This is a genomic window from Methyloceanibacter stevinii (genome assembly GCF_001723355.1).
Taxonomy (GTDB): domain Bacteria; phylum Pseudomonadota; class Alphaproteobacteria; order Rhizobiales; family Methyloligellaceae; genus Methyloceanibacter; species Methyloceanibacter stevinii.
In genome coordinates, this window is sequence record NZ_LPWE01000002.1 from 57,672 (window position 1) to 167,008 (window position 109,337).

The 109,337-nt window shown below is 62.4% G+C and carries 122 protein-coding genes, 2 tRNA genes, 3 pseudogenes and 2 riboswitches (2 of these 129 cut by a window edge); of the genes and pseudogenes, 61 read left to right on the forward strand and 66 right to left on the reverse strand.

Annotated elements, in window-relative coordinates:
• The 4 genes from AUC70_RS00880 to AUC70_RS00895 form a co-directional block, all read right to left on the reverse strand.
• On the reverse strand, window positions 1–473 hold the 5' portion of the coding sequence (locus AUC70_RS00880) for a vWA domain-containing protein (RefSeq protein WP_083241122.1). Its footprint begins 217 nt before the window's first position; the window shows 473 of its 690 coding nt (coding positions 1–473); it begins with the start codon at window positions 471–473; its stop codon lies off the left edge, out of view.
• Window positions 474–547: 74 nt separating this feature from the next.
• On the reverse strand, window positions 548–1,294 hold the full coding sequence (locus AUC70_RS00885; protein ID WP_083241123.1) for a vWA domain-containing protein: 747 nt from the start codon (window positions 1,292–1,294) through the stop codon (window positions 548–550).
• Between the two features lie 39 nt (window positions 1,295–1,333).
• Window positions 1,334–2,101, reverse strand: coding sequence for a vWA domain-containing protein (locus AUC70_RS00890; protein ID WP_158007315.1), 768 nt, complete (start codon window positions 2,099–2,101; stop codon window positions 1,334–1,336).
• Between the two features lie 86 nt (window positions 2,102–2,187).
• Window positions 2,188–2,721, reverse strand: coding sequence for an HdeD family acid-resistance protein (locus AUC70_RS00895; protein WP_206599284.1), 534 nt, complete (start codon window positions 2,719–2,721; stop codon window positions 2,188–2,190).
• Between the two features lie 292 nt (window positions 2,722–3,013).
• Between AUC70_RS00895 and fdhD the strand changes: the two genes are divergently transcribed.
• Window positions 3,014–3,781 (forward strand): formate dehydrogenase accessory sulfurtransferase FdhD, encoded by a 768-nt coding sequence (gene fdhD / locus AUC70_RS00900; RefSeq protein WP_069443166.1) that lies wholly within the window; start codon window positions 3,014–3,016, stop codon window positions 3,779–3,781.
• Window positions 3,782–3,801: 20 nt separating this feature from the next.
• Here fdhD and mobA read toward each other — a convergent pair.
• Window positions 3,802–4,420: pseudogene (gene mobA / locus AUC70_RS00905) on the reverse strand (molybdenum cofactor guanylyltransferase MobA).
• Between the two features lie 166 nt (window positions 4,421–4,586).
• On the opposite strand from mobA, the gene AUC70_RS00910 reads away from it, so the two are divergent.
• Both AUC70_RS00910 and AUC70_RS00915 read left to right on the forward strand, forming a co-directional pair.
• Window positions 4,587–5,141: a BPSL1445 family SYLF domain-containing lipoprotein gene (locus tag AUC70_RS00910; RefSeq protein ID WP_069443168.1), complete on the forward strand. Its 555-nt coding sequence runs from the start codon at window positions 4,587–4,589 to the stop codon at window positions 5,139–5,141.
• A gap of 124 nt (window positions 5,142–5,265) precedes the next feature.
• On the forward strand, window positions 5,266–5,589 hold the full coding sequence (locus AUC70_RS00915; protein ID WP_069443169.1) for a DUF2853 family protein: 324 nt from the start codon (window positions 5,266–5,268) through the stop codon (window positions 5,587–5,589).
• A 438-nt stretch (window positions 5,590–6,027) separates the two neighbouring features.
• On the opposite strand, the gene aroQ is transcribed toward AUC70_RS00915, so the two are convergent.
• Window positions 6,028–6,594 carry a gamma subclass chorismate mutase AroQ gene (gene aroQ / locus AUC70_RS00925; protein WP_069443171.1) on the reverse strand — a complete coding sequence of 189 codons (567 nt, stop codon included), beginning with the start codon at window positions 6,592–6,594 and terminating at the stop codon, window positions 6,028–6,030.
• 97 nt (window positions 6,595–6,691) lie between these two features.
• Between aroQ and AUC70_RS17670 the strand changes: the two genes are divergently transcribed.
• The 4 genes from AUC70_RS17670 (at window position 6,692) to AUC70_RS00935 (ending at window position 9,260) form a co-directional block, all read left to right on the forward strand.
• Window positions 6,692–7,036 (forward strand): hypothetical protein, encoded by a 345-nt coding sequence (locus AUC70_RS17670; protein WP_244505438.1) that lies wholly within the window; start codon window positions 6,692–6,694, stop codon window positions 7,034–7,036.
• Window positions 7,027–7,860: a serine hydrolase gene (locus tag AUC70_RS00930; RefSeq protein WP_244505439.1), complete on the forward strand. Its 834-nt coding sequence runs from the start codon at window positions 7,027–7,029 to the stop codon at window positions 7,858–7,860. The genes AUC70_RS17670 and AUC70_RS00930 overlap by 10 nt, the downstream gene beginning before the upstream one ends.
• A 104-nt stretch (window positions 7,861–7,964) precedes the next feature.
• Complete coding sequence (locus tag AUC70_RS15915) at window positions 7,965–8,135, forward strand: Flp family type IVb pilin (protein ID WP_083241125.1); 171 nt, start codon at window positions 7,965–7,967, stop codon at window positions 8,133–8,135.
• A 138-nt stretch (window positions 8,136–8,273) separates the two neighbouring features.
• Window positions 8,274–9,260 carry a glutathione S-transferase family protein gene (locus AUC70_RS00935; protein WP_069443172.1) on the forward strand — a complete coding sequence of 329 codons (987 nt, stop codon included), beginning with the start codon at window positions 8,274–8,276 and terminating at the stop codon, window positions 9,258–9,260.
• A 34-nt stretch (window positions 9,261–9,294) separates the two neighbouring features.
• On the opposite strand, the gene AUC70_RS00940 is transcribed toward AUC70_RS00935, so the two are convergent.
• Together AUC70_RS00940 and AUC70_RS00945 are read right to left on the reverse strand one after the other, a co-directional pair.
• Window positions 9,295–10,047 carry a DUF1826 domain-containing protein gene (locus tag AUC70_RS00940; RefSeq protein WP_206599285.1) on the reverse strand — a complete coding sequence of 251 codons (753 nt, stop codon included), beginning with the start codon at window positions 10,045–10,047 and terminating at the stop codon, window positions 9,295–9,297.
• A 299-nt stretch (window positions 10,048–10,346) separates the two neighbouring features.
• Entirely contained in the window at window positions 10,347–10,613 is a 267-nt protein-coding gene (locus tag AUC70_RS00945) for a GlsB/YeaQ/YmgE family stress response membrane protein (protein ID WP_045368290.1), read from the reverse strand.
• 504 nt (window positions 10,614–11,117) lie between these two features.
• On the opposite strand from AUC70_RS00945, the gene AUC70_RS16950 reads away from it, so the two are divergent.
• The 4 genes from AUC70_RS16950 (at window position 11,118) to cobF (ending at window position 14,005) form a co-directional block, all read left to right on the forward strand.
• Window positions 11,118–11,264, forward strand: a complete 147-nt coding sequence (locus tag AUC70_RS16950) for a hypothetical protein (protein ID WP_158007317.1) — start codon at window positions 11,118–11,120, stop codon at window positions 11,262–11,264.
• Between the two features lie 219 nt (window positions 11,265–11,483).
• Window positions 11,484–12,380 carry a radical SAM protein gene (locus AUC70_RS00950; RefSeq protein ID WP_069443173.1) on the forward strand — a complete coding sequence of 299 codons (897 nt, stop codon included), beginning with the start codon at window positions 11,484–11,486 and terminating at the stop codon, window positions 12,378–12,380.
• Between the two features lie 41 nt (window positions 12,381–12,421).
• The gene (locus tag AUC70_RS00955) at window positions 12,422–13,240 is read left to right on the forward strand and encodes a cobalamin-binding protein (protein WP_069443174.1); all 819 of its coding nucleotides are present in this window, start codon (window positions 12,422–12,424) and stop codon (window positions 13,238–13,240) included.
• Complete coding sequence (cobF, locus tag AUC70_RS00960; protein ID WP_069443175.1) at window positions 13,241–14,005, forward strand: precorrin-6A synthase (deacetylating); 765 nt, start codon at window positions 13,241–13,243, stop codon at window positions 14,003–14,005.
• A 40-nt stretch (window positions 14,006–14,045) separates the two neighbouring features.
• Window positions 14,046–14,170, reverse strand: a riboswitch (cobalamin riboswitch).
• A 420-nt stretch (window positions 14,171–14,590) separates the two neighbouring features.
• Here the strand turns inward: cobF and AUC70_RS18245 are convergent.
• The 3 genes from AUC70_RS18245 to AUC70_RS00970 form a co-directional block, all read right to left on the reverse strand.
• On the reverse strand, window positions 14,591–14,713 hold the full coding sequence (locus AUC70_RS18245; RefSeq protein ID WP_280138188.1) for a hypothetical protein: 123 nt from the start codon (window positions 14,711–14,713) through the stop codon (window positions 14,591–14,593).
• Between the two features lie 99 nt (window positions 14,714–14,812).
• Window positions 14,813–15,109, reverse strand: coding sequence for a hypothetical protein (locus AUC70_RS00965; RefSeq protein ID WP_141701876.1), 297 nt, complete (start codon window positions 15,107–15,109; stop codon window positions 14,813–14,815).
• Window positions 15,110–15,161: 52 nt separating this feature from the next.
• Complete coding sequence (locus AUC70_RS00970) at window positions 15,162–15,818, reverse strand: hypothetical protein (protein WP_244505440.1); 657 nt, start codon at window positions 15,816–15,818, stop codon at window positions 15,162–15,164.
• A gap of 124 nt (window positions 15,819–15,942) precedes the next feature.
• On the opposite strand from AUC70_RS00970, the gene AUC70_RS00975 reads away from it, so the two are divergent.
• Complete coding sequence (locus AUC70_RS00975; protein WP_141701877.1) at window positions 15,943–16,314, forward strand: hypothetical protein; 372 nt, start codon at window positions 15,943–15,945, stop codon at window positions 16,312–16,314.
• 527 nt (window positions 16,315–16,841) lie between these two features.
• Here the strand turns inward: AUC70_RS00975 and AUC70_RS00980 are convergent.
• Entirely contained in the window at window positions 16,842–17,243 is a 402-nt protein-coding gene (locus AUC70_RS00980; protein ID WP_158007318.1) for a transposase, read from the reverse strand.
• 571 nt (window positions 17,244–17,814) lie between these two features.
• Here AUC70_RS00980 and AUC70_RS00985 point away from each other — a divergent pair.
• The 6 genes from AUC70_RS00985 to AUC70_RS01010 all read left to right on the forward strand — a co-directional run bounded on the left by AUC70_RS00985 (window position 17,815) and on the right by AUC70_RS01010 (window position 24,225).
• Window positions 17,815–18,684 carry a hypothetical protein gene (locus tag AUC70_RS00985; RefSeq protein WP_244505441.1) on the forward strand — a complete coding sequence of 290 codons (870 nt, stop codon included), beginning with the start codon at window positions 17,815–17,817 and terminating at the stop codon, window positions 18,682–18,684.
• A 123-nt stretch (window positions 18,685–18,807) separates the two neighbouring features.
• Window positions 18,808–19,029: a hypothetical protein gene (locus AUC70_RS00990; RefSeq protein ID WP_069443179.1), complete on the forward strand. Its 222-nt coding sequence runs from the start codon at window positions 18,808–18,810 to the stop codon at window positions 19,027–19,029.
• Window positions 19,030–19,058: 29 nt separating this feature from the next.
• Window positions 19,059–19,508 carry a hypothetical protein gene (locus tag AUC70_RS16570; protein WP_141701878.1) on the forward strand — a complete coding sequence of 150 codons (450 nt, stop codon included), beginning with the start codon at window positions 19,059–19,061 and terminating at the stop codon, window positions 19,506–19,508.
• Complete coding sequence (locus tag AUC70_RS01000; protein ID WP_069443181.1) at window positions 19,463–20,800, forward strand: hypothetical protein; 1,338 nt, start codon at window positions 19,463–19,465, stop codon at window positions 20,798–20,800. The genes AUC70_RS16570 and AUC70_RS01000 overlap by 46 nt, the downstream gene beginning before the upstream one ends.
• Window positions 20,801–20,825: 25 nt before the next feature.
• Window positions 20,826–22,874, forward strand: coding sequence for a type I secretion system permease/ATPase (locus tag AUC70_RS01005; RefSeq protein ID WP_083241126.1), 2,049 nt, complete (start codon window positions 20,826–20,828; stop codon window positions 22,872–22,874).
• Between the two features lie 10 nt (window positions 22,875–22,884).
• Window positions 22,885–24,225 (forward strand): HlyD family type I secretion periplasmic adaptor subunit, encoded by a 1,341-nt coding sequence (locus tag AUC70_RS01010; protein ID WP_083241127.1) that lies wholly within the window; start codon window positions 22,885–22,887, stop codon window positions 24,223–24,225.
• A 31-nt stretch (window positions 24,226–24,256) separates the two neighbouring features.
• Here AUC70_RS01010 and AUC70_RS01015 read toward each other — a convergent pair whose 3' ends face one another.
• A complete protein-coding gene (locus AUC70_RS01015) occupies window positions 24,257–25,348 on the reverse strand; it encodes a GNAT family N-acetyltransferase (protein ID WP_069443182.1) in 1,092 nt (363 codons plus the stop codon).
• A 213-nt stretch (window positions 25,349–25,561) separates the two neighbouring features.
• Window positions 25,562–25,765, reverse strand: coding sequence for a hypothetical protein (locus tag AUC70_RS17440; protein ID WP_069443183.1), 204 nt, complete (start codon window positions 25,763–25,765; stop codon window positions 25,562–25,564).
• Window positions 25,766–26,152: 387 nt separating this feature from the next.
• Between AUC70_RS17440 and AUC70_RS01025 the strand changes: the two genes are divergently transcribed.
• Together AUC70_RS01025 and AUC70_RS01030 are read left to right on the forward strand one after the other, a co-directional pair.
• Window positions 26,153–26,848 (forward strand): hypothetical protein, encoded by a 696-nt coding sequence (locus AUC70_RS01025; protein ID WP_141701879.1) that lies wholly within the window; start codon window positions 26,153–26,155, stop codon window positions 26,846–26,848.
• Window positions 26,845–27,129: a hypothetical protein gene (locus tag AUC70_RS01030; protein ID WP_069443185.1), complete on the forward strand. Its 285-nt coding sequence runs from the start codon at window positions 26,845–26,847 to the stop codon at window positions 27,127–27,129. The genes AUC70_RS01025 and AUC70_RS01030 overlap by 4 nt, the downstream gene beginning before the upstream one ends.
• A 509-nt stretch (window positions 27,130–27,638) precedes the next feature.
• On the opposite strand, the gene AUC70_RS01035 is transcribed toward AUC70_RS01030, so the two are convergent.
• The 3 genes from AUC70_RS01035 to mnmA form a co-directional block, all read right to left on the reverse strand.
• Window positions 27,639–27,715, reverse strand: a tRNA-Met gene (locus AUC70_RS01035).
• A gap of 201 nt (window positions 27,716–27,916) precedes the next feature.
• Window positions 27,917–28,666: a class I SAM-dependent methyltransferase gene (locus AUC70_RS01040; RefSeq protein WP_244505443.1), complete on the reverse strand. Its 750-nt coding sequence runs from the start codon at window positions 28,664–28,666 to the stop codon at window positions 27,917–27,919.
• A gap of 44 nt (window positions 28,667–28,710) precedes the next feature.
• Window positions 28,711–29,916 (reverse strand): tRNA 2-thiouridine(34) synthase MnmA, encoded by a 1,206-nt coding sequence (gene mnmA, locus AUC70_RS01045; RefSeq protein WP_069443279.1) that lies wholly within the window; start codon window positions 29,914–29,916, stop codon window positions 28,711–28,713.
• Window positions 29,917–30,325: 409 nt separating this feature from the next.
• Here mnmA and sciP point away from each other — a divergent pair, with 409 nt between their 5' ends.
• Entirely contained in the window at window positions 30,326–30,604 is a 279-nt protein-coding gene (sciP, locus tag AUC70_RS01050; RefSeq protein ID WP_069443187.1) for a CtrA inhibitor SciP, read from the forward strand.
• Between the two features lie 87 nt (window positions 30,605–30,691).
• Here the strand turns inward: sciP and AUC70_RS01055 are convergent, their stop codons facing one another.
• From AUC70_RS01055 to AUC70_RS18485, 3 genes are all read right to left on the reverse strand, one after another.
• A complete protein-coding gene (locus AUC70_RS01055) occupies window positions 30,692–31,813 on the reverse strand; it encodes a hypothetical protein (protein ID WP_069443188.1) in 1,122 nt (373 codons plus the stop codon).
• 125 nt (window positions 31,814–31,938) lie between these two features.
• Window positions 31,939–32,262, reverse strand: a complete 324-nt coding sequence (locus AUC70_RS01060) for a HigA family addiction module antitoxin (RefSeq protein ID WP_069443189.1) — start codon at window positions 32,260–32,262, stop codon at window positions 31,939–31,941.
• Window positions 32,262–32,756: a type II toxin-antitoxin system RelE/ParE family toxin gene (locus AUC70_RS18485; protein WP_342021940.1), complete on the reverse strand. Its 495-nt coding sequence runs from the start codon at window positions 32,754–32,756 to the stop codon at window positions 32,262–32,264. Before AUC70_RS18485 ends, AUC70_RS01060 begins: the two co-directional genes overlap by 1 nt.
• A gap of 54 nt (window positions 32,757–32,810) precedes the next feature.
• Between AUC70_RS18485 and AUC70_RS01070 the strand changes: the two genes are divergently transcribed.
• Window positions 32,811–33,596, forward strand: a complete 786-nt coding sequence (locus tag AUC70_RS01070) for a hypothetical protein (RefSeq protein ID WP_069443190.1) — start codon at window positions 32,811–32,813, stop codon at window positions 33,594–33,596.
• A gap of 34 nt (window positions 33,597–33,630) precedes the next feature.
• Here AUC70_RS01070 and AUC70_RS01075 read toward each other — a convergent pair whose 3' ends face one another.
• Both AUC70_RS01075 and AUC70_RS01080 read right to left on the reverse strand, forming a co-directional pair.
• The gene (locus tag AUC70_RS01075) at window positions 33,631–34,116 is read right to left on the reverse strand and encodes a YajQ family cyclic di-GMP-binding protein (RefSeq protein WP_069443191.1); all 486 of its coding nucleotides are present in this window, start codon (window positions 34,114–34,116) and stop codon (window positions 33,631–33,633) included.
• 119 nt (window positions 34,117–34,235) lie between these two features.
• Window positions 34,236–34,634 carry a flagellar export protein FliJ gene (locus tag AUC70_RS01080; RefSeq protein WP_069443192.1) on the reverse strand — a complete coding sequence of 133 codons (399 nt, stop codon included), beginning with the start codon at window positions 34,632–34,634 and terminating at the stop codon, window positions 34,236–34,238.
• Between the two features lie 395 nt (window positions 34,635–35,029).
• Here AUC70_RS01080 and ctrA point away from each other — a divergent pair, with 395 nt between their 5' ends.
• The gene (ctrA, locus tag AUC70_RS01085; RefSeq protein WP_045368334.1) at window positions 35,030–35,737 is read left to right on the forward strand and encodes a response regulator transcription factor CtrA; all 708 of its coding nucleotides are present in this window, start codon (window positions 35,030–35,032) and stop codon (window positions 35,735–35,737) included.
• Window positions 35,738–35,828: 91 nt separating this feature from the next.
• Here ctrA and AUC70_RS01090 read toward each other — a convergent pair whose 3' ends face one another.
• The 6 genes from AUC70_RS01090 to chpT all read right to left on the reverse strand — a co-directional run bounded on the left by AUC70_RS01090 (window position 35,829) and on the right by chpT (window position 42,305).
• Window positions 35,829–36,764, reverse strand: coding sequence for a CheR family methyltransferase (locus AUC70_RS01090; protein ID WP_069443193.1), 936 nt, complete (start codon window positions 36,762–36,764; stop codon window positions 35,829–35,831).
• A 117-nt stretch (window positions 36,765–36,881) separates the two neighbouring features.
• Entirely contained in the window at window positions 36,882–37,925 is a 1,044-nt protein-coding gene (locus AUC70_RS01095; RefSeq protein WP_244505445.1) for a protein-glutamate methylesterase/protein-glutamine glutaminase, read from the reverse strand.
• Between the two features lie 88 nt (window positions 37,926–38,013).
• Entirely contained in the window at window positions 38,014–38,379 is a 366-nt protein-coding gene (locus AUC70_RS01100) for a response regulator (RefSeq protein WP_069443194.1), read from the reverse strand.
• 37 nt (window positions 38,380–38,416) lie between these two features.
• The gene (locus AUC70_RS01105) at window positions 38,417–38,890 is read right to left on the reverse strand and encodes a chemotaxis protein CheW (RefSeq protein WP_069443195.1); all 474 of its coding nucleotides are present in this window, start codon (window positions 38,888–38,890) and stop codon (window positions 38,417–38,419) included.
• Complete coding sequence (locus AUC70_RS01110) at window positions 38,887–41,508, reverse strand: hybrid sensor histidine kinase/response regulator (protein ID WP_069443196.1); 2,622 nt, start codon at window positions 41,506–41,508, stop codon at window positions 38,887–38,889. The genes AUC70_RS01105 and AUC70_RS01110 overlap by 4 nt, the downstream gene beginning before the upstream one ends.
• 158 nt (window positions 41,509–41,666) lie before the next feature.
• Window positions 41,667–42,305, reverse strand: a complete 639-nt coding sequence (gene chpT, locus AUC70_RS01115) for a histidine phosphotransferase ChpT (protein WP_069443280.1) — start codon at window positions 42,303–42,305, stop codon at window positions 41,667–41,669.
• Between the two features lie 134 nt (window positions 42,306–42,439).
• Here chpT and cysQ point away from each other — a divergent pair, with 134 nt between their 5' ends.
• From cysQ to AUC70_RS01130, 4 genes are all read left to right on the forward strand, one after another.
• Window positions 42,440–43,300, forward strand: coding sequence for a 3'(2'),5'-bisphosphate nucleotidase CysQ (gene cysQ / locus AUC70_RS01120; RefSeq protein ID WP_158007319.1), 861 nt, complete (start codon window positions 42,440–42,442; stop codon window positions 43,298–43,300).
• A gap of 103 nt (window positions 43,301–43,403) precedes the next feature.
• Window positions 43,404–44,162 carry an EipA family protein gene (locus AUC70_RS18705; RefSeq protein WP_425283572.1) on the forward strand — a complete coding sequence of 253 codons (759 nt, stop codon included), beginning with the start codon at window positions 43,404–43,406 and terminating at the stop codon, window positions 44,160–44,162.
• A complete protein-coding gene (locus AUC70_RS18710; RefSeq protein ID WP_425283574.1) occupies window positions 44,140–44,223 on the forward strand; it encodes an EipA family protein in 84 nt (27 codons plus the stop codon). Before AUC70_RS18705 ends, AUC70_RS18710 begins: the two co-directional genes overlap by 23 nt.
• A 208-nt stretch (window positions 44,224–44,431) precedes the next feature.
• A complete protein-coding gene (locus tag AUC70_RS01130) occupies window positions 44,432–45,826 on the forward strand; it encodes a coiled-coil domain-containing protein (protein ID WP_069443197.1) in 1,395 nt (464 codons plus the stop codon).
• A 21-nt stretch (window positions 45,827–45,847) separates the two neighbouring features.
• Here the strand turns inward: AUC70_RS01130 and AUC70_RS01135 are convergent, their stop codons facing one another.
• The 4 genes from AUC70_RS01135 to AUC70_RS01150 all read right to left on the reverse strand — a co-directional run bounded on the left by AUC70_RS01135 (window position 45,848) and on the right by AUC70_RS01150 (window position 47,883).
• Window positions 45,848–46,570, reverse strand: coding sequence for a metallophosphoesterase family protein (locus AUC70_RS01135; RefSeq protein WP_069443198.1), 723 nt, complete (start codon window positions 46,568–46,570; stop codon window positions 45,848–45,850).
• A gap of 4 nt (window positions 46,571–46,574) precedes the next feature.
• Window positions 46,575–47,018: a hypothetical protein gene (locus tag AUC70_RS01140; protein WP_141701880.1), complete on the reverse strand. Its 444-nt coding sequence runs from the start codon at window positions 47,016–47,018 to the stop codon at window positions 46,575–46,577.
• Window positions 47,019–47,097: 79 nt separating this feature from the next.
• Window positions 47,098–47,502 carry a hypothetical protein gene (locus AUC70_RS01145; RefSeq protein WP_069443200.1) on the reverse strand — a complete coding sequence of 135 codons (405 nt, stop codon included), beginning with the start codon at window positions 47,500–47,502 and terminating at the stop codon, window positions 47,098–47,100.
• A 3-nt stretch (window positions 47,503–47,505) separates the two neighbouring features.
• Window positions 47,506–47,883, reverse strand: a complete 378-nt coding sequence (locus tag AUC70_RS01150) for a hypothetical protein (protein WP_141701881.1) — start codon at window positions 47,881–47,883, stop codon at window positions 47,506–47,508.
• A 559-nt stretch (window positions 47,884–48,442) separates the two neighbouring features.
• Here AUC70_RS01150 and AUC70_RS01155 point away from each other — a divergent pair.
• A complete protein-coding gene (locus AUC70_RS01155) occupies window positions 48,443–49,309 on the forward strand; it encodes a DUF4396 domain-containing protein (protein WP_069443202.1) in 867 nt (288 codons plus the stop codon).
• A gap of 102 nt (window positions 49,310–49,411) precedes the next feature.
• Complete coding sequence (locus AUC70_RS17675; RefSeq protein ID WP_244505446.1) at window positions 49,412–49,807, forward strand: DUF6477 family protein; 396 nt, start codon at window positions 49,412–49,414, stop codon at window positions 49,805–49,807.
• 12 nt (window positions 49,808–49,819) lie between these two features.
• On the opposite strand, the gene AUC70_RS01165 is transcribed toward AUC70_RS17675, so the two are convergent.
• Entirely contained in the window at window positions 49,820–50,215 is a 396-nt protein-coding gene (locus tag AUC70_RS01165; RefSeq protein ID WP_069443203.1) for a hypothetical protein, read from the reverse strand.
• A 35-nt stretch (window positions 50,216–50,250) separates the two neighbouring features.
• Entirely contained in the window at window positions 50,251–51,117 is an 867-nt protein-coding gene (locus AUC70_RS01170; protein ID WP_069443204.1) for a phosphatase PAP2 family protein, read from the reverse strand.
• A 737-nt stretch (window positions 51,118–51,854) separates the two neighbouring features.
• On the opposite strand from AUC70_RS01170, the gene AUC70_RS18250 reads away from it, so the two are divergent.
• Both AUC70_RS18250 and AUC70_RS01175 read left to right on the forward strand, forming a co-directional pair.
• The gene (locus AUC70_RS18250; protein ID WP_280138190.1) at window positions 51,855–51,989 is read left to right on the forward strand and encodes a hypothetical protein; all 135 of its coding nucleotides are present in this window, start codon (window positions 51,855–51,857) and stop codon (window positions 51,987–51,989) included.
• A gap of 226 nt (window positions 51,990–52,215) precedes the next feature.
• The gene (locus AUC70_RS01175) at window positions 52,216–53,766 is read left to right on the forward strand and encodes a bifunctional aminoglycoside phosphotransferase/ATP-binding protein (RefSeq protein ID WP_069443205.1); all 1,551 of its coding nucleotides are present in this window, start codon (window positions 52,216–52,218) and stop codon (window positions 53,764–53,766) included.
• Between the two features lie 102 nt (window positions 53,767–53,868).
• On the opposite strand, the gene AUC70_RS01180 is transcribed toward AUC70_RS01175, so the two are convergent.
• The 3 genes from AUC70_RS01180 to AUC70_RS01190 all read right to left on the reverse strand — a co-directional run bounded on the left by AUC70_RS01180 (window position 53,869) and on the right by AUC70_RS01190 (window position 55,418).
• The gene (locus tag AUC70_RS01180; protein WP_069443206.1) at window positions 53,869–54,699 is read right to left on the reverse strand and encodes a hypothetical protein; all 831 of its coding nucleotides are present in this window, start codon (window positions 54,697–54,699) and stop codon (window positions 53,869–53,871) included.
• Window positions 54,700–54,843: 144 nt separating this feature from the next.
• Window positions 54,844–54,919: transfer RNA gene (locus AUC70_RS01185), tRNA-Glu, on the reverse strand.
• A gap of 49 nt (window positions 54,920–54,968) precedes the next feature.
• Window positions 54,969–55,418 carry a hypothetical protein gene (locus tag AUC70_RS01190; protein ID WP_069443207.1) on the reverse strand — a complete coding sequence of 150 codons (450 nt, stop codon included), beginning with the start codon at window positions 55,416–55,418 and terminating at the stop codon, window positions 54,969–54,971.
• A 35-nt stretch (window positions 55,419–55,453) separates the two neighbouring features.
• Here AUC70_RS01190 and AUC70_RS01195 point away from each other — a divergent pair, with 35 nt between their 5' ends.
• The 3 genes from AUC70_RS01195 to AUC70_RS01205 all read left to right on the forward strand — a co-directional run bounded on the left by AUC70_RS01195 (window position 55,454) and on the right by AUC70_RS01205 (window position 58,453).
• On the forward strand, window positions 55,454–56,536 hold the full coding sequence (locus tag AUC70_RS01195) for an RluA family pseudouridine synthase (RefSeq protein WP_244505447.1): 1,083 nt from the start codon (window positions 55,454–55,456) through the stop codon (window positions 56,534–56,536).
• Window positions 56,537–56,618: 82 nt separating this feature from the next.
• Window positions 56,619–57,548, forward strand: a complete 930-nt coding sequence (gene rpoH, locus AUC70_RS01200) for an RNA polymerase sigma factor RpoH (RefSeq protein WP_069443208.1) — start codon at window positions 56,619–56,621, stop codon at window positions 57,546–57,548.
• Window positions 57,549–57,643: 95 nt separating this feature from the next.
• A complete protein-coding gene (locus AUC70_RS01205) occupies window positions 57,644–58,453 on the forward strand; it encodes an alpha/beta fold hydrolase (protein WP_158007320.1) in 810 nt (269 codons plus the stop codon).
• On the opposite strand, the gene AUC70_RS01210 is transcribed toward AUC70_RS01205, so the two are convergent.
• Window positions 58,413–60,242, reverse strand: coding sequence for a monovalent cation:proton antiporter-2 (CPA2) family protein (locus tag AUC70_RS01210; RefSeq protein ID WP_069443210.1), 1,830 nt, complete (start codon window positions 60,240–60,242; stop codon window positions 58,413–58,415). The genes AUC70_RS01205 and AUC70_RS01210 overlap by 41 nt on opposite strands.
• Window positions 60,243–60,360: 118 nt before the next feature.
• On the opposite strand from AUC70_RS01210, the gene chrA reads away from it, so the two are divergent.
• Window positions 60,361–61,695: a chromate efflux transporter gene (chrA, locus tag AUC70_RS01215; RefSeq protein WP_244505448.1), complete on the forward strand. Its 1,335-nt coding sequence runs from the start codon at window positions 60,361–60,363 to the stop codon at window positions 61,693–61,695.
• 138 nt (window positions 61,696–61,833) lie between these two features.
• Here the strand turns inward: chrA and AUC70_RS01220 are convergent, their stop codons facing one another.
• Window positions 61,834–62,130 carry a hypothetical protein gene (locus tag AUC70_RS01220; RefSeq protein ID WP_069443212.1) on the reverse strand — a complete coding sequence of 99 codons (297 nt, stop codon included), beginning with the start codon at window positions 62,128–62,130 and terminating at the stop codon, window positions 61,834–61,836.
• A gap of 138 nt (window positions 62,131–62,268) precedes the next feature.
• A complete protein-coding gene (locus AUC70_RS01225; protein WP_069443213.1) occupies window positions 62,269–63,240 on the reverse strand; it encodes a magnesium transporter CorA family protein in 972 nt (323 codons plus the stop codon).
• 155 nt (window positions 63,241–63,395) lie between these two features.
• Here AUC70_RS01225 and AUC70_RS16575 point away from each other — a divergent pair, with 155 nt between their 5' ends.
• Window positions 63,396–63,809 carry a hypothetical protein gene (locus tag AUC70_RS16575; RefSeq protein ID WP_141701882.1) on the forward strand — a complete coding sequence of 138 codons (414 nt, stop codon included), beginning with the start codon at window positions 63,396–63,398 and terminating at the stop codon, window positions 63,807–63,809.
• 142 nt (window positions 63,810–63,951) lie between these two features.
• Complete coding sequence (locus AUC70_RS01235) at window positions 63,952–65,106, forward strand: transporter (RefSeq protein ID WP_069443215.1); 1,155 nt, start codon at window positions 63,952–63,954, stop codon at window positions 65,104–65,106.
• Between the two features lie 6 nt (window positions 65,107–65,112).
• Here AUC70_RS01235 and AUC70_RS01240 read toward each other — a convergent pair whose 3' ends face one another.
• Complete coding sequence (locus tag AUC70_RS01240; RefSeq protein ID WP_069443216.1) at window positions 65,113–66,027, reverse strand: lytic transglycosylase domain-containing protein; 915 nt, start codon at window positions 66,025–66,027, stop codon at window positions 65,113–65,115.
• An 82-nt stretch (window positions 66,028–66,109) separates the two neighbouring features.
• Window positions 66,110–66,739: a TetR/AcrR family transcriptional regulator gene (locus AUC70_RS01245; RefSeq protein ID WP_342021937.1), complete on the reverse strand. Its 630-nt coding sequence runs from the start codon at window positions 66,737–66,739 to the stop codon at window positions 66,110–66,112.
• A gap of 93 nt (window positions 66,740–66,832) precedes the next feature.
• On the opposite strand from AUC70_RS01245, the gene AUC70_RS01250 reads away from it, so the two are divergent.
• A complete protein-coding gene (locus AUC70_RS01250; protein ID WP_069443218.1) occupies window positions 66,833–67,582 on the forward strand; it encodes an SDR family NAD(P)-dependent oxidoreductase in 750 nt (249 codons plus the stop codon).
• Window positions 67,583–67,610: 28 nt separating this feature from the next.
• Window positions 67,611–68,309 (forward strand): pirin family protein, encoded by a 699-nt coding sequence (locus AUC70_RS01255; protein ID WP_069443219.1) that lies wholly within the window; start codon window positions 67,611–67,613, stop codon window positions 68,307–68,309.
• A 79-nt stretch (window positions 68,310–68,388) separates the two neighbouring features.
• Here AUC70_RS01255 and AUC70_RS01260 read toward each other — a convergent pair whose 3' ends face one another.
• On the reverse strand, window positions 68,389–69,660 hold the full coding sequence (locus tag AUC70_RS01260; protein ID WP_069443220.1) for an Nramp family divalent metal transporter: 1,272 nt from the start codon (window positions 69,658–69,660) through the stop codon (window positions 68,389–68,391).
• 120 nt (window positions 69,661–69,780) lie between these two features.
• Between AUC70_RS01260 and AUC70_RS01265 the strand changes: the two are divergent.
• Window positions 69,781–71,409 (forward strand): annotated as a pseudogene (locus AUC70_RS01265) (phytoene desaturase family protein).
• Here AUC70_RS01265 and AUC70_RS01270 read toward each other — a convergent pair.
• Window positions 71,384–71,857 (reverse strand): SET domain-containing protein, encoded by a 474-nt coding sequence (locus tag AUC70_RS01270; protein WP_069443221.1) that lies wholly within the window; start codon window positions 71,855–71,857, stop codon window positions 71,384–71,386. The pseudogene AUC70_RS01265 and the gene AUC70_RS01270 overlap by 26 nt on opposite strands.
• A gap of 307 nt (window positions 71,858–72,164) precedes the next feature.
• On the opposite strand from AUC70_RS01270, the gene AUC70_RS01275 reads away from it, so the two are divergent.
• From AUC70_RS01275 to AUC70_RS01295, 5 genes are all read left to right on the forward strand, one after another.
• Window positions 72,165–73,412, forward strand: coding sequence for a hypothetical protein (locus AUC70_RS01275; RefSeq protein ID WP_141701884.1), 1,248 nt, complete (start codon window positions 72,165–72,167; stop codon window positions 73,410–73,412).
• A gap of 104 nt (window positions 73,413–73,516) precedes the next feature.
• Window positions 73,517–74,569 (forward strand): helix-turn-helix domain-containing protein, encoded by a 1,053-nt coding sequence (locus AUC70_RS01280; RefSeq protein ID WP_083241132.1) that lies wholly within the window; start codon window positions 73,517–73,519, stop codon window positions 74,567–74,569.
• A 137-nt stretch (window positions 74,570–74,706) separates the two neighbouring features.
• On the forward strand, window positions 74,707–75,723 hold the full coding sequence (locus AUC70_RS01285; RefSeq protein WP_083241133.1) for a helix-turn-helix domain-containing protein: 1,017 nt from the start codon (window positions 74,707–74,709) through the stop codon (window positions 75,721–75,723).
• 236 nt (window positions 75,724–75,959) lie between these two features.
• Entirely contained in the window at window positions 75,960–76,949 is a 990-nt protein-coding gene (locus AUC70_RS01290; RefSeq protein WP_158007321.1) for a helix-turn-helix domain-containing protein, read from the forward strand.
• A gap of 113 nt (window positions 76,950–77,062) precedes the next feature.
• A complete protein-coding gene (locus AUC70_RS01295) occupies window positions 77,063–77,617 on the forward strand; it encodes a hypothetical protein (protein WP_141701885.1) in 555 nt (184 codons plus the stop codon).
• Between the two features lie 27 nt (window positions 77,618–77,644).
• On the opposite strand, the gene AUC70_RS01300 is transcribed toward AUC70_RS01295, so the two are convergent.
• Window positions 77,645–78,688: a Vgb family protein gene (locus tag AUC70_RS01300; protein ID WP_069443284.1), complete on the reverse strand. Its 1,044-nt coding sequence runs from the start codon at window positions 78,686–78,688 to the stop codon at window positions 77,645–77,647.
• Between the two features lie 181 nt (window positions 78,689–78,869).
• Here AUC70_RS01300 and AUC70_RS01305 point away from each other — a divergent pair, with 181 nt between their 5' ends.
• Window positions 78,870–79,631: a vWA domain-containing protein gene (locus tag AUC70_RS01305; protein ID WP_083241135.1), complete on the forward strand. Its 762-nt coding sequence runs from the start codon at window positions 78,870–78,872 to the stop codon at window positions 79,629–79,631.
• Window positions 79,632–79,739: 108 nt separating this feature from the next.
• Window positions 79,740–80,396, forward strand: coding sequence for a hypothetical protein (locus AUC70_RS01310; RefSeq protein WP_069443227.1), 657 nt, complete (start codon window positions 79,740–79,742; stop codon window positions 80,394–80,396).
• Here AUC70_RS01310 and AUC70_RS01315 read toward each other — a convergent pair.
• Entirely contained in the window at window positions 80,389–81,006 is a 618-nt protein-coding gene (locus AUC70_RS01315; RefSeq protein ID WP_069443228.1) for a TetR/AcrR family transcriptional regulator, read from the reverse strand. The two genes, AUC70_RS01310 and AUC70_RS01315, sit on opposite strands and share 8 nt — an antisense overlap.
• 211 nt (window positions 81,007–81,217) lie before the next feature.
• Here AUC70_RS01315 and AUC70_RS01320 point away from each other — a divergent pair, with 211 nt between their 5' ends.
• A complete protein-coding gene (locus tag AUC70_RS01320) occupies window positions 81,218–82,162 on the forward strand; it encodes a homocysteine S-methyltransferase family protein (protein ID WP_069443229.1) in 945 nt (314 codons plus the stop codon).
• 10 nt (window positions 82,163–82,172) lie between these two features.
• On the opposite strand, the gene AUC70_RS01325 is transcribed toward AUC70_RS01320, so the two are convergent.
• A complete protein-coding gene (locus AUC70_RS01325) occupies window positions 82,173–82,799 on the reverse strand; it encodes a glutathione S-transferase (RefSeq protein WP_069443286.1) in 627 nt (208 codons plus the stop codon).
• Window positions 82,800–82,846: 47 nt separating this feature from the next.
• Window positions 82,847–83,821 (reverse strand): acrylyl-CoA reductase (NADPH), encoded by a 975-nt coding sequence (gene acuI / locus AUC70_RS01330; RefSeq protein WP_069443230.1) that lies wholly within the window; start codon window positions 83,819–83,821, stop codon window positions 82,847–82,849.
• A gap of 283 nt (window positions 83,822–84,104) precedes the next feature.
• Here acuI and AUC70_RS01335 point away from each other — a divergent pair, with 283 nt between their 5' ends.
• Window positions 84,105–84,443 (forward strand): EF-hand domain-containing protein, encoded by a 339-nt coding sequence (locus tag AUC70_RS01335; protein ID WP_069443231.1) that lies wholly within the window; start codon window positions 84,105–84,107, stop codon window positions 84,441–84,443.
• A gap of 104 nt (window positions 84,444–84,547) precedes the next feature.
• Here the strand turns inward: AUC70_RS01335 and AUC70_RS16955 are convergent, their stop codons facing one another.
• Both AUC70_RS16955 and AUC70_RS15920 read right to left on the reverse strand, forming a co-directional pair.
• On the reverse strand, window positions 84,548–84,721 hold the full coding sequence (locus AUC70_RS16955) for a hypothetical protein (RefSeq protein ID WP_158007322.1): 174 nt from the start codon (window positions 84,719–84,721) through the stop codon (window positions 84,548–84,550).
• Window positions 84,718–85,809, reverse strand: a complete 1,092-nt coding sequence (locus AUC70_RS15920) for a cytochrome-c peroxidase (protein ID WP_158007323.1) — start codon at window positions 85,807–85,809, stop codon at window positions 84,718–84,720. Before AUC70_RS15920 ends, AUC70_RS16955 begins: the two co-directional genes overlap by 4 nt.
• A 243-nt stretch (window positions 85,810–86,052) precedes the next feature.
• Between AUC70_RS15920 and AUC70_RS01345 the strand changes: the two genes are divergently transcribed.
• Window positions 86,053–86,646: a TMEM175 family protein gene (locus AUC70_RS01345; protein WP_069443232.1), complete on the forward strand. Its 594-nt coding sequence runs from the start codon at window positions 86,053–86,055 to the stop codon at window positions 86,644–86,646.
• Window positions 86,647–87,321: 675 nt separating this feature from the next.
• The gene (locus tag AUC70_RS01350) at window positions 87,322–88,035 is read left to right on the forward strand and encodes a DUF2270 domain-containing protein (protein WP_083241136.1); all 714 of its coding nucleotides are present in this window, start codon (window positions 87,322–87,324) and stop codon (window positions 88,033–88,035) included.
• Window positions 88,036–88,995: 960 nt separating this feature from the next.
• On the opposite strand, the gene AUC70_RS01355 is transcribed toward AUC70_RS01350, so the two are convergent.
• Window positions 88,996–89,349 carry a hypothetical protein gene (locus AUC70_RS01355; protein WP_069443233.1) on the reverse strand — a complete coding sequence of 118 codons (354 nt, stop codon included), beginning with the start codon at window positions 89,347–89,349 and terminating at the stop codon, window positions 88,996–88,998.
• 223 nt (window positions 89,350–89,572) lie between these two features.
• Here AUC70_RS01355 and AUC70_RS01360 point away from each other — a divergent pair, with 223 nt between their 5' ends.
• The gene (locus AUC70_RS01360; protein WP_069443234.1) at window positions 89,573–90,904 is read left to right on the forward strand and encodes a hypothetical protein; all 1,332 of its coding nucleotides are present in this window, start codon (window positions 89,573–89,575) and stop codon (window positions 90,902–90,904) included.
• An 86-nt stretch (window positions 90,905–90,990) separates the two neighbouring features.
• Here the strand turns inward: AUC70_RS01360 and AUC70_RS01365 are convergent, their stop codons facing one another.
• The 4 genes from AUC70_RS01365 to AUC70_RS01380 form a co-directional block, all read right to left on the reverse strand.
• Window positions 90,991–91,395 (reverse strand): YybH family protein, encoded by a 405-nt coding sequence (locus AUC70_RS01365; protein WP_069443235.1) that lies wholly within the window; start codon window positions 91,393–91,395, stop codon window positions 90,991–90,993.
• A complete protein-coding gene (locus AUC70_RS01370) occupies window positions 91,392–91,868 on the reverse strand; it encodes a DUF2267 domain-containing protein (RefSeq protein WP_069443236.1) in 477 nt (158 codons plus the stop codon). The genes AUC70_RS01365 and AUC70_RS01370 overlap by 4 nt, the downstream gene beginning before the upstream one ends.
• A 3-nt stretch (window positions 91,869–91,871) precedes the next feature.
• Entirely contained in the window at window positions 91,872–93,803 is a 1,932-nt protein-coding gene (gene thiC, locus AUC70_RS01375) for a phosphomethylpyrimidine synthase ThiC (RefSeq protein ID WP_069443237.1), read from the reverse strand.
• A 9-nt stretch (window positions 93,804–93,812) separates the two neighbouring features.
• A complete protein-coding gene (locus tag AUC70_RS01380) occupies window positions 93,813–94,199 on the reverse strand; it encodes a hypothetical protein (protein ID WP_069443288.1) in 387 nt (128 codons plus the stop codon).
• A riboswitch (TPP riboswitch) is annotated at window positions 94,196–94,304 on the reverse strand. (Overlaps the previous gene by 4 nt.)
• Window positions 94,305–94,559: 255 nt before the next feature.
• Here AUC70_RS01380 and AUC70_RS01385 point away from each other — a divergent pair.
• Complete coding sequence (locus tag AUC70_RS01385; protein WP_206599287.1) at window positions 94,560–94,946, forward strand: HlyD family secretion protein; 387 nt, start codon at window positions 94,560–94,562, stop codon at window positions 94,944–94,946.
• Window positions 94,947–95,142: 196 nt separating this feature from the next.
• On the opposite strand, the gene AUC70_RS17680 is transcribed toward AUC70_RS01385, so the two are convergent.
• Entirely contained in the window at window positions 95,143–95,364 is a 222-nt protein-coding gene (locus AUC70_RS17680; protein ID WP_244505453.1) for a hypothetical protein, read from the reverse strand.
• Window positions 95,365–95,418: 54 nt separating this feature from the next.
• On the opposite strand from AUC70_RS17680, the gene AUC70_RS01395 reads away from it, so the two are divergent.
• On the forward strand, window positions 95,419–95,715 hold the full coding sequence (locus AUC70_RS01395) for an HlyD family secretion protein (protein ID WP_083241139.1): 297 nt from the start codon (window positions 95,419–95,421) through the stop codon (window positions 95,713–95,715).
• A gap of 293 nt (window positions 95,716–96,008) precedes the next feature.
• The gene (locus AUC70_RS01400; RefSeq protein WP_069443289.1) at window positions 96,009–97,496 is read left to right on the forward strand and encodes a DHA2 family efflux MFS transporter permease subunit; all 1,488 of its coding nucleotides are present in this window, start codon (window positions 96,009–96,011) and stop codon (window positions 97,494–97,496) included.
• 44 nt (window positions 97,497–97,540) lie between these two features.
• On the opposite strand, the gene AUC70_RS01405 is transcribed toward AUC70_RS01400, so the two are convergent.
• A complete protein-coding gene (locus AUC70_RS01405) occupies window positions 97,541–97,909 on the reverse strand; it encodes a hypothetical protein (RefSeq protein ID WP_141701887.1) in 369 nt (122 codons plus the stop codon).
• 27 nt (window positions 97,910–97,936) lie between these two features.
• A complete protein-coding gene (locus tag AUC70_RS01410) occupies window positions 97,937–98,305 on the reverse strand; it encodes a hypothetical protein (RefSeq protein ID WP_069443242.1) in 369 nt (122 codons plus the stop codon).
• Between the two features lie 187 nt (window positions 98,306–98,492).
• Between AUC70_RS01410 and AUC70_RS01415 the strand changes: the two genes are divergently transcribed.
• The gene (locus tag AUC70_RS01415) at window positions 98,493–99,296 is read left to right on the forward strand and encodes an SDR family NAD(P)-dependent oxidoreductase (RefSeq protein WP_069443243.1); all 804 of its coding nucleotides are present in this window, start codon (window positions 98,493–98,495) and stop codon (window positions 99,294–99,296) included.
• Between the two features lie 22 nt (window positions 99,297–99,318).
• On the opposite strand, the gene AUC70_RS01420 is transcribed toward AUC70_RS01415, so the two are convergent.
• Entirely contained in the window at window positions 99,319–100,212 is an 894-nt protein-coding gene (locus AUC70_RS01420) for a CorA family divalent cation transporter (RefSeq protein WP_141701888.1), read from the reverse strand.
• A 228-nt stretch (window positions 100,213–100,440) separates the two neighbouring features.
• Window positions 100,441–100,884: an RrF2 family transcriptional regulator gene (locus AUC70_RS01425; RefSeq protein WP_069443244.1), complete on the reverse strand. Its 444-nt coding sequence runs from the start codon at window positions 100,882–100,884 to the stop codon at window positions 100,441–100,443.
• A gap of 110 nt (window positions 100,885–100,994) precedes the next feature.
• Between AUC70_RS01425 and AUC70_RS01430 the strand changes: the two genes are divergently transcribed.
• On the forward strand, window positions 100,995–101,450 hold the full coding sequence (locus AUC70_RS01430) for a group III truncated hemoglobin (RefSeq protein ID WP_069443290.1): 456 nt from the start codon (window positions 100,995–100,997) through the stop codon (window positions 101,448–101,450).
• On the opposite strand, the pseudogene AUC70_RS01435 reads toward AUC70_RS01430, so the two are convergent.
• From AUC70_RS01435 to AUC70_RS01440, 3 genes and pseudogenes are all read right to left on the reverse strand, one after another.
• Window positions 101,447–102,837: pseudogene (locus tag AUC70_RS01435) on the reverse strand (chloride channel protein). The gene AUC70_RS01430 and the pseudogene AUC70_RS01435 sit on opposite strands and share 4 nt — an antisense overlap.
• Window positions 102,780–103,076 (reverse strand): hypothetical protein, encoded by a 297-nt coding sequence (locus tag AUC70_RS17685; RefSeq protein WP_244505449.1) that lies wholly within the window; start codon window positions 103,074–103,076, stop codon window positions 102,780–102,782. Before AUC70_RS17685 ends, AUC70_RS01435 begins: the two are co-directional and overlap by 58 nt.
• 71 nt (window positions 103,077–103,147) lie before the next feature.
• A complete protein-coding gene (locus tag AUC70_RS01440) occupies window positions 103,148–103,606 on the reverse strand; it encodes a GFA family protein (protein ID WP_069443245.1) in 459 nt (152 codons plus the stop codon).
• Between the two features lie 109 nt (window positions 103,607–103,715).
• On the opposite strand from AUC70_RS01440, the gene AUC70_RS01445 reads away from it, so the two are divergent.
• Both AUC70_RS01445 and AUC70_RS01450 read left to right on the forward strand, forming a co-directional pair.
• Entirely contained in the window at window positions 103,716–104,072 is a 357-nt protein-coding gene (locus tag AUC70_RS01445) for a winged helix-turn-helix transcriptional regulator (protein WP_069443246.1), read from the forward strand.
• Between the two features lie 142 nt (window positions 104,073–104,214).
• Window positions 104,215–104,586, forward strand: coding sequence for a phasin family protein (locus AUC70_RS01450; RefSeq protein ID WP_244505450.1), 372 nt, complete (start codon window positions 104,215–104,217; stop codon window positions 104,584–104,586).
• 118 nt (window positions 104,587–104,704) lie between these two features.
• On the opposite strand, the gene AUC70_RS01455 is transcribed toward AUC70_RS01450, so the two are convergent.
• Complete coding sequence (locus AUC70_RS01455) at window positions 104,705–106,081, reverse strand: flavin-containing monooxygenase (RefSeq protein ID WP_158007325.1); 1,377 nt, start codon at window positions 106,079–106,081, stop codon at window positions 104,705–104,707.
• A gap of 252 nt (window positions 106,082–106,333) precedes the next feature.
• Between AUC70_RS01455 and AUC70_RS01460 the strand changes: the two genes are divergently transcribed.
• Window positions 106,334–107,695: an FAD-binding protein gene (locus tag AUC70_RS01460; RefSeq protein WP_069443248.1), complete on the forward strand. Its 1,362-nt coding sequence runs from the start codon at window positions 106,334–106,336 to the stop codon at window positions 107,693–107,695.
• Window positions 107,696–107,746: 51 nt separating this feature from the next.
• Window positions 107,747–108,733: an aldo/keto reductase gene (locus AUC70_RS01465; protein WP_069443249.1), complete on the forward strand. Its 987-nt coding sequence runs from the start codon at window positions 107,747–107,749 to the stop codon at window positions 108,731–108,733.
• A gap of 16 nt (window positions 108,734–108,749) precedes the next feature.
• Here AUC70_RS01465 and AUC70_RS01470 read toward each other — a convergent pair whose 3' ends face one another.
• Both AUC70_RS01470 and AUC70_RS01475 read right to left on the reverse strand, forming a co-directional pair.
• Complete coding sequence (locus AUC70_RS01470) at window positions 108,750–109,277, reverse strand: DinB family protein (protein ID WP_069443250.1); 528 nt, start codon at window positions 109,275–109,277, stop codon at window positions 108,750–108,752.
• Window positions 109,278–109,279: 2 nt separating this feature from the next.
• On the reverse strand, window positions 109,280–109,337 hold the 3' portion of the coding sequence (locus tag AUC70_RS01475) for an SDR family NAD(P)-dependent oxidoreductase (RefSeq protein ID WP_069443251.1). Its footprint extends 716 nt past the window's final position; only the last 58 of its 774 coding nucleotides appear in the window; the start codon falls outside the window, past its right edge; it ends in the stop codon at window positions 109,280–109,282.

A 109,337-nucleotide genomic window follows, 5' to 3' on the forward strand; every position in this document is an offset into this window, starting at 1 on the left:
TCGCACGTCTCCTGGCCATCCGTCAGGACGACGATCACGCCGGGCTGGTTACGGTAGTCCAAGACCTCGGCGGCCTGTTCGATCGCCTGCGTCAGCGGTGTCTTGCCGGCAGGACGCAGGGCGTCGACGATGCGCATGATCGGCGCCGCCGCCTGCGGTGTCGGACGGAGCTCCAGCTGCACGTTGCATTGATTGTATGCGCCGGCACCGTAGGTCACCAAACCGATCTTCCGGTTCAGCTGCGCCCGCGGCAAGACGCGCCGCAGCGCCTTGCGCACTTCGTCGATGCGCAACTGCACCACGGTCGAAAAGGGATCCAGATTTCCGGACATGGACCCGGACGCGTCGAACACGATCATTGCGTCCTCGGTGCACGGCGTCAGCTGCTCGGCCGCACGGGCCGGCATCGCACCGGCGAGGACGCCTGACAGCAGCAGCACGGCGCACGCGAGATAATCGAAAAGGCGTTTCATACGACAGCTCGCAACGTTTCCGATGGCAGACCCATGGCGAACCCAGGGGCCGGTCACTTATCGCCGATTTTGCCCTAAGGGTGCAAACGCAGCCTGCGGAAGCGTGCTGCTCGAGGTCTGACGGATCGACGGCCGACATCATGGGCAGCCGAGCGTTCTTTTCGACGCCTTGACGAGTTCTTCCTGGCTGTTCGTGGCGATATAGAGCCGCCCGTTTCCTTGGCCAAACATTGCACGTCGAGTGCGCTCTGGGCCGCCGTCCAGAAGGCTGTCATGCGGAAGCCGATAACGTGCACCGTCAGCCGCGCGCCCTCGTTCTTGAGCTTCTTGCCAAGGTCGCAAGGCGCGCCGCCACAGGTCTCCTCACCGTCGGTCAGAACCACGATGATTCCGGGCTTGGCTTTGTAGTCGAGCACGTCGGCCGCTTGCTCGACCGCCTCGGTCATGGGCGTCTTGCCAGCCGGGTTGAGACTATCGACCGTGTCCAGAATGGGCTGGGCGGCGTCGGCAGTCGGCTTCAAGTCGAGATTCACGTTGCATTGCTGATAGGGGCCGGGACCGTAGGTGATGAGCCCGATCTTCCGAAAATGGGTGACGCGCGGAAGCGCCTGGGCCAAAGCTTTCCGCACCTCGTCGATGCGCCGGATCTTCGCGCCGATACCCTCGGCAAGACTGCCCGCCATCGAACCAGATGCGTCAAAGACGATCATGGCGTCTTCGGTGCAGGGTACCACCTCGTCGGCGGCACGCCCCTCGAGCGGCAACAGGCAGACCGCCATGAGAACAAGGCAGCAGCGCCCGATAAAACCCATCCCAGTCATGAAATTCCCTCGCCCAGAAACTCGCGAGCCCGTGGCTGTCTATGGACCGACAGCGAACCCGGAAGACTTATCGGCCAAAAAGCGGCGCGAGTCCAAGGCCGACATCATCTCCAAGCCCGACATGATGGGGCAGCCGAGGGTTTGCTGGAAGGCTTTGACGAGGTCTTCCTCGTTCTGCGCCGAGATGTAGAGACCTCCGGTCTCCTTCGCGAGGCATTTGACGTCCAATACGCTCGTCTCGCCGGTCCAGGTGAAGTTCTTCATTTGGAAGCCGATGACGTGCACGGTGAGATTGCTGCTGGTCGCCGTGAGCTTCTTTCCCAAGGCGCAAGGATCGCGGTTGCACGTCTCCTCGCCATCCGTGAGAAGCACCACGACACCGGGCTTCCTCCGATGATCGAGTACGTCGGCCGCCTGCTCCACGGCTTCGGTCAAGGGCGTCTTGCCGGCCGGGTTCAGTCCTGAGACCACAGTCATGATGGGCTCGGCGGCATCGGCGATCGGCTTCAGGTCGAGGTGGACATTGCACTGCCGGTAGGGTCCCGGACCGTAGGTGATCAGGCCCACTTTGCGATATTGGGTGATGCTCGGCAGAACGCGCGAGAGCGCGCGGCGCACTTCGAAGATGCGCGGCTTCTCGGTCATGATGCCCTGACCGAGATTCCCCGCCATCGAGCCCGAGGCGTCGAAGACGATCATCGCATCTTCCGTGCACGGAGTTTTTTGGTCCTGCGCCGCGCCGGGATCCGTGGGCGCGGCAATCAGAACCGCAAGAAAGAGACTTGCGAGGAGGGTTCTACGCTGCAACTGCACTCTGACACCCTCCTCCCCGCAAGAAGCTTCTCATTCCGCCCTATGGGCGGCCGCGAGAAGGCGCCCGATCAGGAGACGCGCTATTCGCGGATATTGAAGGCGTATACGATCAGGATCACGCCCTGGATCAGTAGGAGCGCTCCGAAAACGATCGGAACGGCCACGGCCGCGGGGATTGGCGCACCGAGCAGGATAACGCCAATGATCAAATTCACCACGCCGAATATGAAGGAGCCGATCCCGCCGCCGGTAAACGACCCGATGATCCCGATGACACCGATCACGACGCCGAGGATGCCGAGCCACAGGACGATGGCCGTCGGCAAGATGATCGCGGAGAAGAGCGGGTGCCTGAGGACGATGATACCGGCCAGAATGCCCAAGACGCCGATGATGAGAGACCAGTACCAAGGCACGGTGTCGTCCACGAACACGCGCACCAGCTCAAGCACACCGATGAACAACCAATACAGACCAAGGAAGATCACAAGAGCGACCAGCGTTTCCGCGGGCCGGGTAATCAGCAAGAACCCGAACAGGATCGATGCGATCCCTTCGAGCAAGAACACCCACCAGATATCGGACTGACTCTTTGAGGCGGTCATACCAGCCATCTTCATTTCCTCCCTGAAGACATGTTGTTGCCGCAGGCCCCCGCCCGCGGAAAGTGCATAGAATTATAGCAACTCAGCCGTGTCGACGCCGGACGATAAGTGAATCCCCTTGAATTCCACCGCTTTATTCGCCTCCCGCACCCGGTGGTGAAGGCTGATATGTTCCACTATCTAAGAGAAGTGATTCTCTAGCGGCCGCCTTCGATCACGGGCCGGCCCGGGAGTGCCTTATGATCAAGCCCATCGTCCGCGTCCCTGCTCGATCTGGCGCTCGGATTCCGCCTCGCAAACGATGACCGCCGGCACGCGCGCGATCCCCGAAGAGACCGCGATCGCCTTTACGTTCAATACGGCGTCCTACGCGGTGATGATGGCGACCCCTCAGGATCTCGAAGACTTTGCGGTCGGCTTTGCCCTCACCGAAGGGATCGTGACGTCGCCGGACGCCATCGACACGGTCGAGATCATCGAGGACGACACCGGTATCGAGCTGCGTGTGTGGCTGAAAGCGAAGGACGCGGCCGAGTTCTTGGGGCGCCGCCGCAAGATCGCGGGTCCCACGGGCTGCGGTCTTTGTGGCGTCGAGAGCCTGAACGAAGCCATGCGGCCCCCTCCCGAGGTGGGCCAGGGTCAGGTGCTGACACCGAACGAGATCATGACGGCCGTGGCATCGCTTGCCACCCATCAGGAGATCAATCGCGAGACGCGCGCGGTCCACGCCGCGGGCTTTTGGGAGCCGGCACGCGGCCTCGTTGCCGTGCGCGAGGACGTAGGTCGTCACAATGCACTCGATAAGCTTGCCGGCGCCTGCGTGCGCAACGGCGGCAACGCGGCCCAAGGCATCGTCGTTCTGACGAGCCGGGTCTCCATCGAGATGATTCAGAAATCGGCCATGATCGGTGCGCCCCTTGTCGTTGCCGTGTCGGCGCCGACGGCCCTTGCCGTGCGCATGGCGGAGGCGTGCGGCATGACATTGGCCGCCGTCGCCCGGAAAGACGGGTTCGAAGTCTTCACCCACCCGCACCGCATCGCCGGTGCCTCGAAAAGCGACGTGGCCTAACAGGCGCGGCCCCCTGATTCCTAGGCACGCGCCGCCAAATCACGGGCGTAGTCGAGATCCTCCGACGTATTGATATTGAAGAACGGATCGACCTCGCTCCCGGCAATCGAGACAGGCGCGAAGGAAACTTCAGCGGCGCCTTCCTCCCGGACGAATTGGCTTGCCCTGCGCTCCCCGCGCGCCAAGGCGTCCGCAAGAGCATCCGCTATCCCCACGGGCCAGAGCCCGACAACGGGATGAAGCCCCACAGCCGAAACAGCGACCGCCATCGCGGCCGTGCCCTTCCCGTCCGCGAGGCGCGTCACAAGGTCCGCCGGGATGAAGGGCGTATCGCCGGGCACGGTCACGGCGAAAGCAACACCGGGACATTCGGCCCGCACCCAGGACAGCCCGGCCTCGATGCCGGCGAGCGGCCCGTGAAATCCCTCGAGCGTATCCGGTACGACAGGTAAGCCGAAGGCGGCGAAGCGGCCGGGGTCGCCGTTTGCGCTCAGGACCAGGGGCCCGACTTGCGGGGCAAGACGGTCGACGACCTCCGCCAGGACAGGCCTGTCAGACAGTGGAAGTAGGCTCTTGTCGCCGCCGCCCATGCGTCGCGACTGCCCTCCCGCGAAGGATGATTCCGGCGATCTCTTTCATCCGGGGACTTTAGAGCGGCAGAGGGGGCGCCGTCACCGTCCGCTTCGTTGCGCCGGTCGGAAGCAACATTAAGCAATAGACCCGCCGATTGTTGTCCCAGGCAGGGCGAAGCTCTGCCACAATGCAGCCCTATAGGGCGGACCGGGGGACCTTAAGGAGCTGCGTCATGAAATTCCTGACTACGAGTCTGTTTGCTGCCTTCCTCGCGTTTGGCCCATCCTTGTCCGCGTCGTCGCCCGCAGAGGCGGCCTCGGGCCAGGAGATCGAGGACGACGTCAACGACACGCTGCATCGCTTCGTCGATCGGATCGGCGGGGCCAAGCCGCTTGCCAACAAGGCCGTGGGCATTCTGGTGTTCCCGTCGGTCGTCAAGGCCGGCTTCGGCATTGGCGGCGAATACGGCGAAGGCATGCTGATCGTCGATCAGCAGCCGGCCGGCTACTACAATCTGGTCGGAGCGTCGTTCGGCTTTCAGCTCGGCGTGCAGGAACGCTCGGTCATCATCATGTTCATGACCCAGGATGCGCTCGATCAGTTCTACAGCCTCTCAGGCTTCAAGATCGGCGTGGATGCCTCGGTGGCGATCATCACGTTGGGCGCCGGCGGATCCATCGACACCGACAAGATCACGCAGCCCGTCATCGGTTTCGTGCTCGATCCGAAGGGCCTCATGTACAACCTGACGCTCGAAGGCTCGAAGATCACCAAGATCGACCGTTAAGCCCGCGCGACAGCTGGTACGTTCTAGCGCACGCATGCAATTGTCTTGTCACAAGCGGACCCTACACACGTAGGATGCTGTCACAACGCGCTTGCAGACTTCAAAAACGTTACGGGAGGAATTGATGGCTGACACAGATTGGAGCGAAGACGTCAAAAAATACGTGCCGGATGCCGACGACAACGCAATCGCCGGGATCGTTCGTCACTGCGGCATTGCGCTGCAAAGCCGGGACGCATCGCTCGTCTCTTTCACCGACAAGTCGGAGCTCGAGCGCGTGCGCGAGAAGTTCCTGAAGAAGAAGCTCGGCCTTACCATGTCGGACGCGGAGCTCGATGGCGCCATTGCGACGGTCGGCGACAAGCTGAAGGACGTCCGCAACAAGAACCGGGTGACAGTCTGCTACCTGCTGGCCGACCACTTCGGAAAGCTCTCCGACTTCGCCTAGCACCGCACCTCGTTCGGACCACCCGCACCGGAATATATCTGGATAGAGACAGCCCCATGGTCCCGGAGCAGCAATGCTCCGGCGACTTGGCCCTGCGCTATGCGCCAAGCGCAACGGCCCTTGTTGCTAGCGGGGGGGCTCGGCGTTCGGATTCTGTTGAGGTTTCGCGGCCGCGTCCTGCTCCGCGCTCAGCGGCCCCAATTGGAAGGCCGACATCGGCACCTCGACCGCGCAGCCCGCAACAGACAACGAGACAAGAGTAGCGGTGGCGAATAGGGCAATCTGTTTCATGATCGCAACGTACAAATTTGAGGTTTCGGAATGGCTTCCACTATAGGTAAGCGCGAATTGTCATAAAACCAGGGCAATAATCGGGTGAAACCGGCGTCTCGGTTAGAAAAGTATGAACGGCGCCTCGACGCGATCGGCACTCCCGAACTACGGGCAGTCCCCGCGCTCCCCCAACACACCGTCGACGGCAATGTTCCATGCCCGGGGCACATTCGACAATTCCTGCGGGACCGGCCGCAGGACCGACGTGGACGAACAATCCGCCAGCTGGCTCCCGCCCTTGGCCATGGCGGCGATCAGGTCCACCGACAGCGCGCCAATCCTGGGACGTAATTCGGCGACGAGGTCCGATGCCCCGTTCACGTGGGCGACCGCCTGTTGCCGCCACAGATCAAAATAGTAGCGCTGCACGGTCTTAGCAGCCTCCATCTGGGCCACGATGAAGCGCTGCGCGGTCTTCGGGTCGAGCCCAGCAGCACGCGACCGCGCCATGGCGGCCTTGAGGACATTCGCTTCGCGAACCGGATCATCGATCGAAAGCTTGTTGTTCCACTTGTAGGCGGCGACCTGCTCCATCAGGGCCAACCGCTCGATCATGAGCCTTCGGAGCACCGCCACCTCATTTGCCGTGTCGGCGCGGCCGGTGAGAGGCGGCAACGCCAAGATGATGAGTAAAGCCAAAACCGCATGGCGCAAGTGATCTGTCTCCGTCATATGTGCCGGGGCTCCGAAGCGGCTATAAAGACCTGCCAAGAGCCTTGGACCACAAAACCTCGAACCGACACTAGCAGCACCGAAGGCCCCGAAGGATATGCCCACTTCCATACAATTCGCACCGTCCCGCTTTCGCAGCGCCATCCTTGGTTTCCTCGGATGCGCTCTCGCAGCCGGAAGCCTATCGGCACCCGCGGCCGCCGATCCCCTGCTCGACGAAACGGTTGAGTTCACCGGCACGGTCCTGTTCCTGCAGACCAAGGTCCCGGGTCTGGTGATCGGTGCGGTCCGGAACGGTGAGACATCCATTCAAGGCTTCGGCGAGCGCATCGACGGCGGCAAGGAACCCGACGGCGACACGGTGCTGCGGATCGGATCGATCACCAAGCCTTCACGGGACAGGTCCTGGCCTCGCTCGCGGCCGATGGGACGGTGTCACTGACTCAGCGGCTGGGGTCGCTCGCCCCCGATCTCGGCACTGGCAAGGACCCGAACACATCGAAGATCCGGCTCATCGACATCGCGACCCAGTCCGCAGGTCTGCCCCGCGAAGTCCCGCATAAACCGGGCCCGGTCGGCGATCCGTTCGCTCCGATCACGCGCAAGGCCTTCGCCGGCTGGCTCGGTGAAAACGACCTGCTCTACCCGCCAGGCACGGGAATCCTCTACTCGAATTTTGCTTTTGACCTTCTCGCCATCGGCCTGTCGGAAGCGGCCGAGACGCCCTACCCGGAAATCCTCGCCAAACACATCACCGGCCCGCTCGGCATGAACGACACGGTCTTCGAGCTGTCGGACGACCAGCGCAAACGGCTGATGGAGGGACACGGCTTCGACGGCAAGGCACTGCGTGACGTGCCGACGGGAGACGTCATCGTCGGCTCCGGCGGCCTGTATTCCACGCCGAAAGACCTGCTGCGCTGGATGCAGTGGCACTTGGACCGGCTCAGCGAAAAGGACGCTGAAGTCAGGATGCTCGATCACGCGGCCTATCTTGTCCGCGACAATCTCAATCCCGTGTCCGGCATGGACGAGTCCGGCCACATGGACGCCATGAGCCTGGGCTGGGTGGTGATGATGCCCGAGGGCGACCGTCCGCTGATCCTGCAAAAGGCCGGCGGTCTGCAAGGCACGTTTTCCTACATCGCCTTCGCGCCGACGCGGGGCGTCGCCGCCTTCGTCGCCATCAACCAGTTCGACTTCGGCGCCGCCATGCTCATGGCCGAAGTGGTGAACGAGATGATCACCTCGCTCGCCCCGCGCTAAGCTGTTCCGTATGCCTCATTTTTTTTCGCGGGCCGGTTTCGAGCAATGAAACGTTAAAGGTATCGTTGTGTAGTCGTTTCCCTACATCTTGGAGGCCATGGGCCATGGGCACCCTGCTCACGACGTTCCTCAAGAACGAGTCCGGCGCCAGCGCGATAGAGTACGGCCTGGTCGCTGCCGGTATCGCCGTGGCCATCAGCACATCGATGTCGTTGGTCTCCTGCTCGCTGCTCGACGTCTTCCAGACGGTTTCCGGCAAGATGACGATGAAATAGGGCCGGCGCGGCGGGGCCCTGAAAAGCGGCAAGCGTTCACCCTTGAAACTGGTCCCTCGCATCCCAGATAAAGTTCTGTAACAAACGCTACAATTTGCGCGCCGCTCGCCTGGGCGGCATATCCCCACGAGAGGTCCCATGGGTTTGCTGGTTGACGGCGTCTGGCATGACGCCTGGTACGATACGAAGGAACACGGCGGACGGTTCGTCCGGTCCAAGGCCCAATTCCGCGAACTGGGTACGCCCGACGGCGCGCCGGGTCGCAGCGGCCAAGGCGGCTTCAAGGCCGAGCCGGGCCGCTATCACCTTTACGTCTCCTACGCCTGCCCTTGGGCCCATCGGACGCTGATCTATCGCACCCTCAAAGGTCTCGACGACATGATCGACGTGTCGGTCGTACATTGGTTCATGGGCGACAAGGGCTGGACGTTCCAGCCGGACGACGACGGAATCGTCGGTGATCGTCTGTTCCAGTCGCAGTACTACTACGAGATCTACCTGAAGGCGGATCCCAACTACTCAGGCCGCGTCACAGTGCCCGTTCTCTGGGACAAGGAAACCGGCACGATCGTCTCGAACGAGTCCTCCGAGATCATCCGCATGTTCAACAGCGCCTTCGACGGTGTCGGCGCCAAGCCGGGCGACTACTATCCGGAAGAACTGCGCGGCGAGATCGATGCCTTGAACAACCGTATCTACGACACGGTGAACAATGGCGTGTACAGAGCCGGGTTCGCCACGTCTCAGGAAGCCTATGAAGAGGCGGTCTACCCGCTGTTCGAGACCTTGGACTGGCTCGAGCAGCGCCTGCAGGCGCAGCGCTACCTCACGGGAGACCGGATCACCGAAGCCGACTGGCGCTTGTTCACGACCTTGATGCGCTTCGATGCCGTCTATCACGGCCACTTCAAATGCAATTTGAAACGCCTCGCCGACTATGAGGCGCTGTCGGCCTATGTGCGCGACCTCTATCAGCAACCCGGCGTGGCCGGCACACTGAACTTCGTGCACAATCGCCGGCACTATTACGAGAGCCATAGCACCATCAATCCGTCCGGTGTCGTCGCCATCGGGCCCGAGCTCGACTTCGATGCACCGCACGACCGCGCAAGGCTCGTAGCCTGACTCTCTCGGCCTGACGCTCGCAGCCCGAGGTTTGTCAGGAAACGTCCGTTACCGGATCGATGACGAGCAGCAGCCGGGTCTCTCCCGACCCGGAGATCGGCGGCGAGCGATGGACGATGCCGGTCCCCTCGCTGGAGGGCCAAAGCGCGCCGCGGAACAGACCGACGGCGCCTGTCGGGAGTTCGTGGATGACACTCGGATCGGCACCTGAGCAGGCACGCCCGTATTGCGTGCCACGGCCCCGATAGGTGCAAAGCAAGCGCGCCGCGACATTGTCGAGATGGAATTTGCGGCAGGCATTGTCACCGATCACGTCGAGGCGAAGCCGCACCGCTTTCGTCTTCATGATCCAGCCGAAATGACCTGCAAGCTCGGCGGCATCGCGCGCAAGCCTCGCTCGGCCGTCACTTGCGGGCACGCCCTGTTCGTCGAAGAGCGAACACAACGCGTCGTGCACTGCATTCGGAGACACGACAATTCGAACGTCCGGCAGCGAGTCCGGCTCAAGCGCATCGATCCAGGCTTGGAAGTCGGAAGGCAACTCACGCCGCCAGATCGCGGCGGCGCAACCGGGAGACCGGATCTCGTCCAGGACGCCCGCCCCGGCCTGATCGACGACGCGGCATGCCGCCGCCGGCACCCCATTGCCGACCATGCCCCCGCGCGCGTCCACCATTTTTGCCGGACCTGAGGCTTCGGACCGATCCTCATGCAGATCGGACTGCGCCTTCTCTCCAAGGCGTCTCTCCCTCAGCACGCCAACCGCATCGGCGGCTTGTCCATCCATGACCACTCCTCAACTATAATGTTATAACATTACTTCCATAGGGGAGCGGATCGTTGGCTGTCAAGCAGCCGAGGGCCTCTCGCTGCTCGAAGCCTCAGTCGTTTGGGGGGCTTCAGAGACGGGTATGGAGCGATGCGCTCCCGCTCGTCCGCGAACGCCACGTGGGGGAATCAGGACGCAAAGCAGCGCCGCCATCCAATGCCCGCGCCGGGCGCGGAATGACGATCCCAGATTTCGATCTACGCACGAGACAACAGGGAGCGCGGCCAGCGCGGCCGCGTCCCCTCAATAACATCGGATCAGCCGATGAGCCGCTGGATCAAATTGACCACGACCAGCAGGATGATCGCACCGAGCGCCGCCGAGACGATTGCGCCGATGACACCGCCGGCGATAGCCAACCGGAGGCCCAGTCTCGGAAACAGCCAGCCCGCGATGAACGCGCCCGCGATACCGATGATGATGTTCCACAACAGGCCGAAGCCTGCGCCCTCGACGATGACGCCGGCCAGCCAGCCAGCGATTGCGCCGATAATCAGGGTTACGAGAATGCCGACGAGATCCATGAGTTTCCTCCCCGTATTGGTGCAGGATCGTTGCCCAGCACGCTCTAAAATAGCAGGGCCGCGGGCCTCCGGCACGCGTAAACGAAAACGGCGAACAGCCTATCGAAACAGATCGCGCGGAGCCGCAGACGATAGAAGATTGCTATCAGGATCGCTTCCCGCCGCCCCTTGAACTATGCCTCGTGCCCCTTAGGTCTATCAGTGAACGCAATCGTTGAGCCCCATGGTCAACGCGCGGAGCAGCCAAAGCTGCTTCGAACGCGCGTTTCAGCTGTCCAGCCGCGTCAAGTAACTCTGGCGGCAAGGTTTGAATTGCCCGAACGGACCACAGTCTCGTTTGGCGTCTGAGAGCCGCGGGCCTGTTCCGGCCCCTCCCTGGTGCTCAGGACGAAATCGCATTGCGACCGAAACTTCGAAGCCGACCGGGCGTTGTCGCGGCTCGCATTCTCGCATGCGCGGAGGCGGCCGCATCGCCCGCGAGGTCACAACCGAAAGGAGGACGATATGCATAGAGACGAGAAAACAGGGACTCCGGTCCTGAGCTCGACAGAAGCGCGACAGGCTGAGCGTGTCGGATTGATCTGGGTGCTCATCGCCTCGTTGGCCTTCCTGGCAATCATCGCCGTCGCCGTTGGAGCCTTCATGCAGTAACGCGCCAACCTAACAGCGACGCGCGCTTAGGCCTTCGTCGAGGCCGCCAGCGGCCGACGTATGCGGGCCCAGTCGGACAGCCCAGTGAAGCGGCCCTTGCCGCCCCGGTCGCCCCGCCGCGACCATCAATCGGCCGCCAAAAGTTTTCGGGTGAGGCGTCTGTTGCGCTAAACTCTAGCCGTGTCCCTTCGGCCGTTCCGGAAAGCTCACCGCTGACCCATGACCATCATTCCCATCCGTTACGTCGAACCCGTCTACCGCCCGCCGAGCGAAGCGGATTCGTTGATCCTGCCTCTGACGGACGGCTGTTCCTGGAACCGGTGCACATTCTGCGAAATGTACACCGCTCCGCAGAAGCGCTTCCGTCCCCGCAGCGAGGAGGAAGTGCTCGAAAACATCCGGCGCTGCAGCGAAGAACTTGGCGACGGCGTCGAGCGCGTTTTCCTTGCCGACGGCGATGCGTTGACGCTTTCAACCCGTCGCCTCGTGACCGTCCTCGAGGCGATCCGCCACGACATGCCTGGCGTACGCCGCGTGTCGAGCTATTGCCTGCCGCGCAATTTGCGGAAGAAGTCGGCGGCGGAGTTGCGGGAGCTGGCGGAGCTTGGCCTGTCGCTTGTCTATGTCGGGGCGGAATCCGGAGACGACGAAGTCCTGGCGCGGGTCAACAAGGGGGAAACCTTCGAGACGACGCGCGAGGCGCTCGACAAGTTGCAGGAGGCGGGGATCAAACGCTCGGTGATGATCCTCAACGGGCTCGGCGGCGAGGCGCTGTCGCGTCAGCATGCGCTGAACTCGGCGGCGCTGATGAACGCAGTACAACCAGAGTATCTCGCCACGCTTGTCGTGAGCTTCCCGCAAGGCGAGACGCGGCTGCGCGAAAATTTCCCCGACTTCGAGCCGCTTAGCGTGCTGAGCCTGATGCGGGAAATGGAGCTGTTGCTCTCCGAGCTGGAGCTGAGACGGACCATATTCCGCAGCGACCACGCCTCGAATTGGCTGATCCTGAAAGGGACGCTGGGAACGGACAAGCCGCGGCTGCTGCAGGAATTGCGGGCGGCCATAGCTGCGCCTGAAGCGGCTCCCTTAAGGCCAGATTGGGCGCGCGGCCTATAGTGTCGTAGAAATTTCAGCCCATGCTGGAGCGACGGCCTGACATGCGCCAATTCCCGCCAGAGCGGATTGTCTGCCTGACCGAGGAGACGGTCGAGACGCTTTACCTTCTTGGCGAGCAGGATCGCATCGTGGGCGTGTCCGGCTACGCGGTGCGCCCCAAACAGGTGCGCCGCGAAAAGCCGCGCGTCTCGGCCTTCACCTCGGCCGATATTCCGAAGATCCTTGCGCTCGATCCGGATCTGGTTTTGACATTCTCCGATCTTCAGGCGGAGATCGCCGCAGCGTTGATCAAGGCTGGGGTGGCCGTGCATGCCTTCAATCACAGGGATGTCGCCGGAATCCTGGCCATGATCCGGACCCTCGGCGCTCTGGTCGGTGCGACGGACAAGGCGGACTGTCTTGCCCGGCAATACGAGCATCGCCTCAACGAGGTCGCTAAAGGCGCTCAAACTGCGGTCAAAGCGAAGGTGTATTTCGAGGAGTGGGACGATCCCATGATTAGCGGCATTGGCTGGGTATCCGAACTGATCGAGATCGCCGGCGGAGAGGATGTCTTTCCAGAACTCAGGGCAAGACAAGCTGCCAAGGATCGAATCGTCGCGCCGCAAGACGTTATCGGCGCGGCGCCGGACGTCATCCTCGCCTCTTGGTGCGGCAAGAAAGTCGTGCCGGATAAAATCAAGCAGCGTGCGGGCTGGAGCGCGATCCCGGCCGTGCGGAACAACCGCATCGTTGAAATCAAATCGCCGCTCATTCTCCAGCCTGGCCCCGCGGCGCTGACGGACGGCCTCGATGCCATACTCGCCGCGCTGGGTAACGGCAACAGCACCACTGCGCCGGTAGCGAGGCCAGGTCTATAAATGAAGCGAAAAGTTCTCGTCATCGGGATCGGCGCGGGGAACCCCGACCACCTGACCGTGCAGGCCATCGATGCGCTGAATCGGGCCAGCGTTTTTTTCATTCCCGACAAGGGCGCCGAGAAGAGCGACCTCGCGCAGCTCAGACGCGAGATTATCGAACGCTTCGTTACGCGCACGAACTATCAGGTCGTCGGCTTCGACAACCCGGTTCGTGATAGCGCGACCCCGAGCTACCGCCAAGGCGTCAGCGACTGGCACGACGCGGTGGAAGACGTCTACAAAACCTTGTTGGCGGAGAGACTGAACGACGGCGAGTGCGGCGCCTTTCTCGCTTGGGGGGACCCTGGCCTCTATGACAGCATCCTGCGCATCTTGGAGAGGATTCGCGCGCGGGGTGATATCGAGCTCGAATATGAGGTCGTTCCCGGGATCAGCAGCGTCCAGGCCTTGGCTGCGGCCCACAGGATTCCCATCAACCGTATTGGCGAATCCATCATGATCACCACCGGGCGCAAACTGAAAGAGGGCTTTCCCGAGAATGCGGACAGCGTCATCGTGATGCTCGATGGCCAAGCTGCCTTCAAGAACGTCGACGGCGATATGGAAATCTTCTGGGGCGCCTATATCGGCACCCCCGACGAGATCCTCGTTTCCGGCAAGCTGAGCGACGTGCTCGACGAGATTGAACGTGTCAGGCACGAAGCCCGGTCGAAGAAGGGCTGGATCATGGACACGTATCTCTTGCGAAAGCCGCAAGCGCGTTGATTGGGACCGGCGATTCATCACCGCCGGCCCCTCATTCTTCGCAGCCTACTCGGCAGCGGCGGTCAGTTGCGGGGGCAGTTCCGGCTTTGCGCTTGGCGCACCGGAGTCCCTCTTAGCTTTGACACCTAGCGGGGGTGTCACAGAACCACGACGCGGCGGGGGATGGGGACGCTTCGCCAGGCCGTCAATTATTCGAAAAAGAGGGAGCGTGAACCAGGAAGCCTTTAGGTCCGCTTCTGGCACGCAGCGGAGTCTGCAAGGGGGCTCGAACGAGGTCCGCTATCGGAGTGAAGCAGACCCTCTTCTCCATCGGGTCGACTGACGCCCATTTGTGAGGACACGGCGCGGCAAAGACCACGGCAATTTGCTTTCGCTGCGTCGCAGTCTGATCCTGCAAACGCAACACGCGGCATAAGCCTATCTGATTGATCTAAGTGGTAGCGGAGGACCGGTTTGGTCACTCCCCCCTAGCCCTGTTTTCCTTGGAATTCAACGCCTCCCCTCCCTCCCTTAGTGACGAAAGGGACCAGGCTGCCTCAAAACCCGATGTCCACTACGTGCCAAGAGCTGCCGCATTGCGGAGGTTCACCTCCCAAAGTCCAGCGAGCTCGAGTTGTCGCCGTCCACGCGTTGCGCGCCATCCGTCCACTTGCTCATCATGGCCATGAGAGTGACCGGCGTGATGGGCTTTGGCAGATGATCGCTCATACCGGCCCGCCTGCACGTCTCCCATTGTGAGGCGAGCGCTTGTGCCGTCATGGCAATGATCGGAAGGTCCGCAGATTGGCAAGCTCCTAGCACGGCGCGCTAATGAGGCTTTTGCTCTTCCAACCTCTTCTCCGCCATCTCTTTGAGGGTGTTGAGCATCTTTCCCAGGCTTTTCGCCAGGTCGACGGCGGCGGCCGGGGACAAGGCAAGCCTTGACGTGACGTGGACATTCGCCCCCGCCGCGCCCCCGTCCGGATTGCCGGTAGGAAGAACGCGCGCCACGCCAAACGTCAGGCTTACGCAAGCACCGTCGAAGGCCGCGCTAATGAGCTTGTTGGCGTAGATCTCCTTCGCCGATGGATCGTCCACTATTTGAGCTGCCGGCCTGTCCGTCATGGCAGAAACCTCCCAGATTTTTCAGGGCCTCTTTTTCCCAACCGAAGCCGTCTCACCGTTCGGGCGCAGCGCGCGTCGGCACGCTCGCTTGCAAGCGCGGGAGAAAATCCCACAGGTCCCGGTTGAGGTCGCGCAGATCGTGAATCGCAGCTGACATTTCGTCGATACGCGCCTGGTCGACTTTCCGGGTCTCCCCGAACTTGAACTGGCCTCGCCGCTCCACGATGCGCAAAGACTGCGTGTGCGTTATGTCGCCTTGCGCGTTGAGCATGAACATCGCGTGGTTGAACTCGTTGCGCAGCCGCGTGGCTACCGTAAACCGCTCGATCAAGCCATCGAGTTCGTCGCGGACTTCGGTTTGACCAATTCGGATAAGCGCCAGTCGCTGTATCAGATCAAGTCTCGCCCGCGTGGTGTTGAGCGTCGAGAACACGATTGCCGCCGATACTTCGTCCGTGTCGAGCAGAAGCATCAGCACATAGATGAACATGCTCTCGTTGTTGGACCAGCTGAACGAGAGATTCCCGATCAGAGCGAGAAGCATTGTCCGGCGGTCGGCGGATTCGAGTGCAGCCGTCTCGATTGATTCAAAGTCGGGCTTGGGTGGCAATCGTGAAATCATGGGGAAGACTCGCAATTGATCGATGAACGCGCGAAAATAGCGATCCAACGCCAGTGTCGATCCCCTTCTGACGAGGGGTGATGCCATGTTTGGACTCTTGAAAGTCCGCCGCGCACGCAAGGCAACCGTCGCTTTGATCTCACCTTTCGTCGAGGAGAGTCAGAGACGATTCTCCTCGACACTGACGGAACAAGCTTGGCTAGACCCCTACATGGTCGGCTTCATGAGCATGTTGATCTCCTTGGCCGCCGAATACACAACCGGCCGCCTCGATTCTCAAAGCGCGGGCCTCGTTCAGCTCGAAGCGTGGCAGGACGTGACAGGATTCCCGAGTCATTTGATCGGAGAAGAGATCTGCCTACTCAGCAGCGGACACGACCGAAAATTCAGTCACGGCTGTCTCAACGCCAGCCGCTTCATGGAAGAACTGACGCGTCCCGCGTCTACCCATCCCGATCACCTTCCACCTGGCTCTCGGGTACACGGCCTCAACTACGATCGGTCCGCAGCAATGGCGCTTTGGTCGGACCTGTTTGATGGCCACATCGAGTCGTTCGATCGGGATCCAGATCTGCCACCATAGGACAAACGTTTCCCACCTGACGCCAGTCGCCACTGCCGATCTTGGGAGGCGCATTTATCAGTGCCTTCCTCAACCGATGCACTGGCAACCCAGAACCCCCGAACGACATACGCGTTGTCGTCTGAGTTCACGGGTGCCGTCGATGTCTTTGGGAGCACCGGCGGTGCAATTTTGGAGAAGGCAGCAAGAAACTCTGTCGCCAGCTGACGACTGCCATTCTCTCTTAAAATAGTCAAAAAACTTTCGAGCTGACGCTCTCGCGGCGTTTGACCCGCAATATCCCTTGGGCGCGACATGTGACGCAACTCCTCACGCAACTGTACGCCATGACGACCATCGGGGCTTACGCTTCCGACCCTACCCTACAACCTTAAGTCTATGCTAACAGCACCCTTAAATGTTTAAACTTTTTGTGACGATTCTGTGGCGGCTGCCGTGACGGTCAGTCTCCGCCCGTAACAAAAATGGCAAAGCCGGGACATCTTGAAGGCAGCGAAGGAAATCACCTTCTTGTGAACGGCGCAGGTCTACTGGCTCCGATGCCTGAGGCGGAGCTTCTGCTCTAAAATTCGCAACCGCGAAAGCATTGCCGTCGCGGTCTTGGCGGTGACGCCCAATATCTGCGCCGCTTTGTAGGACGTCAGGGTCGGCCCCAGAGCACGGCTGAGCATGATGAGCTGCAGCCACTTATGCATGGGGACCTTGCTGTCCTGAAAGATCGTTCCGAGTTTGACCGTGAAGGGTCGCCGGCAGTCGTAGCATTTGTATGTATGGATGCGGGTGCTCGCCCCGTTCAGACGCCCAATCCGGCGGTTGCTGCCGCAATGAGGGCAAACAGGCCCGTCCGGCCAGATTCGTCGCTCGACGAACTCATAGGCCGCCTCTTCATCGCGGAATGTGCCGAGGTCTAGTGTATCTCGCCTCTTCATATGTGTGCCCGACGCCAGCGACATCGCTCGCGATCCTCTAGCTAGACCACCTGATGGACACCACCGTGGGCTACGCCACCCCGGCGAAGCTACCGTGGGTCCGCTTTGGGCTCAACAGTAGAAGTGGGTACGCATTGTATAAAGGATGGTACGCTTAATATTAGTTGCGGACAACCGGCGCTCACCAGAAATTTCAATACAGTAATGAAGATCACATGTCTTAGGTACGGCTCGGAATACGGTTAATTTATGTAGCGATTCCAGAAGTATATGCTGGGTATGGATTAGTCACTACTTGGTATGCATAAAATCATTGCGATTAGTACTTCGTCTCCGCCTAATAACGGACACTTGATCGGCGCGTTCCGGTCAAGAAGCAAAAGGAAGGAGGCAAACACCCGGAAGAGCAATCCCGTTACCACAGGCGGCAGATTGACGGTGTGTCTTGGCGCAAGCGAGCCGTCCCGCAATCCGGGCCGCAATTGATAAACCGAAACTGGACGCAATCGCATATGCGTTGCTCGCCGACGCAGAAGATCAGCGAGTTTCTCAGCCGCGATGCGTCCCTTGTATGACCAAGGAGACCATCATGGGCTACCGTCCCTACGACCCCAAGCACGACCCTGATCAGGACCAGAAGCAAGATCAGGATCAGAAACAGGATCAGGACCAGAAGCAAGATCAGCTTCAGGGCCAGGCTCAAGGCCAAGCGCAAGGCCAGGCTCAACTAGCGGTCCAGGCTCTCTACCAGGAAAGCGACAGCAAGAACGAAAACGACAATAAGAACGAGAATGAGAACAAGAACGAGGTAGAGAACAAGGTAGAAAACGACGTCGACAATAAGGTCGAAAACGAAGTCGAGAACAAGATCGAGAACGAGGTCAAGAACGAGGTCAAGACTGAAGTCGAGACCAAGGTCGACGTGGATGTCGACATTGACTTAGACCTTGACAGCTTGCCGACTGACGACGACCTGATCGACATCGAGCACTTCAACGCGCAGGACAACGAAGGCATCGTCCAAGCTCTTGCTAACGACGTCTGGCAAGACGTTTCCGGCACGGGCAACGACAACGCCTTCAATATCCAGCAGGTCAACTCGCTCGTTGACAATGACAAGGTGGAGCGCGCTGAAGTCAGCTACGATGGCGGCGGCGGTGGTGACAGCAAGGGCGATCCCAAGTGGGATTGGGGTCATCACGACTCCGACGGCGGCGCCGGCTTCAGTCAGTCGGCCTACGCACATGGCGGCGACGCCAAGATGGACGACGTCACGGCCGAGAGCGAGATCGGCAACATCAGTGATGCCGCTACGGCGTCTGCTGATGGAATCGCGAGCAACGAAGCGTTCACCCAGAACATCGTTCAGGGTGCCAACATCCAGTTCAACTCAAATGAGATCTCGGTTGTTGGTGACGACGCAACGGACGCGATCCTGTAACCAAACCAACGAGCCCGCGCGGACACACCGCGCGGGCTTTCTCAATTAGAAGCGGCATCAGCGGGGATACTTGGAGAGAGGCGCCAAGAGCCGAGCCGAGAGAAGTTCGGCGTGGAGGCATAGATGGGCACCGGTGCTACCGAGATCATCCGCCTGTTCGCAGGTCACTTCCACCTCAGCAATGAGACGGGCCGGCTACGCGAGTCCTACGATGAGTTCATGGCTCATCGGGCGCGCGGGGATTTCGATCCGGGCGGTCACGACGCAGTCCACAAGCGCCCGACCTCGATGAATTCCATACATTCTCTCGATTTGTCGATCCTTACTCGGAACCACCTAGCCTGATCGGCTACGGCCCGCTATCGGCGGACCCGTTGCGATCCGAGGCGCGTCCCCTGGACATCAACCCGATCATCGACAATGCACTCCCTCACGAGCTGGCCGCGCCTGGCGCACCGCTCTTGATCGCCGCCCCTACACTTCTGCAGATCGAGATCGGGTCCGGTGAACTGGCAATCCACGTCACGTACGATACCGGCGGGGACCAGCACCTGATTCAAGTCCAACAACTCAACGTCATGTGGGACAACGACATCGCGATCCCCGAGGGGTGGTCGGCGGAAGCTCTCCAGGCGCTTCAGTTCCGCGATGTCGCAGAAACGCTTCAGGATCTCCATGACCAGGCCGCGCCGCGGCGCCTCCAGAATTTTCCGACGCCTCCTTCAACACAGGGTCACTCATATCGTTCGCCGGCGAATACGATGCCGAATGGGAAACCTTGGGCGAAACGACCAGGAGCGACGTCGAGCCGGGTGTCTACGTAAACGGCGAACTACAGCCCGAAGACGCAGAGTTGCCGGTGTTTCCGGTTGGGCTTGGCGACGACAGGGAGACCGAAAGCCCCTATCCGACGGACGTCCCCGGACAGATCTTGACGGCGGGCTCGAACCTCGCCGCCAACGTCGCGGGCATTTTCGATATCAATCATGGGATCGGCACCCTTGTCGTCGTCGGCGACTACTTCAGGACCGACGCCATCGTTCAGCTCAATCTCTATGTCGACGACGACGACATCACATATGCTGGCGACGGCGTTTTCCAGATCGAGGGCGATGGCAACGAGGCCTTCAACATCGCCACGTTTCTCGACACGGACGCAGGAGTTCCGAGCTTTGCTGGGAGCAATATCTTTCCCGGAATCGACTGGTACGTCGATGTGCTCGACGGCGACCTCTATGACGTCAGCGTGGTATCGCAGGCGAACTGGCTATACGACAACGACGTCTCGGTTCAGGACAACTACCTGACCAACTATCAGCTCCTCATGGGAGCCAACGAGCAAGGCAACTTCACCGAGATCATAACCATCGGTGAAAATTACGACTTGGTTATCGTCCTCGGCGACTACCACGAGCTCAACCTCATCTATCAGAAGAATATCCTGCTCGACCCGGACACGCTCAAAGTGCTCGGCTACGACGACGCCTTCGGGGACGGCGATGGTCTGACTGACCCTTCCATCACGACCGGCGCGAACTGGCTGCAGAACGAGGCATTGATCGAGCAATGGGGAACCCAGTCCTACCAGGAGCTCACGCCCGCCTGGGAGGCCTTGATCGCGCAGCTGAATGCCGGTGACACCGAATTGGATCCTTCGGTCGGCGTCGGCATCCCCAATTTCGGCGATCCTGCGTTCAACATCCTGCTGATCACCGGTGACGTCTATGACATCAATGCCATCGAGCAGGAGAACGTTGTTGCCGATGCCGATGTCGCACTCCAGCTGCTGCCCGCCGCGGCCGCGGATGCGGACCCGGTCATGCAGGTTGCATCCACCGGGGAGAACGCCCTCGGGAACTTCGCCACCATCGTTCACACCGGTCCGGCGGCTGACTACTACGTCGGCGGAGACTTCTACGAGGATGAATTGCTCATCCAAACCGAACTGATCGCGAGCAACGACGACACGGTCACGGGCTCAGATCCGGACGTTTTGGCGAACGAACTCGTCGCCTTTACCTCGCCTCCCGAGGAAGACGGTCACGACGAGGACGTCGTGGCCGTTCCTGTTCACGACTCAGCTCATTCGGACGTTCTCGGCAATGTCCTTACGTAAAAAAGGATCAGGGGCACAGTAGAGCATGGCCGACGACAACCGAAATCCGCTCCGAAACGGGGGCACGAACGGTTCCGAGACCGAGGATGCCCCGGGTCTCGACCCGGCGCCGGCGGACGTCGAGTCGGAGACCACGGCAGAGGCCACTGCCGGCAACGGTAAGGGTAACGGCAAGGGGGCTGCGCTCGGCAACATCTTTGACGGCATCAAGCCCGGCTCGCGCGCAAATGGTGCGAACGGGGCCAATGGTGCAAACGGGGCCAACGGTCATGGCGCGAATGGCAGTGCCGCGCTCGGCGGACGCGTTTCCAGCTTGGATTTCCGCGGCGTCCTCACGAAGGGCCTCGCCAGCTGCCGGCGCAATCTCGCAACCGTCGCGGTGTTCTCGTTTGTCGTGAACCTGCTTGTGCTGGCCATCCCTGTCTATCTTTTCAATCTATCCGATCGCGTACTCACCAGCCAAAGCATGGACACGCTCGTCATGCTGACGATCGTCGTCGTTGGCGCGATCGGGGCGCACGTTCTATTGGACTTGGCGCGCCGTACCATCCTCATGCGCGTCGCGGTCGATCTGGAAAGCAATCTCGGCGCGCCGGTCTTGAGCGCCGCAGCCCGGTCCTCGCAGAACGGGTCTAGCCGAGAGTTTCAGATTCTGTCGGAACTCCAGCACCTGCGCAGCTTCATCACCGGCCCAGTGCTCCTCACAATGCTCGATATGCCGGTGGTGCCGATCTATCTCGTCGTCGTTTTTCTTGTTCATCCCCATCTTGGTTTCATCGTCCTGGGGACCGGCATCCTCTTGCTCATACTTGCACTCCTGAACCAGAAGTTCACGGCGGTGCATTTCGCCCGCGCAAACGCATTCGGCACGCGGGCCAACTTACAGGCCGACGCCATGGCGCGGAACGCGCAGGTGATGAACGCCATGGGGATGGTGCCCGAGGGCGTCCTGATCTGGGGCGGCGAGACGGCAGAGTCTCTAAAGTCTCAAGTGTCCGCGCAGGATCGCAATATTTGGCTGACCGCCTTGTCCAAGTTTGTGCGCCTCTGCACCCAAATCGCGATACTCGGCTGGGGCGCCTACCTTGCAACGCATGGACATTTGACGGGCGGGATGATTATCGCGGCGTCGATCGTCGGCAGCCGCGCCCTTTCACCGATCGAAGGCACGATCGAAGGCTGGCGCAGTTTCGTACAGGCGCGGTCCGCCTTCGCTCGAGTGAGGAAGCTGCTGCACTCCTCGCCGCTGAATTTCGATCGGCTGCGCCTGCCACGCCCGAAGGGGCATTTGGTCGTCGATCGCATTCTTTACGTGCCGCAGCCCGCTAAGAAGGTCATCCTGAATGGCGTTTCATTCGAACTGAAACCAGGCGAGTCTCTAGGTATCGTCGGCGCGTCCGGCACTGGCAAGTCGACGCTGGGCAAAATGCTCGTCGGCTCGATCTTTCCCACGGCCGGCAACGTCCGCCTCGACATGATGGACCTGCGCAACTGGGATCCACGGCAACTCGGTGAAAACGTCGGCTATCTGCCGCAAGACGTCCAGCTCTTCCCAGCGTCCATAAAGGAAAACATCGCCCGCATGCGCAAAGACGCCAGCGACGAAGCCATCTTCGACGCCGCGGAGATAGCGGACGTTCACGCCATGGTGTCGGAGTTCGCTCAAGGATACGAGACTCAGGTTTCGATGGACGGGACGCCTCTTTCGGGTGGCCAGAAGCAGCGCATCGGTCTAGCCCGCGCCTTCTTCGGAGATCCGCAGCTCGTCGTCTTGGATGAGCCGAATTCCAATCTCGATCCGCCGGGAGAGCGTGCGCTCGCCCGCGCTCTGGGGTTGGCAAAGCAGAAGCAGATTACGGTGATTGCGATTACCCAGCGGCCGTCGCTGCTGAGGAGCGTGGACAAGATCATGATCCTGCAGAAGGGAACCGTCCAAGCGCTCGGCGACCGCAACGATATCATTCCGCTGCTCACGGCGCGCAGGGAGATTGAAACAAAGAAGGTAGAGGCCAACGGCAGCGGGGCAAACTATCAAGCCGAGGAATTGGACGATCTGGACCGCGAGGACGAGTAGGAGTGCTGCGATGAGTCAGTTACCGGTGCCCCAGGAATGGTATGCAGGCATTCCCCGATCGACGCGAACCGCGACTACGTTCGGCATATTTATAATGGTCGCATTCTTGCTCGGCTTTGGGTCGTGGGCTTCAACGGCACCTATCGCCGGCGCGATCATTGCCGGCGGATCATTCGTCGCAACCGGTGAGAACAAGATCATTCAGCATCTGGAAGGCGGCGTGATCAAAGAGATCCGCGTTCGCGAAGGCGACGTCGTCGAGAAGGGCGACGTTCTCATCGACTTGGATGAGAGAGAGCCGCGTACCGAGTTGCGCCGCTTGGAACTGCGCAAGGCCCGCGCCGTGGCCCAAGTGGCGAGACTGACCGCAGAGATGAACCAGCAGGACGATGTGGCCTTCCCGCCCGAACTCGTTGAGCAAGAATCCGATCCTGACATCTCGGAAACCCTCGAACGCGAACGTCAAGCGCTGACCGCGCGACGCAATGCCGTCAAGACCGAGATCGCGACTTTGATGGAAGGCGTCGACGCCTTGGATCAGAGGGTTGAAGGCGGAAAGCTTCAGGTCGCGGCAGTCCGGCAGCAGTTGGAGTATGTCGAGGAAGAGCTCGAAGGAAAGAAGAGCCTGCTCGGCAAGGGGCTCATCCGAAAGCCGGAGGTCCTATCGTTGGAACGGGCCAAGGCGAATCTGTCAGGAGAGATCGGCAGGCTCACGGGAGAGATCGGAGACGCACGCGAGCGCATAGCACGCATAAAGGAGCAGGTGACCGGCGTCCAGAACACTACCGTCAAGACGGCGGTCGAGGAGATGCATAAAGTCTCCGCCGAACTCAAGGACGTGCGCGAACTCATAAACGCGGCAAAGGCGGTGGTCGAGCGGGTCAGTATCACCGCACCGGTCAAAGGTATCGTCGTGAAACTCCAATATCATACGCCCGGCGGCGTCATCGAACCGGGCAAACCAATCATGGAGCTTCTTCCCGTCCAGGCAGAGTTGCTGATCGAGGCCCAAGTCAGACCGCGGGACATTGACGTCGTGAAGCGCGGCCAGCACGCGATGGTGCGCCTCTCGGCCCTCAACCGGCGCATCACGCCAATGATCCCCGGCGAGGTCGTGTACGTCTCGGCAGATTCGCTCGTGTCAGGCAAACAGGATACGACGAACCCTCAAAGCGATGTCTATATCGCACGCATCAAGCTGGATCTGATCGAGGCGTCGAAACTCCCGGACTTCGCGCCCACGCCCGGAATGCCCGTGGAGGTCTATATCAAGACAGCGGACCGGACGTTCCTCGAGTATCTATTCAAGCCCATCGAGGACAGCATGTCTCGAGCCTTCCGCGAATTGTGACGAGCCGACGCTCTCCGAGCCGCGCTGCCGCTCAATGCACGAGAGCGCTTGGTTCTCGCTGCAGCGTCGATGCCGCCTGGAATGCGGAGTCGGCCTCTCCTGTCTTGCCGAGAGCGAACAGTACCTGCGCTAGCCTTGAGTAAGCCTCCGCGTTCGACGGTTTGAGCTGGAGGAACCGGCGGTACGTTTTGGCCGCGTCCGCAAAACGACGTTCCGCCTCGAATGCAAGTCCAAGCCGAAGCCACGCATTGTCGGCATCCGGCTTAATGGAAACGAGTTTCCGGAACATTTGCTGTGCTCCCCGATAGTCCCGCTTGCGCATCAAGAGCTGCCCACAGCCATACAGCGCCGCCGGTGACCGGGGCGTCACGTCGAGCACCTGGCGATAGCCGCGCTCGGCATCGAAGAGATTGTTCGCCTTATGGAGACGCATCGCCATTTGCAGGACGCGCAGGACACAGCGCGGATCGAGCTTGCCGCCGATATTCCGATTCCCCGGCGCTGTGATGACGAGATTTTGGAGTACCAGCTCGTCGACGCCGAACATGTATTTGTACTCTTCGTTGCCGCGCAGAAAGTCGTAGGTGGCGATCCCGTTCTCGATGGCGTGCCGCAAGCTGTAAGCATGAAGGGCAACGCCCGACGGGACGGGCGTGCGAACCGTTTCATCGCGTCCGGCCATCGAGAACAGAAACGCCTTCTTCTGATGATCGACAAGTGTGGCGAGCGCGCCGAGTGGCCTGTCCCCCTGCCACATGATCGGAAGGAACAACGCGCCCTCGTCGAAGCACGCCTGGAACATGCCTCGATTGGCCCGCACCAGTCCGGGCAGGCGGTCGCCTTTGCGTTGCGTCCACTTGATGCGCCAGAAATTCAACAGGATATCGAGGTCGCGATCGAACGTTTCGGCGGAGGCGACGGTGATGCGGTACTCCGTCCCCTCGTCCACTTTCCGCAAAAAGCGGCGCATCTTTTGCCGCGTGTTCGAGCCGAGCCCCGAGAGATAGGCATCCCATGAATCCGGCAGGCTGATATACGGGCAAACGAGATTGTTGACGTTGTCTCTCTTATTGAACGCGGGAACCTCGATGCGGCGGAAGTTCTTCGCCGGCAGGCTGCGCAAGAGACGCTCGAGCCTGGCGGGAGAGGAGCGGAAAAACTCCAGTGTCAGCGCCGCCCAATTCGACCTCCGAAGAAAGCGGCTGAAGGCGGGGACCGCCTGTCCTTCGTGTTCCGGGCGCGTGATGAGGCCGGAGTAGTCCGACAGCCCCCGGCCGGCGAGCGTGATCTCGTTGTAAAATCCGAACGCCCCTCTTTCGCATTTTCGTGCGCAGTCTCAGAGGAAAGAACGCCACATAGTCGGAAGAGTTGTCGGCGCCGCGGCGAGAACGAACCATTGAGACCTGTCCCCATCCAGCCAGTTTGAGATCCAAGTCCAGGACAGGAAAAATTGCGCCTCGGGATCGCTCGCATACACGGCCTCCCAATTCTCCCTGATATCAAGCAATTCCTGGTGCGTGTCGATGATGTCAATACGCATTGGGTACGTCTTATACCAGTTACTCCGACCTTCAAATAGTACTATGGCGCTCCTGTCATGTATATAATCTTCTTGTGCGAATAAGTTTTAAGTACACATGCCCTGTTGAGTCGCTATAAAGCTTGTCCGGGCACTGGTCGAATGCTAGATTTTTCTCGGTGCGCGAGAGTCCCTTCGATTTGGAACGGAAACAGCCCCACTGCTACTGACAGATCGAAAGGCGCTCGCGTACCACTGTTGGCTTGGCGACACCCGACGCTGAGGGAGCCCTAAGTTGTTCGGTTGGCTGACCTCTTCAGACCCGCCACACGGCCTCAGCCGCGAACGGCGACCTACGAAGGTTTCATCGCGTGCAGCGACTGCGATGCATTGTGGGCCGACAAGCTCATGCAGCAGCTTGAGCGCTACTATGCGGACAAGCCGGCCGAAGGAAAGCACCACTTTTTCCAGGCGAACAAGGACGAAAGCGCGACGTATGCGCTAGCGCAAACCACCATTGGCGCCTTGGAGGCGTCGCGAAGCCTCATTGTGATTTGCTCGCCAGCGGCAGCAACAAACTACCAAGTGAACGAGCAGATCCGCGCCTTCAAATCTCACCATCCCGCGCGGCCTGTCTTCCCTCTGATTGTCGATGGAAGGCCCGGCGATGAAGAAAGAGAGTGCTTCCCGCCACTGCTCAAATTCGAATTGGATGCGGATGGAAGCATTACGAAGGGGCCGCTCGACATCGAGGCGACCGACGTCAGCCAAGGCAAAGACGAGCCTGGGCGTGCTGCTGCTCGGATAGCCTCCAATCTGTTGGGTTTGTCCTCGGACAAGGGGGCCTACAGCGCCCCGCGTGGAAAGAGGCGCTCGCCGCGTTCGCGTCTGGCCTCGTTGATGAACCTTTGTATTGTGCTGGGGCTTGCCTTGATCGTCGTCCGGAGTGGGCCGACGACCAACGAAGCGTCTTTCGATCGGACCCTGTATCTGGCAGCCGCCAGCTTGGCACGACAGCGCGGGAGGCGATTGACGACGGCGCGCCACAGACCACCGTCGTCAGGTTCCTCGCGAACGGTGAGTCGGTACTTTGGGACGTCATGAAGCACGGTCCGCTGACGCCAGAAACGAAGTACCGGAGAGCGACCGCGCTGCTTAATTTTGCGCGCACGTATAACAGGCTTGGAGACACGGAAAGGGCGTCAACCGCCGTCGACGATGCTCAACAGCTCTTGCTGAGCCTGCGCAGCGCGGAACCGCACAACGCCGAATTCGTGCGCAAGCTGGAGATCGCTGACGAGGCTCTCGCAGCCTTCCTAGCAAAAGGGGAACGCTCAACCGACGTCTCGGCATCCGGAGAACCACCTTCCAAGTCGGCAGAATAGATGTCAGAACAGATAACAAGCCATGTATCCGATCTGGGTACGCAAAGTATAATTTTCTATCTTGAGAGAAAAAATAAGGAAGCCCCGTACGGGGGGACACGGGGCTTCCTAAATTCCCATGGGGCTGTGATGGGAGGGAACCATCACACTTGCAACTATAGCACATTTACTTACTAAAGTGGAATAAATATGCAGTAGTGGCGGGCTCGCATTTCATGTTTATTCCCAAGATTTCCAAAATCCGTCAATTTACTGAGATGCGACCGGCCAGGATTGTCCACTAGGTGCGGCGCCGATAAGGATGGCCGTTGATGGCACGAAGCGGAGTCTGCAAGGGGCTCGAACGAGGTCCGCTATCGGAGCGAAGCAGACCTTCTTCTCCATGGGTTCGACTGTCGCCCATTTGTGAGGACACGGCCCGGCAGAGACCGCGGCAATTTGCTTTCGCTGCGTCGCAGTCTGATCCTGCAAACGCAACACACGCCTTGGGCCTATCTGATCGATCTAAGTGGTAGCGGAGGAGGGACTCGAACCCCCGACACGCGGATTATGATTCCGCTGCTCTAACCGGCTGAGCTACTCCGCCCCAATGCGGCGTGGGTTGAGGCCCACGCATTCCAGATCGTCGGCCTCTTAGACCCCAACTTGGTCGCGCGCTCAAGTAGCGCAAAGCGCGGTAGCGCGAAAAATATGCGCTCAAGCAGGCCGCTAGGCCGATAACGCAAACAAATAACCTAGCGCTCGGCCAATTGATTCTGGAGGCGGCGATATAGGGACCGCCAGTAATTCAAGTCAAGCATTCTCCGTACCGACACGGCCTTGCGCTGCGGCGCGTCCGGCGCCTCCGCCTTGCCGCCGTTCGCCAGGAACGTCCGCGCGGCCTGCGGGCCGATGGCGAAGCCGGGCTCCTTGACGAAGCGCAGCATGGTGAAAAGCCCGACCGGAAAGAGCGGCTTGCGCTCCACCAGGCGCAGATCTCGCACGTGAGCACGCGCTCGGGCTCGAACACTGCGTGCCAACCGATGAGATCGGCGAAATGCGCCAATTTGCGCTCCAGGAACCCGCGCACCCCATGCTCCTGGCTGAAATGGTTGACCAGGATGACCTCGCCGCCGGGCGCGCAGACGCGCTCCAGCTCGCGCATGACCTTCACCGGGTCCGGGACCACGGTCATCACATACATGGCGACCACGGTGTCGAAGCTCTCGTCCGCGAAGCCGAGCGCGCTCGCATCCATCTCGTGCAGCCCGTCCACGTTGTCGAGCTTCTTCTTGGAGACCTTCCCCATCGCCTTCTCCAGCATCTCGGGAGACAGGTCTATACCGGTGATGGTCAGGTGCTTGCCGTAGGCCGGCAGCGAAAGCCCCGTGCCCACGCCGACCTCGAGCACGCGCCCCTTACGCTTGTTGATGATCCGCACCGCGTGCTTGCGGCCGGCATCGGCGACCTGGCCGAACGTGTAATCGTAGACCGGCGCCCAGCGGCGGTAAGCGTGACGAACGGACTCCGTATCCATCGTCGGATGATTGGAAGACAACGCTGAACCCTCCCCGAGGCTATGCCGCTTGCCCGTGCCGCGGCCTAACGCGATTGTACCAAAAACGCCTCGGCCGGCAGCGGCGCCGCCTGAGCCGGGATTGCATCCTTGGTCATAAAGGCTCCCGCGGCGGACTTGATCCAGCCGCCGCCAAGAAGCCGCTCACCGCCGCCATTGGCGGCGTAAAACACACAAGCCTGTCCGGGCGACACGCCCTCCTCGCCGTCGGCGAGCTCCGCGAACACCGACCCGTTCTCGGACACGACCGTCGCTGCCTGCAGCGGGCCCGTGGAGCGGATCCGCGCCAGAACCTCGAGGCCGCCGGCCACCGCCGTCTCGAAGGGCTCATCGCCCAGCCAATTAACATCGCGCAGTTCCACGCTCCGCGCCAGCAGCGCTTCGCGCGGTCCCACGACCACCTCGTGGCGGGAGGCATCGAGCTTGACCACATAAAGCGGCTCGGCTGCGGCAATCCCAAGGCCGCGGCGCTGGCCGATGGTATAATTGATGATGCCCGTGTGCCGGCCCAGCACCCGCCCGTCCACATGGACGATATTGCCGGCCTCGGCCGCGCCCGGCCGAAGCCGCTCGATCACCTGGGTGTAGCGGCCGGACGGCACGAAGCAGATATCCTGGCTATCGGACTTGTCGGCGACATCGAGGCCGAACTCGCGCGCGAGCGCGCGCGTCTCGTCCTTCGGCAAGCCCCCCAAGGGAAAGCGCAGGAAGGAAAGCTGCTCCGGCGTGGTGTTGAACAGGAAATAGCTCTGATCGCGCTCCTTGTCCGCGGCGCGGTGCAGCTCCCAGGCCTTCTCGCCCGGGAAGCTCTTGATGTAATGGCCCGTGGCGAGCGCGTCGGCGCCCAGCCCGCGCGCCGTCTCGAGCAGATCCCGGAACTTGACCGTCTGATTGCAGGACACGCACGGGACCGGGGTCTCGCCTGACAGATAGCTGTCGGCGAAAGCGCCCATGACCGCCTTCTCGAACTCCCGCTCGTAGTCGAGCACGTAATGGGGAATATCGAGCGCAGCCGCCACGCGGCGGGCATCCTTGATGTCCTGGCCGGCGCAGCAGGCGCCCTTCTTGGCCACGGCCTCGCCATGGTCGTACAGCTGCAAGGTGATGCCGACCACGTCGTACCCCTCGCGCTTCAACAGGCCGGCCACGACCGACGAGTCGACGCCGCCGGACATGGCGACGACCACCCGCGTCTCGGACGGACGCCCTGGAAGATGCAAACTGTTAACCATAATTGCTGTTAGGCGCTCTTTCGGATCGATGCGCTTCCGGCCCTCGCCCGTCAGAGCCTGCCGCGCGGGCACCGCAACCTGTAAACTCAGGCGGACGGTCATGCAACGACACCCGGCCTATTGGTGTCTCACAGCCGTCGCCTCGCAGACGCTGCCCTGTCCCTAATCCCTTGTGACAGTTCGGATAAGTCCAGAAACATAGGCAGCAGGCCCGGCCCGCGCAAGCCAAACGGACAGCAATCGGCGCCAAGTCACGATTCAAGAAGCTAAGAAACTTTAGACAATTCAGAGAGTTTTGGGGATTTGCTTGCGGGTAATTTTACTGCCCGGCTTAGGCAATTCTTAAATGGGGCGGAGCTAAGGTCCCCTTGATTGTTGCTCATCGAGTGTTTTGTGAGTGTTGCGTACGATGACTGAACATTACAGGCCGCGTGTCCGATATGTAATCGGGCCGGACGGAAGTCCGCTGACCGTCGCCGACCTACCCCCGAAGAACACCCGCCGCTGGGTCATCCGGCGTAAAGCGGAAGTCGTGGCCGCCGTCCGCGGTGGCCTCTTGAGCCTCGAAGAGGCCTGCGACCGCTATACGCTGACCGTGGATGAATTCCTCAGCTGGCAGCGCTCCATCGACAAGCACGGCCTCGCCGGCCTGCGCGCGACCCGCATCCAGGAATATCGCGGCAACTAGCCCGCCTTCTCCACCCTAGCGCTGAGCATTCAATGGCCGGGCCCGCCCCGGCCATTTTCTTTGGCCGCTTCGCGGCGGGGCGATCTGCTAGGGCTGTTGGCCCACCGCCGCTCCGTTCTGCGGCACGCCCAGAACAGCCGGAAATCCCACAAAGAAGATGCGGCATGGCATGGGGTCGGCCATGCTCTCCTTGAACCAGCTAGGCTCGGCCCCGGGTTGATTGACGCCTATCTGATAGTCCTTGTCGAAGAAGCCGACGAAGGACGACAGATCCGGGTGAAGCCTTTTCATCCCCGTGAGATTGGGGAAGTCGTTGCTCTTGTACCGTGTTTTGACGTGGAGATCGTACGGGCCCTCATAGGGCTTGATCGTGCCCGAGATGATGTCCGTGTAGATCTTGTCGGACGCGGCCGGCCCTTGCAGCGTGAACGCGTTCGCGTCTTTCGGGTTCTCAAGGGGTATGAAGAGGAACAACGAGGCGTTCCCGCCCAGCTTGGCGGCCTCCTCCTTGCAGATGACCATGTCATTCTTGATCCGGTTCACGGCGCTGACGCGGTTCGAGACCGTGGCCTCGTCGATCTTGTGGAGGATGCCGATGGACTCGATGTTCTGGATCTTGTCGTGCTGGTGCCAGTCGATCCGCCCGACTTCGGGGGAGAGCAGCAGCTTCAGATCGTCCTGAACGAAACTGTCGCCCTTCAGCACCGATTTGGTCTCGCCGACCCAGGTGACCCCATCCTTATCGAGTGTCCCGTCGATGCGGACTTTGTATTCGATGTCGCCGCTCTTGTAGATCTCGAGCACCTTGTCCTTCTTGGCCGGATCGACCCGCAGGACATACGCCTTTTCGCCGAGCACCTGCCCCCCGTTCTGGACGGACCGGATCAGCCCCGCATAGACCCCTTCGATCTTCCGGTCGTCGCGGCTGACGTTCTTCTTGACGGCAACCGCCTTCTTGTCGGGCACCGGCACCGCGGGCGGCGCCTCGGCCTTCTTGCCGAAGAGCGTCTCGTAAATCTGGGTATCCAGGTAGCCGAGGAAATTGTCCGTATCGACCTTGGGGAAGGACGTGACGATGACCGCCGCCGCGACCGAGCCCGCGATGCCAAGGATCACTTCGATGAGGATCGCGTCCCGGTTCTTGCTGCTGCGCCGTGCGATGAGGAGCAGAAGAAGCACGAGGACGACGAAAATGATGATCGAAATCATGGGCTAGATATAGACGAAACGGGCTTTGCGGGCAGCGGGAAGGCGGGCGGGCACATCGCCGCTTAGATGGGCCCCCGGCGCCGGAAATGCAATTCTGGGGTGAGGGCCGCCGTGCAGGTGCTGTCCTAGGCCGCCCGGAGCTTTTTGGCCGGTCCGACGTCAACCGTTCGCTCGGCCTCCCACAGATCATAAGCGGACTGCATATTGAGCCAGGATTGGGCGGAGCCGCCAAAGGCTGCCGCCAGCTTGACCGCCGTCTCCGGGGTCACCGGCTGCTTCTCCGCGAGGATCTGATAGAGCTGGTTACGGGACATGCCGAGCCCCTTCGCGATGGCGGTCTTGGTCAACCCCTGCCCTTCGGTGACGGCAGGGATGACGTCTTCGCGAAGCAGCGCGCCGGGATGGGTGGGTCTCCGGTTCGGGTCCCTCTTCGGATAGGTCTTGGTCATCAGTGATAGTCCTCGAAGTTCACATCGATGGCGTCGCCGTCTTCCCACGCGAAGGTCATGCGCCAATTGCCCGAGACCGTCACGGCATAGGTGCCCTTCCGGTCGCCTTTGAGCTCGTGAAAGCGGTAGCCGGGCAAATCCATGTCCGTCGGATCAGCCACAACATTCAGGCGGTCCAGCATTCTCTCAATCCGGCCGACACGCTCAGGCGGAAGCTTCTTGGCCTCGCCCTTTTCCCAGAGGCCTTGAGGCCCTTGTGCCTGAACGACCGGATCACATTTGTAATGTAATGGATTACAAATGAACGTCAAGCAACACATTACATGGCGGCGCTGATCCAGGCAGACGGAGCGCCAGCGTCGGGCCGATCGCCAAGCCAAATCGCATGCCACCCATTTACCGCGTCTCATGATTTTGGCGCTCCATCCCTGGACGAATGCCCCACTACGCTTGCAGGATGGCAATGAAATCTGCAACTTTTGGTTCGGTCGCATTGTGGCCTTTCCAATCTCGATGGGACGAACCGGAAGACCGGACGCACCACAGACTTGATCCTCTTCATCATCATCTATTGGCAAGTCCTGCTGGCCATCTTGGTCTTGTTCGCGGCGTTGATCGCACTCGGCCGACTCGCAAACCTGTCATGGGGCTCGTCCCTGGCATTGATACCTGCCGCGCTCGCAGCGTCTTGGATCGCCTACGGCCTCGCTTATCCGTGGCACACCTACAGTTTCAGGCTGACTGTAAATCTGGATGTAGATGGAGAGGTAGTCAGTAGATCCGAGATCTATCAGGTATGGTCTGCCGAGACGCCACTGCAGAGAATCCTCCTTGGAGTGGGTCCTCAATACCGGCAAGAGATAATTGGGGAAGCGATCTATTTCGATATAGGACAAAGGCCACTTGTTGTGACCATGGCCGCGATCAATCAGGGCGGAGTGTCTACTGTTGTCCTGGCCCCCGCGCTTCTTGGGGCTCATGCAGGGGGTTGGTGGGCATCGCCGAAATTCGCGGAAGCTATCGCCGACAAGTTGGCCATCTCTGTCTCGCTAGAAAGGTTGCCGGATTTCATCACCTTTCTGCGTCCACAAGACCCTAACTCATTGCGGCTGGTCGATCGCGATTCTCTCTCCGGCCTCTACCGGCACAAAGTGGCATTCAGCTCCGCCTCCTTGGTGTTCACCAGTGAACGACCCGGCCCGTTCAATCTATTGAAGCACTTCGCTTGGTTGCGCTCGATAGACAGGCCTTTCCCCAGCAAAGTCGAAGGCTCAATGGTCAGCTATGGGCCCATCGCATTCAGGCGAGCAGACCTGATCAATGGCTACTTTTGACAGCGTGAAAACCTGACAAAGAAGACGCGAAGCGTCAGTCCCGGAAGTTCTCGAATTGGAGCGGCTGCTCGATGTTGAGGCCCTTCACGAACTGAATGACCTCCTGCAGGTCGTCGCGCTTCTTACCGGTGACGCGGAGCTCGTCGCCCTGGATGGCGACCTGAACCTTGATCTTGGAGCCCTTCACTTCCTTGACGATGCGCTTGGCAAGTTCCTTGTCGATGCCCTGGCGCAGGAGCACGTTCTGCCGGACCGACTGGCCGGCCGCCTTCTCCACGGACTGGTAATCGATGACGCCCGGCTCGATCCCCCGCTTGGCGAGATGGCCCTGCAGCAGCTCGTGCATCTGCTTGAGCTTCAGGTCGTCGTCGGCGTGGATGACGATGACGCCCTCGTTCCGCTCGATCTTGGAATTGGAGCCCTTGAAGTCGTACCGCTGGCTCATCTCGCGGGTCATGTTCGCGAGGGCGTTGTCGACGTCGGGCATCTCCGTCTTGGAGACGATATCGAATGAGGGCATGGCGAGACCTCCGCGCGGGGCAAAGTTTCTTGTTCGCGCACATCTAACGAGAACCGGCGGTGGAGGTCCACCGCCGGTTCATGGTCTTCAAACTACAGAGTGACCTCCAGAGGCCGCTATCAGCCCGCGGCGCGGGCCACGCCGATCATGCCGAAGCCGGTTTCCGGCTCGACCTCGCGCCCACGATCGGTCTCGCGCCCTTGCAGAGCTTCGATCTTCCGAAGCTCTTCTTCGGCCTCTTCGAGTTCCCCTTTGGCCGCGCTGAGCTTGGCCTCGAGGCCGGCCACCGACACCGCCAGATTGTCCCGGCGCTGCATGGCCGCCTTCGCAAAGGTCGGATAGGCGTAATGATTGACGTCTGAAACGCCGGCGCGCTCTTGCTCGACGGCGATCTGCCGGTCGAGATCCACCGCCATATCGTTGAATTCGGCGATCATGGACTCGATGTCGGCCACCTTGCGGCGCTTCTCGTCGACCTCGAAGCGCTTCAAACGAATGACTCCGTCGCGTGACTTCATACTCAATACCCTCAAGCCTGTTCGGGTCCGCGCATATTACACGGACGTTACTCTACTGCCACGAGCCGACTGACGGGCGCCCGGCATTCCCCAAGCCAGGTCCCTAAACGGCCTCTAACAAGTCTCAAGGACCGGTTCCCCCCGCCCCTTCACGCAAGATCATCGCCGACAGGACTTAAGCGCCGGTAAACCATATGAATTGCATCTAATCGAACATAGCGGTCGGAAAAGTCTGCAATCCGGAGCCTGGGGTTAGCGGATTTGGTTAGCACTATCCTGTTGATTAGTTTTTGTTAACTATTGGCCGTTAATTTTTTGATTCGAAATTAACCAATCAGCGTCCGACGTATTGGGTCAGGGGACAGCCAGGATTATGAGAATACGGGGGATTTAAGATGCGGGTTCTTCTGATCGAGGACGACAGCGCCACGGCGCAGAGCATTGAACTAATGCTGCAGTCCGAAGGTTTTAACGTCTACAAGACTGATCTCGGCGAAGAGGGTGTCGATCTCGGCAAGATTTACGACTACGACATCATTCTTCTCGACTTGAACTTGCCGGATATGAGCGGCTACGAGGTCCTGAAGTCCTTGCGTGTCAGCAAGGTAGCGACCCCGATCCTTATTCTTTCGGGCCTTGCAGGCATTGAGGATAAGGTTCGTGGCCTCGGCTTCGGCGCCGACGACTACATGACCAAGCCCTTCCATAAGGACGAACTGGTGGCGCGGATCCACGCCATCGTGCGCCGTTCCAAGGGCCATGCGCAGTCGGTTATCCAAACCGGCGGCCTCAAGGTTAACCTCGACACTAAAACAGTCGACGTTAACGGCCAGCGGGTCCATCTGACCGGCAAGGAATACCAGATGCTCGAATTGCTCTCCCTCAGGAAGGGTACGACGCTGACCAAGGAGATGTTCCTGAACCATCTCTACGGCGGCATGGACGAGCCGGAACTCAAGATCATCGACGTCTTCATCTGCAAGCTGCGCAAGAAGCTGGCGGCTGCGACCGGCGGAAAGCATTACATCGAGACGGTTTGGGGCCGCGGCTACGTGCTGCGCAACCCCGACGACGAGACGGACACCGGCGAAGCCGCCGCGTAAGTCTTTCGAACTCTCGATTGTTGGATACGAAGATGGCCGGGCTTGTCCCGGCCATTTTTGTGCCTGCACGCAGGCAGGACGGGACCGGCGCCTAGTCCTTCTTGGGCTCCGAATCCCCGTCAGTGCGCAAGCCCAAATCCGCGAACTCGGCTAGGAACGCGGACAAAGTCATGCCGCACGCGCGCGCCTTGGCTTCCAGACGGTCGGCCGTCACAGGGTCGAGCCTGACGCTCCGGAACGCGCCGGCCGGTGCCCGGTCTATGTCAGCCAGTCTGTCCGCTTTGACACCATCGGCGCCGTACCCAGCCCCAAGGCGATAGACGCCCCCGAGCTGTCCCGAGACCCGCTGGAACTCCGCCGACACCCCCAATGTCGTCTCCGCAGCCCCGAGCACAAGATAGCCGTCGGGAGCGAGCGAACGCGCCAGCCGCCCCAAGACGGAGGTGCGCTGGTCGGCGCCGAGATAGATCAGGACGTTGCGGCACAGGATGATGTCGAAACGGCCGAGCTGCGCGTAGCTGTGCAGCAGATTCTGCTCGCGAAAGTCGACGCGCTCGCGGATTTCGGATTTGACCTGCCAGAGCGGCCCGAACTTGTCGAAGTATTTGATCAGCAGTTTGACGGGCAGCCCGCGCTGAACCTCGAACTGCGAATACTGCCCGGCCTGCGCTTTGCCCAGAACCGCCTGGGAAAAGTCGGTGGCGACGATCTCCACGGACCAGCCGTCCAGCGCGCGGCCCTTTTCGGCCAATAGCATCGCCAGCGAATACGGCTCCTGCCCTGTCGAACACGCGGCGCTCCAGATGCGAAGCCGGCGCTCCCCGGCGCGCCGCTCCATGAGCTGCGGCAGCATCACGTCGCCGATATAGGCGAAGCAATCCTTGTTTCTGAAGAAATAGGATTCCGGGACGGCGACGGCCTCGGCCACGCGCTGGCGCAGCCGCCCACTGTCCGGTTGCGACAGTGCCATCGTCAGATGGGTCATCGATGGAAAGTCGAATTCCGTGAGCACGGGGCCGAGCTTCACGCGACCGCGGCCATGGTGTTTTCTCCGAGCACGGCCCCGGAGTGGTCCCGCAGGACCTCGCCGATACGCTGGAATTCGTGCGCTCTCATGGCTGACCTCGCGGCTGCTGTCCCGCGATCAGTTGCCCTGCCGTCCTGGCAATTTCGTCCAGAGGAAGGATCGCCGCGCAGGCGCCGGACGCGCCGCCGCGCTCGGCATACCCCAAACAATACTCGTGCCGAAATCCTGCGCGATCACGCTGCCGCCCGCATCGGCAATCTGCTTGGCGCCCGTTGCGCCGTCCGTCCCCATGCCTGTCAACACGATGCCAAGCGTTCGGGTGGCGAAGACCCGGGCCGCACTCTCGAACAGGAGGTTCACCGAGGGACGGTGGAAATTGACCGCAGGCCCCTGCCCGACAGCAATCCGTGGCGGCGCGCCCTGCTCGATCGTCATGTGTCCATCACCAGGCGCCACATAGATGCGCCCGCCGACAATCTCCTGACCGTCGCGCGCCTCTGTGGCCTCGATGCCCGAGACCCGGCCGAGCCGTTCGGCGAGTGCGGCGGTGAACAGCGGCGGCATGTGCTGAGCAACCAGCACGGGGGTTCGGCCAAGCGACGGCGCCAAAGACTTCAACAGGCGGCTGAGCGCCTCGGGTCCACCGGTGGAACTGCCGATCACGATGGCTTCCGGCGGACGCGATGAGTAGGCATGCCGCGCGAACTGCTGCGCCGGGCCGCCGTCCCGTGGATGGCCGGTGAACCGCGACCGCCATCGCACGAGGCCTCTGACCTTACGCAGCAGCTCTCTGTGGAACTCGGGTAGACCGACGATGTCTCGCTGCGCCTCGGGCTTCGCCAGGAAGTCCACCGCCCCCAGCTCGAGCGCTTTGAGGCTTATTTCGGCATTGCGCCGGGTCTGCGTCGAAATCATCAGCACACGGGCGTCCGGACAGGCTCGCTTGAGAAGCGGCAACGCTTCCAAGCCATCCATCACCGGCATGTCGATATCGAGGATGATCACGTCGGGCGCACAGTGCACCGCGGCGTCTATGGCCTGCTTCCCGTTGGCATGGCGGCCGACAACCTCCAAGTCCGCTTCGGATTCAATCCATCGCGCGACAACGCCGCGAAGGACGCCGGAGTCATCCACGATCATGACACGACCGGGATTGGCCACAGGCTGGTATACGCGCCTGCCGCCGGGAGGAGGAGGCGCCTGGTAATTTGGCATATGCGAAACCTTGCCCAAGGCTGCCATGGGCGTCCTAGAGCAATCCGACTTCCTGAAACTTCTCTTCGATGATCTCTCGGTCGAAGGGCTTCATGATGTATTCGTTGGCGCCGGCCGAGATCGCCCGGGTGATGTGTTCCACATCGTTTTCGGTCGTGCAGAAAATGACTTTCGGCTCTTGCCCGCCCGCTTCCTTGCGAAGCGCGACCAGAAACGCAATGCCGTCCATTTCCGGCATGTTCCAGTCGAGCAGGACGACATCGGGCATCGATGTGCGGCACTGGTCGAGCGCATCCCGCCCATTCTCGGCTTCAGATGTACTGAAACTGAGCGAGTCCAAAATTCGTCTGGCCACTTTGCGAATGACGGCGCTGTCATCCACGACCAAGCAATGTTTCATTGTCTTTCCCCTCAAAGGCATGTCGGGCCCAGCGCCCTCACGCAGCAACTCCGCAGTGGTTGAGATCGAGAACGCGATCCACGTCGAGCACCGTCAGGAGCCCACCGTCCAGCCGGCACACGCCGGCACAGAGGCGAGCCCAGCGCGCATCGAGATTTGCCGGCGCCGGCTCAACACCGGACTGAGTGGTCCACATCGCCTCTCCGGCCTTGTCCCCGATCAGTCCAAACATCTCACCGCCCTTTTCGACGCCGAGCGCGACCATGGGATCGCCGGGCACGCGCAACGGCAGTCCGAGTCTCGTGCGCAGGTCCAGCGCGGTTACGATCCGGCCACGCAAATTCAGAAGTCCCATGACCTCGGCAGGTGCCAACGGCACCGGCGATACGCGGTCGGGCACAAAGACATGCTTGACCCGCGAGAGCGGCACACCGAAGAACTGACCGGCGACGGCGACCGTAACCAACCCATTCGTGAGCGGGTCTGCCTGATGTTCGGATTCGAATGTCACGCGGCCTCCTCCCTGAACTCGCGCCAGTTCCCGAGCACTTGCATTAGAGACCGTCTGTCGAACTTGCCGACCAGCACATCGAATCCCGCCAGGCGACTGGCCTCGGAAAGCCGGGGGCTTTGCTGAGACGACAATCCGATCAGTGGAACCGAATCCCAGGCGGAATCCGCTCTGATAGCGCGCGCAAGCTCGAGCCCATCCATACCCGGCATCTCGATATCGCTCACAACGATGTCGAAACGGATGCCTGCCTCCTTGAGGTCCAACGCCTCCTGACCAGATGAAGCCGTCGTGACCGCATAGCCGGAGCCGCGAAGCAAAGGCGCAAGCATGTCGCGGAAGAACTGACCATCGTCGACAAGCAACACACGCGGCGGACTGTCCGTATTCGGAACGAGTCCTGCCCCCTGTTGCCGGAGGATCGAACCGAGATAGTGCGAGACATCGACGATCTCGACAGCCTGGTCGCGCACGACGGCGCTTCCGGCGATACCGTCACCATCGGACTGCAAGGCAATCGACAATGGCTCTTCGACGATGTCGACGATCTCGTCGACCACGAGGCCCGCGGCGCGCGTTCCTTCAGAGAACACGAGCACCGGCAACATGTCCGGCTGGTCCGGTGCTTCGGCATCGTCGAGGCGAACGAGCGGAAGAAGTCCTCCGCGATACTGGATGACCTGTTGAGCGTCGCACGTCTCGATCGCCTTGGCGGGAATCTCTTCCAGCCGGGTAATGAGCGACAGAGGCAAGGCCTTGAGACCCGGCGACCCGGCCCGAAATAGAAGCATGGCCGTGCGATTGTCGGCCTGCGCCACCGGTGCCGCCGCGATCGTGTCGTCTTCGACCCCCTCCATCGGCCCGATCATCTCGGACAAGGCTCTCGGATCGACGATCATGATGACGCTGCCGTCGCCGAAGATCGTCCCGCCGGAGTACATCCCGATCGGCCGTAGCAGTTTGCACACCGGCTTCACCACGATCTCCTCCGTCCGGGAGGCTGCATCGACCAAGATGCCGAAGCGCTGCGTGCCGACGTGCAAAATCACTGCGGTTCCCCCAGCGGCATTGATGTCCCGCCAGTCCTGCCGGCGCAGATCGAGTTCCGCCGCAAAATCCAGCAGCGGGATCAGCCTATCGCGCAGGTGAAGAACGGCCGCCCCGTTGATCGTTTCCACAGGGTGCGCCGCCACATCGCCGACACGCACCAGTTCGGCGATGCTGAACTGCGGGATGGCGAACCGCATACCGGCCACATCCACGATAAGCGCCGACATGATCGCAAGCGTCAGCGGAATCCTGATGACAAACGTCGTACCCTTCGGTGACGTTGAGGCGAGCGCCACGGTGCCACCGATCGATTCGATATTGCTGCGGACCACGTCCATGCCGACGCCGCGGCCGGAGATTTCGCTTACGGTCTCCGCGGTCGAGAAACCCGGCTGAAAAATGAGGTCGTAGATTTCTTCGTCTTGAAGTGCGTCAAGCTCGGCCGTCGTCGCCAATCCGTTGGCAACCGCCTTGCGCCTCACGGCCCCGACATCCAGCCCGCGCCCATCGTCGGAGACTTCGACGACGATGTTGCCACGCTGCTGCGATGCCTTAAGGGTGATGCGGCCCATCTCGGGCTTCCCGGCTTCGATACGTTCCTCCGGGTTCTCAAGACCATGATCCGCCGCATTGCGAACCATATGCGTGAGCGGATCCTTGATCGCCTCGAGAACCTGCCGGTCGAGCTCCGTGTCGCCGCCCGACATCGTGATCTCCATCGGCTTTCCGAGTTCGGTGGAGAGCGTGCGAACAATCACCGGCAGTTTCTGCCATGCGTTGGCGATCGGCTGCAGGCGCGCCTTCATGATCGCGTCTTGGAGTTCGACGGTGACCGCGGACAAACGCTGCAGCGGCGCCGCGAAGGCGGGCTCGTCCGCATGCGTCGCGACATCCATCAGCTGATTACGGGCAAGCACGAGTTCGCTCACCGTCGTCATCAGGGTTTCCAGCGTGTCGACGGCAACCCGAACGCTCTGAACGCGAAGGGCCTTCGGCTGAGCCTCGGCAATCGGCCGCTCTTCGGAAATCACCTCGGTATCCGTGTCCACGGCAGGGGACGCATCGAAAGGCTGCGCCGGATCCGCGGGCGCGACCAATTCCTCTTGCCAGGCGCGTTCCAATGCATCGAGGTGGTTGTGGACCGGCGAACCGGGCGAGGTGTCCGGACCGGTGTCAGCATTGATGGTCCCGATATCACCCTCGGCCAGCGCCGTGAGCGCTTGAATCAGGTCGTCGTCGTTCCCCTCGGGCTCGGTACCGTCGCGGCCGAGCACGGCGAGAATCTGTTTGAGCCGTTCGAGACTGGCGAGGACAACCGTGACACCGGCCGACGAGACAGGCGCACCGTCGCGATACCCGCTCATGAGCGCTTCGACCGCGTGCGCGAGCTTGGCTATCCGTGGCAGATCGAAGAAACCGCACGTGCCCTTGATCGTGTGGGCGACGCGGAAGATCGTTTTGAGCATCTCCGCGTCGTTCGGGTCCGCTTCAAAGCGCACGAGACACGCGTCCAGCTCTTCAAGCTGCTCGCCTGTCTCGACCAGAAACTCGCCTAGGAGATCGTCCATGACTCAACCCCAACGCGAATCGCCGGTGATTCACGCTGCCCAAACCCCAAGAATTACTGGGAGGATTGTCCGTGATTCCTGGTTTACGGTCCGTTGACGGCATAAATGTCTGCCCGCTCCCGAGAAAGGCGACAGTGCGAAAACCCGTCCTGGAGGTCCTAGCGCGCCTGAAAGACGACTTCGTCCTCACCGGACGTCGTGGTGACGGTCATGCCGGATGCCTGCGCCACCCGCGCAGCATAGTAGGGCTGGATCGAATGGGCATCGACCTCGCCCCCGGCATCGCCGGTGAGCAGCGCGGCGACCTGATCGCTAAGACGCGCGGCCTTACCCGTCGCCGTCACCGTGAAGGACACATCCGGGCCATCGCCGGCGATAACAGCCCGGATTTTGCCACCGCGCGGCAGCGCCACGACCCCGAGCCCAACCAGGTTGAGCAGCAGCTTGACCTTGTTCTTCGGAAGAATGAGCGCGGGCCCGTCCCAAACGAGTTCATGCTTCTCGCTGGTCTGAACGAACGCCTGCGCCACCTTCTCCGCATCGCGGGTGTCGATCTCGGCGCCGGCTGATCCCGCCGCCCCGAAGGCGATCCGGGCAAACTGAAGCTTGGCGGAGGCTTGGGTTGCGCTCTTCAGGATCAAATCCATCGCCGCCGCGCGCATCTCGTCGTCCGGCTCCTCGGCCAGCATCTCCAAACCGTTGGAAATGGCGGAAACCGGGTTGATGATGTCGTGGCAGATACGGCTGGAAACCAGCGCCGTAAGGTCGAGATCGCCGAGCGCGATCGGCTCCGACATGGTTTTCTCCTTGTCGCGTCCGCAGTGGCGCTGCGGAGTTATCATGGCCAGGCCACGAATTTCTGTTACACGAAGGGCGCAATCATCTCGAACGCACACGCAGACCGAATCACAGCCCTTTGGAGCATCTTGCCTTGTCAGCACCAAGACACACAACAGCGGCTCTTGCCGAGCCGGCGACCGTCTTCGATCTTCGCGCCGCCGCACAAGTTCTCACCGACGCGGCTGCGAAGGCCGGGGCCGCGATCATGGCCCACTACGGTGCGACGGACGAGATCGACTACAAGGAAGACAACTCTCCCGTGACGCAGGCGGACCGGGACGCGAACGACATTCTCGAGGCTGCGCTCCGCGATTTTGCGCCTTCGATCCCGGTCGTATCGGAAGAAACGGCGACGGACCGCAAGGCGCCCCTGGGTCGTACCTTCTTTCTCGTGGACCCGCTGGACGGCACCAAGGAATTCATCAAGAAGCGCTCCGACTTCACCGTCAATGTCGGCCTGATCGAGGACGGGTTCCCGTGTTTCGGCATGGTATACGCGCCCGCGCGCGGCCTTCTTGCCGTCACGGTCGCCGACGGCGTCGCCATCGAGGCTTCGATGCCGCCGAGCGCGGCCGGCGCCGACCTGGACGTGCTGACCCAGAAGCGCCTGCACGCAAGGGCCGCGGATCCCGGGGCCGTTACGGCCCTCGTCAGCCTGTCTCACCTTGACGCAAAGACCGAGGAGTTCTTGGAACGGTTCTCCGTCGCGGAGCGCTCCGGCGCCGGATCGTCCGTGAAGTTCCTGGAAATCGCCCGCGGCAATGCGGACGTTTATCCGCGCCTCGCGCCCACGATGGAATGGGATACGGCGGCGGGCCAGGCCGTGCTGGAGGCGGCCGGCGGCCATGTCGTGGACATGAAGGGCGCGCGCTTCGCCTACGGCAAATCGGATGCCGGGCTGAAAAACGGCAGTTTCGTCGCCTGGGGTCGCACCGTCTTAACGCCCCGGTAAGCCTTCCACCGTTTGGTAACGCTTTCGGTCAACAATTGCGGTCGAGGCATTTGCCTCTTCGTGCCCGGCGGCAACGCCGCGCCCGCGTCCGGGGGCATTAGTCATGCGTATTACCAGCATCGCGATCGCCGCTCTTTCGGCGATCCTTGCAAACTTTGTTCTGGCACCGGAATCACAGGCGCAAAATGCCGCCTACGGCGCATCGGCCGGCTCCATGCCGGTTCCGAACGCGCCCGTGAACGGCGCCTACCAGCCGACGAAATCCTATGTGCCGGAGCCGGGATCGAACACCGCGGCCACCCCGGCCGTCGGAGGCTACGATCCCAACGCCGCGCCGCCGCCGACCTATCAGCAGCAGCCCACCCAAACCGGCCAGACCCAATCCGGCCAGACCTATGTCGCGGCCAGCGGCTATGCCTCCGAAAGACTGGATGGCGCCGACGGATTCTCGGCCGAGGAGATCAAGGGTGCGGGTCACCGCTTCTTCGGCAAGGTCTCGTCGGGCTTCGCAAGCGCCGTCGAATACACATTCCAGAAGTCAGGCCGGCCCAACGGCTACATCACCGGTGAAGAGGCAGGCGGCGCGTTCGTCGCGGGCCTGCGCTACGGCGAAGGCACGCTTCATACGCCGGACGGCGGTCAGTACCGCGTGTTCTGGCAGGGCCCGTCGCTAGGCTATGATTTCGGCGCCGAAGGCTCCAAGACCATGGTTTTGGTCTACAATCTCCATAACCCCAACGAGATCTACAACAGATTCGCCGGGGTCGACGGCTCCGCCTATCTGGTGGGCGGCGTGGGGGTCACCTATCTGGCCCGGGACGACGTCGTCGTCGCCCCCCATACGCTCCGGCGTCGGCCTTAGACTTGGCGCAAATGTCGGCTACTTGAAGTATACTCGCCAGCCGACCTGGAATCCGTTCTAATTTGGCGCTAATGAAGCTGTAGCGTTGGTCTTGCGGGTCTCGGATCATCGGGCGCGCAGGGCCTGTGCCATGGGCGAATTGCTCGTGGCTGGCGCGAATGGCGCGAGGCAACGCGCCGGCGGCGGCACGAGGGGCAGATAGGGCGTTGCGGCGCAACGCCCGTAGGGGGCGCATAGGCGGCTCCAATTTCAAGGAACAAAAGGCCTTGATGATCGAGTGGTTCATGTTCGGGGCGTTGGGCTTCTTCTTGGGATGCCTGCTCGGCCTCATGCTTGCGCCCCCATTGTGGAACCGCGCCGTCAAGCTCACCACGCGCCGGCTCGAAGCCACCATGCCCATGACGCTCGCCGAGATTCAGGCCGACAAGGACCAGATCCGCGCCGACTTCGCCATCCAGCTGCGCAAGGTGGAAGTGGCCCTCGAGAAGTCGAAGGAGAAGGCCGCACGCGAACTGATCGAAGCCAACAAGCGCCGGGTCGAGATCCAGAAGCTGAACGGAAATTTGGAGGCCGCGCAGGGCGAACTGCACGAGGCCGAGAACGCCAACCGCGTCCTGCAACAGACCATCAAGCGGCGCCTGCCCGATCTCGACGCCCGGCTCAAGGCCGCGAAGAAGGCGTTGTCCGATCTGGAAACGGTGAATGCGGAGCTTCGCACGACCGTCGCCTCACAGTCCGATGCCCTGAAAATCGCCCGCGGGACCGTGCACAACCAGCGCGCCGATATCGACCAGCTGCGCATGTCGCTCGAAAGCGGCAGTGCGGCCGGGCGCGGCTCCGCCAAGAACGATGCCCGCGCCGTGGCGGAGAGCCAGCGCCTCGCGGCGGAACTGTCCCGGGCCAAAGAGGAACTGGGGCGCGTGCGCACCAGCAGCGACGAGATCGCCTTCCTGCGCCGTGAGCTCAACCACCTCGCCTCGCAGATTCTCAACGCGGCACGGACGCAGCCCCCGGCCTGGCAGAGCGCTGCGGCAGCGCAGGCTGTGGTCCAGAACGAGCCCGAGGAAGAGTCCGAACTCAACGTGGGCGTCGAAGACGAAACTCCCGCGATGCCCGTGGCCTATGCCGGCAACGGCGCGGCCGAACCCGCCACGCAGTTCGAAGAAACGGCCTACGCGGAAAGTCCGGAGCAACAGGCTCCCTACGTGGAAGAACAGGCCGCGGAGACCTACGCGTCCGAAGAGAATTATGCGGCCGAGCCCGGCCAATACGTCGAAGCCGGCCACCAGGCCGAGGAAGCCGAGACCGCCTATCACGCCGAGGAAGCTCAGCCGGCTGAGCCTGTTCAGGAGGAGCGGGACTATGCCGCCGAGCTCTTCGATGGCGAGGACGAGTACGAGGTCGAAGAGGACTACGAGACCTACGAGATCCAAGGCCACTACGCTTCTCAGGGCGACGAAGAAGGCGAAGCGGAAGAGCACGCCGGCGAAGACGAGCATGACGAGGCCGTGGAAGAGGCAGGCGGCGAGGAAGAGGACGAAGCGCAAGGCCTCTCCCGGCGCTTTGCCGCACGGCGCGCCAAGCGCCAATCTCAGAAATCAGGCGGGAGCCTCACCAGCCGGCTTCGCGGCCTTGTGGCGGACAGCCCCGAGAAACGCGGCTAGCGCATACGCCTGTCGCGCTGACTAGGGCGCCGTACGCAAGAACGCACGCGTCCCGTTCTCGAGGCGCAGCGCCGTCAGAGAGCCCGAGAAGACCGCGCCCGTATCGATCCCGATCCTGTTGGGCCGAACCACCGGTGTACGCTCCGGCGTGTGGCCGTGAACCACGATCTTCCCGAACGGCTCCTCGCTATCCAGGAACTCGTGCCGAATCCACAGGAGATCGTCCGGCGCCTGTCGGTCGAGAGGCACGCCGGGGCGCAGCCCCGCATGCACGAACACATAATCTCCGACGACGCATTTGAGTTCGAGGGTCGTGAGGAAGCGTAAGTGGGCCTCCGGCAGCGCTTCCAGAAAGGCATCCCGCCACGCCGCAGGCGGCGCGCGGCGGTCTCGGAGCCCGTCGATGTCCGCACCGTAGGACCGCAAAGTCTGCTCGCCGCCATTGCGAAGCCACCCATCGAGCCAAGACGGATCATCGAGGAAATCCAGCAGAAACTGTTCGTGGTTGCCCTTGAGAAAATGAGTGGCGAAGCCGGGAGGAAGGTTCGCGCTCAAGAGCTCGATCACGCCACGGCTGTCCGGCCCCCGGTCCACGTAGTCGCCGAGAAAGACCAGCGTCTTCGCTGCAATGCCGCCGGCGGCATCGCTCTCGATCAGGGCCAGCAGTTCGGTCAGGAGATCGGAGCGGCCATGGATGTCGCCGATCGCGTAAACGACTTGGCCGTCGGGAACAGTAGCTTCCACGAGATCAGACGCCGCCGCCGTGGCCTGCCGCCAGTTCCTGGTAGAGCCGTGCCGGGAAGCTGAAGACCGTGCTCACGCAGTCGGCTTTGAGACCGATGAAGAGAACGGTTTCCCCGTCCCGCATCTGATCGTCCTCGGTGATGACATAGAGGGTATCGATGCGCAGCGGCGGCAGCCCCTTTTCGAGCGCGGCCCGTTTCTCGAACGCCTCCAGGCTCGGGCCCCCGTACTGGTCGAAGGTCGCGTGGACCCGCGCGATGGCCGTGCGGATGTCGCTTTCGGTCTTGCACGGAACAGTCGCGATTTTCGGACCGTCCCCGCCGTAATAGGTCGTGCCGTGCGACTGCACGAGCGGACCGAACTTGTCGGACGTGGCCTTGAAGGCCGCAAACCCCAGCAAGATGAGTGCAAGCACCAGTCCCGCGGAGATTTTCGCCCACATTGGCATCGCTGGATCCTCCCACGCCTCGGCCGCCCTCCCGCTGGAGGGCGTGCTTTGGCGTCCGTGAGATCGAGGCTGGTCCGCGCTAGATCGCGGTATCGACCTCGCAAATCACAGTATCACGATGCCCGCATTCCGGCATCTTCCAGGCGATCACTTCGCCGGTCCGGGTGTCGACGATCGGCACCGGGCAGGCGACGCGCCAGAAGCGGTAGCTGGAGCTCCTATGGGCTTGATCCCATTCAACGCCGAGCATGAGGCTCGCTCTTTGGCAGCGCTGCTGGTTGAAGGGCTGGGCCGCCGCGCCCATGGCCTCGGACTGGTCGTACAGTTGGACCTCCTGACGCCGGCACTGCATCATCGAGTTTTCGATGGCCCAGGTACGGTTTTCGTAGCCGGTCCACTTGGAGTTCACGTCATGCTGCTCGGCTGGGAGCATGACGGTTTTGCAGACGATCAGAACGACTGCTGATGGCATCGGTACGGGCATGGCTCATGCTCCCCTTTCCAGATTTGCGCCATCGAAGGGCGTTACCCAGCTCGCGGTCCAAGCGAGCACCGAGTCTTCGGCGAACCGCAGCCCCGCGAGCATGAACAGGCTGCCCCGCACATTGGCGGTCTTCTCGACCTCCAATGCGGCCACGCCGATGTAACGGCCGCACACTTCGGCGCCGGCGGCTTTGTTCACCTGATTGACGGCAATCGTTTCCGTGTGGCCGGCGGCGATAGACCGGGCAAGCGCCACCGCCTGGGATTCGGATTGGCATAGGACGGCGTTGAGCTTCGCTGGCGCCACCGTCGGTGACTGGGCTAGAGCCTGAACGGGTAGAATCAGGCTCGCCAGTACGGCAAGGGTCAGTGTCTTAGGCATTGGGCCCCCTCTCAAGGTTGCACGAACGCCACTCCTCAGGGTCCGTTTGGACCTGCACCTCCCGAAACTCAACTCGACCGGTTGGAACTCTTCTGTCCGCATGGCCTACCGATGTTGCATCGCACCATCGGCCCGCTTGACTTCACAAGCTTGCAGGGGTCTTCGCAAGACCCGTGCTAGTTTGGACCATGTAGGGCACCCTGCGTCAGAATGCCCAAAATCAGCGGTTTTACATGCATTTCGAAGTCCCTGCGACCCGGTTGGAAGTGCCGGATTTTCAAGGCTTTCGCCTCTCCACCGACCTTCCGGATAAATGCTGCACCGCAAAAAACTGATTCGCAAGAGTGTCATAAGCCTAGCGCGATCGAGGACCAAACCCTAGAGCACGGAAGCAACAGCCATAGGAAAAATGGCAAAGCCTACGCCAGCTGCGCGCCTGAATTGCCTAATTTTTACTCACTTGCCGCAGGTTTCCGGTGGGTCCCTGACGAGCATCAAACGAGCCAGCTAGAACCGTGGTGCACGGAGTAATAGGGTGGAGTTGGCAAAGGGGGGACGTATGCTGATCGATGGGGTCGTGCTGTTATGGTTCATCCTGACAGTGCTTTCGCTGATTTTCGTGGCGATCGACATCCGGTCGACGCCTGAAAACCCCGTCATGAAATGGGCTTTCGTCCTCTTCACCGCCTATTCGGGGCCGTTCGGCGCGTTCCTCTATGTCTTGGGGTGCCGGGAGCCCTTGCCCGGGCTCCATGAGCGCTACGTGACGGCACGCTGGCGCCAAGCACTCGGCTCGACCATGCATTGCGCCGCCGGCGACGGCGTCGGCATTTTGGTGGGTGCGGTGATCGGCGCCCTCGTCGCGCTTCCTCTGATGGTGGATTTCGCGCTGGAATACGTGCTCGGTTTCGCCTTCGGCTGGACCATCTTCCAGGCGCTCTTCATGGGCGAGATGTTCGGCACCTATTGGAAGGCGCTCAAGGGCACGTTCACCTCCGAGTTTCTGTCCATGAACTGCCTCATGGGCGGCATGTTGCCGGTCTCCGCCCTCGCCTTCCAAGGCAACCCGGACGCCCACGACCCGACGCAAGCGCTGTTCTGGTTCCGCATGTCCCTGGCGCTCATGGTCGGGGCACTGGTCGCCTACCCCATGAACTACTGGCTGGTGGCCCATCATCTGAAGCACGGCATGCTGACCGTACGGCCGGCCGGATCCGGCGCCGATTCCGGCGGCATGGAGGGCATGGACATGCCCAAAGAGGCGGGTACGGACAGCAAGATGGCCAGCATGAGCATGGCCGACAAGATGAAAGCGGCCGAGAGCGGTTCGGCCCTGCACAAGCCCAACCCGCCGGTCTGGGTTATGGGCGCCGTGTCGCTCGCCGTCCTCGCGCTCGGCATCGTCATTACACTGATCTTCGCATAACAGCGCTGCCGCTTGGCGGCACGCGCTTATCCGCGCCCAATCCGCCTGCCCACACACACGCCTATCTTATCGACAGGCGCCGGAGGGGATGGGAGGGGCGAAATGCGGTGCGGAGCATCCAATGGCAACACGCGGTCCCGGACCCGACCGGCTCGCGGCCTGCGAGCGTGCCGGCACGCGGCCTGCGAGCGTGCCGGCACGCGCTACCGCGACCGCGCGATTGCCAACGCCGCGGCGCGGTACGATCGCATGCGGCACCTGCCGAAGCTCCTCGGCACGACACCACAAGAACTGGCCGATCTCTCCATCGAGGGGAGGCGCATCCTGATCGCCCGGCTCGCGCGCCTTGCCCGCAACTCGGCCCACGCCGGCAAAGCCGGCCATTGGTCCTACGACCCGAACCGCCACCTCGCGATCCTCGGCGCCTTACGGGCCGAGAGAACAGCCCTTGCCGCGCAGCCGGACGGCGCGCGCGACGAGGCTACCGGTCCCGCCTAGCGCCATTCGCGATCAGCACATGATCTGCTGTTTCACGATGGCCGTCTGCTCGGCGACGATCTTGTCGTACTCGCGAAGCTGCGCCGGGGTGAGGATCTCGGCGAGACGCGAGCGCGTATCCGCGTTGATGCGGTTCATGTCCTTGTTGAGCCGGATCAGGCCGAGTGCGCCAGGGCGCTCGCAGGTCTCGAAATCGACGCCGTATTTGTTGAACGTCGTACTGCGGGCCGACATCGAGTCTTCCAGAATCGGGGAAATCGCGGCGCGCTGCTCCGGCGTCAGGCTCAGTCGCGCCTCCAGCTTGGCAATGTCTTCGGGGGTCAGCAATTGCGCCGCCGCCACTGCCGGCACCAGCATCGCGCCGATAACGGCAAAGATGGCGAGTGTACGCGTCAGACTGTTGATCATGCCGTATCTCTACTCCCTATTGCTTCATCGAACCCTCAAGCCCCGAATGGGGGCGAGGGCAGCGCCTTCCGGCAAAGCATGCAGATAGGAACGGTGAACGGACGGATCAACAGCAGCCCGGCGGCGCACAACGGCGCGCCGGTATCAGCCTTGCTTGGCGGATTGATCCTGCGCCGCCTGATCCGCGGCGGCGTGAGAACCGCGCAGGCCCGCCGGCCAGCCGAGCCAGGCCTGGGTGCGTAAGCCCCTAAGGCGGTAGCCGCCGTCCGGGGCGATTCGAAGAGCCAGCGCCGGGCCGCAAACCGGTCGCGGACGATATAGGGAAACACGGTCCCGAGAATCGCGCCGAGCACCGCGTCGGTGAAATAGTGCACCCCGATCAGGACCCGGCTGAACGCGACCCAGACCGCGATCGTGTAGACAAAGACGCGGGCCCGCGGAACGAGGATAGCCACCACGGTCGCGAACGCGAAGATCGACGTCGAGTGGCCCGAGGGCAGCGATGCATGATCGGCGTCGAAGGCGAAGAAATTGAAATGGAAATGGCCCAGCTCCTCGTAGAACTTGGGCCGCGCGCGGCCGAGGATGTTCTTGCACAGTGTCGCAATCAGCCCTGCCCCGCCGATACTGACGAAGGCGAAGCTCGCCGCCTGAATGATGAGCCCGTACCCGGCCGTATTGCGGAACCCGATGTGATTGCGCCGGAGCAGGACCGCGAAGCCGATAATGGTCGCGGTCGGGATCAGCATCCAATTGGAGCGCCCGATATCGGTGATCGCGCGGAAGAAGTCGCGCGCAGCCGGCGACATGGCCTTGGCCCGTTCCAGCATGAACGGGTCGATCAGCAGAAATCCCACGGCCAGGACGGAGAAAGCGATGAGCGCCTGCTCCCAGAGCTTCATTGAGGTATCCGGCAACGTGTCTGCCCGTTCCTTCGGTTGATCGGAGCCCCGGCGAACGCCCCGGGCCACGCCGATATGCCTATTGCGAACCGCGTAAGCATGCAAACCAGAAACGGAATTTGGGTTACGGCGCCTCAAGGGCGCCATAGTCTCGCTCACCCAGCCGTGAAGCAATGTGTGCGAATTGTAATCTAAAACGGCCTCTCGCGCGTTTAGTCTACGAGGTGTCGATTCCCGACACCCCTCAATGTTTGCAAGAGAAGGATACCCCCCATGTATTTGCCCTCTCGCATGACAATGAGACTCATCGCAGCCGGGGCCTTCGTGCTGATCGCCGCGGCGATGCACTCGCCTCTGGGCCCGAAACTGGCGGCCCTGCACGCGAGCATGGTCGGTTTGGTCTAGGACGGGAACGTCCTTCGGGAAGGAGCCTCGAGGATCCCCCCTCCTCCGGTTCCACCAGTCCCCGCGATGGGTGACGTTGCGTCATGAACCGGTCCCGCCTTTGTGCTGCGCACGAAGGCGGGGGCGGCACTCAAGCCAAACCAGCAGTCCCGGCCGCTCCGATCGCCGCGCCTCCCTCCTCGATCCGGCCTTAGAATTTTTTTCTCGCGACAACCAAATTCCAACCGCAAAGCGCCGCGCGTTGGACGCCATTGCGTCGCGCGTTTGCCACCGAGGCGACCTACGAGTCTCCTCGGCCGGTTTCCGGCGCACCTAGTCTAGGATAGACAGAAATGAAGACAGTTTTTGCGTTTCTCATTGCACTTGGCATGTCGTTGCCCTTCGCCTCTGCAGCGTTCGCAGGCCCCGACGATTGCGCCGACGGCCAGACCTGGGACGAAGACACCCAGTCCTGCGTGGACAACTAGACGGCCGCAGTCTCATTAGCTTGAGCAGGAGGGCACTGGCTTCGGCCAGTGCCCTTTGTGTTTGGCAGACGGCTCCTCGCCCCGTACGCTGGCGGTGAGGTGCATTGTTCGATCATGGTATTCGCTTCGAGAATGACGCGGCAGCGCCGGCATGTCGCCAGTCCGGTCACCGACACGGGCTATCGCAATTGCAGCAGGAGGCGGGCCGCGTGACGGCCGGTTCTCATTGGAACAGGCCAAGGTAATCGAGTTCTTGTCCCGGCCCGGGACCTACGACCCTGCCCCCGCAGCCGTCGACCGCATCGAGACGCACGCCTCGTTCGTGTTCCTCGCAGGCGCCTTTGCCTACAAGATCAAGCGCGAAGTCAAATTGCCGTTTCTCGATTTCTCGACGCTTCAGAAACGGCACCAAGCCTGTCTCAACGAACCTCGCCTGAACCGCCGGACAGCGCCCGACATCTATCGAGAGGTCGTCCCCGTGACGGTCGACGCGAGCGGCAGGCTGGCGCTGCGCGGACAGGGGGAGCCGGTCGAATGGGTCTTGGTCATGCGCCGCTTCGGCCAGGAGAACCTCTTCGACCGGATGGCGCGCGAGGGACGTCTTTCGCTGGACGCCATGCACCGGACGGCACTGGCCGTTGCCGCCCTTCACGACGCAGCCGACCGCATCCTCACGGCCGATCAGGCCGTCGTGCCGCTCGAGAAGATCATCTCCGAGCACGAGCATGTGTTGCAGCAGGCGGCTGGTGACGTCATCCCACAGGCCGCAGCTGACTCCTTGGCACGGCGGACGCGCACGGCCTTCGAGAGACTGAAGCCGCTCCTGATGCGGCGCGCCGCAACCGGCTTCGTCCGGCATTGTCACGGAGACCTGCACCTTCGGAACATTGTCGAGATCGAGGGCGACCCTGTCCTGTTCGATGCGCTCGAGTTCGACGACAGCCTGGCGACCATCGACGTGCTGTACGATCTGGCTTTTCTGCTCATGGACCTCGGCAAGCACGGTCTCGGCGCCTACGCCAATGCCGTCCTGAACGGCTACCTCGACAACAGCGACACGGGGAATCTCCTCGGACTTGCCGCCCTGCCGCTGTTCCTTTCCTTGCGCGCTGTGATCAGGGGCAAGGTCGAGCTCTTGCGTTCCCAATTGGCGGAACCTTCGCAAGCCAAAGCGGCCCGCGACGAGGCGCGGGACTATTTCGAGCTGGCTTTGCAGTTCCTCGAACCCGAGGCGCGCCGGCTGATTGCCGTCGGCGGTCTTTCCGGCACCGGCAAATCGACCATCGCCCGCGCAATGGCGCCGCGGATCGGCGCGTTCCCCGGCCGCGGTCATGTGCGCAGCGATTTGGAGCGCAAGCGCTTGTTCGGCGTGGCGCCCACCGACCGGTTGTCCGCAACGGCCTACACACAATACGTCTCGGACCTTGTTTACGTGCTGTGCCGCAAGCGCGCGGCGCTCGTTCTCGAAGCGGGCAAATGGGTGATCGTGGATGCGGTCCATGCGCGGCCGCACGAGCGCGAAGCCATTGCCGCGGTCGCCGCAGAGCACGGCGTCCCGTTCACGGGGCTCTGGTTCGACGCGCCGGGCGACGTGCTCGAGGAGCGTGTCGCGGACCGGGTCGGCGATGTGTCCGACGCCACGCCCGAGGTTGTCCGGGAGCAGCTTCGCTACGATCTTGGAGAAATCGGATTTGCGCGCATCGATGCCGGCGGTTCGGTCGAGCAAGTCGCCGAACGTTGCTTGAACCGCCTGAAAGCTGAAAGTGGCAGCCCGTAGGGGACGTCACAAGTGATTTAAAATCAAGCACTTGGGGCCGACTGGGACCAAAAAATTTCCATTATATATCAATGGTGCCCATAGTCCGTTGTCCCACGTCTATCAAAACGCGCGCTCATTGCGTCGAGCCATGGCGCGGGTCGCGCGGCGCGGCGCGGCATACACACTCCGCATCGCGCTAGCACCTCCGAAGATCACTTTGTTGTACCTATCGTCGGGCGTCTCTGGCCAGTGGCGCTCTCGTACTGGAAAGAGCCTCAACGGAATTTCTACCTCTTCGTCAAGCGCACAGTGCCGATATGCTGACAGTGAATTGAGCCCCGCATAGTTGCTTGCGGTCGAGCACAAGAACGCTACGGGAAAGCATTTCATCAGCTGAAAGACGGCAGGCATATCGAAGCTCCGAGACAACACGAACATCGCGAAGTCGCGCATTACGACAAGATCGTCATAGGGGTACACCCAATAGAAGACATGAATGTCATCGGGCAGCTGAGCTGACGGGTCTAGCGCATAAGTCCGTGCCAATTGATCGAACGTGGTGTCCTCTATCTCAACCTTGGCGGCAACGAGATGTGCAAGAACTGCTTTGAGCAAGCGTTGCGGCTTCGTCACGTGCGTCAGCACCATGGGAAGCCGCAACGTAGATTTTAGATACAGCCCTACACTTCGGGAAAACTCGTTCAGGGTCGCGTCATATTGTGCACCGAGATGCTCGTTGCACTTCTTGCATATCGTCCGAAACTTGACGCCGTTCTGGGAAATGACTGTCTTGCCGGTCTCAGCGGTCAGGCGCGTCATCATCGCCTGCATCTCCATAGGGCGAATGACCGTTCCTCCCTTGGGTGGAACATGATCCCACGTGAGATCCGCCTCCAATCTGCAGAGATTGCAGATTGAGCGCTTCTGCCTTTTCTCGATCGCATACTGCATGGCCGGACCTCGCAATCGGATCAACGCGGGACAGTCGCAGCGGAGGATTGTTCTATGAAATCAGTGGGGAGTGCGATTCCGCATTTCGCAACTTGTGTCCCAAGGCAAAAACACTTAGCGGAATCAGTATGTTATAGCGACGTTTGGCAGCCCGTAGGGGAGTCGAACCCCTGTTTCCGCCGTGAGAGGGCGGCGTCCTAGGCCACTAGACGAACGGGCCGTGCGCGCGAACGAGAAGCTATAGTTCTCGCGTCTGTTACGATCAAGAACTATCGCGCGGGCGGCGCACCTTTGTCGATGTTGAGGCGGGACACGACCTTGCCCGTCCTCATATCCACGACCACGATCTCGGCATCGTCCCGCCACCGCACGTGGAGCGCCAGAAAATGACCATCGAGGGACATGGAGACGACTTGCGCGTCTCCGGGAATGCTCAGGGCTTCCAGCGCGCCGGATGCGACCGGCTCCATGGCGACCGGGTCGGGCGCGGCGGCGGCGGCGGGCGCATCGGCGGCGGACTTCTTCCCGACCTTGGAGGCCTGAAAGATCATGCCGGCGATCACGGCCGCAAGCCCGGCCAGGAGCATGACCCCCATCACCACCACGGCGACCTTGAGCATGCCCACCTGGCGCGGCGTAAACACCGTGCCTTCGATACGCTCATCTGCCGGGCGCGGGGTGTTGGCCTGCGATTTCTCTGGGTCGACCGTCGTTGTCATCCTATGACAGACTCCGAAACATGCCGCGCACGACAATGATTGAGACAGAAACCCCGACCGACCTTGACGCCGCCCTGGACCTCGATGCCATCGAGGAGGCCACGGAGACGGAGACCGCCCGTTTGGCCGCTGTAGATGAATCCCAGATCGGCCAGCGGCTCGACCGGTTTCTGAGCGAGGCGCTACCCGACGTCAGCCGCACGCGCATCCAGGCGTTGATCCGTGAAGGTCATGTGCGGATCGCAGGCGGCCCCTCGGGCGGCGCGACCATAGAGGACGTCAAATATCGGGTCAAACAGGGCGATTGCTTCGAACTCATCGTGCCGCCAGCCGCCGAACCGGAGCTGAATCCGGAAGCGATCCCCCTCGACGTCGTCTACGAGGACGAGGACGTGATCGTCATCGACAAGCCCGCCGGCCTCGTGGTGCATCCGGGCGCCGGGCAGCCGGACGGCACGCTCGTGAATGCGCTTCTCGCCCATTGCGGTAAGAGCCTCTCGGGCATCGGCGGCGTGGCCCGGCCCGGCATCGTCCACCGGCTCGACAAGGACACGAGCGGGCTCATGGTCGCGGCCAAGAACGATCGGGCCCATCGCGCGCTCGCCGAGCAATTCGCCGACCACGGACGAACCGGCGAGATGGCGCGCGGCTATCTTGCGCTTGTGTGGGGCGCTCCGTCGCGGCCCCGCGGGCGCATCGAAGCTCCGATCGGGCGCCACCCCACGAGCCGGACGCGGATGGCCGTCGTGCCGAAAGACAAAGGCCGCTTCGCCGCGACACAGTGGCGTCTCGTCGAGAGCTATGGCGGCACGGGCAAGGACGCCGTCGCCTCGCTGATCGAATGTACGCTCGAAACCGGACGGACCCATCAGGTGCGCGTCCATCTGGCCCACTATGGGCACCCGCTTGTGGGCGATCCGCTCTACGGCGCCGGCTTCAAGTCGAAGCTCAAGACGCTGCCCGAAGATTTGGCCGGCGCGATCTCGGCGCTCGACCGGCAGGCGCTTCATGCCGCGCACCTGTCCTTCGTCCATCCGGGAACAGGGACCTTACTGGAATTTAACAGTGATCTCCCTGACGATCTCGCCGAGATTGTGCGACAATTCAAGCAACTGTGATGATACGCCCCTCTTTCATGCACGCGTGAAACGTCCTATAGACGGACGGGCCGGGGGACGTACATGAGGAAAGACGCGGGGGCTGTTACGTCCTGCAGGAGACGGGTTCCGGGAAGACAGCCATGGCTCGAAGAGTTTACCGAGCGTCAGCGCGCATGGCGGACTGACGCGCTATCTCGAAGAAATTAGACAGTTCCCGATGCTGGAGCCGCAGCAGGAGTACATGCTCGCCAAGAGTTGGCGCGAGCATGGCGATCGCGATGCGGCGCACGAACTGGTGACGTCCCATTTGCGGCTCGTGGCGCGCATCGCCATGGGCTATCGCGGCTACGGCCTGCCCATCGGCGAGGTGATCTCCGAAGGCAATGTGGGCTTGATGCAGGCCGTGAAGCGCTTCGATCCCGAAAAGGGCTTCCGCTTGGCGACCTACGCCATGTGGTGGATCCGCGCGGCGATCCAGGAATACATCCTGCGTTCGTGGAGCCTCGTGAAGATGGGCACCACGGCGGCGCAGAAGAAGCTGTTCTTCAATCTCCGCAAGATCAAGGGACAGCTCAAGGCGCTCGAGGATGGCGATCTGCGTCCCGATCAGGTGAAGCAGATCGCGACCCGGCTCGGCGTCAGCGAAGACGACGTCGTGTCCATGAACCGCCGGCTCGGCGGCGACTCCTCGCTCAACGCGCCCGTTCGCAACGACGCGGAAAGCGGCGAGTGGATGGATTGGCTCGTGGACGACACCGCGGTCGATCAGGAAACCGCCCTGGCAGAGTCCGAGGAGCAGGACCAGCGCCGTGGCATGCTGTACGACGCGCTGAAGGACTTGAACGAGCGGGAGCGCCGCGTATTCGAGGCGCGCCGCCTGTCCGAAGACCCGCTGACCTTGGAGCAACTCTCCACGGAATTCGGTGTCAGCCGCGAGCGCATCCGCCAGATCGAGGTCCGCGCCTTCGAAAAGGTGCAGAAGGCCGTCCAGAAGGCCGCCGGGGAGCCGGAGCTCGAGCCCGCCGACTAGCGCGGCGCGCCCTACATGGCGGCACCGGTCCCTGCGGCGGTAGACGCGAATCGCCCTGCCCGCTAATGATCGGGGCGGCAGATGAGGGGCGGCGCGTGAACATTCTGGAATCCGGCAATGTGGAGATTGCCTATCTCGACGAGGGCGAAGGGCCGACGGTGCTGCTCGGCCATTGCTCCGCGGCGTCTCACAGGGAATGGGCCCCGCTGATCGAAGCGCTGGTGGAGGACTGGCATGTCCTCGCGCCCGATTTCATCGGGTACGGGCAGTCCGGACCGTGGCCAGCGGAAGAGCCCTTCTCGATCGAAGCGGATGTCGAGGCCTTGCTTGCCGTTGCCGAAACGGCCGAAGCGCCGCTGCATCTCGTCGGCCATTCCTACGGCGCGGCGCTGGCGCTCGAAGCGGCGCGCACGCTGAAAGACAAGGTCAAGAGCCTCACGCTGGTCGAACCCGTCTCGTTCCACCTGCTTCGCCTGGAAGACCTGCCCGAATGGCAGGACGTGGAGAAGCTCGGCGTCGCCGTTCTGGATCCCGTGGCGAAGGGCGACGACAAGAAAGCCGCCGGAGCTTTCATGAGCTACTGGCTCGGACGATGGCGCTGGTGGCTTGCGCCCGACCGCTTCAAGAGCGCCATTGCCGCGACAATCCCGAAGGTCGCGCTCGAATTCTCCATCGCCCTCGATGCGAACAGCACAACGATGGACTATGCGGAAATCACCGCCCCGACTCTCCTGATCATGGGATCCAAAACGCCGCCGCCGACGCGCGCGGTGACCGAGCTCTTGAGCAAGACGCTCCCCAATGCGGCAATCGAGACGCTCAAGGGCGCGGGCCATATGAGCCCGTTCACCCATCCGGCCAAGCTCAATCAGATGATCCTCGATCATCTGAACGCCCATCGCTAGCGCCACCGTTCTCCAGCGCCTCCATGTCTTTCGCGAACAGGTCTTCCAACTCGACGGCGGCCGACAGGGCATTCGCACGCATCTTCTCCCGATCCGTATAGTCCTGGTACTCGTTGAAGAGCCGCGCCTCGTCATGGGTCTTGAACGTCTCGATGAGGCGTTTGGCTTCGTTGGGCTTCAGCCCGAGCCCGCGCAGAAGCTCGGACGTCAGGCTCAATGCCGCGAGAAATGTCTCGCGTTCGATAATGGTGACGCCGAGATCCACGAGCTTGTGGACGTGAATACGGTCGCGGGCGCGGGCATAGATGGGAAGGTCGGGAAAGTTCTCCCGGACGATCTCCGCCACACGGAGCGATGCGTCCACATCGTCGATCGCCAGCACGAAGGCGCTTGCCTTGCCGGCACCTGACGCACGCAGGATGTCGATACGCCCCGCATCGCCATAGTAGATATTGGCGCCGAAGCGCTTGACGAAATCGACCTGCGCAATGGACTTGTCGAGCGCCGTAAACGGAATATGCCGGGCGCGCAGGACGCGCGCGACGATCTGCCCGAAACGCCCAAACCCGGCGATGATGACATGCTTCTCATCGTCCGGCGGGATCTCGTAATCCGGCGCCGCGCTTTTCCTCGCCCGCAGGAACATGTCGTCCGCGACCAGCAGCAGCGGCGTCGCCGCCATGGAGAGCGTGACCGCCAACGTCAGGAGCCCCGCCGTTTCGCGGTCGATCACTCCTTCGACGAGGCCGACCGAAAACAGCACGAATGCGAACTCGCCGCCCTGGCTCAGCACAATCCCGAGCCGCCGCGACGGCGCGTTCGTCAGGCCCCACCAGCGGCCAAGCCCGAACAGAACCGCGAACTTCACGGCGATCAGCACCGCCACGATGAGAAGCAGCGCGCCGGGCCGGGCCACGAGAACCGACAGGTCGATGGACATACCCACGGCCATGAAGAACACGGCCAGCAGCAGACCCTCGAACGGCGCGATATCCGCCTCGATCTGATGGCGGTACTCGGAGTCGGCAAGGAGCGCGCCGGCAATGAACGAGCCCAGCGCCGCGGACAACCCCACCTCTTCCATCAGCAAGGCCACGCCGACGACGGTCAGGAGCGCGGTCGCCGTCATGGCCTCGCGCACCCCCACCTTAGCGACGAGCCGATAGAGCCGGCTCAACAGAAACCGGCCGACGACGATAACGCCGGCGATGGTGAGGATGGCCAAGCCCGCACTGCCGAGATCCATCGTGGGTTCTTCGCCACTGCCGAGTGCGAAGAGCGGCACGAGAGCGATCAGCGGGATCGCGGCGAGATCCTGGAACAGCAGGATCGAGAAGGCGAGCCGTCCATGGGCGGGTCTCAGCTCGCCTTTCTCCTCCAGAACCTGCAAGGCGAAGGCGGTGGACGAGAGCGACAAGGCCAGACCGACGAACAGCGCCTGCCCGGTCGCGAGCCCGAACGCAAGGCCGATGCCCGCAAGAACGAAGCCGGTCACGACGAGCTGCGCCGCGCCGAGCCCGAAGATGGCCGACCGCATGGCCCACAGACGCATGGGGCGCAGCTCAAGGCCGATCACGAACAACAGCAGGACGACGCCGAATTCGCCGAACTTGAGGACCTTCTCCACATGGTCGAGGGCGTAGAGCGGCCCCAGCACATAGGGTCCGATGACGACGCCGGCGGCGAGATAGCCAAGCACGGCGCCAATGCCGAGATAGCGTCCCAGCGGCGCGGCAATCGCGGCAGCGGCCAAAAACACCGTTACCTGAATAAGCTGCGCCTCTGTCATATCTCTCGCGTACCCTCTGCCCTCACTGAATCTGCCTATCACGCCGATGCGCGCCTGGCTAACGCCGCTTGTGGCGAGCGCCCCCGTCCCCTGCTAGGAGAGGCCAAAGGAAGACCGCATGGACACCAGCCCTGCAGACATGCCCGAGGCCACGCCCGGTCGCGCACCCTCACCGACATTGGGCGAGGCCCTGCCGGTGTGGACCAAGATCGGCGTCACGTCGTTCGGCGGCCCAGCCGGACAGATCGCGCTCATGCACCGCGAACTCGTCGAAGAGCGCGGCTGGATCGGCCACGAACGATTCCTCCATGCGCTGAACTTCTGCATGCTACTGCCGGGACCCGAGGCCATGCAGCTCGCGACGTATGTCGGCTGGCGGCTGAACGGTACACTCGGCGGCCTCGTCGCCGGGCTGCTCTTTGTCCTCCCCGGCGCCGCCGTCGTCCTCGCCCTCTCCATCGCCTATGCGTGGTACGGCCAAGCGCCGGTGGTGGAAGCGGCCTTTGTCGGCATCAAAACGGCCGTGCTCGTGATCGTCGTCGACGCCTTGCTGAAAGTGGCCAAGCGCGCCCTCCACGGCGCGCATGCCTGGGCGATCGCCGCGCTCGCGTTCATCGCCATCTTCTTTTTCGCGGTGCCGTTCCCCATTATTGTCGCAGTGGCAGCACTGGCCGGCTATCTCCTCGCGCGCTTTGCGCCTGAGAGCATCCCATCCGCCGATACGACAGCACTCGACACCGACCCCGTCACCCTTCGGCAAACGCTGCGAACGGCCTGCCTCTGGCTTGCCGTCTGGATTGTGCCGCTCGTCGCCGTGAGCCTCGCCTTCCCGCAGGTCTTCACGGACCTCTCGGTGTTCTTCTCGAAGCTCGCCGTGGTGACGTTTGGCGGGGCCTATGCGGTGCTCGCCTATATGGCGCAACAGGCCGTCGAGACTTATGGCTGGCTGAGCGCGCCCGAAATGCTGGACGGGCTCGGCCTCGCGGAAACGACGCCCGGACCCTTGATCCTCGTTACCGAGTTCGTCGGCTTTCTCGGCGCCTATCGCCATGGAGGGCAGCCGGCCCTTGCCTACGGGCTCCTCGGCGCGGCCGTGACCCTTTGGGCCACTTTCGCCCCGTGCTTCTTGTGGATCTTCACGGGCGCGCCCTACGTGGAGCAGCTGCGCGCCAACCCGAAACTCGCCGGCGCGCTGCGCGGTGTCACCGCGGCCGTGGTCGGTGTAATTTTGAACCTGAGCCTGTGGTTTGCGCTGCACGTCATTTTCAAGACGGTGACGGCGACGGATGCCGGTCCCTTGCGGCTATGGACGCCCGAGCTTGCGAGCTTTCAGTGGGACGCCGCGCTTCTCGCAGGTCTTGCCGCCCTCCTGATTTTCGGAGCACGGCTCGGCATTCTCACCACGCTGGCGATCTGCGCGGGCGCGAGCCTCACCCTGTCGGCGCTGCTTTAGCGCTCAAGTAGCGCGAAGCGCGATAGGGCACACACGCAAGCCCTCAAGTAGCCGCTAGGCGATAGGGCACAAAAAAAGAAAACGCGGGAGGCAAGCCTCCCGCGTTTTCGAAAATCGTTGACGTCTGTTGCGCGACGCTTACTTCGGCACGAACAGATTGACGAACGGCGCGCGCACCCAAGTGCCACGGCGGCTTGTCTTCACATCCGTAAACGGTGCGCGGACATCGGTCTCGGCATCGCTCGTACGAACGGACGTTGTCGGGGCATCGACCACCGTCTCGCGATTGCGGCGGCGCCAGCCGACTTCCTGCACCATACCGTTCTTGGCCGTCGGGACTGTCAGCCCGGCGGGACCAGCGCTCGCGGTCGCAGGCGCAAAGACGGCGGCGGCGCAGAACGCCGTGAGAAATCCGGAAACGATCAGACGAGTCATCCTTCCTCCTATCCAGGGGTTCGGGTGTCTGGACTTGCGGGCACTATCTGTGCACGAGCACTTCAAAGAAATTATGACCACAAACATCCGCTTAGCCCCGAATGTGGCGTTAGCGATGCCGCAGTGCAACCCCAATCTCTACAGCCAGCCTTTATGCTTGAAATAAAGATAAGGGAGTATCGCAAACAGGACCATCATGCCGAGGGCAACCGGGTACCCAAGTACCCAGCCAAGTTCCGGCATATCGTGGAAATTCATCCCGTAGATCGATGCAATCAATGTCGGTGGCAGGAACACGACGGCTGCAACCGAGAAGATTTTAATAATGTCGTTCTGTTGGATCTGGATCATGCCCAGCGTCGCATCGAGCAGAAACACGATCTTGCCCGACAAGAATGTGGCGTGGTCCGTCAGGGAGTTGACGTCGCGCACGGCCGCGCGCACCCGCGAGGAGACGATCTTGCCTTCTTTCCGTTCGTTGACCGCATAGGCAAGATACGTCAGGAGGCGGCCGAGGGAGTAGCAGCTCTCCCGCACCTTCGAGACGACCTCCCCCTCGTGGCCGATGTCCTGCAGCACGACATCGTAGCGGTGCTGACGCTTGAGGGCCGGATCCCGTTTCTTGAAGACCGACCGCGACAAATGCTCCACCTGCCCCTGGATCTGCTCGATGAAGTCGGCCAGGCGATCGACCACGGCCTCCAACAGGCCAATCAGGACCATGCAGCCTCTGTTTAGATCCAGTTCCTGTCTGTTGCAGCGCGTGAGAAAGAAGGCGAAAGCGCCGGGCTCGGCGTAGCGCACGGTCAGGAGCCGGTTGCCGGCCAAAATGAACGTCGCCGGCGTGATCTGGGCCTCGCTGCCGCCGCCTTTGAACACGAGCGTCGCCGTCATGAAGAAGGCGCCGTCTTCCTGGTAGAGACGGCTGCTGGCCTCGATTTCCTGCAGTTCCTCCCGGGTCGGGACGTCAATCCCGAGAGCCTGTTCGATGATGTGTTCCTCTTCCGTGGTCGGGTTGAGGAGGTCGATCCATACGGCCTCATCGGTCGCCCGTGGCAGACCGGTCTGGGGTGTAAGTTTCCCCTCACGGGCCTCGTAGATCGTGATCATCGCCAATAGGCCTCCCCAGCGGATTCGACGCAACCTTAAGAAAGTGGACGGGTGCTCAAATATTGCGTTAAATCAACACTTCAAACTTGGCGAATAGCCATACTCCATTCGCGTTGTCTTTGTTGACGGGAATGGCGAGAAACTCAAGGACTCCGATGCGCTGGCTCCGTAAGGAACGGGACTTAATTGGACTCATCATGATCTGGGGCTTGCTGCTCCAGTCGCTGGTGATTCCGATGTCGTCGACCGCCCATGCGGCCATGCTGGCCACGGGATCCGACACTGCCGGCATCATCTGCACCACGCGTACGGCGAGTGCGGTTCCGCCCGGAACCTTCGCGCCGGACGAGCAGAAGCAGAGCCAGAACAGCGCCGATTGCCAATGCTGCCACATGAGCTGCCGCCAAGGCTGCGGCGGGATGTGTGGTGGTACGGGTCTCGGCGCGTTTGCCTATCTGCTGACGCCGCATACTGCGGTCCTGTCCGCAGTCGAAACGGCCAGTGGCCCTGCGTTTTATGACGCTGGCGCACTGACCGAGAGTCAGCCGCGCGCCCCACCCCTCGCGTAAGTCCGGAATTCTTCCATCGCTGTGACGTCCGTCTTCGCGCGCCCTTCGCCAGGCACGCGGAGTGTGGCCGTCGCACCCGACTACGCAGACAACGCAAAACCAGAGATGTCCGGCAGCAACCGGCTCTCTGAGGGGGGTATCAATGAAAATCTCTTTTCCACGCCGGCAGGTTCCGGCGCTCGGTCTCTGTATCGCCTTGGGGGTCGTCTCGGCGCCGGGCCTTGCACGCGCCGATTCCGATCACGGCCCCGCCACAGGCCCGCTCCCGGACACGCACGCACCGGCCGGCGTCATGTTCGACCACATGCACAAGGCCGGCGAATGGATGGTCGGTTTCCGCTACGCGTATTCGAGCGAAAGCGGCGACATCCTGCACGGCGGGAGCAAAGCCGGCGATCAGATGGTCATCGATCACGGCTGCGGCGACCATAAGTGCTCGATGGCGCCCGGCAGCATGTCCATGAACATGTACATGCTGGACATCATGTACGCGCCCACCGACTGGATGACCCTGATGGTGATGCCGATGTACATGACCCACGACATGACCATGCGGCCTCTGAAATCGAACGCCAGCCATATGGGCCATAGCGGCATGAGCCATGGCGGCATGGACATGAGCATGGACGACGACATGAGCGAGATGATGGACCACGGCACCCACGCTCATAGCGGCGCCCACACGCACGGCACGGACGGATGGGGCGACACGATCTTCGGTCCCGAACTCCGCATTGCTGAGGGTCCGGGCTACCATCTGATGTTCTCGCCGATGTTCAGCGCGCCGACCGGCTCGGTGGACAAGAAGACGAACGGGGTCTTCACCCACTACATGATGCAGCCGGGCTCCGGCACCTGGGACTTCCTGCCCAGCATCACCTACACGGGCCGTGCGGATCGCTTCGCCTGGGGCGCGCAGGTTCTCGGCGTCGTGCGCATGGAAGAGGAGAACGATTCCGGCTACCGGCTCGGCAATGTGTTCCAAGCCACAGGCTGGGGCAGCTATCGCTTCGCCGACTGGATCTCGGCCTCCGTTCGCGGTCTCTATACCGACGAGGGTCAGATCGAAGGCCACTACAACGGCCCGCATAACCATTCGAGCCCGCCCGACCTTCAGTACAACTACGGCGGCACGTATTGGGACATCGGCTTCGGCATCAACACGGTGGTGCCGAGCGGAGCCCTCAAGGGCCTGCGGTTCTCGGCCGAGTGGCTGCAGCCGGTGGACGAAGATGTGAACGGCTACCAGCTCGAGCGCAACGGAACGCTTTGGGCCAATACGTCCATCTCGTTCTAAGAGCCGCTAGTTCTTCGTGACGATGCAAGCGCCGCCTTCCCGCCGGAGGGCGGCGCAAACGTCTTGGGCCTCGCTGCGGCTGCTCGCGCCGATTTGCACCATGTAGAGCGGCCGCCGTCCCCGGCTGCGATTGCGTTTGGGGAAGACGTAAGGATCCGCCTCTCCCAACGCGCTGCCATAGGTCCGCTTCAACCGGGCATATTTCGAGAGAGCTTTCGACTTGGAGAAAGCCACCGACACTTGCGCGCCCCAGGGGCGCCAGCGCGCACTGGCCGTAAGCGGGCTTGTGTCGGCGAACGCACGCACCACCAGCGGCGCGAGCTTCTTGCACGAGTCCTGGACCACATCGCCCTCGATGCTGAGCGCCGCAGGCAACACGGCCCCCTCCTCTTTCCAGTCTTCGGCCAAGCGGCCCGTGACGAACCGCACGTAAGCCTGAGTCTCGCCGGGCAGCGTCCGGGTGCCGTCGAGCCACCCTTGCACGCGCTCTTCGCCTGCATTGTATGCCGCGGCCGCCAGGCCGAAATTGCCGAACAGCCGGCTGAGATCGGACAGAAGGCTCGCCGAGTGCTTGATCGCCGCGATCGGCTCGAACGGATCGTCGAGCCCGCGCCGTGCCGCCGTGGACGGCATGAACTGAGCGATGCCTTGCGCGCCCTTGGGGCTGACCGCGTTGGGGTTGAAATGGCTCTCGCGCCAGATGAGGCGCACGAAGGGCATGGGCGGCAGCCCGCGCTGCTCGGCCTGCTGCTGCATATAGGGACACACGATTTCAACGAAGGGACGCGGCCCCGCCGTAACGACGGCAGCGGCCTTGATGCCGGCGGCCACCGCAGCCGCTGGTTCGCCGGCCGCTTGGGCCGGGAGCGCGCTGGAGCCCAGAACGACCGCTAAGGCGACACTTGTCCGAATGCGGCCCATGATCCGATCCCGCGTCTAAGGCCCTCTGCGACACACAAGAATACAAGTTCGATGGGGCAGGACGGCGACCGGCGCCTCGCAATCAGGCAGGCCATGCTCCGAGAGCCATGTCGGCCACGCGCTCCAAGTCCTTGCGGCTCGCGCCGGCGGCGGCCTGAACCGACATGCCTTGCACCACCGTCGAGATGAAGCGCACCAAGCCCTCGGCATCGGCGTCCTGCGGCAACTCGCCTTCGGCCTTCGCCCGCTCCAGCCGCTCTAGGATTTGCCGCTCGCCTTGCTCAACTTTCGTCTTGAGCATCTCGCGGAGGCAGGCGGCATGCTCACCCGCTCCAGCAATCGCCTGAACGTAGAGACAGCCGATGGGGCTCGATTTGTCGGTAAGGTTCCGGGCCGCCTCCCGAAGAAGCGTTTTGATAGCTTCGCGGGCCGTCGGCGCGGCGAGCATCGCCGTGCGCCGCTCGGCATGAACCTCGGCATAGCGATCCAGCGCCTGCCGGAACAGCTGCTCCTTGTTGCCGAAGGCGGCATAGAGGCTCGGGGGATTGATTCCCATGGCCTCCGTCAGGTCGCAGATGCTTGCGCCCTCGAAGCCCTGTCGCCAGAAAACCTCGAGCGCCCGGTCTAACGCCTGGTTTTTGCAAAAGGTTCTCGGACGGCCTGCGGCCACGATTCGCGCTCCTTCTAAAGTACCGATCCCTAGCACCTCCACAATTTATAGTGCACGTTATATAATTCCCTTGACGCCGCTGGTCCAGATACTTATGTAGCGTTCGTTACATAATTTCAGCGGAGTATTTGGACCATGTCGAAAATGCTTGAGGGGAAGGTCGCCCTCGTCACCGGCGGCTCGCGCGGCATCGGCGCTGCGATCGCCCGGGCGCTGGCCAAGGACGGCGCCGACGTTGCCATCAGCTTTGCGGCGTCCAAGGACCGCGCGGAAGCGGTGGTCGAGGAACTCAAGGGTTTCGGCGTGCGCGCCAAGGCGTTCAAGGCCGACCAGGCAAACACCGATGAGGTGAGCGGCCTTGTCGCGGCCGTGGTCTCCCATTTCGGGCGGGTGGATATTCTCGTGAACAATGCCGGCGTGTTCGTCATGGGCCAGGTCCATGACCGCGCCAACAACGTCGGCGAGCTCGACCGCATGTTCGACGTCAACGTTCACGGCGTGGCTACGGCCGTGCGGGCCGTGGCGCCGCTCATGGCCGACGGCGGACGCATCATCTCGATCGGCTCGATCGCCGGTGAGATGTCGCCTTGGGCCGGCATGGCGGACTACTCGGCGACCAAGGGCGCCGTCTCCGCCTATACCCGCGGCTGGGCGCGCGATCTCGGTCCGCGCGGCATCACTGTCAACACCGTGCAGCCGGGTCCCATAGATACGGACATGAGCCCAAAGGACAACGAGCTGGCGGAGACTCTCAGCGCGAGTACAGCCCTGGGCCGCTACGGCACGGCCGACGAGGTTGCTGCCGCAGTCGCTTTTCTGGCAGGGCCGCAGGCCTCGTACATCACCGGGGCGACATTGAACGTGGATGGCGGCATCGCCGCCTAGAACTGAACGGACAGAACAGGAGGTTCCGATGATTGAAATCAGGCCCTTCGAGACACTGGGGCGCGCGGATCACGGTTGGCTCAAAGCCAACCATCACTTTTCCTTCGCGCGCTATTTCGACCCGGAGCGCGTGAACCACGGCGCTTTACGCGTCTGGAACGACGACGAGATCGCACCGAACACGGGCTTCCCGCCCCACCCGCATCGGGAGATGGAGATCATCACCTATGTGCGGAACGGCGCGATCACCCATGAGGACAATCTCGGCAATCGCGGGCGCACGGAAGCCGGCGACGTGCAGGTCATGAGCGCGGGCCGAGGCATTCGCCATGCGGAGTACAACTTCGAGGACGAACCGACGACCGTGTTTCAGATCTGGATCGAGCCGGGCGTCGAAGGCGGCACCCCGTCCTGGGGCACCAAGCCCTTCCCTCGGACGCAGCGCGCGGGCGAGTTCGTCCCGCTCGCCTCGGGCTTCGAGGGCGACACGGAAGCACTGCCGATCCGCGCCGAGGCGCGCGTGCTCGGCGCGGCGCTCAAGGCCGGCGAGACCGTCGAGTACCGCATGGGCACACGGCGGCACGCCTATCTGGTGGCGGCCGTCGGCAAGATCGAAGTGAACGGTATCGTCGCGAATAGCCGCGACGGCGTCGCGATAACCAACGAGACCGTGGTGACGGTCAAAGCGATCGACGACTCGGAAGTCGTCCTGGTCGATTCCCCTTAAGTCCAGGGATCTCCCCATCCCCCTGGCAACGGGGCGGCGTCTAGCCCACGAGACGCCGCCCCATTTTTTTTGCGTAGGTTCAGCCGAGATATGGCCTGAGGCCGAGATAGCTGAAGAAGGCGAGCACGACGCCGAGCGCCAAGACCGTTGCGGGCCGGTTCGCGAACTGCGCGCCGACCCAGCCGCGGCGCCCATTGAAGATCAGCAGGGTGAGCGCAAGGACCGGGAACAGCCAAGCGCCGATCACCGCATAGAACATCTGCACATCGCGAAACCGCCAGAACAGTCCGACCATCGGCACGATGGCGATAACCACGAGAAAGGCGCGATAGGGCCTCGAGTTCGTGTCGATCTTCGTGCCTTCACCGCGCGTGCCGGTCAGAAGCGCCCAACTGTCGGCGAACAGATAGGGCACGCATTGCCAGACGCCGAGAAGGCTCGAGAAGACCGCGCCGAACGTGCCGGCGAGAAACAACCACTTGCCTGCCGGGCCCATGACATCGTCGAGACGCTCGGAGAGGATGACCAGCATTTGCGCACCGCTTCCCTCGATAGTGACGCTCGATCCGATGATCACCATCGCGATCCCGAAGATCGCGGTCATCGCATAGCCGGTGAGCAGGTCCAGACGGCACAGGGCCAAGTCCTCAGGCGTGTCCCGTCCCTCCTCGCGCAGCCAGTAGCCGTAGCAAAGCACGGTCAGCGTACCGCCCACGCCGCCGATCAACGCAAGCGTCCAGGTCACGCCCGCGCCGCCTGCCTCCGGGATGCGCGGTACGAACAGGCCTTCGAGGACGGCGCCCGTTCCGGGCCACAACATGATGGCCGTGAGCACGACGGTCGTGAACATCACGCCGATGCACACGCGCATGACGTTCTCGAACAGGCGGTAGCCGCCGAACCAGACCATCACCAGTCCGACAAGGCTCGCGATCGCCCCGAAGACGATCTTGCCGGTCTTGGCCTCAGAGAAGACGGGCACCATCGCGTGGAGGGTGGCGCCCGTCGCGCTCATCAGCGCGGAGCCGACGAAGAACGACCACAGCAGCAGATAGGGCAGAAACAGCCACAGTGCCCAGCGCCCGACTCGCGCCGCCACGCCTTCGATCAACGTTTCGCCCGTCGCGATCTGCCATCGCGCCAGCCCCTCGGTCACCACGAATTTCATCGCGGCGCCGACCACCACGGCCCACAACACCGCCGTGCCGAGCAGGCCGCCGACGAAACTCCCGGTGGCGAGGTCGCCTGCCCCTACGCCGGTTGCCGCCAACAGCAATCCGGGCCCGATCATGGCCGCCAGCGAGCGGCGTCGCGCAGGTCTGTCGGCTGGCTTTTCGTCCCGTTCCGGCATCTGTTCCCTCTGCGGCCCGAACTTGCGAATGTCCCTGCGGGCAGCCCTGGTGCAGTAAGCTAGATAGCGCGCCCGGGACACGCCTGTCTCGCTCCGCCGGAAAAGGACCGGATCGTTCGGATGCCAGCCACAGCGAGCAACACCTCAGACGTTTTCGATGCGGTGATCGCCGGCGGCGGCCACAACGGGCTCGTTTGCGCGGCCTATCTCGCGCGCGCGGGCCTCCGCGTCAAAGTCCTGGAGCGCCGGCATAGGCTCGGCGGAGCGGCCGTGACGGAAGAGTTCCATCCCGGTTTCCGCAATTCCGTCTGCTCCTACACGGTGAGCCTGCTGAATCCCAAAGTGATCGCGGATCTCGATCTTCACGGTTACGGCCTGCAAATCGTCGAGCGCCCGGCGATGAATTTCCTGCCGCTGTCCGACGGCAAGTATCTTCTGACGGGCAACGACCGCATCAAAGCGGAGATCGCCAAATTCAGCACGCGAGATGCCGAGCGCTACGACGACTACTGCGCCCATCTCGAGCGTATCGCCGACGCACTGCGTGCGTTGGTTCTCGAGCCTCCGCCGAATGTCACGACCGGATTCAACCTCGGCACGTTGCGGGAACTCGCCCGTACCGCCGCCCTGGGCAAGCAGCTCAGCGGGCTTGGGCTCGGCGGCCAACAAGACCTGATTGATCTCTTCACCCTGTCGGCCGCGGACTTCCTCGATCGCTGGTTCGAGAGCGAGCCCATCAAGGCGCTGCTGGGCTTCGACTCCATCGTCGGCACCTATGCGAGCCCCTTCGACCCCGGCACCGCCTATGTGCTGCTGCAGCACGCCGTTCGGCGGAGGGTGAATGGGAAGAAGGGCCTGTGGGGACATGCCATCGGCGGGATGGGCGCCATCTCCGTGGCCATCGCCAAGGCCGCGCGCGCCCACGGCGCTGACATCGAGACCGGCGCGGAGATCAGCGAAGTGCTGATCGAGGACGGACGGGCCGCGGGCGCGGTGCTCAAGGGTGGACGGGTCGTAAAGGGCCGCGCGGTTGCCGCGAACATGACCCTCAAGCGCCTCTACACCCAGCTCCTGCCCAGGACCGCCGTGCCGCCCGATTTCCTGGCCCGCATGGAACGCTTCAAATACGGCTCGGGCACGTTCCGTATGAATGTCGCCCTTTCGCGGCTACCGGACTTCAAATGCCTACCCGGCGCAGGCGATCATCTCGGGGCCGGAATCGTCATCGCTCCCAGTCTCGACTACATGCATCGCGCCTACACCGATGCGCGCGAGCAGGGCTGGAGCCGCGAACCCATCGTCGAGATGCTGATCCCGTCCACCATCGATCCGACCTTGGCGCCACAAGGGGCGCATGTGGCCAGCCTGTTCTGCCAGCACGTCGCGCCCTCCCTGCCCGGCGGCCGTTCCTGGGATGAGGCGCGCGAGAGGTGGCCGACCTTGCGACGGTCGATCGCTACGCGCCCGGCTTTGCGCAGAGTGTCATTGGACCGACAGGTCTTGAGCCCGCTCGACCTCGAGCGCGAATTCGGGCTCACGGGGGGAGACATCTTTCACGGTCAGCTGTCGCTGAATCAGCTGTTCTCCGCGCGGCCGGCTCTCGGCTACGCCGCCTATCGCGGTCCCGTCGAGGGGCTATATCACTGCGGGTCGGGCGCCCATCCCGGGGGCGGCGTTACGGGTGCGCCGGGCCACAATGCGGCCCGCGCTATCCTCCGAGACCTCAAGCCTTTTTCTTTTCTTTCTTAGGCTTCTTCTTCGCTTCTTTGGCCTCGACCTTCGCCCATTGCTTCTCGGACATGCACTTCATGCACCGGCAGCCGATGGGCTTCAGAAACGCATCGAAATAGGATTTGCCGTAATCGTAGCCGAGCTCCTCGCCGGCTTTGATCTTGCGCTTTGAAAAAACCCAGACACGCTTCTTGTAGACTTCGACTTCGCAGTTCGGCTTGCAGGAATGGTTGATGTAGCGCGCGACATTGCCCTTGTACCAACCATCGATCGTCTTCTTTTTCGTGACCTCGAACAGGTAGCGGCTACGGCTCGTATACTCTTCCTCCCGGGTGAGCGTGCGGCCGAAATATTCGGTGACGCACGCACCCTTCGGGATGTCTTCCTTCGCGAACAGCCCCTTGCCGGCACGCGCCTTTCTGACGGCGAGATCGAACCCGCCGGGCTTGTATCTGGATTTCGTCATCGCCTCGCAGCTAGTCCGGCGTTTGATCCCGCCGGTCCGGATGCCCCTCAAACTGGTCTTGTCGATTTAGCCGCGCTTTCGACTCGGCGGTTCCGAATCTCCAGCGCACAGACTGTAGACCGTTTCCTAGCCGCTTGCCGCAAGGCACTGCAAGCACGCATGTGACTGAACGGGCCATCGAGCATCACGCTTGCCTTGTAATGTTCGCGGGCGTCCTCCAGGCTGCCGGCCACCCTGCGAACGAACAAGCACAGCCTGCCCCGTACGGACCATGGCGGAAGCAACGAGCGAAACCGACGCCGGAAGCATGAGACGCAACGAAGCCGTGCTCCTGGGCCAAGGCGTCTCGGGCGGAGTGGCGAACGAACTGACCAGTGTCGGGCTCGTCTTGCCGTTTCTCTATACGACCATCGGCGCGCCAATTTTCTTTGCGGGGCTTATCGTGCCGCTCAACACGCTCGCAAAACGCATCTCGCAGATTTTCGCGGCACGTTTCGTCGGAACCGCACGCTCCAACACACCGATCATCGAGCTCGCCACGCTGACGATGGCGGCTTCCATCGTGCTGATCGGCCTGACCTTCAGCGCCATCTCCCCCTGGTGGGCCGTGCCGATCTTCCTGGCCGTCGCAGCCATTCTCGGCGCCGCCGCCGGCATAAATGGGCTGGCTTTCCAAGACCTGATCGGCCGCGCGCTGCCCAAGGAGCGCCGCAGCCGCCTTCTCTTCATCCAGTCGAGCATCGCGGGCATCATCGTCGTGCTCGTGGCGTACGGTGCGCAACAAGTGCTGCAGCCCAGCACCTCCCTTGCAGCGCACCAGGAACTGATCTGGCTCGGTGTCGGGCTCTACGTCCTGGCGGCCGTCGTTGTCCTTGCCGTCCGCGAGCCGCCCAAGACAAGCATGGCCGTGGACACCGGGAGCGGCGGCATGGTCTCGGAACTCGCAGGGAACTTCCGGATCGCCTTCGCGCTGCCCTGGTTCGGGAAGTTCCTCGTAGCGCGGGCGCTTTACCTGTCGATCGAGCTGGCCATCCCGTTCTTCTCCATCCATGCCGCGACCTTTCACGGGGACAGTATCAGCGGCCTGAACACGCTGGTGATCGCGGCCAATATCGGGATCTTCCTGGGCGGCTTCCTCTGGGCCCGCATCGGGCGCCACTCCGTGGAACGCATCATGGTGCTCGCGTCGTTTCTCGCTTGCGGCGCCGGACTGATGGCGCTGGGCATCGAATTCGGTGCGGTGCCGCCGACGCTGTTCTGCTACGCGCTCGTGTTCGTCGCGATCGCTCTCGGCGCTCAGGGCGTGAAAAACGGCCGGACGCTGTATCTGCTAGGCCGGGCCAAGGAGCACGAGCGGCCCTACTGCATCGCGGTCGCGAACGTCACCACGGGCGTGGTGGCGGTCGCACTCGGCGCATTGCTCGGCGCGCTCGCCGGACTAAAAGGTGTTGCGTGGCCCATCGGAGCGCTGATGGTTCTCAACATTGCCGCGGCCATCTACACACTGCGACTGCCGAAGGACACCGATACCGATCCGGCGGGACGAGGCGACTAGCGAACGGCCGGGAGGCCAAGGCCTATTGCGCCCGGATCGAGCAGACCTTAGAAATCCGTGTTTATCTCTGCGTGTCCCACTGCGTCAGCAGGTGAGCCCATCCTGTGTCGATAGCGCCACAACATTCAGTCGTTCCGATAACGCGGGCTGCCGGATTCGGCCCCCTGCCCCATCTCATTACCGAATGGGAAAGCGAGCGAGCCCTTCACAAGGCCTTTCACGCAGAAGGACTCCCCCTCTCGGCGATCGACGACCCCAACCTGTATGTCCCTCAGCCGGCCATGGTCGGCGTGTTCGAGCATGCGGCTAGAAGCGCTGGCCGCAGGGACTTCGGTCTCCACGTGGGCCAGAGGATGCGGTTCCACACCTTCGGTCTGTGGGTGCAGTACTGTACGCAGGCGCCGACGCTGAGCGAGGGCATGTCGCGCGCGCGTAAGACCCTCCAGTTCCACCAAAACTTTGCCGACTTCTCGCTGGAGCGAGAAGGCAACTATGCGCTCTGGCGTTATCGCCCAAGAGTTCGGTTTGAGAAAAATATTCAGCATGCGGATCATCTTGTATTTCCATTGCTGCACTCCATTCAGGCGTTTCTTGGCATATCGTGGCGTCCAGCCTGGTTCGAGCTGAATTATCCGCGCGATGCGGAGGCCCATGTCATCGAGGAGGCGCTTCCGGCGCCGGTGCGCTTCGGCCAGAACGCCATCGGGGTCGCGTTGCCGCTCGCTTGCCTATACCAGAAAGGGCCCGGTGCGCTGCGCAATCCGATTACGTTTCAGGACGTCCAGGCCACCGAGACTCTCCCCTACCTTCAAGATCCGCTACGCACGATCATGGCGATGGCCACTTTGCGCCTTCGCGATGGGAAGACCGATATCGACGGAATTGCGCATATGGTTGGCGTTGGCGTGCGCACCCTGCAGCGCTATCTCGGTGTGGACGGGATGAACTATCGCGATCTCCTAGCGCTCGTACGTTCGAGACGCGCAACTGAACTCCTGCGCGACACGGACATGACCATCACCGAGATCGCCCTGTCGCTCGGGTACTCCGAGCATGCGAACTTCACCCGCGCGTTTACACGCTGGACCGGGCGGCCACCCTTGAGCTATCGCCGCGAGGTCCAGCAACGCACGCATGCTTCGGTGATTCAGGCCTAGCCGTCACCTTGTTCGACCGCACCAGCAAACCATTTTCGGAGCCAAGGCGTCGCATCGCCATAGCGAGACGGCGCGCATAACGTTACAAATAACGATTGCGCCATGCGCATCGCTGCGCGATGCACTGAGGGAGAACCATGGCACGACGTCGACTCGTACCCGTGACCCGGAGCACCGGGCTCGGGCCCCTGCCACAGATGGTCGTAGAGACCGCTGGCGAGCACGCGCTGCATCGCGCTTTCAACAAGCATGGCCTAGGGCCTGCCGCGGCGGAGCAGGACGATCTCTATCTGCCGCACACGGCAATGGTCGGCATCTTCGAACATGCCGCCAAACATATTGGCGCGCGAGACTTCGGACTGAACGTTGGACGTCGCATGCCCTATCCCAGCTATGGGCTATGGACAAAATACGTTGTCACCGGCGCGACTCTCATCGACGCCTTGAACCGGTTGTGTGATTCCGTACGCTTTCAACACACAGGCGCCATCGTCCGTTTGGAGCGCGAGGGAACCCATGTGGTTCTCCGCCATTACCCGCACAGTCCGACCTATCCCAACACCCAGCATTCCGATCATTTGCTCTACCCGTTGCTGTATTTCCTGCAGCTCTATCTCGGCTCTCAGTGGTGGCCGTCTTGGTTCGAGCTCTGCTATCCGCGAGACGCCAATGCGAACGAGATCGAACGCCACTTTCCGTCGCCGATTCGCTTCGGCACGGGCAGAGTTGGCGTCGCAATGCCTGCAAGCTGCCTGACTGCGCGGCGAATTATCTCTCAAGAGTCCGTGTCACTCACCGACCTCGAGATCGAGGACCCCATCCAGCATTTCCAGGAGCCGCTTCGTTCGATCATCGCTTTGGCGACGTTGCGGCTCATGGAAGGCAAGACCGATCTCGACGGAACCGCCCAACTGGCCGGTGTGAGCACCAGGACTCTCCAGCGCAGTCTCAACGACGAAGGGATCAGCTATCGCGGGCTTTTGGATCGCGTCTGCGAACGGCGCGCCAAGCAACTGCTCACACAGTCGAACCTGACGATAACGCAGATCGCATTGGCTCTTGGCTACTCCGAGCATGCGAACTTCACCCGCGCGTTTACGCGCTGGACGGGCCAGTCGCCTCTTCAATACCGGCTGAGAATACGAGCGCGGTAGCAGAGCAGACTCGTTCGCATCCACGCCGTGAGCGCCCTGAGCCCGCGTGCACGATAGTGAGCGACGCTCACAACAACGCGCAGGATCGTTTCCATCTGTTGTCCATTGCTTCAAACGCGCCATCAACGTAGGGTTGTTTTCCCTTGCTGTTTCATGCCTTGGCCAAAGACTCCGCGGTGCCGAAGCTGTCAAAACGTTCTGTAGCACCGCTGACGCGTGCGACGAGTTTGGCTCCGTTGCGGGATCTGCTTGTCGAGTGGGCGAGCGAACGGGCGCTGCAGGGGGCTTTCCACGAAGAGAACCTGCCCCTCGTCATTACTGAACACACCGACTTGTTCGTTCCTACGAGCGCACTTGTCGCTGCTTTCGAACGAGCGGCCAGAGCGACAGGCCGGCGGGATTTCGGTTTTCGCGTCGGCCAACGGCTGCAGCATCAGTCCTTCGGTCTGTGGCTTCAGTATTGCGCACAAGGGGCAACATTGTCCGAAGCGCTGCAGCGCGTCAGCACCACATTGCACTTTCACCAAAGCGGGGCACACCTCGGTGTCGTCCGCCAAGGGTCCAGCGCGGTCTTGCGCTATGAACGAAGTCAACCACGCAACGGCCACAAGCAGCATTCCGACTATACCATCCCGCCGATCCTGAACGTTCTGCGTCTGTATCTGGGCAAGGCCTGGGCCCCATCGTGGATTGAACTCGACTACCCGCAAGATGCGGACGCCGGGGTCATCGAGGCGCTGATGCCCGCGCCCATCCGATTCTCGCGGCCCGTGGTCGGCATCGCCATTCCCGCCAACTTGCTGTCGACGAAGCGGCCCTATCGAATTGGCAAGCCGATAACTGCCCTCGATGTCGAGATCGCGGATTCTTTGCGGGTTACCGATGAGCCCATGCGGTCCATCTTCGCGATCGCCGTGCTTCGACTCATGGACGGCAAGACGGACATCGAAGGGACATCCGCCATGGCCGGTATCAGCGTGCGAACCCTTCAGCGCTATCTCAACCAGGAAGGCTACAGCTACCGCGACCTGGCGGAACGGGTTCGCCTGCGCCGCGCGCGGGACCTGCTGGCGCAAACCGACGTCACGGTCACCGAGGCTGCCTTGTCACTCGGCTATTCGGAGCATGCCAACTTCACACGCGCCTTCCGCCGGAGCACGGGACTGTCGCCTCTAGAATTCCGGCGCCACATGCGCCGGATCGGTCTGCGCAAGAACTCATCTTGAAATCGACGCCCAGCTTGCTCAAGCCGGTCACTTGCCTGGTCACTTCTCCGGTCACTTGGGCGTCGCACCTCTCTGCGATAGAATTCCGCATACGGAAACCAGAGTCGGGAATCGTGACTATGAGGGCCATCGGCATCGCCAAGTACATCTCCGCCGCATGTTTCTGCGCAACCGTGGCGCTACCTCTGCCTGCGTCGGCCGAGGTGGAAGGAGCATGCAGCAAGGCCGTGGGCACCTTTCTCACCACCAATGAACTGGACAACAACGGCCGCGCCGGCACGAGCCGCAGTCTGCTCGTGCTGACGAACGGCGGTCATGCCCTGCGGTTCGATTCCGACGAGGAGTCGGCGGCGATGGACACACGCCCCTTCGGCAACAGTGCCGGCTCGTGGCGCTGCGACGGCGTTGACGACGACGGCACCGTGCGCCTCACCGTCACCACCCTGGACTTCACCTATGCAAACGCCGAAGGCGACACAGGACAGATTGCGCGGATCGATGCAACCGGTACCTACGTGCCGGAGACGGAGACCATGACCCTCAATGCGGTGCTGGCGTTCTTGCCCCTGAACGCCGAGGCCCAAAGCGCCGACGCTCTCTCGACGGCGCCGAGCAAGATCCTCATCACCCTGACCGGCAAGAGGATCGACCTGCCAAACGCGCCCTAGGCGAGCTGCTCTGTCCGACTTGGCCGGTCACTCACCGGCCGCCTCCTCATTTGGCTTCGCGGCCTGCACCTTGCCGATCGTGCCGCTGTCGGCTCCGAACCAGATCACGTCCGTCTTGGGATCGTACATCATGTGGCGCACCGTGCCGCCGCCGGAGGGAACAGGCGTGACCGATACGATCTCCTCCGCCCCCGTGTCAAACGCCACGATCTGATTGGGCTGCGGCCCCGTTTCGGCGACCCAAACACGACCCGCGCTGTCGAGTGCCGTACCGTAGGGCAGGCTCTTGTCGCCGGCGGGAAGGTCCCATTCCGCGAACGCCTTGGTCTTGGGATCGAAGCGGCCAAGCTTCCCGCGCACATAGTCCGAGTACCAGACCCGGCCATCGTCCGTGATCTCGAGCCGGCGCGGCTGCGCTGCGGCGTCCGGAATGTCGTACTCGGTCAGGCTCAGCGATTCCGGGTCGATCAACGCCAGCTTGTTGGTCGCGAAGAGCGCGATCCAAGGCGTTCCATCGGGTGCGATCTTGATGCCGTAGGGACGCGCGCCCGTGGTCGGAACCGGGATCAGATCCACCTTCCGGTCGGCGAGCCGCAAACGGCCGACAAAGTTTCCATGCTGAACCGTGAACCAGATGTGGCTCCCGTCCGCATCGAACACCAGCGTATGGGGATCCTTGGCCTTCGGATCGGGCATCTCGATCCGCTCGATCGTATCGGTCTTCGGATCGTAGCGGCCGACATAAGCATTGCGATTGCCCGCGAACCAAACGATGCCGTCGGCATCGACAATCAGATTATGCGGACCGGCCCCTTCGCCGAGATCGCGCCGGAAGAAGTCACCGCTCGAAGGGGTGAGACGCCCCAAATAGCCGTTCGCCTGCCCGACGAACCAGATCTCGTCCTCACCGGCGGCGAACGGATCGCGCGGGCGCCCGTCGTAAGGCACGTTCCATTCCTGGATATCGACGATGCCGCCGGCAGCAAACGTGCTTTCCGGATGTGCGACCGCGAGCGCCGCAGCCAATGCGACGGCAGGGGCGATACCAAATCGCAGATCAGGACGAAACATCTGGACCTCCTCGAACACAGCTTCACATCAGGTTGGTTCAACCCATAACGAACAGTCCGGGTCCTGGTGTGACCGAACATGCGCTCCGTGATCAGGTTTCCGTGATCGCCCGCTCGGATCTGACACCCGTTCGCGGCTTCCGCTATACTGAAGCACTCAGGCTGATGCTTCCGGAGCAACGATGCCGTCACGACGCCTATGCCATGCGGCCCTCGCGCTGCTGACCGTTCTTGCCATGCACCTGGCGGTGACCGGCAGTTCCCTGGCACAAGAGGTGCCGTTCGACGACCAAGACCGTCCCTATTGCACCGAGGACGCGATGATCGTCTTCGATGCGTCGGGCTCCATGGCCGGCAACACGGTCCAGGGACTGTTCAGCGACAAGTCCCGCATCGGCGAGGTCCGCGCCGCGCTGGCGCAGGTTCTTCCAGACGTCACGCGGTTTCGGAGGGTGGGCCTTATTACCTACGGCCCCGGGCCCTACCAGCACTGCAATGTGCGGCTGAACTTTCCGCCCGAGCCGAATGCCAGCCAGCACATTCTCGGCATCGTCAACGAGATCAACCCCGCCGGTAAAACGCCGCTCGTCAATGCGGTGGTCGCTGCAGCGAGGATTTTCGAACATGTATCGGCGCCGGGGACGATTGTCCTACTCACCGATGGTGAGGAGACGTGTGGCGGCGATCCTTGCGAACTCGGCAAGCTGCTCAAGCAGAAAAGCGAACATCTCACAGTTCACGTCATCGGCTATCAGCTCAGGAGTTTTCGCTGGACCGGCGCGCAGAGCTACCTCCAAACGAAATGTCTCGCCGAGGAAACCGGCGGCTACTACATCACGGCCGACAACCGTCAGGACCTCATCGAGGCTTTCCGCAAGACGCTTGGCTGTCCCATGATGTCCGCCCTTCCCCACTCCGCCGTGCCCCACGGCGTATTGCGCTAGCCCGCAGCGAGCGCGGGCTGCGCGCAGGGCAGTGTCGCGAGGACACGGTCTTCCGGCTGACAAGCGGGTAGGCCATACTCGTTGGCGCTGTGGGGGGACAAGCAGCCAATGAAGCCATCTCACCTCTTACTTCTGACAACGATCGCGACGGGCACGCTCTATGTCGTGAGTTTCGTCGCCCTCGGCAACGACCGTCCGACGATCGAGACAAGCGGGCAAGAGATCGTCGCATGGCTCACGGAAAACGGCGCGCGGGCGCGGACCTATGCCTGGCTGTCGGCGCTCGTGTCGATGGGCTTCACCATTTTTGGTGGGCTTATCGCAAGCGCCTTGCCGCGGCCCCATCGCTACATCTTCCTTGGCGGTGCCTTGGGTTTCGCAATCACGGCGCAGGTGCAAGCCTGGTTTTGGGCGGGCCTGGCCTTCCATCCACAGGACCTCGATGCGGGAACCGCGCGCGTGCTGTTCGACATCACCCAGTTTTGGGGACCGGTCGTCAACGCCTCGATGGTCGCCATGGCCGCGCCTATCGCGACCCTCGGAATCGGCGCCGACCCCGTCGTCCCCCGCTGGCTCGCCTGGCTCAGCGCGATCTTCGGCATCGAGCAAGCAATCGAGACCATCACCGTGTTCGGCCAGTCGGGCTTCATTGCGCCGGGCGGCACGATGAACGTCTATCTCGGCGGCGTGCTCGGCTTTCTCTTTGTGGTGGGTATGCTGGTGTGGGCCATGCCCCGCCTGGACCGGACCGAGCCTGCTACTTGAGCCGGGGCGAAAACAGCAGCTTCACGTATGACCGCAGGAGCATGATCTGCCGCGCCGTGATCGATGGCTCGGAAACAGCGCGCGACATCACGATGCCCCCCTCGATCACGGAGCTGACCATGTCGGCGAGATCGTCCGGTTCGACATCGTCGTGCGGCGGGTAGACCGCGAGGATCGCATCGAACATCTTCCGGAACCTCCCGCGCCAGCCGAGGACCGCGCGGCGGTTGGCTTCGCGGACATCCGCGTTGAAGAGCCTGTCTTGATAGACGGCCGTCGCCACGATGCATCCGGGATGCCCGTTCGGCATATCCTCGATCAGTTCGGCCAGCAGTTTGAGCGCAATCAAAGCCACCTGCAGCGGATCGTCGGCAAGATCCCTTGCGCGTGCGAACACATCGTCGAAGAGTTGATCCTCGACCGCGATGTGGCGCTCGATCAAGGCAGACGCCAGCGCGTTCTTGTCCCGGAAGTGATAAAAGAAGCCGCTCTTGGTCAGCTCAGCGCTGGCTACGATCTCGTCGATCGACGTGGCATCGAACCCTTTCGTCAGGATGGCGTCCTGCGCCACGTCGAGAATCTTCTTCCGTGTGTCTTCCCCGCGCGCCACGCCCTGCCCTTCCAAAAACCTGACTGGGGGTACAGTACCACCGGTACGGTTTTTCCGTACGTCATTGGCGGCGTCTGCCGGAATGAACCTGCACAGCATTGAAATTGCGGCGTAAAATTGAAACCTCTTTCCGCACCGCAAGTCGCCTTGTTCCACCGCCGCCAAGGTCTAAATACCGTGACTCAACTTCGACACGACGAGGAGACGCACGATGGCCAATGTTGAGGCGCTGCTTAGGACCGACCGACTTTTCCTGACCGATGGCGGTTTCGAGACGTGGCTATTTTTTCAGAAGGGCTTCGAAGCACCGGAGTTCGCGGCCATTGTCCTGATGGATGATGAAGCCGCACGCGCCGCGATGCGCAGCTACTTCGACGGCTTCTTGTCGATGGCGGAACGCGCCGGCACCGGTTTCGTCCTCGACACCAATACCTGGCGCGGCGGCGGGCACTGGGGACCGGCTCTCGGCAAGTCCGCAACCGATATGTTGCGGCTGACCGCCGACGCCGTCTCCTTCGCCAAGGACATCCGCGCGGCATGGCAGTCTCGGGTTGCGCCGATCCTGCTCAACGGCGTCATCGGCCCCGCCGGCGACGGCTATGCCGCCGATACGCAGTTGTCGCCGGAGGCGGCGCGCGATCTGCACCGACCGCAAATCGAATGTCTGGCTCGGGCCGGCGTCGACATGGTCTCGGCCGTCACCATGCCCCATACGAGCGAGGCCATCGGCATTACGCAATGCGGGGCAGAGTTCGGACTGCCCCGGATATCCTTTACAGTCGAGACCGACGGACATCTGCCCTCAGGCGAGTCGTTGGGCGAGGCCGTCGCCAAGGTCGACGCGGCCACCGGCAACGGACCCCTCTACTACATGGTGAACTGCGCCCATCCGGATCACTTTGCCGAGGCCGTCCAGACCGATGCGTCCTGGGTCGGGCGCATCGGCGGCGTCCGGGCCAACGCATCGCGGCTGAGCCATGCCGAGATCGACGAGGCAGAGGAACTCGACGACGGCGATCCCGAAGAGTTCGGCCTGCTCCATGTGGCGCTCGCCAAACGCTTACCGGGCCTGCGCGTGGTCGGCGGCTGTTGCGGCACGGATCACCGCCACGTGGCTTGCGTGTCGAAACACCTGCACGAGAAGGCGGCGGCCTAGACGCGGCCGATCAAACTTCCACGCCCTTCTTCGCGTAGTAGGCCTTGATCGATGGGTCTTTCATGACCCGCTGGAAGTGCTCGATGAGTCCCGGCGCGACCTTCTCAACTAGGTCGGTCGGAACGTGGTCCATGATGCCCGACGTCATTTGCCGGATCAGCATCGCCACTTTGAGATCGGCAATGGTGAGGCGGTCGTCTGCGAAATACCGCCCCCCATGGTCGGCCAGGTTCTGGTTCAGCCGCTTGAGATAAAGCGGGAACATGCCCTCGACCAGTTCCTCGCGCCGCGCCTTCTTCTCGTCGTCCGGCATGAACATCGTCGGCACGATCACATTCAGGAGGTCCTCCACGGCATCCATGGTCTCGTCGCACAGCGCCGCTTGCCAGAAGTCGGACGGATAAAGTCCCGTCAGCTTGCCAACATAGCGGTTGATCGCGTTCGACTGCGTCAGGACCTTACCGTCGGCCACCAGCACCGGCAGCGCGCCGAAGGGCGTCGCGGCCTTCCGCTCGGGCCAGTCCGCCATCGGCACGCGGTCGTCGTGGAAGGGAACCCCGCCCATTGCGAGTGCGAGCCGCGCGGGCTCGCCGCGTCCCCCGTGAAAATCGAAATAGGTCAGTTTCAAGTCGCTCATCTGCGTTTCCTCGCTCGTTCCCGGAGTCTCGTTCGTCCGGACTCCGATCAAATCTCGACGACCAAGCGGCCGCGGACCTTACCAGCCAGGATATCGTGCGCCGCCGGAATAACCTCATCACAAGCGATTGTTCGGGTCATCGACGCGAGCTTGTCGAGATCGAGGTCCTTTGCCAGCCGGGCCCAAGCCTCGATGCGCCGCTCCTTCGGCGCATAAACCGAGTCGATGCCGAGCAGCGACACGCCCCGCAAGATAAAGGGCATGACCGTGGCGGGCAGGTCCATGCCGCCGGCAAGACCGCAAGCGGCGATCGCACCGCCATAGCGCGTCATGGCGAGGGCATTAGCCAGCGTGGTCGAGCCAACGGTGTCGACGCCAACAGCCCAACGCTCTTTCCCGAGCGGCCTTGCGCGCCCGCCAAGCTCGGCGCGATCCAAAATCTCGCTCGCCCCGAGCGACATCAAATAGTCGGCCTCCTCGGCGCGCCCCGTCGAGGCGATCACTCGCCAGCCACGTCCCGCCAGAAGCGAGATCGCCACCGAACCAACCCCGCCGGCCGCACCTGTGACGAGGGCATCTCCCTGGTCCGGCGTCATGCCATGCCGTTCGAGGGCCAGCACACACAGCATCGCCGTGTAGCCGGCCGTACCGATCGCCATCGCTTGGGCCCGTGAAAGACCTTGTGGCAAAGGCACGAGCCAATCGCCGTTCACCCGCGTCAGCTCCGCGTAGCCGCCAAGGTGGGTCTCCCCCAGCCCCCAACCGTTCAAGACGACCTCGTCGCCGGGCTTGAAGTCAGGATGGCAGGAGACTTCCACAATGCCGGAGAAATCTATCCCGCCGATCATGGGAAAACGCCGCACGACCGGCGCCTTGCCGGTGATCGCCAACCCGTCCTTGTAGTTGACCGTGGAATGGGTCACCCGGACCGTGACGTCGCCGTCCATGAGCGCGTCTTCCGGGAATTCCCCCAGCTTGGCGGTTGTCCCGTTCTCAGATTTGTCGATGACGATTGCGCGCATTCTGAACCTCAAGGCACCGTTCGATCAGTGTGCAGCATAGTGTGCGGCGTGAAAAATACGCCAAGGTCGCGGCTCGGCTTTGCACGTCGCCGAAGCCGCCGGATCAATCCCATATCCGGTTCGGATAGTGTCCCACGCCGTATTTGGAAGTCTTGCCCTTGATAAAGCGTCCAAACAGGGCCCCCGTTATAAGGCCGCAAAAAATCGCGGCGGGGCCAAGGCGCGCTTCTGCTGTGGCCTGAATGAGAAGTGCTAAGTCACGCATCACTAGGGAGAATTTGCAATGTCTAAATTCTGGGCCGCGCTCGTCGCGGTCATCATGCTTGCGGGAACGCCCGCCCTCGCCGCCAACTGGTCCGACGGTTTCAAGACCTGCGATACCGACGGCAGCGGCACGGTGAGCCACGCCGAGTGGAACTCTTGCGAGTCGAAGGTCGGCGACCCGACCATGAACCCGACCTTCCGCACGATGGACAAGGACACGAACAACAGCATCGACGAGGCAGAGTGGGCCGGCGGCGAAAAGCAGAAAATGGCCATCGGCAACAACTGTCAGAAGGCCGAAGGATCCTGGTGCCCGTGCCAGAACAATCCGGACGATCCGGCCTGTCAGAAGAACTAGCACCCCACACCCGTAGGGCGGCTTCAAAGGCGTTTGGCGGCAAGCCAAGCGCCTTTGTCGTCTTTGGTGCGGGGCCACACGCGGCCCGTAAGCCAGGCGCGGACTTAGCGCCGCAGCGGGGCCTCGGATTCAAGCACCGGATCGTTGTCGAGACTGTCGTCGGTCAGCGTCTTTAGAAAGGCAACGATGGCCGCCTCCTCGTCTTCCGTCAGACCGAGATTTCCAAGCTCGGCCTTGTTGACCGTCTCGGGCACTTCCGGCTTCGGCCAACCGGTCACGCCGAAGCGGGGTCGGACGCATCCGGCACCTCTCCCAGCGTGTCGCGCGTGTTGTAGAAGTGGACGATCTGTTCAAGCGTCGCGAACACACCGTTATGCCCATACGGCGCGGTCAGCTCGATATTGCGGAGCGTCGAAACCTTGAACTTGCCTTCTTGCGAGCCGTCCGGATGCTCAGCGGCAATGTCCGGGCGTCCGCCGAGACCGAGATCGGGCGGAAGCTCATCGACACCCTGCAGCTCGGCAATCCGCGGGTTCACCGGAAGGCCCAGATTGTCGTAGGTGAAGTCCGTAAACAGAGCATACGGATAATTCTCGGGCGGCTTGCTGATGTGGCAGTTGGCGCACATAGCTTTGCCGTTGAAAAGATCGAGGCCGAGCTTCTCCTGTTCAGTCAGTTCGGCCTGGCCCGCGACATAGAGGTCGTATTTCGAGTTGAACTCGGCGAACTCGTCGGTCGGCTCGAAGGCCGCGATGGCGAGGCCGAATTTCGGATAGACCAGATCGATCTGGTTCCATTTGAGATCCACACCATAGAGCCGGCGAAACGCCTCCAGGTAGACGGGGTTCTCCGCGAGCCGCGACAGAACAGCCTTTTTGTCGGCCATTGCCATCTCGAGCGGATTGAGCGGAGGGCCGACAGCCTGATCGGCTAGCGAGTCCGCCCGCCCGTCCCAAAACTGTCCGCCTACATACGAGCCATCCGCCTCGCTCCAATGGAAGGGCGGGCTGAACGTCGCATAGGCCGAGGTCTGCGCGTTCCGGGTGCCATATTTGCCCGGCAGCGAGCCCGGCGAGACGGGCATGCCCTTGGGGTCCGCGTCGCTGCGCGGATCGGCGAACCCGGCGGAATGGGCATGACAGGTCACGCAGCCCGTATTGCGGTCCGCCGAGATATTCAGGTCATTATAGAGCATGTGGCCGAGCTCGACCGTGTCGGGCGGCGTCTCCCTCAAGGGCAGGTGATCGGGAACCGTGGTGGTCTCCGCGGACGCAGGCCCCGGCACCGCGCCAAGCCCCGTCAGCGACAGACCCACCAAAGTGACAGCGGCCGCCGTCGCGTTCAGCCCGATTGGCAATGGGCGCATGCAAAGCCTCCAATCCATCTCGATCGATACGCGACGCGCGCAACCAATGATCGCAAGTCTAAGTCAGGACGGGAAGCGGCACCAAGGCAGATTGAGGACCTTCCGTTTGAAGCTTCTGCGACAGCACCGGACGCAGCGTCACGCCGGAACGGTTGACCGAATCGAGCTTTCGGCCCGAGGATAGCGGACAGCCTTGGCAACGCGGCAACCGTAGCGGGGCGCAGACGGGGGAGATTGTCAAACATGACGTGGCGCGCGACCGATTTCATCCCGACACGCCGGCTCGAGGCGCTGACCGATGCGGTATTCGCGTTCGCGCTGACGCTCCTCGTGCTCAATATCGAGCTTCCCGACGACTTCGACCCGAAGACGACGCAGGCGTTCCTGCAAGGGCTCGCAGGTCTGAGCGATACGTTCATCGCCTATCTGATCACCTTCCTCGTGCTCGTCGCGTTCTGGTCCGGGCGGGCGCGGCAGACCAGCGAACCGGACATGGCGGGGCCGGCCTATACGCGGGCGACGCTGTTTCATCTGCTGTGGGTGACGGTGCTGCCCTTCTCGATGCTTGCGGTGAGCCGCTACAACGTGGCCGGGGCCGTGTGGCTCTACGGCGCCAACATGATCCTGCTGGCCGTGACGGGCATCCTCATCTCGCGTGCCGCCAAGCGCGACAGCGGCCGCGACGATGCGAGCGACGGACGCATCGAGTTCGGCCTCCTCATCGCCTCGGCCGTGCTGTCCATGCTTGTGAGTCTGTGGTCGCCCGACTACGCCATGCTGGCCTATTTGCTCAACGTCGCCGCGCCCTTCATGCGGCGGCGCGCGGGGACGGGGTAGACGCCGGACGTAAGGCTAGCCTGCGGGAACAGGCTGAGGCCCTCTTATCCGCCGAGCGCCAGGAACGAACGCTTCCGTCGCTTCTGCAAAAAGAGAAAGCCCCGCTCAGGGAAACGGGGCTTTCAAGGCAAGGACCGGCGGGGGCATCCAAGAACCTGAGCCCCTACTCGTCCTTCGTATCCTTCTCGTCTTCGTCCTTGTTCTTCTTGATGGCGCCGGCCGTTGCGCCGGCGGCTGCGCCGACAGCGGCCCCTGTGGCCGCCCCGCCACCCGTGACGGCGCGACCGCGCCGCCGATCACACCTCCTTTGAGGGCGCCTTTCGCTGCACTTGGATCGTCCTCCGCACTCGCGGACGTTGCTGCGAAGGCAGCGAAGGGCAGCATGGCGCTGAGTACCAATGCACGGAACGTTTTCCTCATCATCATTGTCTGTTGCTCCTTCTTCTTTTGGCTCAAGGGCCGCAAGGCAACGGTGCCCATCGCGGCTTTCAGGAAACTGCCGCAAAAGCGCGGTTTTTAGTCCTTGTGCGTCGTAATACAACGCGCGGCGGCACGATTGGTTGCGCCCGCCACCTCATCGCCGAGGTCAGTTGGTGGGCTGGCCGGCCACATATGCCATGCAGCCTCCCGCACTCACCTGGCCGCCCAGGGTGACCGCAGGCCAAAAAAGGCGGTATGCTGAGTCAAGAAGACGACGCAGGTCAGGGCATGGAAGCACCCAGGTCAATTTCGCTCCCGTACGAGTTCGACGGGGCATCGGTCGGCGCAATCGCGCATCTGTATCGCGGCGAAGTGTACCGCAGCACGATCTGGCGGACCCGTCTCGACAACACGACGAATTGGGCCGTGGTCACGCTCGGCATCGCGCTCTCGATCACCTTCTCCAGCCGCGAGGCCTCGCCGCTGCCCCTCCTGCTCGCCGGCATTCTGTGCGTCGTCTTCCTGATCTTCGAAGCGCGGCGCTATCGCTACTTCAACGTCTGGCGCGCCCGCGCGCGCTGGATGGAGAACAATTTCTATGCGCCCATGCTGGACCGGGACCACATGACGCCGGCCGCCGGTTGGCGTGAAGTGCTCGCCCGCGACTATCGCGAGCCGCATCATCACATCACCTTTGCGCGCGCCATCGGGCGGCGCCTGCGCCGCAACTACATCTGGATCCTCGGCATTCAGACCATCGCCTATTACGGCAAGATCGCCATCGACCCGACACCGGTCACAAGCTCTTCGGAGCTCGTCGAGCGCGCGAGCCTCGGCCCCATTCCCGGTGAACTCGTTCTCCTCGGCGGCGTTGTGTTCAGCGGCGGCTGGATCGCCTTCGCACTGTGGACCCTCTACCGGGACCGCGCCAAGCACGGAAAAGGCCCCGCCCGCGTTGCCATGGGTTAGGGCGAATTGGGTTGATGCGGGATGGGTAGTGCGCGATGGCTCGGCTCGCGTTGAGTTAGGGTGCGATGGGTTTTCAACGCTCGCATTCTATTCCTTCGTCATTGCCGGACTTGTTCCGGCAATCCATTTGGGCCTCGCCCAGACTGCTGACTCCCGAGTGGACCCCCGGGATAAGCCCGGGGGTGACGAGTCAGAGTGTGTACGCCAACGCCTATTTTAGTGCGCTACCGCCTAGCGGCTGCTTGATCGCGGGCGGGCATGACAGCCGAAAAGGCATGCGAAAACACTACACTCCTTTTTGTCATCGCCCGGCTTGACCTGGCGATCCAGTAACCCCTGACGTACCGGATCACGACGGGCGGTGTTTACTGGATGCCCGCGTGCGCGGGCATGACGAGTCCGAAGTCAAAGGCGCACGCTAAAGCGCCCCGGCGCGTGGATGCACCCGGACTGCGAAACAGTCTCTCTACGTCTCCTAAATCAGACCCGCGAAGCGGGGACTTCGTCCCGAAGGGACTGCGGGGCGCTGGTCGCCGCCGTCCGTTTGGTTTTGTTGGGCAGCCTTCCGGCGCCCCGCATGGCGTTTGGAGTTTGCCTCGCATGTCGCGAAGCGACCCTCGACGCCGCAGCGATATTGCAGCCCCCATCTCCGCTTATCTCCTGCCGTTCGGTATGAGCCCTTCGAAAGAAAGGCGCGCCCGCATGGTGGGACCTTGGATAACTACGCCCAAGGCGGGAGGTAAGGGACCCCTGAGGCCGTTCCGTTGCTCATGATGCGGGGGTCCGGGGGGTTAGCCCATCTTTACCGCACCTTCCTCAGGCGCCGCGTCCCCCGCCCCGAGAGCAGACGGTCTGCAGCTCGCGTCCTCTTCGAACGAGGGATACACACAGTGTACGGCAGATTTTGGGGAGGGGGATAAAGTGCATCAACCATTGGAGCGACGGTATCAATGCAGCGCATCACGAAACCTGCGATGATCGCCAGGATTCGATCTTGTCGAGAAAGTCTACCAAGAGGCCGAGGTACACATCCTCGTCGGCGTCTTCGAGCTCAAAACCAGCTGCCGGGTTTTGGGCAGAATGAGGAATAAGTGCAACCGGCCGCACATGACCAAACACATTCACATTCAGAACTAACCTACAGTCCGTTTGTTGTCCGCTTTCGAAGAGTCGTATCTCGGTTTGAGAGATGGCGGGACTGACGTCACGCTCCTGAGGCATGATCTCTAGTCGCAGTTCGGCAGGTTTGAGCTCATTGTTAAGCTTGTGCAGTGCATCCAAGATTTGAGGAACAGCCTTAGCCCAGAGCGACAAGGCGATCTCCTTTCTTGCTTCTCGCTCGTCAACGGCTGCCGCGCGACAGCCTCTTGGTCAGCTTCCGCACGTTTCCTGGTCTCTAACTGCGAGCTAGTACGCTACCAAGATGCTTTCTCGTGTGCTCATCCACAGCATGTCGCTCCGTACCGAATCACAGTAATTGTAACCTAGACGGCTAATTCTCGACTAGCGGCACTCGCCTGTTAACGCCGAAGGCTCGATGAATCACCTTCTCACCATTCAGTGCGCCGAATGCGAACGCAAGATCAACCTGCGCGTCGGCATGAGCAATCGCGAATTTCAGCCCTTACGCATAACGTGCCGAGGCTGCGGTTCGACGCTCGAACTGGATTTTCGGCTTCGCACAAAGCAAGGGCTAGACAACCTAGCCCTCGCTCAAATTCTTAAAGGAAACCTACAGTTCAACTTCTTCGACCATGTCGAGATGACGCTGAGGGGTGCGGTTCAAGTTCAGACCGAGCCCTTCGAAAATGACATGGATTTTGCGGACCTTCATCTCGACTTTCCGGTAAGTTTCGAACCATATGTTATGGGCGAAACACCCTACTTGCGTGCAACAAGGCAGTTTGGAGTTGAGAGCGTCCAACGTCACAGCAGGCGCCTGGACATTCTGAACGAGCAGTACAAGAATTACAAAAAGGTCAGCAAGCTGATCGGCATGTTCCTCAAAGGCCATTATGGTCCGTTTCGAGAGCTAGCAAGAAAGACCTTCAAAGTGCCTCCTGCTTCCAAAAAGCTGGAGGATTTGAATAGCGCCCTCTACACCATTCTCGACGCTCACGTTCTGCCATTCACGTTTCCGGCAAACAGCGCGGCAATCGTGAACCAATATTCCTCTCTCCTAGTCGATCTTATTGAAAATAAGCGCGACGCAACGCTTGCGTTCCTCGATCGCCTAGTGGAATCGAGCTTTCTCGACAATAGCCAACGCGACTGCCTTAGGATTTATGAGCCAGTATTCCTAGCCGAAATGCCGTTGCGGCCCGCCATGCTGCTCGATTTTGATCCCACCTACGTCGAGGGGCAGATACCAATGCGTGTAAGCACGAACGAATTCGAAGGGTATCGTGAGGTGTACAAGGACATGGCTGAGCTTCTGAGCCGTCTATTAGTGCTGGTGGCTGGGATCAACAATCTGATCCACAGAGGCGACCACAATTCGTTCCTCAAAGGCGCCTACCTAGCTCCCAACGGCAAAGACTTCGCCCCGAAAGACTTGGATGCATTTGCCAATCTGCCGCTAGCGCGCAAGCCCGATTTTCTCGACGACTGTTGGTTCACCGTAGACCCCATAGCGCACGACAACAGACTCCGAAACGCTATTGCACATAACAAAATCGAATATGACGAGGTTGCTCAAACAATCACCTACTATCCAAAGATGGAAGGCATGGAACGCGAGGCCAAATCAGAGATCCAATTGATAGACTACATGAGGCGGATGCTTGCTCTGTTTCGAGAGATCCATCGCCTCCATCACCTCATGAAGTGCTTGAACTATGCCATTCTCCTCAAGGTGCACGCTCGCTGATCCACCTGTGAGGTGGAGTCTGTTGCCCTTCTCCATAGCGATGTTCCGCCCATTGCGGAGGGGCTCGCTTGCCGCCAAACCGCGCCCTACCGCAAGAACGGCAGCATGTCCGTGTGGTGGCCGATCATCTTCCAGGCGCCGTTCTCTTTGCGGAAGACGTTGGTGGCCCGGATCGACACGGTGCCGGGCGCATCGCCCGTGTTGATGTTCTCGCCCTTCTCGTAATTGTGCGTGACGGCGAGATCGCCAATCACGGTGATGCGCATATCTGCGGGCTCCACACGGCCGCCAAGCTTCTTCGCCGCCTGCATCTCCCACTCGGCACGGATCGCGGGCCAGCCGTGCTGATAGCCGCCGTCCGGCCCCATATAGGTGATGTCGTCCGCATGCGACCAAACCGTAAGCATGGGATCTGCATCGCCCTCGAACATGGCATTGAGCGCCGCGTAGAATCCGTCCGCCGCCGCCGCGATCTCGTCGTGATCGGTCATTCCTGGGCTCCCTCGATGTAAACCTGCCCGCCCGTCCCGCGAGCCGTGCCCTTCTCCACCGCCCAGAACGCGCTGGCGGCTGGGGGCAAGCTCGACAGGACCCGCTCGAACGCCGACGGCTCGATCGCGCGCCGGAGCGCGGCGGACACGTCGGAGATCGCGGATGGCGGCGCCAGATTGTGGTCGGGCCGGATCGCCTTGACCTCTCGGGTCAACGCAGCGCGCGACGGGAACGGCGCAGGCGTACCCGACGGCCGCCAACCTTCCACGAAGATCGCGCGCGGCACCGCCGGCAGCACGCCGGCGAAGGTCAGCGCGTCCGCGACGCTCACATGATCGCGGAAGACATGCAGCACGGCGCGGAGCGTGTGATAGGCCTGGTTCACGGAGCTGAGCATGCAGGTGTCGCGCACGTCGACAAGCAGCGCCTCGAAATCCTTGGACGCACGCAGATATTCCGGCGGCACCGTCATCGGTCAGCGCCGCGGCGGATCGTTCTGGTCCACATAGACCTCGGAGCCCATCTCGCGGAACTTCTCGCTCATCTCATCCATGCCTTTGCGGCGCTCTTCGTCCGTAAGCGGATGCTCGCCGGGCGTCGTGGACGGTCCCGTGCCGGCAGCCAAATCGCCAATGCCGCCGGCATCGTTCAGCTTGGCGGCGTAGTCGCGCACTTGCTGCGTGATCTCCATGGAGCAGAATTTCGGCCCGCACATGGAGCAGAAATGGGCGAGCTTGTGCGCCTCCTTCGGCAGGGTCGCGTCGTGGAATTGCCGCGCCGTGTCGGGATCAAGCGAGAGGTTGAACTGGTCCTCCCAGCGGAACTCGAACCGCGCCGTCGAGATGGCGTCGTCGCGGGCCTGCGCCGCCGGGTGCCCCTTGGCGAGATCGGCGGCGTGCGCGGCAATCTTGTAGGCCATCACGCCGTCCTTCACGTCGTCCCGGTCGGGCAGGCCGAGATGCTCCTTGGGCGTCACGTAGCAAAGCATGGCCGTGCCGAACCAGCCGATCATCCCTGCGCCAATCGCAGACGTGATGTGGTCGTAGGCGGGTGCGATATCGGTCACGAGCGGCCCGAGCGTATAGAACGGCGCCTCGCCGCATTCGCGCAGCTGCTTCTCCACGTTCACCTTGATCTTATGCATGGGCACATGCCCCGGCCCTTCGATCATGACCTGGCAGCCGCGGTCCCAGGCGATCTTCGTCAGTTCACCGAGCGTTTCCAGTTCGGCGAACTGCGCAGCGTCATTGGCGTCCGCAATGGAGCCCGGACGAAGCCCGTCGCCGAGGCTGAAGGACACGTCGTATTTGCGCATGATCTCGCAAATGTCCTCGAAGCGCTCGTAGAGGAAGCTCTCCTTGTGATGGGCGAGACACCACTTGGCCATGATCGAACCACCGCGGGAGACGATGCCGGTGATACGGTCCGCCGTGAGGTGGATATAACCGAGCCGCACGCCCGCATGGATGGTGAAGTAGTCCACCCCCTGCTCGCATTGCTCGATCAGCGTGTCCTTGTAGACCTCCCAGTCGAGCTTGACGGGGTCGCCGTCCACCTTCTCCAGCGCCTGATAGATCGGCACCGTGCCGATCGGCACCGGCGCGTTGCGGATGATCCATTCGCGCGTGGTGTGGATATTGCGGCCCGTGGACAGATCCATGACCGTATCCGCACCCCAGCGGATGGCCCACACCATCTTCTCCACCTCTTCCTCGACCGACGACGTCACGGCGGAGTTGCCGATATTGGCGTTGATCTTGGTGAGGAAGTTGCGGCCGATGATCATCGGCTCGCTCTCGGGGTGATTGATATTGGCGGGGATGATCGCCCGCCCCCGTGCCACCTCGTCGCGCACGAATTCCGGCGTGACGAAGGCCGGCACGGCGGCGCCGAAGCTCTCGCCGTCTTCCAGCCGCGCTTGCGCTTCCTCGGCGGCGTGTTGGCGGCCGATATTCTCGCGATGGGCGATATAGACCATCTCGTCCGTGACGATGCCGGCCCGGGCGAGCTCCAGCTGAGTCACGGGCGCGCCGGGGAGGCCGCGCAAGGGCGACCGCGTCACCTTGAAGGCTTCGGCGAGGTGCTTGTCGCCCACCCCGCCATTGTCCTCCGGCTTGATGTCGCGGCCCTCGTAGGACTCGACGCCGCCGCGGGCGGCAATCCATTCCGCGCGCACCGGCGTCAGCCCCTTCTTCACATCGATCTTCACGGCATCGTCCGTATACGGCCCAGATGGATCGTAGACCCGGAACGCCTCACCGTTGCTCAGCGCGATTTCGCGCAAGGGAACCTGGACATGCGCGTGGGCCTCCGGGGCCGAATGCACCTTCCGGCTGCCGATCAGCGGACCGGTGGTCACTTGCGGGGACTTGATGAGGCGATGGCGAATGGAGTCGGGACGGTTCATGTGTTCACCTCAAGCAAAATATCCAAAGTAGCAAAGCACGGCGCCGATGATCAGCCAGACCACGCCGCCGATGATCGCGGCACGCGGTTTGTCCAGCATGGCATGGCCGATCTTCTTGACCGCGCTGAAGCAGAGCATGCGGATGGCGCCGCCGATGACGGCCATCCAGCCAAACAGCGTGATGATGAGGCGCCAGTCGAAGGCCCACACATTGTGGTTGAGCACAATGGCGAGACCCGCCGTCATCACCATAAAGCCGGTCACGTAGATCAGCGGGGGACTGTCTAGAAACTGCCGCGCCATGTCCCGCTGTGCCTCCGGGTTGACCAGAAGGCCGATCGCGGCCACGAGCATTACGGGACCCATGAGCTGCGCCAGAAAGACCGATGTATTCACCGCAATATCTCCTGTCCCTTCGCCGGTACAAGCCGGATCAGGTTCTAAGGGTCTCCGCAGGTTGGCGGACTCTCAGCCCCACATGGGGCTCCCCTCGGACGAGATTCACCTTACGCCGACCGCCCGCACTTCGAAAGGGGGCAGCGCGATCGTGATCGACCTGTCCTGCCTTTCGCGTCCGCCGGGCACCCGCGGCAGCCTATAGGCCGGACACAGACCAAAGGTTTCGGCGCACGACTTGCGGCCTTAGGCCGCTGGGTCTAAGGCTGGCCATGAATATGCCTTGCTTCCTTACCAATAACGGGCGCGAGACGAGGCGGGGTTTCATTGGCCGCCGCGCAATACAGAGTGGACGAGAACGTGAGTCAGACCGCCAAGAGTTCCAGAAAAACACAAGATACTTCCGAGGATGCCGAAAACACCTCGAAGAACGGGGGATCCAAGCTGCGCTGGATTGCGCTTGGTGTCCTGTTCGCGATCACGGTCATCGGTGTATTCGGCTATTGGCGCTACGCTGAAATCTACCCCTCCACCGACAATGCCTATACCGGCGCCGATATCGTGCGGATAGCGCCGCTTGTGGCCGGCCAGGTGATTGAAGTCTATGTCGAGGACGACCAGAAAGTCTCCAAGGGCGATCCCCTGTTCGACATCGACCCCGTGCCCTATGACGCCGCCCTGCGCGGCGCGCCCGCGCCCAGTTCGACGCAGCCGCGGACGCGGCCGGAACCGAAGGCGAACCGCTGAAGGAAGCGGCGGCGGAGATGGAAGCCAAGCGCGTCGCCCTGGTCGATGCAATCGGCAAATACCGCGCAGCCGAAAAAGCCCAACGCGCGAACGGCGCCTCGAATGCAGCGCCCAGTCCTGCCGTCACAAAAGCCCTCGTCGCGGTTCGCGAAGCCGAAACCGCCTTTCAGACAGCCCATCAGGCCTTCAGCGAAGCTCAGGACATGAGCATGGTCGTCACCGTTCCCACGGCGAAGCTCCGCGGGGCCGCCGCGCAGCTCGACAAGGCGACCGAGGATCGCGTGAAGACCCATGTGCTCTCGCCGGGTGACGGCTGGGTCTCCGATGTGCGCATCCGGCCCGGCGCGGTCATGAATGCCGGCATGCCGGCCTTCCCGCTCGTCGAGTCCGGACCTTGGTGGGTCAATGCGAATTTCAAGGAAACCGATCTCCAGCGCATCCGGAAGGGCAGCCGGCGACCATCAAGCTGGACATGTATCCCGGCTACGCCATCGAGGGTACGGTTGAGAGCATCAGCACCGGCTCCGGCGCCCTTTTCTCGGTGCTGCCGCCGGAGAACGCCACCGGCAACTGGGTGAAGGTGACGCAACGTTTCCCGGTGCGGATCAGGATCGACGGCAAGCCGGATCCGAAGCGGCCCTTGCGCGTCGGCGCCACCGCCACGGTCACGGTCGATACGACGGGCGACGACAAGACCGCCGCTCAGGCCAAGACCGGCGCGCAGGCGGATGACGCCCCGCAGAATACCGCGAGTGCGGGCACACAATGACCGATCGGCCGCGCGGGGGGACCGCCGGCCGGAGCGCCGGAGGGCAGCGCCGGTCGGGCCGCACGCCGAAAAGATCGGCGGCGAAGACGGAAGCTCTCAAATCCCAAAGTCCAAAGTCTCAGAGCCAAGAAGCCGCGCAAGCGTCCGCACCGGTCGAGGCGGCTGATAAGTCGCCTGCGAAAAAGCAAGGCGGCAGACTTCGCGCCGCTAAGACCGCCGGCGGCGGCGCCCGTCCCCCGGCGGCGAAAGAGACCCCGCCCCCGCCGCCGCCCAGGGATCGGGACGCACCTCCCGTGGCGCTTGTCGTCGCCGTGGTGCTCACGGCCATTCTGGAAGTGCTGGACATCACGATCGTCAATGTCGCCGTGCCCCATATGCTCGGCGCGTTCGCGGCCACGCCCGATCAGATCACCTGGATCTTGACCTCGTACATCGTCGCGGCGGCCGTCGTGGTGCCGCTCACCGGCTTCCTGTCCAACTGGCTCGGCCGCAGGCGGCTTCTGCTCGGATCGATCACCGGGTTCGTCATCTCCTCGGTCCTGTGCGGACTGTCCTGGAATCTGGAGAGCATGGTCGTGTTCCGGCTGGCCCAGGGCGTGTTCGGCGCGCCGCTCGTGCCGCTCAGCCAGGCCATTCTGATGGATGCCTTCCCGCGCGATAAGCAAGGCCAGGCACTGGCCATCTTCGGGCTCGGCATCATGGTCGCACCGGTCATCGGACCCTCCTTGGGCGGCTGGCTCACCGAGACCTATTCATGGCGCATGGTGTTCTACATCAACATCCCGGTCGGGGTGCTGGCGCTCCTGCTCTCGGTCGGCTATCTGCCTAAGCGGGCCATCAAGGACATTACGACGGACTGGATGGGGCTCGCCCTCCTCATCGCCGCCGTAGGAACGCTTCAGCTGGTGCTGGACCAGGGGCATATGCGCGACTGGTTCGATTCGAAGGTCATCGTCACCCTCACGATCGTCTGCATCTTCACGACGGTCGCCTTCTTCATGCGCGGCTGGAACAAGACGAACAACATCATCGATCTTTCGCTCCTGAAGGACCGCAGCTTCGTCGCGGGCACCCTGGCGATCACGCTTTTCGGCATCAGCCTGTTCGGCTGGATGGCGATCATGCCGCTCCTCACGCAACGCCTTCTCGGCTATCCGGCCGACCTCGCCGGCATGCTGTTTATCCCACGCGGCCTTGTGAGCGCCGCCATGCTCGCCATCACGGGCGGTCTGTTGATGCGCTTCGTCGACCCGCGCTGGCTCATCGGCGGCGGGCTGATCCTGACGGCGGCCGGCACGCTGCCAATGGCCTTTTTCAACCTTCAGGTGGATCCCTGGGCCATCATTGCGCCGACTCTTCTTGCGGGCGCGGGGACCGGCCTCTTCTTCGTGCCGCTCACGGCCGTTGCCTTCGCGGACGTGCCGAATTCCAAGTACGACGAGGCGGCGGGAATCTATGCCTTGATGCGTGGAATCGGCGGGTCGGCCGGCATCGCCATCGTGAGTTGGCTATTTGTGCGCCAGGCGCACATTCACTTCGCCGAGCTCACCGCTCACATTACGCCCTATAACCGCGATCTCCTGCCCTACCTCACCGAGCGCGGACTGACGCCACAGGATCCGCAGGCAGGCGCAGCCGTGATGCAGGAGATCGCGCGGCAAGCGCAAATGCTCGCATTCGACGACATCTTCTGGTTCATCGGGATCTGCACGTTAGCCATCGTGCCGGTGATCTTCTTCATGTCCCGGCCGAAGACGACAGGCGTGGTGGTCGCGCACTAAGCGCGGCGCCCAGCCTTAATCGATCCGTCAGAGTCGGGTTGCTGCTACCAGCAGACTTTCGCGCCCGACGTGCAGACCGATGGCGACACGACGCCTCTCCAGCACGTCGTGTGGGCGGTCGATGTGATGATATCGGGCTTTTGGTAGAGGTCCGGCGTCACTTCCCCGCGCCAATACGGATTGGGCTTTGGCCGCGCCGGCGAGAGCGTGACCTGGCTCACACGCCACTTCGCCTTCACAGCCTCGATCTCGTTTTTCAGAGCCGTCAGAGACGCTTGGACCGCAAATGACTTGAACGGTCCGTCATCGGTGGCAAACACGGTCGCACACCGAGCCTGAGCGCCTCCACTCTGTGCCATGACGAATCCAATCGCCGCGATTGTCAGTGCAAAGGCACGCCGATACGACCCCATCGAAGCCTCCTTAGGATACGTTGACCGCTACCAGCAGACCTTGGCGCCGGACGTGCACACCGTCGGCGAGACCACGCCCGACCAGCAGATGGTGTGCCCCTGCGACGTGACCACATCGGGCTTCTGATAAAGGCTCGGGGACACGGAATCGCGCCAGTAAGGCTGCGGCTTTGCGCGCATGGGCGAGATGGAAACGCTGCGAAGGCGTTTCGAGGCCTTGAATTCCGCAATAGCTTCTCTGAGGGCGTTCTGAGACCGGGCGACCGCCGTCCTCTTGTCGACACCATCGGCTGTCCCGGACAACCCAACGCAGCCTGCTTGCGCGGTCGCGCCAAGAGACAGGCAGAACCCAGCCGCCACGAATGCCAGTGCAACGGCGCGCCAATACGACCTCATCGAAGCCTCCTTAGGACGTGTAGAATGGGAAAGTTGTACGAGCCGCAATCACCCGATTCCAGCCGCTTGCGCCCACCGCAAATGGGTTCTCCACTTCCTGTTACCCATCTGCCACAGTCTAAGGCCATTTTTAAAGCGAATTGGTCGTCAGCGCACGTCCTGCGCAGGAATATGAAGGTAGGTCGACATGTCCTCCAAGCTCGTTGTTGTGACCGGCGCTTCCAGCGGCATCGGAGAGGCCACGGCGCGGCGCTTCGGCCAGGCCGGTGCGCATGTGGTGCTGCTGGCCCGCAACGCCGAACGGCTGGAGCGCACTGCGCGCGACGTGCGCGATGCGGGCGGCAAGGCGACGGCGCTCGCCGTCGATCTGCAAAATAGAGCGGAAACGCTGGGCGCGGCAGCGCGCATCTCGGGCGACATCGGAACGCCAGACCTTCTCGTCAACAATGCGGGCGTCGGCCGCTGGCGCCCCCTTGTCGAAACCGGCCCCGACGAGGCCGCCGCCATGATCGGCGTTCCCTACCTTGCCGCCTTCAATCTGACCCGCGCCTTCGCACCTGCCATGATCGAGCGCGGTTCGGGCGGCATCGCCTTCGTGACCTCACCCGCCTCCTATCTCGCATGGCCCAACGCGAGCGCCTATATCGCCGCACGCCGGGCGATCGCCGGATTCGCCGAGTCGCTGCAAAGCGAGCTGAAGCCGGCGGGAATTTTCGTCACCATCGTCGTGCTGGGGGCCGTCGAAACCCCCTATTTCGAGAACAATCCCGGGAGCCGCGAAAACATCCCGGAACTCGGTCCCCGGCTCGCGCCCGTGTTGACGGCAGAACAGGCGGCGGAGGCCTTGTTCCAAGGCACAGAGCAAAAGAAGCGGTTTGTCGTGAAGCCGGCGATCTACCGGGCGCTGTTCGTCATGAACGCGCTGTTTCCGAAAACGGTCGCCAGCCAGGTCCGCCGCGCCGCCAAGAAGGCTAAGAAGGCCGGCGCCTAGCGCCGCAGCATGCCGAGCCGCTTCAAGATGTAGAGACGAGGCCTGACGCGCCGATAAGCAGCAGCATGGTCACGATGAAGCCCGAGCGGTCGTGCTCCAACGGCAAGCCTCCGACATTCATGCCGAAGATCGAGGAGATCACGCCGGCGGGCAAAAACACCGTCGTTACGATTGTCAGCAGTTGAAGGTTGCGGTTGGTCTGGTCGGTCATCCGCAGCGAAACCTCTTCCTGCAGCAGGTGCGCGCGGTCCCGCAAGGCGACCATCTCATGATCGAGCCAGTCGAGCCGCTGCGCGATATGGCTCGTTTTGAGCACGTGGGCTTTGCCCGTGGTTTGCCAGGCATTCTGCTCGAACCGTCCGATCACGGACCGTTGCGTCGACAACAGCCGGTGCAGCCGCACGGCGAGACGCCGGCATTTGGCCAGCCGTTTGGGGATATCGTCCTCGAGATCCACGATGAGCCGTTCCTCGATGAAGTCCAGCTCATCGCTGATGGCTTCCGACTTCTCCTCGACCCCTGTCGTAACTTGCATGAAGATCGACTCGAGCAAGGCCGTATGGTTCTTCGGGTTTTGGCCGGAGCGAAGCGACTTCCGCACGGCTTCGATCGAATGCAGGCCGTCCCGGCGCCCGGTGATCAGAAGTTTTTCCGTGGCCACGAAGTGCAGGAGCCCGAGTTCGTCCGAAAGGCCCTCGAGCCGATAGACCAAATCCGCGAAGACCCCGTAGACACAGGCATCGTCCGCGTGCAGCTGCTGGCGATCGCCGACGGACAACAGTAGATCTAGGGCTGCCTTGGGCAGGTCGGGGACATGGGCGCGCAGATAGGGCGCGACGCGGGCGTCGGCCAGGTTGACGTGCACCCAAAGCCAGCCATCGTCGCCGCTGTGGCCGAGCGCGCCGGGCGGCAACATGCACTCGGAAAGCTCCTGCGATGCCCCGTCGGCGCTGAAGCGGAACGCCCAGACAGTCCCGGGCAACAGTCCGAGGGCGGCTCCGTAGCCGTGGGCGGCACTGAAACGGCAGAGGGCTTAGCGGCCTGAGTTTGCGACATGTTCTCCTCTCGTCGTGTGAGGAGAGACTCCAAACATTGCACTCTTGTGACAGTCGTTTTGGCGCCCGGCCCGCACGCGTCGACGGCGCTAGGGGGCTGCCGGAATGGCGAGCAACGACTTGATGGCGGAACGAGGCCGGGCAAGGTCCGCCAAGGTGTAGCCGTCCAGAACGTCTAGGAAAGCCTCGCCCGCTCGGTGCAGGGCCTTGCGCAGCACACAGCACCGTTCGATGGCGCAGCCCTCGTCCAGCGGCGGGAAGCACGGCACCAGCGCCATGTCCGGTTCCGTATGGCGCACCACGTCGCCCAAAGAGATGCGCTCTGGCCGGCGGGCAAGGCGCAGACCCCCGCCCCTGCCCCGGACGGTCTCCACATAGCCGGCAACGCCGAGCTCATGCGCAACCTTGGTGAGATGGTTCTTCGAGATCCCGTACGCCTCGGCGACTTCGGCGATGGTGGCCAGGTCGCCATCCTTGACCGCGACGTACATCAGCAACCGCAGCGCATAGTCGCTATAGACGGTGAGGCGCATGGCGATCTCCTTTCGGCTAAAACATATATTTTCAATATTGCTTTATATCAAGCCGCGCGATAAAAGTCGCATCTACGGTACATCTTTCTAGCCCTGCGATGGAGTTGAACATGACGGACTGCCCCGGCGTGGATTGTGTCACACAAGAGTCCAGTGAAACGCCGCTGACCGACGACGGCATCCGGCTTCTGGTCGACCGCTTCTATGTCAGGGTGCGTCAAGACGCTTTGCTCGGTCCGGTCTTCACCCGCGCCATCGCCGACGACGCGTGGCCCCAGCACCTCGCCACGATGCGCGATTTCTGGTCGTCGGTGATGCTCACCTCGGGCCGCTATCACGGCAACCCCGTCGCCGCCCACCGGGGCCTCGACGGCATCAAGCCGGCGCATTTCGAGCGCTGGCTCGCCCTGTTCGGCGAAACCTGCCGCGAGTTGTTCGGCGACGAGACAGCAGCAACCTTCATGGACAAAGCCAACCGGATCGCCACGAGCCTCCAGCTCGCGATGTTCTATCGGCCCGAGAATGATGAGCCGGCGCTACAGCAGACGCGGGCCGCCGGCGCCTAGCGGTGCTCCTCGACGCTGGTGGCGATGAGTTCCTTGTTGAAGGCCCGTAGCGCGTGCGCTTGGGAGAGCCTGCCGACGATCCGGCTGCGATCGTGCGGATCCACGACGGGCAACGTCTCGGCGCCCAGCGTGTCGAAGGCGCGCAACGCCGTCTCCAGCGTCTCGTTGGACGGAATCGCGTGCTCGCGATCGCCTTCGGGAAGCTCGGTCGGTTCCTCCTCGGTCAAGGGGCGCATGATGTCCGCCACGTGCAGATCCCGCATGATGGTGCGATGGGGCCCCTCGTGAAGGACGATGCCGCGTGATTCCAGCTGGGCCTGGAACAGAGAGCGGCCGAGGATGGCCTGGTTGATGCCATTGGCGACAGCGACCGTGAGAAGCAGCGCGAGGCTCAATTCGAAACCACCGGTCAGCTCGAACACCATCACCGTCGTCGAAATCGGCGCGCCAAGCACGGCCGCAGCCACCGCCCCCATGCCGAGAATGGCATAGAGCCCCTCGCTGGAGCCGACCTCCGGAACCGCCGCGGCCGCGATGAGACCGAAGGCGCCGCCGGTCATGGCGCCGAGATAGAGGGCCGGAGAAAACACCCCGCCGCCGAAGCGCGAACTCAGAGTGATGGCCGTCGCCACGGTCTTGAGCCCGATCAGCAGCAGCATCATGCCGATGGTCAGCTGGTCCTTCAGCGCCGCATCCGTCGTGTCGTAGCCCACCCCCAGCACCTCGGGGAACCAGATGGCGATGATGCCCACCATCAGACCGCCGATCACCGGACGCATGACGAGCGGGATGTTGACGTTGCGCGCCGCCCAGTCCGTGCTGAGGATGGTCAGTTGAAACACGACCGCGACGGCGGCCGCGACAATGCCGAGCAGAATGAAGGCCGGCACTTCGAGATAGGAGGCAATGCTGTAGCTCGGGACGATAAACGCGGCCACGTCGCCGAACCAGGCCTGCGACACGATCGTGGCCACGACCGACGAGAGCACCAGCGGCACGAACGTACGGATCGAGAAATGACCCAGGATGACCTCCTGCGCGAACAGCACGCCCGCGATCGGTGCGTTGAACGAGGCGCGACCGCGCCGGCCGCGCCCGAGGCCAGCAGCGTCCGCCGTGCCGCGTTGGGCAGATTGAGGTTTTCGGAAAAGGCCACGGCAATGCTGGCGCCGAGATGGACGATCGGCCCCTCCCGGCCGGCGCTGCCGCCGCACCCGAGCGAGAGCGCGCTGGTCACGGCGCTGATCAGGCCCTGACCAAGATGCAGGCCGCGCCCGCCGTTGACGCGCGCCTCCATGACATCCGGCACCGCCACGGTCCGTTTGGCCGTCAGCGCATAGCGCAGCAGTAGCCCGACAAACAGACCGCCCACGGCGGGCGCCAGCATGACGACCCACCAGGCTGGTGCCGCGCCGCCGCCGCCACGTGTTCGGACATGGTGTGGAGCCAGGGCCACTGGAAGACGCCGATGGCGAGACGGAAAAGAATGGCGGCCACGCCCGTGGCCAGCCCGATCAGCGGCGCCAGGAGCCAGACGGTCGTCTGCCGTGTCTCCTGGAAATGCTTGAGATTGGGGATCGTCCAGCGTCGGGCCGTATCCAGGAGTTGGGCGCGTCTCAAAGCCATAGAATGGGTTTAAGGTTGCGCGCCTCCCCACTCAAGCACTTGTCGCACGCCATTCACGGGACTGCTCCGGCCTAGACCACTTCTTTCGGCATCCGGGTCGGCATCTCCGGGAACGTCGGCACATCCGGATCCAGGTGGCGCCAGGACGGTGCGCGGCTGGCGAAGACGACCATCTGAGGTCTGGCGATTTCCAGATCGTCCAGACTCGACGCTTTGATAAAGACTTTGTCCGGCATCATGGAGTTGCGCATCAGCACGGACGCCCCGCAATCGGGGCAGAACCCTTGGCTGACGATATTTCCACTGTCCGCGGTGGTGTCGAAGTATTTCAAGGTCCCCGTCAACGTGAAGGCATCGTCCGGCACGAAGAGATTCGTGCTGTGGTCCGTTCCGCTGCTCTTGCGGCAGGCTTCGCAGTGACACTGACCGACGAGGACCGGTCCGACCGCGCTCTCATAGTGGACGGCGCCGCACAGGCAGCTGCCCGTGAAGCCTCCATTCTTATCCGTCGCCGATGTTTCGTCCGCCATCTTGTTCTCCTTGCGCTTCCGGCATGCTCCAAGGCCCCCGCCACGGGAACCGCCGCCACGATAGCCAGTCACTTGTAACTTGCAAGCTAGAAGTGACATACTCGATGCCATGGATGATTCGCGATCAGGCTGCCCCATCGCCATGACCCTCGATATCGTGGGGGACCGCTGGACGCTGGTGATTCTCCGCGACCTCCTCATGGGGAAGCGGCGGTTCTCCCAGTTCCTGGAATCGCCCGAGCGGGTCGCGACCAACGTCCTGACCGATCGTCTAGCCCTGATGGAGCGCGAGGGGCTGGTCACGAAAACGCTCTACCAGGAGCGGCCAAAACGGTACGAATACAGGCTTTCCGAGAAGGGCGAGGCCTTGCTGCCGGTGCTTCAGGCTATGGCCCGCTGGGGCAATCGCTTCATTCCCAGCTCTTGGCCCGCGCCCGAAGAGTTCCTTGACCTTAAGGCGCCATAGGCCGCGCAGGTCCATGGGCCGGAGCGGAAAGCTCATTCGACCTTCGTATTGTGCACTGCACAATACCCTTGAACTTCATTGTGCGGTGCAATATATACTGGCCATGGTTCACCGGCGCTCACATCAGGAAAGGAGCACTGACATGATGGAATTTGACAAGACGGCCCTCGACAAGGCCACGCAGGACTTCCAGAAACTGGGCAAGGACAACTACGAAGCCGTGGTCAAGTCCTATGGCCAGATGAACAAGGGTTTCCAGGACATCGGAACTAGCTTCACCGATTACACGAAGCAGGCCTTCGCCGATGCGACCGCGACCTTCGAGAAGCTCGTCGGCGCCAAGTCGCTCGAGCATGCCATCGAGATCCAGTCCCAGTATGCCAAGACGGCATATGAGACCTGGATGGCCGAGATGACGAAGATCGGCGAGATGTATGCCTCTGTCGCGCGCGACGCGTATAAGCCGGTTGAAAAGGCCGTGGCCAAGACCACCGCCACCGTGACCGCGTCTTAATCGGCGGCTACCGCACGCAGCAGAAAAGGCCTGGAGGCTCCCGCCTCCGGGCCTTTTTCTTTGCCGTATTGGGTTTGCCTTGGCCGGGTCTGCGGCACCCGCGCGGCCGTCTGCCCCGCTAGGAGGCGAGCTTCAGGGACTCATCCTTGGGCGGTGACGACGGGGTGCTCTCGCCCATCGTGCGCATCTCGCCTGCCGGCAGCGCGCATGCGCCGAACTTCTTCAGCAAGCGCTTCATGTAACGGCGGAAGCGCAAGTGATGGATCTCGAAGCGATGCCACGGCGTGTCCTGGCGCTTGATGCCGTGGCCGATATCGGGCGCCCCCTGCCGCTTCAACTCCCGGAACCATTCGGCGCGCTCGGGATCCTTCTCCTCGGCGGTGATGAAGGCCGCGATCAGACGCGCCTGCTGGTCCGCCACCTGCCAAACCCCGCCCTCGGCCGGATCGAACAGGCCGACCGCGAAAAAGTCGTCCCAGTCCCGGTGGAAGGTGTGAATGAACAGCTTCGACCAGCCCCGCTCGTCGAGCACGTAGGAGTCCTCCATGAACGGGAAATGGACTTGGAAACCCGTTGCCCAGATGACCATGTCGACTTCCGCGGACGTCTCGTCGGTGAAATAGACACGGCGCCCTTCCAGGCGCTCGACGCCCGGCTTGGCCACGACACGCCCATGGACGAGATGGTCGAGGTAGGTATTGGAAGCGGTGGGGTGGGCCTCGAACAGATCGTGATCGGGCTTCGGCAGGCCGTAACGATCATGAGGACCGATCAAGATACGCATGCCGAGCTTGTAGAGCTTGTACATGACCTTGCGTGGGATCGGCGCCCGGCTGATCCTGTCGATCACCGTATCGGTCGGCTTCCCGAATAGAAGCTTGGGGAAGAAATAGTAGGTGCGGCGCATCGAATGGATCGCCGCCTTACCGTCATGGGCGGCATCGTCCAGGATATCGACGGCCGAATTGCCGGCGCCCACCACCAGGACTCGCTTGTCCTTGAGCTGCGCCTTCGACTTCACGTCGTGGGAGTGCAGCACCTCCCCTTCGAACGTGCCGGGGTACTCCGGGACGAACGGGTGCCAGTGATGGCCCGTGGCCATGACGACGCCGTCATAACGGCGCGGCTCGGTTTCACCTTCGAGCGTGACCAGCCATCCGTCGTCGTCGCGTTCGATATGGCCGACCCGCGTGTTGAACGTGATGTGGTCGTAGAGACCGAACTCTTCCGCATAGGCCCGAAAATACGCCTGCGCCTGGGCCGCGCTCGCATAGACCGGCCAGTCTTCGGCGAAGTCGAAGTCGAGATAGCGCGTGAGTTTCGCTGAGGAATTGAGGTGGGTCGAGCCGTACACCGCGTGGGGACTATCGAGGTTCCAAATGCCCCCGACATCGCTCTCCGCCTCGAAACAGTCGAAGTCGATGCCGCTCTCCGCGAACCGCTTGACCACGGGTAACCCGCAAGCGCCGGCGCCAATAATGCAGTATCGCTTCACGTCACCTCCAAGAGCACAGGTGCGACATAAGCACCTCAGACTAGCTCCATATTACGGCAGACCAAAGCACTCCAGGCCCTGTGCATCAACCCATAGGAATTTGGCCTGGGCTCATTGATTTGGCTCAAGTCGCAGCCTCTCTAGGGAAGGTCTCTAGGGACTAGACGGCATTTCGCTTGTGCCTGAATTCGATGGAAGTTACCCGTATGGTCACCGGCCGCAATACCCAGCATCGCGAGTTGAGGGAATTTCATGGACAGTGAGCAGGACATCACTATCAAGAACTGGGACGGCACCTGGACCTACCACCCACGCGTGAAGGCCAGGCCTGAAAGCGTCGAGGATCTCGTCGAGATCGTCACGGACCCGGTGCGCTTTCCCTCGCCCGTTCGCCCGGCCGGCTCGATGCACTCTACCGCGCGCATGAACGGCGACGACGAGGGCGGCACCATGGTCGATATGACGGCCATGAACCGCATCCTCCATTTCACGGACGACACCGTCACCGTCGAAGCCGGCGTGACTCACGGCGACCTTGCAAAGGCCCTCAAGGCGCGCGGCCTCCAGCCCTACATCACCACGGAAATCGGCAATACGACGCTGGCCGCCTTTGCCTGCGCCGCCACCAAGGACAGCTCCTTCCCCGGCGAGTACGGACAGGTCAGTTCCTATGTGGTGGGAATCCGCTATGTGGACCCGAACGGCGAGATCAAGGAGATCACGGAGGCGAACGATCCTCAGGAGATGCAGCTCTTCCGGACGAGCTACGGCATGTTCGGTCTCATCTTCGAGGTCACCATCAAGGTGCGCCCCACGCAGGCGCTCGAAGTGCGGCACTACGGGCTCAGCATCGACGAGTTCCGCAAGTTCCTGCCCGTGTACAAAGCGCGCGGCCACGCGGTCATGTACTACATCTACCCGTATGCGCGGCGGGTCGTGGTCGAGCTGCGCAAACAGCATCCCGACCGGAAGCCCACCTCGCGGCTCCGCTGGCAATACCGCAACAAGTTCTGGAAGCAGTGGGCCCCGGCTGTCGCGACGTGGATCGATACCAACATCAAGAGCAAGAAGTGGCGGACCAAGGCGCACGACACCTTCTTCTACGTGCAGCGGCAGCTGATGGTGCGGCTCATGCGCTACAATCACAGCTGGCCCCACGCGCAGATCATCACCTACCCCCGCAAGCCGAAGGTGTTCTACCTGTTCAGCATGTGGTCGTTCCGCGAGACCGACTTCTTCGACATCCTCGAGCGCTATTGCGACTTCTGCATCGCCTACGAGAAGGGCACTGGCTTCCGCTGCAACCTGCCGTCCGTCGGCTACGTGATCAGCCGGGACTGCGAGGCCCTGTTCTCCTACACCTGGGAGGGCCCGGGCATGAGCATCGATCCCGCCTCGACCGGCGGGCGGGAGTGGGAAGAGTTTCTCCACGCCTATAACGATTTCTGCAGCGAGCATGGTGGGACGCCGCTCTTCAATCAGACGCCGTTCCTCACCCGCGAGATGGCACGCCACTCCTTTGGGGCGCGTCTGCAGAAATTCGCCGCCGCGCGGGCCGAGCGCGATCCCAAAGAGCGGTTCCTCGACCAGCACTTCCGCGATCTTCTGTCTTAGCGCAGGAATTTGGCGCCCGCACGAACCGCCCCGACCACAAGGACTGCACCGATGGAGCAGATCAGCATTCCCGGACTTCCCTTTGCCGCATCGCGCGTTGCGCTCGGCACCTGGGCGATCGGCGGCTGGATGTGGGGCGGCGCGGACGACGACAATGCGGTGGCCACGATCCACCGCGCGCTCGACCTCGGCATCAACCTGGTCGACACGGCGCCGGTCTACGGTTTCGGCCACTCCGAGGAGATCGTCGGGCGCGCGCTCGAGGGCCGTCGCGACACCGCTCTGATCGCAACGAAGGTGGGACTCGACTGGACCAGCGGGCGCCCGCGCCGCAATTCGACGCCGGAACGCCTGCGGCAGGAGCTCGAAGATTCGCTGCGGCGGCTTCGGACCGACGTGATCGACATCTACCAGGTCCACTGGCCAGATGACGCCACGGCGTTCGAGGTCACGGCCGAAACCCTCGACGAATTCCGGCGCGAAGGGAAAATTCGCGCCATCGGCGTCAGTAATTTCGACGTCGCGCAGATGGACCGTTTTCGGACGGTGGCCCCGATCGCCACGATCCAGCCGCCCTACAATCTCTTCGAACGGGGTGCCGATGACGAGGTCCTGCCCTATGCCAAGACGCATGGCATCGTGGCGCTGACTTATGGCGCTCTGTGCCGCGGGCTCTTGTCCGGGCGGATGACGGAGGACACCACATTCGAGGGCGACGATCTGCGCAAGATGGACCCGAAGTTCCAGGCCGCGCGGCGCGGACAATACCTCGCCGCCGTGGCCGAGCTCGATGCGCTTGCCCGCAAGAAGTTCGGCAAGTCCGTTCTGGCGCTCGCCGTGCGTTGGATTCTGGATCAAGGCGACACGGTCGCGCTCTGGGGCGCCCGGCGCCCTGCGCAGCTCGACGCCGTCCCCGACATCATGGGCTGGCACATCGATCCCGAGACCATGGCGGAGATAGACCGCATTCTGGACGAGACGATCACGGACCCTGTTGGCCCTGAGTTCATGGCGCCGCCGCGGACCAAAGCCGCGTAGGCCGGGCGGAGAAAGCTCAGCCTGACGTCGCGGTTCGGTCGAGGCCAATCCCAGTCTGACGCTGATAGAGGATCAGGTCGAGCGAAGGCGCCTCGCCCGCAACCTTGGTCAGCAGGCAATGCGCCTGGCCGCGGTGATGGGTCTGATGGTTGAACACGTGCGACAAAGCGGAGCTGAGAGGCTGCACGACCTTGGCGGGCTGGACGATCGTGCCGTAGTGGATGTTGCTCGCGACGTCGGCGTCAGCCAGACCTCCCACATAGGCGGCGATGCGCGCATCCTCCGCACGCCGCGCTTTGCGCAACGGCTCGAACTCCTCATACAGGATCGCATCGAGCGACGGCGGCAGAGCCCCCGCGCCTGTGAAGCGGTGCATCCATATGCGGTCCGCCACCAAAATGTGGTTGAGCGTGCCGTGCATCGACTTGAAGAAGGCACCCTGATCGGCGCGGTAATCCGCATCGGATAGGCGCGATGCCGCATCGTAGAGACGCTCGTTGGCCCACGCGTTGTAGCCAGCGAACATCGCAAATGTCTGGCGCATCGCTACGCTCCCGTCGCCTTGATGAACCACCGCACGACGGGGAACGACGCCACGCGCGGC

Excerpts from the sequence above, each read along its gene's own strand:
- AUC70_RS00885 (WP_083241123.1), bottom strand. The coding sequence starts at position 1,294 with ATGACTGGGATGGGTTTTATCGGGCGCTGCTGCCTTGTTCTCATGGCG.
- AUC70_RS00895 (WP_206599284.1), bottom strand. The coding sequence starts at position 2,721 with ATGGCTGGTATGACCGCCTCAAAGAGTCAGTCCGATATCTGGTGGGTG.
- fdhD (WP_069443166.1), top strand. The coding sequence starts at position 3,014 with ATGACCGCCGGCACGCGCGCGATCCCCGAAGAGACCGCGATCGCCTTT.
- AUC70_RS00910 (WP_069443168.1), top strand. The coding sequence starts at position 4,587 with ATGAAATTCCTGACTACGAGTCTGTTTGCTGCCTTCCTCGCGTTTGGC.
- AUC70_RS00915 (WP_069443169.1), top strand. The coding sequence starts at position 5,266 with ATGGCTGACACAGATTGGAGCGAAGACGTCAAAAAATACGTGCCGGAT.
- aroQ (WP_069443171.1), bottom strand. The coding sequence starts at position 6,594 with ATGACGGAGACAGATCACTTGCGCCATGCGGTTTTGGCTTTACTCATC.
- AUC70_RS17670 (WP_244505438.1), top strand. The coding sequence starts at position 6,692 with ATGCCCACTTCCATACAATTCGCACCGTCCCGCTTTCGCAGCGCCATC.
- AUC70_RS15915 (WP_083241125.1), top strand. The coding sequence starts at position 7,965 with ATGGGCACCCTGCTCACGACGTTCCTCAAGAACGAGTCCGGCGCCAGC.
- AUC70_RS00935 (WP_069443172.1), top strand. The coding sequence starts at position 8,274 with ATGGGTTTGCTGGTTGACGGCGTCTGGCATGACGCCTGGTACGATACG.
- AUC70_RS00940 (WP_206599285.1), bottom strand. The coding sequence starts at position 10,047 with ATGGATGGACAAGCCGCCGATGCGGTTGGCGTGCTGAGGGAGAGACGC.
- AUC70_RS00945 (WP_045368290.1), bottom strand. The coding sequence starts at position 10,613 with ATGGATCTCGTCGGCATTCTCGTAACCCTGATTATCGGCGCAATCGCT.
- AUC70_RS16950 (WP_158007317.1), top strand. The coding sequence starts at position 11,118 with ATGCATAGAGACGAGAAAACAGGGACTCCGGTCCTGAGCTCGACAGAA.
- AUC70_RS00950 (WP_069443173.1), top strand. The coding sequence starts at position 11,484 with ATGACCATCATTCCCATCCGTTACGTCGAACCCGTCTACCGCCCGCCG.
- AUC70_RS00955 (WP_069443174.1), top strand. The coding sequence starts at position 12,422 with ATGCGCCAATTCCCGCCAGAGCGGATTGTCTGCCTGACCGAGGAGACG.
- cobF (WP_069443175.1), top strand. The coding sequence starts at position 13,241 with ATGAAGCGAAAAGTTCTCGTCATCGGGATCGGCGCGGGGAACCCCGAC.
- AUC70_RS18245 (WP_280138188.1), bottom strand. The coding sequence starts at position 14,713 with ATGAGCGATCATCTGCCAAAGCCCATCACGCCGGTCACTCTCATGGCC.
- AUC70_RS00965 (WP_141701876.1), bottom strand. The coding sequence starts at position 15,109 with ATGACGGACAGGCCGGCAGCTCAAATAGTGGACGATCCATCGGCGAAG.
- AUC70_RS00970 (WP_244505440.1), bottom strand. The coding sequence starts at position 15,818 with ATGGCATCACCCCTCGTCAGAAGGGGATCGACACTGGCGTTGGATCGC.
- AUC70_RS00975 (WP_141701877.1), top strand. The coding sequence starts at position 15,943 with ATGGTCGGCTTCATGAGCATGTTGATCTCCTTGGCCGCCGAATACACA.
- AUC70_RS00980 (WP_158007318.1), bottom strand. The coding sequence starts at position 17,243 with ATGAAGAGGCGAGATACACTAGACCTCGGCACATTCCGCGATGAAGAG.
- AUC70_RS00985 (WP_244505441.1), top strand. The coding sequence starts at position 17,815 with ATGACCAAGGAGACCATCATGGGCTACCGTCCCTACGACCCCAAGCAC.
- AUC70_RS00990 (WP_069443179.1), top strand. The coding sequence starts at position 18,808 with ATGGGCACCGGTGCTACCGAGATCATCCGCCTGTTCGCAGGTCACTTC.
- AUC70_RS01005 (WP_083241126.1), top strand. The coding sequence starts at position 20,826 with ATGGCCGACGACAACCGAAATCCGCTCCGAAACGGGGGCACGAACGGT.
- AUC70_RS01010 (WP_083241127.1), top strand. The coding sequence starts at position 22,885 with ATGAGTCAGTTACCGGTGCCCCAGGAATGGTATGCAGGCATTCCCCGA.
- AUC70_RS17440 (WP_069443183.1), bottom strand. The coding sequence starts at position 25,765 with ATGCGTATTGACATCATCGACACGCACCAGGAATTGCTTGATATCAGG.
- AUC70_RS01025 (WP_141701879.1), top strand. The coding sequence starts at position 26,153 with ATGCAGCAGCTTGAGCGCTACTATGCGGACAAGCCGGCCGAAGGAAAG.
- AUC70_RS01030 (WP_069443185.1), top strand. The coding sequence starts at position 26,845 with ATGAAGCACGGTCCGCTGACGCCAGAAACGAAGTACCGGAGAGCGACC.
- mnmA (WP_069443279.1), bottom strand. The coding sequence starts at position 29,916 with ATGGTTAACAGTTTGCATCTTCCAGGGCGTCCGTCCGAGACGCGGGTG.
- sciP (WP_069443187.1), top strand. The coding sequence starts at position 30,326 with ATGACTGAACATTACAGGCCGCGTGTCCGATATGTAATCGGGCCGGAC.
- AUC70_RS01055 (WP_069443188.1), bottom strand. The coding sequence starts at position 31,813 with ATGATTTCGATCATCATTTTCGTCGTCCTCGTGCTTCTTCTGCTCCTC.
- AUC70_RS01060 (WP_069443189.1), bottom strand. The coding sequence starts at position 32,262 with ATGACCAAGACCTATCCGAAGAGGGACCCGAACCGGAGACCCACCCAT.
- AUC70_RS18485 (WP_342021940.1), bottom strand. The coding sequence starts at position 32,756 with ATGCGACCGAACCAAAAGTTGCAGATTTCATTGCCATCCTGCAAGCGT.
- AUC70_RS01075 (WP_069443191.1), bottom strand. The coding sequence starts at position 34,116 with ATGCCCTCATTCGATATCGTCTCCAAGACGGAGATGCCCGACGTCGAC.
- AUC70_RS01080 (WP_069443192.1), bottom strand. The coding sequence starts at position 34,634 with ATGAAGTCACGCGACGGAGTCATTCGTTTGAAGCGCTTCGAGGTCGAC.
- ctrA (WP_045368334.1), top strand. The coding sequence starts at position 35,030 with ATGCGGGTTCTTCTGATCGAGGACGACAGCGCCACGGCGCAGAGCATT.
- AUC70_RS01100 (WP_069443194.1), bottom strand. The coding sequence starts at position 38,379 with ATGAAACATTGCTTGGTCGTGGATGACAGCGCCGTCATTCGCAAAGTG.
- AUC70_RS01110 (WP_069443196.1), bottom strand. The coding sequence starts at position 41,508 with ATGGACGATCTCCTAGGCGAGTTTCTGGTCGAGACAGGCGAGCAGCTT.
- chpT (WP_069443280.1), bottom strand. The coding sequence starts at position 42,305 with ATGTCGGAGCCGATCGCGCTCGGCGATCTCGACCTTACGGCGCTGGTT.
- AUC70_RS18705 (WP_425283572.1), top strand. The coding sequence starts at position 43,404 with ATGCGTATTACCAGCATCGCGATCGCCGCTCTTTCGGCGATCCTTGCA.
- AUC70_RS01130 (WP_069443197.1), top strand. The coding sequence starts at position 44,432 with ATGATCGAGTGGTTCATGTTCGGGGCGTTGGGCTTCTTCTTGGGATGC.
- AUC70_RS01140 (WP_141701880.1), bottom strand. The coding sequence starts at position 47,018 with ATGCCAATGTGGGCGAAAATCTCCGCGGGACTGGTGCTTGCACTCATC.
- AUC70_RS01145 (WP_069443200.1), bottom strand. The coding sequence starts at position 47,502 with ATGCCCGTACCGATGCCATCAGCAGTCGTTCTGATCGTCTGCAAAACC.
- AUC70_RS01150 (WP_141701881.1), bottom strand. The coding sequence starts at position 47,883 with ATGCCTAAGACACTGACCCTTGCCGTACTGGCGAGCCTGATTCTACCC.
- AUC70_RS01155 (WP_069443202.1), top strand. The coding sequence starts at position 48,443 with ATGCTGATCGATGGGGTCGTGCTGTTATGGTTCATCCTGACAGTGCTT.
- AUC70_RS17675 (WP_244505446.1), top strand. The coding sequence starts at position 49,412 with ATGCGGTGCGGAGCATCCAATGGCAACACGCGGTCCCGGACCCGACCG.
- AUC70_RS01165 (WP_069443203.1), bottom strand. The coding sequence starts at position 50,215 with ATGATCAACAGTCTGACGCGTACACTCGCCATCTTTGCCGTTATCGGC.
- AUC70_RS01170 (WP_069443204.1), bottom strand. The coding sequence starts at position 51,117 with ATGAAGCTCTGGGAGCAGGCGCTCATCGCTTTCTCCGTCCTGGCCGTG.
- AUC70_RS18250 (WP_280138190.1), top strand. The coding sequence starts at position 51,855 with ATGAAGACAGTTTTTGCGTTTCTCATTGCACTTGGCATGTCGTTGCCC.
- AUC70_RS01180 (WP_069443206.1), bottom strand. The coding sequence starts at position 54,699 with ATGCAGTATGCGATCGAGAAAAGGCAGAAGCGCTCAATCTGCAATCTC.
- AUC70_RS01190 (WP_069443207.1), bottom strand. The coding sequence starts at position 55,418 with ATGACAACGACGGTCGACCCAGAGAAATCGCAGGCCAACACCCCGCGC.
- AUC70_RS01195 (WP_244505447.1), top strand. The coding sequence starts at position 55,454 with ATGATTGAGACAGAAACCCCGACCGACCTTGACGCCGCCCTGGACCTC.
- AUC70_RS01210 (WP_069443210.1), bottom strand. The coding sequence starts at position 60,242 with ATGACAGAGGCGCAGCTTATTCAGGTAACGGTGTTTTTGGCCGCTGCC.
- chrA (WP_244505448.1), top strand. The coding sequence starts at position 60,361 with ATGGACACCAGCCCTGCAGACATGCCCGAGGCCACGCCCGGTCGCGCA.
- AUC70_RS01220 (WP_069443212.1), bottom strand. The coding sequence starts at position 62,130 with ATGACTCGTCTGATCGTTTCCGGATTTCTCACGGCGTTCTGCGCCGCC.
- AUC70_RS01225 (WP_069443213.1), bottom strand. The coding sequence starts at position 63,240 with ATGATCACGATCTACGAGGCCCGTGAGGGGAAACTTACACCCCAGACC.
- AUC70_RS16575 (WP_141701882.1), top strand. The coding sequence starts at position 63,396 with ATGCGCTGGCTCCGTAAGGAACGGGACTTAATTGGACTCATCATGATC.
- AUC70_RS01235 (WP_069443215.1), top strand. The coding sequence starts at position 63,952 with ATGAAAATCTCTTTTCCACGCCGGCAGGTTCCGGCGCTCGGTCTCTGT.
- AUC70_RS01240 (WP_069443216.1), bottom strand. The coding sequence starts at position 66,027 with ATGGGCCGCATTCGGACAAGTGTCGCCTTAGCGGTCGTTCTGGGCTCC.
- AUC70_RS01250 (WP_069443218.1), top strand. The coding sequence starts at position 66,833 with ATGTCGAAAATGCTTGAGGGGAAGGTCGCCCTCGTCACCGGCGGCTCG.
- AUC70_RS01255 (WP_069443219.1), top strand. The coding sequence starts at position 67,611 with ATGATTGAAATCAGGCCCTTCGAGACACTGGGGCGCGCGGATCACGGT.
- AUC70_RS01260 (WP_069443220.1), bottom strand. The coding sequence starts at position 69,660 with ATGCCGGAACGGGACGAAAAGCCAGCCGACAGACCTGCGCGACGCCGC.
- AUC70_RS01270 (WP_069443221.1), bottom strand. The coding sequence starts at position 71,857 with ATGACGAAATCCAGATACAAGCCCGGCGGGTTCGATCTCGCCGTCAGA.
- AUC70_RS01275 (WP_141701884.1), top strand. The coding sequence starts at position 72,165 with ATGAGACGCAACGAAGCCGTGCTCCTGGGCCAAGGCGTCTCGGGCGGA.
- AUC70_RS01285 (WP_083241133.1), top strand. The coding sequence starts at position 74,707 with ATGGCACGACGTCGACTCGTACCCGTGACCCGGAGCACCGGGCTCGGG.
- AUC70_RS01300 (WP_069443284.1), bottom strand. The coding sequence starts at position 78,688 with ATGTTTCGTCCTGATCTGCGATTTGGTATCGCCCCTGCCGTCGCATTG.
- AUC70_RS01305 (WP_083241135.1), top strand. The coding sequence starts at position 78,870 with ATGCCGTCACGACGCCTATGCCATGCGGCCCTCGCGCTGCTGACCGTT.
- AUC70_RS01310 (WP_069443227.1), top strand. The coding sequence starts at position 79,740 with ATGAAGCCATCTCACCTCTTACTTCTGACAACGATCGCGACGGGCACG.
- AUC70_RS01320 (WP_069443229.1), top strand. The coding sequence starts at position 81,218 with ATGGCCAATGTTGAGGCGCTGCTTAGGACCGACCGACTTTTCCTGACC.
- AUC70_RS01325 (WP_069443286.1), bottom strand. The coding sequence starts at position 82,799 with ATGAGCGACTTGAAACTGACCTATTTCGATTTTCACGGGGGACGCGGC.
- acuI (WP_069443230.1), bottom strand. The coding sequence starts at position 83,821 with ATGCGCGCAATCGTCATCGACAAATCTGAGAACGGGACAACCGCCAAG.
- AUC70_RS01335 (WP_069443231.1), top strand. The coding sequence starts at position 84,105 with ATGTCTAAATTCTGGGCCGCGCTCGTCGCGGTCATCATGCTTGCGGGA.
- AUC70_RS15920 (WP_158007323.1), bottom strand. The coding sequence starts at position 85,809 with ATGCGCCCATTGCCAATCGGGCTGAACGCGACGGCGGCCGCTGTCACT.
- AUC70_RS01345 (WP_069443232.1), top strand. The coding sequence starts at position 86,053 with ATGACGTGGCGCGCGACCGATTTCATCCCGACACGCCGGCTCGAGGCG.
- AUC70_RS01350 (WP_083241136.1), top strand. The coding sequence starts at position 87,322 with ATGCTGAGTCAAGAAGACGACGCAGGTCAGGGCATGGAAGCACCCAGG.
- AUC70_RS01360 (WP_069443234.1), top strand. The coding sequence starts at position 89,573 with ATGAATCACCTTCTCACCATTCAGTGCGCCGAATGCGAACGCAAGATC.
- AUC70_RS01365 (WP_069443235.1), bottom strand. The coding sequence starts at position 91,395 with ATGACCGATCACGACGAGATCGCGGCGGCGGCGGACGGATTCTACGCG.
- AUC70_RS01370 (WP_069443236.1), bottom strand. The coding sequence starts at position 91,868 with ATGACGGTGCCGCCGGAATATCTGCGTGCGTCCAAGGATTTCGAGGCG.
- thiC (WP_069443237.1), bottom strand. The coding sequence starts at position 93,803 with ATGAACCGTCCCGACTCCATTCGCCATCGCCTCATCAAGTCCCCGCAA.
- AUC70_RS01395 (WP_083241139.1), top strand. The coding sequence starts at position 95,419 with ATGTATCCCGGCTACGCCATCGAGGGTACGGTTGAGAGCATCAGCACC.
- AUC70_RS01405 (WP_141701887.1), bottom strand. The coding sequence starts at position 97,909 with ATGGGGTCGTATCGGCGTGCCTTTGCACTGACAATCGCGGCGATTGGA.
- AUC70_RS01410 (WP_069443242.1), bottom strand. The coding sequence starts at position 98,305 with ATGAGGTCGTATTGGCGCGCCGTTGCACTGGCATTCGTGGCGGCTGGG.
- AUC70_RS01415 (WP_069443243.1), top strand. The coding sequence starts at position 98,493 with ATGTCCTCCAAGCTCGTTGTTGTGACCGGCGCTTCCAGCGGCATCGGA.
- AUC70_RS01420 (WP_141701888.1), bottom strand. The coding sequence starts at position 100,212 with ATGTTGCCGCCCGGCGCGCTCGGCCACAGCGGCGACGATGGCTGGCTT.
- AUC70_RS01425 (WP_069443244.1), bottom strand. The coding sequence starts at position 100,884 with ATGCGCCTCACCGTCTATAGCGACTATGCGCTGCGGTTGCTGATGTAC.
- AUC70_RS01430 (WP_069443290.1), top strand. The coding sequence starts at position 100,995 with ATGACGGACTGCCCCGGCGTGGATTGTGTCACACAAGAGTCCAGTGAA.
- AUC70_RS17685 (WP_244505449.1), bottom strand. The coding sequence starts at position 103,076 with ATGGCTTTGAGACGCGCCCAACTCCTGGATACGGCCCGACGCTGGACG.
- AUC70_RS01440 (WP_069443245.1), bottom strand. The coding sequence starts at position 103,606 with ATGGCGGACGAAACATCGGCGACGGATAAGAATGGAGGCTTCACGGGC.
- AUC70_RS01445 (WP_069443246.1), top strand. The coding sequence starts at position 103,716 with ATGGATGATTCGCGATCAGGCTGCCCCATCGCCATGACCCTCGATATC.
- AUC70_RS01450 (WP_244505450.1), top strand. The coding sequence starts at position 104,215 with ATGATGGAATTTGACAAGACGGCCCTCGACAAGGCCACGCAGGACTTC.
- AUC70_RS01460 (WP_069443248.1), top strand. The coding sequence starts at position 106,334 with ATGGACAGTGAGCAGGACATCACTATCAAGAACTGGGACGGCACCTGG.
- AUC70_RS01465 (WP_069443249.1), top strand. The coding sequence starts at position 107,747 with ATGGAGCAGATCAGCATTCCCGGACTTCCCTTTGCCGCATCGCGCGTT.
- AUC70_RS01470 (WP_069443250.1), bottom strand. The coding sequence starts at position 109,277 with ATGCGCCAGACATTTGCGATGTTCGCTGGCTACAACGCGTGGGCCAAC.